Source organism: Bifidobacterium sp. wkB338 (assembly GCF_003688325.1).
Classification (GTDB): Bacteria; Actinomycetota; Actinomycetes; order Actinomycetales; family Bifidobacteriaceae; genus Bombiscardovia; species Bombiscardovia polysaccharolytica.
The window spans coordinates 57,672-155,108 of record NZ_NPOR01000024.1 but is presented as its reverse complement, the minus strand read 5'-3'; the positions used below and the strand labels follow the sequence as shown (position 1 = coordinate 155,108).

Below are 97,437 nucleotides of genomic sequence, written 5' to 3'. Positions count from 1 at the left end.
CGTATCAGTGGTGCTGTCGGGATCGCGTACGCGCACAGGGACAAGACTCCTGGCGTTACTATTAAATTGCCCCGTGGGGATGCTGTCGTTGCCGAGCTGGCCAAACCCGTTGTGTCCCCATGCGTATGCGTATCCGTCGCTTCCTACGGCCAACGAATAATTGTATCCGGCGCTGACTTGTGTGACTTTCAGTCCTTTGCTCGTATCAGTGGTGCTGTCGGGATCGCGTACGCGCACAGGGACAAGACTCCTGGCGTTACTATTAAATTGCCCCGTGGGGATGCTGTCGTTGCCGAGCTGGCCAAACCCGTTGTGTCCCCATGCGTATGCGTATCCGTCGCTTCCTACGGCCAACGAATAATTGTATCCGGCGCTGACTTGTGTGACTTTCAGTCCTTTGCTCGTATCAGTGGTGCTGTCGGGATCGCGTACGCGCACAGGGACAAGACTCCTGGCGTTACTATTAAATTGCCCCGTGGGGATGCTGTCGTTGCCGAGCTGGCCAAACCCGTTGTGTCCCCATGCGTATGCGTATCCGTCGCTTCCTACGGCCAACGAATAATTGTATCCGGCGCTGACTTGTGTGACTTTCAGTCCTTTGCTCGTATCAGTGGTGCTGTCGGGATCGCGTACGCGCACAGGGACAAGACTCCTGGCGTTACTATTAAATTGCCCCGTGGGGATGCTGTCGTTGCCGAGCTGGCCAAACCCGTTGTGTCCCCATGCGTATGCGTATCCGTCGCTTCCTACGGCCAACGAATAATTGTATCCGGCGCTGACTTGTGTGACTTTCAGTCCTTTGCTCGTATCAGTGGTGCTGTCGGGATCGCGTACGCGCACAGGGACAAGACTCCTGGCGTTACTATTAAATTGCCCCGTGGGGATGCTGTCGTTGCCGAGCTGGCCAAACCCGTTGTGTCCCCATGCGTATGCGTATCCGTCGCTTCCTACGGCCAACGAATAATTGTATCCGGCGCTGACTTGTGTGACTTTCAGTCCTTTGCTCGTATCAGTGGTGCTGTCGGGATCGCGTACGCGCACAGGGACAAGACTCCTGGCGTTACTATTAAATTGCCCCGTGGGGATGCTGTCGTTGCCGAGCTGGCCAAACCCGTTGTGTCCCCATGCGTATGCGTATCCGTCGCTTCCTACGGCCAACGAATAATTGTATCCGGCGCTGACTTGTGTGACTTTCAGTCCTTTGCTCGTATCAGTGGTGCTGTCGGGATCGCGTACGCGCACAGGGACAAGACTCCTGGCGTTACTATTAAATTGCCCCGTGGGGATGCTGTCGTTGCCGAGCTGGCCAGAGTCGTTGTGTCCCCATGCGTATGCGTATCCGTCGCTGCCCAGGGCCAGAGAATGCTGTCCTCCGGCGCTGACCTGCACGTAGGTGAAGTCCTCAGGCGCGCCTGCAGGCTTCTTCACTATGACCGGTGTAGTCCGTTGAGTGGTTGTCCCGTCGCCGAGCTGGCCATACGTGTTGTCTCCCCAGGCGTAGGCGTTTCCGTCGCTGCCTACAGCCAAGGAAAAACCAGTGTTATAGTCTTTTCCGCCGCTGGTCTGGTTGAATTTGATGCCGTTGGTGTTGGTTGGCGGAGTGATGGTGGTTTTCTGTCCGCCCAGCTGGCTGCCCTTGTTGGGGGTGATGCTCCACGTGTCGCTGGCGCTTTTGCTTGTCCAGTGGGCGGTGAGGGTGAGGTTGTCGGTGACCGGTTTGCTGAAGTCGTAGGCGACTTCACCGATGAACCATCCGTCGAACTGGTAGCCTTCGCACGTCGGATCGGTCGTAGGCCGTTGGACCCTGCCGTATGGGTAGGGGATATTCTGGTCCCCGGGTTTGGGGTCTCCTCCGTCTGTCTTGAAGCTGACTGTGTGGCTGGCTTCTGTGTTCGCATCTCGTGTCAGTGGCTGGTCGATGGTGTAACCGAGGCTTCTGGTGAAGGGGTGGCCGTCCTGTCTGCCGGTGATAAGGACGGCGGCTAGACCGGGCTTGTGTGCGTTCGCCTTTGTCTGCCAGACGCCGCCTGTTTTCTTGAGCATCAGTGCCTGGCCGTCCATGCTGGCTGCTTCGAGGGTTGGGGCAACATTGGTGTCGATCCTGACCGGCCGGCCTGCCTGGCCCTGCCCGTCCAAGCTCCACCCGTATAGGTCGCCTTGCCTGCTGATGGCGGTGATCCTGCTGCCGGCTTCGACGGCCTGCACGTACTGCCGGCTCCCGTCGTCCGCGCGCTTGGGCGTCTGGCTGGGCTGCCAGGCCCAGGCGCGGCCGTCCGTGCCGGTGATGATGGCCTGGTCCTCGTTGGCGGCGATCCTGCTGGCCTGCGCGCCGCCGGGCAGGCTGACCGGGGTCATGCTGGCCATGCCGCCCGACAGGTACCAGGCCTGCCCGTCCGCATCCAGGAGGAGGAACCCCTGGCTGAGGGCCTGGGCTTGGACGATGCGCATGCCCGGGTCCTGCTTGACGCGTTCGGGCTTGGAGTTTCCAGTGGCCGCATTCCATGTCCAGGCTTGTCCGTCCGCGTCCAGGATGAGAGCCTGGCTGGCGGAGGTGGCGGCGGTGACGGCCTGTGCCTGTCCGGGCAGGCTGAGTGTGGCTTGCTCTGTCGGTTTTGTGTTCTGGTTGCCGGTCTGGCTGGTCTGATAGGTGTGGACCTGTCCCTGCTGGTCCACTGCGAGCAGGAGGTTGTCGTTGATGCTGATGCTGGTGAATTGGGTGTTCCGGCTGGTGTCGAGGATGGTGGGCTTTGGCTGTCGGCTGGTCCAGGTGTAGATGTGCTGGTCGGATCCAAGAGCCGCCTGCCGGCGGCTTCCTGCTGTGGCCTGCAGGTAGTGGAGCCCGTCGGGAGCCTGGGCAGGGAAGGGAACCTGCTTTGGCGTGCTGTCTTGTGTCCAGGTGTAGATGCGCCCGTCGCCGGTCAGGCCGACAAGCTGGCCGTCTGCTGCTCGGACGCTGACGTAGTAGGGCTCCTGCAGGCTGGGCGGGCTGATGGTCAGCCTTGCGCCGGAGGCGGGCCCGTGGTCCGGGTTCAGCGTCCAGTCCGTTATCTTCGTCCATTGGGCTTTCAGGGTGGTGTCCTTAAGGATGGGGGCCTGGAAGTCGAAAGGCTGTCCGTCAAGCGTCCACCCGTCGAACCGGAATCCGGGTCGCTGAGGATTCTGCTGCGGGGGAGCGGCGAGAGTCCCGGTTTTCACAGTCGTTTGGGTGGGTTTGCTGCCGTCGGCCGGGTCGAAGCGTACTGTGTGTGTGGCTTGATTGTCTGTCTTATTGGATGGCTTGGTTGGAGCGGGGTCTGTGTTTTCAGGCGTTCCCGTCGTCGATGACGGGGTGCCGGGCTTGGATGATGCTGGGCTGAATGGTGTGGCGGCTTGTATTGGCGATGGCGAGGGCAGTGGAGTGCCTGGTGCGCTGCTGTGGAGGGTGCCGGGGGTTTGCTCAGCTACGCGAGGGGTCTGACGACCCCCCCCCCCCGGTGAGGATGGGAGCGTCCGCCTGGGCGGATGCGACGCCCAGGCCTGCCAGCAGGCCCAGCAGGATGGTCGTCATCGCCAAGGTGCGACGCAGACGGGAAACCAGATGCATGAAACCAAAACCCCTTCACCAAACACCAAACGGAGCCAACACCGCATGCCTATTCAACGTTCTGCCTGCCAGCGCCCACCCTGCATCAAATCGCAGGAGCCGATGGCGGAAGCCAGCCGTCTTCTCAACATCCCCCGCCTTTCACCCTACCACGCAGTCCGCAAACAACACACGAGATGCAAATGCACGGCGGTGGGTCTGCGCAACAACTCCTCCCATCTTGCCTGCCGGATAGAATGGACAGACAACACGTCACGGCCGCTGATCGGCCGATAAGGAGCATGCCTATATGACCGGAAACGTCACCGACACCGTCATCACCCTCAACAACGGGGTCAGCATCCCCCAGCTGGGGCTTGGGGTCTTCCAAACACCCGACGGCGAGGCCACCAGCCAGGCCGTCACCTGGGCCCTGCAGGCGGGCTATCGCCACATCGACACCGCCATGATCTACGGCAACGAGCAGTCAGTGGGGGAGGGTCTGCGCCGCTCTGGAGTTGACCGGCGGGATGTCTTTCTGACCACCAAGCTTTGGAATGATGACATCCGTGCGGGACGCACCAAAGAGGCTTTCAAAGAGAGCCTGGACCGGCTGGGTGTGGACTACCTGGACCTCTACCTGATCCACTGGCCCGCCAAGGGCTGGCAGCAGGCTTGGGAGGACATGGAGGAGCTCTACACCCAACGGCGGGTGCGAGCCATCGGTGTCTGCAATTTTCAAAAACACCACCTTGACGAACTGCACACCATCAGTGGCACCAAGCCGGCGGTCGACCAGATCGAGTCCTCGCCCCAGTTCGTCAACGACGACCTGATCGATTACTGCCATGGCACCCTGCGCGTGGATGTGGAGGCCTACAGCCCCCTGGGCGGCACCGGCGGCAACCTGCTGGCCGACCCCAGGCTCAAGGCCATGGCCGAGCGCTATGACCGCTCCCCGGCACAGATCGTGCTGCGCTGGCACCTGCAGCGCGGGGTCATCGTCATCCCCAAGTCCACCCACAAGGAGCGGATCGAGCAGAACGCGCAGGTCTTCGACTTCGAGCTGAGCGATGAGGACATGAAGGCCATCACCGCCATGAACAGGGACGAGCGCACCGGCGGGGATCCCGACAACTTCGACTTCTGAGTGATGGTGGTACAGGAGGAGACCCGACCTTGAAGGCGGGGCCTCCTCCCGGGACCCGGCAGAAGCCCCAACCCTTCCACCTGGCCTGATTCCTATGGTAAAGGATTTGTGAGGATTCAGCTAATCGTTATTCCCACTGATGGCTTCGTCGTCGGACTCCTGCTCCTGGGGCGAACCTGAAATGTCTCGGTGGATGGACTGCATCTGCACCTCGATGTTCTGCAGGGAGCGGGCGCAGTCCAGCAGGGTCTGCGAATGTTCGGCCAGGCGGGCGTCTGGCAGGTCGGACTTGTAACGCAGCTGGTGTTCCAGGGAGGCCCAGTAGTCCATGGCAATGGTGCGGAACTGCACTTCGACCGGCGTGTAGTGGGGGCCCGAGGTCAGAAAGACCGGCACGGCGTAGATGACGTGCAGGCTGCGGTAGCCGTTCATCTTAGGGTTGCGGATGTAGTCCTTGACCCTCAGCACCTGGATGTCCGACTGGTCGGAGAGGTAGCGGGAGACCGAGTAGACGTCGTCCCGGTAGTTGCAGATGACGCGCACGCCGGCTACGTCGAAGATGTGATCGCGCACCGAGGGGATGGTGACGGGCAGGTTCTTGCGGTGCAGCTTGCCGATCAGGGAGTCCACGCTCTTGAGCCGGCGCTCCATGTGATGGATGGGGTTATGACTGAACCGGACCTGGAATTCCGTGTCCAGCACGTCCAGTTTGGTCGAAATCTCGTACATGGCCCCCTCGTAGGTCTGCATGAGATTGACGAATTCCGTTATCTCGTCGATGTCCAGCTTGGGACGGTCCTTTTCGTCCAAGTCTGACAGTCGCTGCTTCATTTCGGATGCGCTCATGGCACTGTTACGGTCGAGTATCACATGAACCTCCCATGCCGCCGTTCGTAACCAAGACTCATGGTACGCACAGGCCCCGATGGCCGCGGGACCCGACCTGCGCATACAATCATGGCTTATGGAAGCAGGCGAGGGCATGAGCGTTACTGCTCAGCGTAAGGACAGCAGGGGCGTCTACTATGTACGGACCCTGGGCTGCCAGATGAACGAGCACGATTCCGAGCGGATCGCTGGGGTGCTCCGGGACCAGGGCTACCAGCAGGCTACGCCCGAGCAGGTTCGCGCGCGCGAGGTGGATGTGATGGTGCTCAACACTTGCGCCGTACGCGACAACGCCACCCAGCGCATGTACGGGACCATCGGACGCTGGCACAGGTTCAAGCAGCACAAGCCCGACACGCGCATCGCCGTGGGCGGCTGCATGGCCCAGAAGGACCGGGAGCGGATCGTAAAGGCGGCGCCCTGGGTGGATGCGGTCTTTGGCACGAGGGACATTGGCTCGTTGCCCGGCTTGCTGGACAAGGCTCGCAGGGACGGGCGACCCCAGGTGGGGGTTTCGGAGGAGTTGCGGGATCTGCCCGGGAGGCTGCCGGCGGTCAGATCCTCGCGATCGCAGGCCTGGGTGTCCATATCGGTCGGCTGCAACAACACCTGCACCTTCTGCATCGTGCCCTCCGTGCGCGGGCGGGAGCGGGACCGGTCCATGGACGACATTCTGCAGGAGGTTGAGGACTGCGTGCGATCCGGGGCCCGCCAGGTGACTCTGCTGGGGCAGAACGTAAACTCCTACGGCTGGTCCACGGGGGATCGCTACGCCTTCGCCCGGCTTCTGCGCGCCTGCGGCCAGGTGCCTGGGTTGGAGCGGATCCGCTTCACTTCGCCCCACCCTGCGGCCTTCACCGACGATGTGATCGCGGCCATGGCCGAGACGCCCACGGTCATGCACCAGCTGCACATGCCCCTGCAGTCGGGCTCCGACCGGATTCTGCGGGCCATGCGGCGCTCCTACCGGTCCCAGCGCTTTTTGGACATACTTGACAAGGTGCGGGCTGCCATGCCCGATGCCCTGATCACTACCGACATCATCGTAGGTTTCCCCGGAGAGACCGAGGAGGACTTCCAGGCCACCATGGATGTGGTGCGCCGGGCGCGCTTCTCGTCGGCTTTTATCTTTGAGTATTCGCCTCGTCCGGGCACGCCGGCCGCACGCATGCCCCAGCTGCCCAAGGCCGTGGTCCAGGACCGGTTCGAGCGGCTGCAGGCCCTGCAGGAGTCCATCACCATGGAGCACATGCAGGCCTTCCTGGGCAGGCAGGTGGAGGTACTGATCGGTGACGGACACGGCCGGCATGACGGCAGCACCCATCGGGTGACCGGGCATGAGCGCACCGGCGTGCTGGTCCACGTCGGCGTGCCCAAGGGGATGCCTGCGCCAAAGCCCGGGGACCTCGTGACCTGCACCGTCACTCAGGCCGGACCCCACTATCTGATTGCTGACCCGGATCCCCAGGCGGGGCAGGTCTATGACATCCGCTGAACCCCGCATCGTCTCCATTGTGGGTCCCACAGCCTCGGGCAAGACCGCCCTGGGCGTGGCCCTGGCACAGGCTCTTGAGGAGCGCGGGCAGGAGGCACATATCGTCAATGCCGACGCCTACCAGATGTACCGTGGGATGGATGTGGGCACGGCCAAACCTTCGGCGCAGGAGCGGCAGGCGGTGGTCCACCACTTGATCGACATCATCGAGCCGGAGGAGGCCATGAGCGTGGCCCGCTTCCAGGCCATGGCCCGGTCCCTGATAGCCGACCTGCGGGCGAAGGAAATCAGACCCATTCTGGTCGGTGGCTCCGGGCTCTATACCCGGGCTGTCATCGACGATCTGTCCTTCCCCGGCACCGACCCGGCGGTCAGGGCCAGGCTGGAGGAGCGGGCTCAGGAGGAAGGCCCGGGGTTGCTCTTCCGTGAGCTGCAGGAGCGGGACCCGGAGGCTGCTGACCGGATGGATCCTCGGAATGTGCGGCGGACCGTGCGGGCTCTGGAGGTCATGGAGATTACCGGACGGCCATATTCGGCCAGCCTGCCACGATACCGCTACCTGTTGCCCGCCCTGCAGCTGGGACTGGACCTGCCCCGGGAGGAGCTGGACCGCAGAATCGACCAGCGCACCCAGGCCATGCACGACCAGGGGCTAGTCGATGAGGTGAGCAGGCTGCGAAACCGCCTGGGGACTACGGCCTCACGCGCCCTGGGCTATCAGCAGATTCTGGACTACCTGGACGGCCGCACCGATCTGGATTCCGCCTTCGAGCTGATAGTGCAGAAGACCAAGCGCCTGGCCCGCAAGCAGATGGGCTGGTTCGGTCGGGACCCACGCATCCACTGGCTGAACGCCCTGACCCCGGACCTGGTCCAGCAGGCCCTGGACCTGGTAGATCAGGCCGACCAAGGCTGCTTCGACCAGGCGGACGCCCAGGCCGATCAGTCGGACCAGGGGAGGGTGACCAGACACCATCTGGGCGCGCTTTGACTTCAAGTACTTGAAGTTCCTAGGCTGGACGGGTATGACCACCATCACGCAGCCCCAGGCTGAAACCCAGACCGACCAAACCCAGGCCGACCAGGAATCTGGGTCCTGGTACACCATCCGCCAGGCCTCGATCATGTCAGGGATGCCGGAGACCACCCTGCGCTACTACGAGACCATCGGCATCATTCCGCCCATCGCCAGGGACCCCTCAAGCGGACACCGCTGCTACAACCAGAAGGATCTTGACCTGCTGGAGACCATATCCTGCCTGAGCGCTACGGGCATGTCCCTGGAGCACATGCGGGAGTATCTGGGCAACCGTGCGGGAGGAGCCGAGGCCGCCGGACGGCAGATCGAGCTCCTGGCCGAGCAGGAGCGGCGGCTGGATCAGCGGATGGCAGATTTGCGGGCAAGGAAGCGGTATGTGCAGCTCAAAATACAATACTGGGGGCACGTCCGAGACCACGACCAGGCCGGTGCGACAGAACTGATCAATCAGAGCGCCCAGATCATCGAGGCCGCCAAGCGCAGCGGCAACGAGCGGCTGCCAGGCTGAGGCTGCCGACACCGTTGGGTGGCTGGTTCCGATCAGTGGGCTGGGCCCTGGTCCCGATTAGTGGGCTGGGCCCTGGTCCCATCCTGCGATCAGAAATATTCTGGTTGGGTTGACCGGGCGGACCATGCTCGCGATCAGGGCCTGCAGGTCATCGGTGTTGCCCCGGAGCGCTCGTTGGATGGCCCGGCGGTGGGCGGTCGGATCAGCTTGGCCCCAGTCCAGGTCCCAGCCGGCATCGTGGGACAGGCGCGAGAGGAAGATGCGCAGGGTCATGCCGTCGCAGTCGGCGAAGGAATGCAGGTAGGAGAGCTCGTCGTAGTAGTGGGCCAGGCGGTCCACGAAGACCGGACGGTCCAGGCTGGCCAGATTGTGTTCAGCAGCCAGCTCCTGGCCGATGGCCGCTGCTCCCTGCTCCAGCATAGCCGCCGGATACAGGCTGGCATCGTCGTTTGGTTGAGGCCGGCGCAGCGCTCGCTCCTCTGGCAGGCCGGGCAGCAGCCGACGGTGGATGGCTCGCAGTTCTTCAAGATCGCCCTCGGTCGCCCAAGGCTGCTGACAGACCAGGGTGGTCCGCAGAAAAAGGGCATCCGTCAGGGCATCCGCCTTGGCCTCCAAGCGCCGGGCCTGGTCGACCAGCGCTTCGGCCTGCTTCCTGCCCGCCATAAAGTCGCTGGCCGCCTGTAGGGCCGAAGAACTGGGTTGACGGTCATCCAGAAGCAGGTTGCGCAGGGCGAAGGCCACGGCGCTCTGACGTTCGGCTGGTGTCATGCCAACGATGCTAGCCCTGGCGGTCCCCCGTCTGAAAGAGTTGTGCACACTGACCCGGCGGGCCCGATGCGGACCGGGGTTCTGGGTAGGCTGAAAGGGTTATGACACGTAAGCAGCGAGCAGACGCAAGCGGTCGCGGCCGGACCGCATCCAAGGACAGCCAAGATCCTGAACCCTTCTGGCACAAGGCCTTGCTGGCCCTGCCCCGGGGCTTGGGATCCCTGGTGCGTGCCGTGGCCGGCAAGAACGGCGACAACTCCGCCTACCGCAAGGATGGGCTCTGCTTCGTGCTGGTCATTCTGGCCGTGCTCTTCTGTGCCAGCGAATGGTTCCGCGTGAATGGCTTCCTGGGACGGGGACTGCATGCTCTGGCTGCGGGCGTTCTGGGACTCTGCAGCATCATCCTGCCGGTGGTCCTGCTTTTCGCGGCCTTCCGTTTGGTCTGCTACACCGGGCGCGAGGCTGGCAACCTGCCTGTGGTGGGAGGCCTCATGGTGGTGCTCTGGTCGGTCTGTTCCATTCTGGACGTGCTCATGGCATCGGATTATCGCGGCTTCGACATGAAGACCATAAGCGACTCAGGCGGCCTTCTGGGGTTCTTCCTGGGTTCGCCCCTGGCCTGGGGGCTTTCCAAGGTCTTCGCCGTCATCATCTTCGTCCTCGTGGCCATTTTCGGCCTCTTCATCACCTTTAGATTCCATATGAGCGACCTCATGGCCTGGCTGCGCGGGAAGAGGACCCGTGCCTCCAGCCCGGCTTCGGCTCAGACCGCTCCCAACGAGGTCAGGCTGGGGGACGACACCCTGCCACTAGCGCCTGGCGTGCCCACTCACCAGGAGTCGGATCAGGAGGATGACCAGGATTCCCGCAAGGGCGGGGTGGCCGGTTGGTTCGATCGACTGCTGCATGGCCGTATCGGCAAGGACACGGACACCCATCTGGAGCGTTACGAGGCTGACGAGCCTTTCTCCCAGGCGGCCTCGCTGGAGGGGGCTGACCAGGGTGATCAGTCGGCGCAGGATGCTGAATCTGACCAGGTGTCCATGCAGAACATGCCCGCGGTGGAGGCACCGGCCACCGCCGCCCTCTTGGATGCCAGGGAGCAAGGGCATCCCAAGGTGGATCCGGCTGCCTTATCCGGCGTGGGGGCCTCGGACCCCTGGGCCGCTGCCGCTGCCGCAGCCGACACTGTGCAGATGGATGCCCAGCCGGCTCCGGGAGCGGGGAATCAGCCGGCCGGAGCCCAGGGTGCAGGAGCCCAGGCTGTCGGCGCGTCAAGTTCCTCCGATGACCGCCAGGTGGACGAGAGTCGACCCTACGTGCTGCCCAGCACGGACCTCCTGGTCAAGGGCAAGCCACACGCGGTCAGGACTTCGGCCAACGATGCGGTCATCAAGGCCCTGCAATCAACCTTCCAGCAGTTCGACGTGGACGCCAAGGTGGTGGGCTTCCTGCGCGGTCCCTCGGTCACCCAGTACGAGGTGGAGTTGGGCCCGGGCGTCAAGGTGGAGAAGGTCACCAACCTTCAGCGCAACATCGCTTACGCGGTGGCCAGCTCGGACGTGCGCATCCTCTCGCCTATTCCTGGCAAGTCGGCCATCGGCATCGAAATTCCCAACGTGGACCGCGAGATCGTCCACCTTGGTGATGTGCTGCGCTCCGACAAGGCCCAGCAGGACGACAACCCCATGATGACCGCTGTGGGCAAGGACGTGGAGGGCCACTATGTGACCGCCGACTTGACCAAGATGCCTCACCTGCTGGTGGCCGGTGCTACGGGTTCGGGCAAGTCAAGCTTCATCAACTCCATGCTGGTTTCGCTGATCATGCGGGCCACGCCGGAGCAGGTCCGTCTGATCATGGTGGACCCCAAGCGCGTGGAGCTGAGCGCCTACGCCGGCATTCCCCACCTGCTCACGCCCATCATCACCGAGCCCAAGAAGGCCGCCCAGGCCCTGGAGTGGGTGGTCAAGGAGATGGATGCCCGCTACGACGACCTGCAGTTCTTCGGATTCCGGCACATCAAGGACTTCAACAAGGCCGTGCGCGAGGGCAAGGTCCACGCCCCGGCCGGTTCCAATCGCAAAGTAGCCCCTTATCCCTACCTGGTCGTGGTCGTCGACGAGATGGCTGATCTGATGATGGTGGCCAAGAACGATGTGGAAAGCTCCATTCAGCGGATCACCCAGCTGGCGCGTGCCGCCGGCGTCCACCTGGTCCTGGCCACCCAGCGGCCTTCAGTGGATGTGGTCACCGGCCTGATCAAGGCCAACATTCCCTCCAGGCTAGCTTTCGCCACATCTTCCTCCACGGATTCCCGAGTCATTCTGGATGCCACTGGCGCTGAAACCCTGATCGGCCAGGGCGATGCCCTCTTCTTGCCCATGGGCCAGGCCAAGCCCACCCGTGTCCAAGGAGCCTGGGTTTCTGAGTCCGAGATTCGCAAGGCGGTGGATTATGTGCGCACCCAGCGCAAGCCCCACTACCGCGAGGACATTGAGCAGATGGCCGACAAGGCCGACCACAAGAATGAGATCCAGGAGGAGATCGGCGACGACATGGACGAACTGCTCCAGGCGGCCGAGCTGGTGGTGACGACACAGTTCGGATCCACCTCCATGCTCCAGCGCAAGCTGCGTGTGGGCTTCGCCAGGGCAGGGAGGCTGATGGACCTGCTGGAGTCGAGGGGAATCGTAGGGCCATCGGAGGGTTCCAAGGCCCGCGAGGTGCTCATTCAGCCGCCGCAGCTGCAGCAGGCTCTGGCCTTCATCCGCGGTGACGCCACCTCCATGGATCCCGCCCCGGATGAGCAAGCGCAGGGCTGAACATTGGTCCAAAAAGCTAGGCCTGGTCTACCGTTATGATGAAACTGCCGCCCGGCAAGTATTGTTGGACGGCCCGAGCGCACCAGTATCGCGTATAAGGAGTGGCAATGCAGGAGCATGCCGAGTCAGAGACCGGTCGTGAGAGGCGCAGGCTTCTCGAAGGATGGAATTCACCCCCAAATCTGGTCACCTACACCCGTATCCTCCTGGTCCTGATCTTCATCGCCCTGGATCTGATGGCTGGTCCCTGGGGGGAGCGCAGGCCTGGTATGCGGTGGACCGCCGCAGTGCTCTTCATCCTCGCCGCCTCGACCGACAAGCTGGACGGGTGGCTGGCCCGCCGGTACAATCAAGTGACCGAGCTGGGTAAGCTCATGGATCCCATCGCCGACAAGTTGCTGATCTGTTCGGCGCTAGTTGTGGCATCCGTCTTCGGCGAACTCTGGTGGTGGGTCACCCTGCTCTTCCTGGTGCGGGAGCTGGGCATTACCCTGCTGCGGGTTCTGGTCATCAATAGGCAGGGACGGGTCATCGCCGCTTCCCAGGCTGGCAAATACAAGACCTTGTTTGAATGTATCGGTCTGGGCATGCTCATGGTGCCCCTGTCGCCGGTCTGGCCCTGGTACCTGGTGACCACCCGCGTGGTAATTCTGGTGGCCCTGGCCCTCTGCCTCTATTCAGGAGCGGAATACGTGATAGGGATGCGGCGATGATTGGCAAGAGCATGCAGGGCCGCTGCGATGACCTGGCTGGAAGGATTATCGACACCTGCCGTGATTCGGGCCTGTTGCTGGCCGCTGCCGAATCGCTGACCGGGGGGCTGCTGGCCGATGCTTTCGTCAGGATCCCCGGCGCATCAGACGTCTTCCTTGGGTCAGCCGTCACTTACGACATCGCCGCCAAGGCTGCCATCCTCAAGGTGGATCAGGACCTGCTGGCCACCCAGGGCGCAGTTCATCCACGCGTCGCCCAGGAGATGGCCGAGGGCACGGCCAGGCTCTACACCCGGCCAGGGCACGAGGACACGGTCATCGGCATGGCCACTACAGGTGTAGCTGGTCCGGGTCCTGATGGGGATGATCCAGCCGGACTGGTCTACATCGGTCTGGCCCTACCAGTCCGGGTGATGGGTGGCCGTATGGAGACTGGCCTTCAGTCCCATGCCTACCGGACCTATGCTTATGAGTTGCACTTGGATGGCGACCGGGAACAGGTGCGCAGGGGCACGGTCATGAGGATTCTGGACCAGCTGGATCGGGCCCTGCATTCGCGGGGCTGAGGGCATGATGTGGTAAGTTGCTTTTACAGCTTCTGCAAGCCGATGCCGGGTCTTGCGCCTGCAGTATTTGCTGTAGCTGGCAGGCTTAGGGAAAGAGGCTAGCTGTATTGAGCCTTTCCTCCTGGCTCTGGTCTTTCACATACGTGACGTTGGTCACAAAACGGGCCTTTCGGGTTCCTCCCCTGGAATAATCTATGGGCTCGTCTGTTGGTCATTGCGTAAGAAGTTGAACGCGATAATGGCGAAAGGGGCTGCTATGGCCAGCACCGAGACCGTGATGACTCGAACCAACAATACCTATGATGTCAAGCCAGCCGCACCCGGAGTGGAGCGCAATGCGCGGGTTCGTGATCTGACACCCGCCCAGCGTCGTGCCGTTGTCTTCGCCCAGCAGCAGGTGATTCGTGCCAAGGCCGCCAAGAAGGCCAAGGAGGAGCGCCAGGCCAACCTGAACAAGATGTGGATGGAGGAGGACGGCATGGAGGCCAGCCGTCAGCGGGCAGCCTCCGCCAATGACGGCCGTGCCGTCACCCACACCGTCTCTCTGCGCGAGGCCCTGGGCCACGTGCTGCGCGAGCTGAGAACTAATGATCACAAGACCCTGCGTGAGGTCAGCGAGAAGGCAGGCGTCTCTCTGGGCTACCTGTCCGAGGTGGAACGTGGCCAGAAGGAGGCCAGCTCTGAACTGTTGAGCTCCATCGCCGACGCGCTGGGCCTGGGTGTGCCTCAGACACTGCGGATGGTGGCGGACTATCTGGAGTCTACTCAGGAGTAAGCACGTCCGATCCGGCTGGTTGATCCGGCGGACCGTTCTTGAGGGCGTCCGGTTCTTATGAACCAGGCGCCCTCTTCTGCTGACAGTCGGTTGCTACCGTAGAAGGGGTGTGACAAGGTGGGCCTTGGACGAAAGGTGATATCGGGTGCGTGAACGGGAATTCTGGCAACTGCTGGAGGAGGTCTTTGGCCGGGTCTACGGACGCAGTCTGGCCCGCGACCAAAGGCTGACCGCCTTGGATGCCATGACCGTTATAGAGGCCCTGGATGCAGGCGTGGAGCCGCGCGTAGTTTGGAACGTGCTCTGCGATCAGATGGAGATCCCAGACTCCCGCCGCTGGGGGAAGGACCACAATGCGCCGCCCTTGCCGGCAGCCTGATCAGCGGGTTTTAACCTCCGCGAATTTATTTCCTACTCCAGGCGATTTTCGAACATTTGTTCGCATGGTCGGGTATACTGATACCCATGGTCCGGTGACCATCGGCACGTTCGACCACATCGGGCGCCGGGACTGCAGACGGGTTCCGACGACGGATAGGCTGTCAATCGTGAGGTTGTCAATCAGGATGTCGTCATCGTGAGGTCGGTTACGAAGAAGGAGAGCCATATGGCACGTCAGAGCAACAGTGGCAAGGCGAAGAAGGAAGAGGGGAGCGGGATCGACCCCCGTCGCCAGGCAGCCTTGAACACGGCCCTCGCGCAGGTGGAAAAGAGCTTCGGCAAGGGTTCGGCCATGCGCCTGGGTGATAAGCCTGCCCAGGACGTGGAGGTCATCCCCACCGGGTCCCTGGCTTTGGACATGGCCCTGGGCATCGGTGGACTGCCCCGCGGCCGCATCGTCGAGATCTACGGTCCTGAGTCCTCGGGCAAGACCACCCTGGCCCTGCATGCGGTGGCCAATGCGCAGGCTGGCGGTGGAGTGGCTGCCTTCATCGATGCCGAGCACGCTTTGGATCCCGAGTACGCCAAGAAGCTGGGTGTGGACACGGACTCTTTGATCGTCTCCCAGCCAGACAACGGCGAGCAGGCGCTGGAGATTGCCGACATGTTGATTCGTTCGGGCGCCTTGGACGTTATCGTCATTGACTCGGTGGCTGCCCTGGTGCCCAAGGCCGAGATTGAGGGCGACATGGGCGACAGCCATGTGGGTTTGCAGGCCAGGCTGATGAGCCAGGCCCTGCGCAAGATGACCGGCGCCCTGTCTCAGGCCAACACTACGGCCATTTTCATCAACCAGCTCAGGGAGAAGATCGGCGTCTTCTTCGGCAGCCCGGAGACTACCACTGGCGGCAAGGCCCTGAAGTTCTATGCCTCGGTCCGCCTGGACATCCGCCGTATCCAGACTCTGAAGAACGGCGACGAGGCGGTGGGCAACCGCACCAAGGTCAAGGTGGTCAAGAACAAGATGGCTCCGCCTTTCAAGGTGGCCGAATTCGACATCCTCTACGGAGAGGGCATCTCCAAGGAGGGTTCGGTTCTGGATATGGCCTTGCAGACCAATATTGTCAAGAAGTCGGGGTCCTGGTTCACTTACGAGGGCGATCAGCTTGGTCAGGGCAGGGAGAACGTCCGTCAGTTCCTCAAGGACAACCCTGGCTTGACTAAGGAGATTGAGGATAAGGTCAAGGTTGCCTTCGGCCTTATCCCTGCTCCCTCCGAGGATAACAACGACGATCAGGCTGATGCCGACCAAGGCAGCAAGGAAGACGACTCAGCTCCTGTCGACGTCAACGGCACTGTGCCTACTGCCCAGGCTGCATGACCCGATGATCTCGGCTGAGGACTTCCTCAAGGAAAATCCTGTCCGACTGGTTCAGGCCGAGGATTCTGCCGACTCCAGCACAGAGCCGCGGGATTCTCGACCGGACCGGTTCCAAGCAGACTCCGCAGGTGCGCCTGGCTCGGCAGATTCAGTAGGTGTGGCGGGTATGGGAACAGTCCCAGATTTCGCTACTGATTCGCGGTCTGACTCAGGCTTTCCGCATACCGTAAATTCCCTGCCCACTGCGGATGTTCGCCCCGTTGCTAGCCAGAAGAATGACAGCTACAAGGAAGACAGCAGCCCAGTGCAAGCCGCTGCCCTGGGGCTGGAGCATGGCGCTCGATTTGGAGGGAGTCTGGAAGATATTGACAGTGCTGCCAATACTGATATGTCTGACGAATCACTGGCAGGTCACCATACTTCCCGGGGGCACTGTTCTTCCCGGGGTTTTGACAGAAAGGCCCGCCGTCGTGGCCGTCACCCACGTGCTGGCGGCTTTGGCGGAGGTTCCGCGCCTGCAGTCCCACGAGCAGATGCGGATGACGCAGATGTTTGCAGGGAGGCTGCCCTGACTTTGCTGGATGCGGCGGCCCGTTCAAGCGGAGCCCTGGCCCGTCGTCTGGCCGACAAGGGGTTCGACACGAACGTGATCAATCAGGTGATCGACCGGTTGACCAGACTGGGTCTTGTGAATGACCAGGCCTATGCCCAGGATCTTCTGCGTTCCTGCCTGCATCGAACACTGGGGGAGCGGGGCGTGCTCTCGGAGATGACCCGCAAGGGTCTGGATTCAGGACTGGCTGCGCAGGTGGTGGCCCAGGCCTCTCGTGAGGGACTCTTCGTCGACTCAGCCTATGAGCTCGGTCGCAAGGTGGCCCGCAAGACAGCCGGACTCGATCTCAAGGTACGCAAACGGCGATTCTGGAGTGCTGGATCCCGCAAGGGCCACAGTCCCGACCTCCTCAACCAGGTCGCAGCAGACCTTTTCGCTTCTGACGACCCTCTTGATTGAGCTGATTGCTGCCAAAGCACCACACAGTAGAAGAGAAGATGAGACCTCTCATATACCCCGGGTTCTGTCATCGACCGGATAGAAATCCGGACGACGGATGGCCATCCATCTCGACCTGACGTTGCCGCCAGGCTCTAGCGGCCTACCCGAAGGCGGGACGAGCAACCCCTGAATGCCTTCTGCTTGGCCTTGCTCCCGATGAGGCTTGCCATGCGGTCGGCGTTACCGTCGACCCGGTGGTCTCTTACACCGCCGTTTCACCCTTACCCGTCTTTACAGGACGAGCGGTCTGTTCTCTGTTGCGCTATCTCTCAGGTCGCCCTGGGCGGACGTTATCCGCCATCGTGCTCTATGGAGCCCGGAAGTTCCTCAACCCTTCCCAAGAGGAGGGGCCGCGGCCATCCGAGAGGTCTCGGGGATACAGCATAGCGGAACTGAACGACCGTACCAGTGGTGATGATTCCGCTGTGGCCTCAAGCTCAATCAGTGAGTCAGCCTTGCTCTTCGGATACAATCGGAAGCACAGTCGATGGTGACCAAGTCCGCCATCGCACCAGCGGTTCGTCCGCTCACGAGTGCAAGGAGATTCCCATGGAGATCGTCATTACCGGTCGACATACCCAAATCAAGCAACGGTTCCGCGATGTTGTGGACAGCAAGATGAACAGGGTGACGGCCATCGCCCCCGATGCCCAGCGCATCCAGGTCGTTCTGACACATGAAGGCAATCCCCGCCAGGCTGACAGCGCCAAAAGGGTGGAGCTCACTGTCCAGGCCGGCAAGACCGTGATTCGCGCCGAGGCCTCCAGCGCCGACGAGTTCAGCGCGCTGGACATGGCTTTGGACAAACTGACCCAGCGTCTGCGGCGAGTCCGCGACCGCCGCAAGGATCACCGCCGGGGACTGGAGCATCCGCCCCTGCCCGTCGATCTGCCCGTGGATAATCAGGCAGGCGATCAGGGAGAGCAGGGCCAGGAGTCCAATCCCGACAACAGCGCCCAGAGCGCCGTGGCCTCGGACCTGGCGCCGGGCCAGTCAGTCGAAGTGCAGGTGGGGGACACCCCTATCGTCATTCGTCGCAAGCTGCACATCGCGGAGCCCATGAGTATCGATGAGGCCCTATATGAGATGGAGCTGATCGGCCACGACTTCTTCCTCTTTGTCAACAAGGAGACTAAGCGGCCATCGGTGGTTTACCGTCGGCACGGATGGAGCTATGGCGTCTTCGAGATCGATACGCCTGAGCATGTAAGCCGGAAGCAGTAACCGAAGAACGGATATTGAACTGTGGGGCGATTCCCCGGCGGCAGGTTGTCTGACCACCGGAGAATGGCCCTTCTTCAATGCCCGGTCCAGCTGCTAAGGCCGAAGCTGGGTTTGTGGAACAATCGGTTTCGAGAAAATCGGTGCATTCGCGTAAGATAATCAAGGTCTGGGCCTACGCCAGCTGAGGGCGTGTGAAGGCCATAAAGAAACGGTAGGGAGCGCAACGTGGTAGCAGTCTTGGACAAGGTCCTCCGTATGGGCGAGGGTCGTCAGATTCGCAAGCTTCAGGGGGTGGCCAAGGCGACGAACGCCTTCGAGGATCAGATCTCGGCCATGAGTGATGAGGAGCTCAAGGCGCAGACGCCTAAGTTCAAGCAGCGATTGGAGAACGGCGAATCCCTCGATTCCCTAATGCCCGAAGCCTTCGCCACGGTACGCGAGGTTTCCAAGCGCACCCTGGGCCAGCGGCATTTCGATGTCCAGCTGATGGGTGGAGCGGCCCTGCACTGGGGCAACATAGCCGAGATGAAGACCGGAGAAGGCAAGACCTTGGTGGCTACCTTGCCCAGTTATCTGAATGCCCTGGAGGGCAAGGGCGTGCATGTGGTTACGGTCAACGACTACCTGGCCTCCTACCAGAGCGAGCTTATGGGGCGCATCTTCCGCTTCCTGGGCATGAGCGTGGGCTGCATCATCACCGACCAGCGCCCCGCCGAGCGCCGCAAGCAATACCAAGCGGATATCACCTACGGCACCAACAACGAATTCGGCTTCGACTACCTGCGCGACAACATGGCCTGGGACAAGGACGAGCTGGTTCAGCGCGGACACCACTTCGCCATCGTGGACGAGGTGGACTCCATCCTGATCGACGAGGCACGAACTCCTCTGATTATTTCCGGCCCGGCCGAAGGCGACGTGACCCGATGGTATCGGCAGTTCGCCAAGCTGGTCCCCAAGCTCACCAGGGATGAGGACTACGAGGTCGACGAGAAGAAGAAAGTCGTCGGCATCCTGGATCCCGGCATCACCAAGGTGGAGGACTACCTGGGCATCGACAACCTCTATGAGCCCGCTAACACCGCTCTGATCGGGTACCTGAACAACGCCATCAAGGCCAAGGAGCTCTTCCTGCGCGACCGCGACTATGTCGTCCAGAACGGCGAAGTCCTGATCGTGGACGAGCACACCGGCCGTTTGCTCAAGGGACGCCGCTACAACGAGGGTCTCCACCAGGCCATCGAGGCCAAAGAGGGTGTGGAGGTCAAGGCCGAGAACCAGACCTTCGCCACCATCACCCTGCAGAACTACTTCCGTATGTACGACAAGCTGGCGGGCATGACCGGCACGGCAGAGACCGAGGCCGCCGAGTTCATGAATACCTACAAGCTGGGTGTGTTGCCCATTCCCACCAACAAGCCCATGATCCGCAAGGATCAGGACGATCTGATCTATCGCTCCAAGAAGGAGAAGCTGGCCGCCATCGTCCGCGATGTTGCCAAACGGCATGCAAAGGGCCAGCCGATTCTGCTGGGCACCGCATCCGTGGAGTCCTCCGAGGTGGTCTCCTCCCTGCTGGACGTGGCCGGCATCGACCATCAGGTCCTCAACGCCAAGCAGCATGCGCGTGAGGCTGCGGTTGTGGCAGTCGCAGGGCGCAAGGGGGCCGTGACCGTGGCCACCAACATGGCTGGACGCGGCACCGATATCATGTTGGGCGGCAATGTGGAGTTCCTTGCCGATCAGAAGCTCAAGGAGCAGGGCTACTCGCCAGACGACACACCAGAGGAGTATGAGAAGCGCTGGCCCAAGATGCTGGACTCCGTTAAGGAGCAGGTCAAGGACGAGCACGAGGAGGTCGTCAAGCTGGGTGGCCTCTATGTGCTGGGCACCGAGCGGCACGAGTCCCGCCGAATCGACAACCAGCTGCGCGGCCGTTCCGGCCGTCAAGGCGACCCCGGTGAGTCCAGGTTCTATCTGAGCTTGGAGGATGACCTGATGCGCCTGTTCAACACCCAGCTGGTGGCCCGAATGATGTCCTCCAAGAGTCTGCCCGAAGGTCAACCCATTGGCACCAAGAGTGTCTCCAAAGGTGTGCGCAATGCACAGAAGTCCGTTGAATCCCGCAACTACGAGATTCGCAAGAACGTGCTCAAGTACGACGACGTGATGAACAAGCAACGTCAGGTCATCTATGGCGAGCGTCAGGCCGTGCTCAAGGGTGAGGACATTCATGAGGACATCCTCCGCTTCATCCGAGAGACCGTGACCTCATATATCCGCGGGGCTCAGAACGGTTCGGACAAGCCAAAAGACTGGGATGCCGACGGGCTTTGGAAGGCGCTGGCCTCCGTGTATCCGATCAGTCTTGATCAGGATGAGACCATGGACTCCTTGGAGGATCTAAAAGGGGACAAGGCCGTCAAAGCCCTGGCTGACAAGGTCGTGGAGGATGCCGATTCCATCTACCAGGAGCGTGAGGATGAGCTGGGCGAGAAGGGCTCCAGGCAGCTGGAGCGCCAGGTGGTCCTCTCCGTCCTGGACAGCAAGTGGCGTGAGCATCTCTACGAGATGGACTACTTGAAGGACGGCATCGGCCTGCGCGGCATGGGTCAGCGTGATCCTCTGGTCGAGTACCAGCGTGAGGGCTACCAGATGTACAACTCCATGATCGATGCCATTAAGGAGCAGACTGTGCAGCTGCTCTTCAACGTGGACCTCAAGCAGATCGCGGCCAGCCAGGAAAACGAGCGGCGGGCCCGCGAGGAGCGCAAGGAGAATGAGGAGAGCCAGTCCGAGCCGGTCAAATATCAGGCGCCTGAAGAGCCTGATGCCGAGGACGAGACCACTGACATCGACGAGACTGCCGAGGAGCGTGACGAAGGTGCTCCTGCTGGCAGCGTCCAGGAGGATTCGGAAGAGGATTCCGATAAAGACTCTTCCGAGGATATCGCTGAAGCGAGCGAGGCTGATGACGCTAGCGCTCCGGCTCCGGTCGGACCTGCGCCCATCAGTCATGCTGAGGGCAAGGTTCCTGCCAATAAGAGGCCTAAGGCCATGGAAGATCACTCGCCCTGGGCCGATGGCCGTACCTTCCCAGGCACGCCTCGAAACGCCCCTTGCCCCTGCGGCTCTGGACGCAAGTACAAGATGTGCCACGGCCAGAACGAGAAGAAATGACACGTATGCATAATCTGCAGCGGACTGCCTAGGCAGGGTTGCTGATTTACTCGACGGCCATCGCTCATTAGGGCGGTGGCCGTTTCCATATATTAGATTAGGTGCTTCCATATATTGGTAGACAAGTGACCGAAATGTGGGATGGCCTTGTGTCAGGGAGGGGCAGGGCAGTAAACCTAGAGCAAACAGCGGGGCATCCAGCCCCGCTTCTTCGAAGGAAAAGAGTCATCATGCGGCCACTTAGTTGGAAATCCGTCCTGAACTCCTTGGTGTCCGGTCGACACCTGAGCGCGGATGAGGCCGAGTGGTGCATGAACGACCTGATGGACGGAAATGCCGACCCGGTGCAGGTGGGGGCCGCCCTGTCCATGCAGTCCACTCTGGGTCTGACCAGTCCGGAGGTCGAAGGGGCTGCCAAGGCCATGGTGGGTCATGCGGTGCCGCTGAAGGTCAATGGTGACGTGACCGACATCGTCGGCACTGGCGGCGACGGGGCTGCAACAGTCAACCTGTCGACCATGGGCGCCATCGTGGCTGCGGCAGCAGGGGTCAGGATCGTCAAGCACGGCAACAGGGCTGCATCCAGCAAGAGCGGCACCGCCGACTGTCTGGAACAGCTGGGTCTTCCGCTGGATCTGCCGCCCAAGGAGGTGGCCGCCATGGCTGACCGCTATGGCATCACCTTCGTCTTTGCCAAGACCTTCCACCCTGCCATGCGCTTTGCAGGACCTGTCCGCTCGTCGCTGGGCATTCCGACCGTCTTCAACCTGCTGGGACCCCTGACCAACCCGGTTAACCCGCGCTATGTGGCCATTGGATGCGCCCAGCGTCAGCTGAGCCCCATGATGGCCCAGGTTTACGCCTCACGCGGTCAGGAGGGCATGGTCTACACCTCGGTCGAAGGCCTTGACGAGATGGCCCCGACCGGCCCGGTTTCCATTTGGGAGATCCACCAGGGCAAGGTGGAGGAGCGGTCTTTCGACCCGACTCGTGAGCTAGGTATTGATCCGGTCGATCTGGATGATTTACGCGGTGGCGATCCAGCTTTCAATGCCAGTGTCGTCAGGGACTTCCTGGCTGGAAAGTCGATTCCCTCCCGTTCAACAGCCCTGCTCAATGCAGCGTCGGCCATCGTAGCTGACGGCACACAGATCGAAGCTGATCCCGAAGCCGATCTGAGTGTCCGGTTTGCTCAGGCCTACCAACTGGCTACGGAGGTTGTGGACCAGGGCAGGGCCGCCGACCTGCTAGCCGCCTGGATTCACGGAGCCCAGGAGGCGCAGACCCGCTGCCAGCAAGAGGAACGGGCACGTCGCCCGATCTTGGTGTAGGTTCACAGTTGCCACAACTGTTCGGGCCTCGCTGGCTGATGCTTCTGCCAGCGAGGCCCGAACGTATTGGCGGCTTATATATGGCGGCTCACAGCTTCATCGCCGGTAGTGTCGTTCGTCATCATCGAAGAGGCCGCTTGAGGCATCGCGGAAGTTCTTCCGGTCGATGATCAATCCTGCGATGCCTATCAGCAGGAGCAGGCCCGCCAGCAGGCCGGTCAAGCCGGACCAGCGGGGGATCAGGATGGTCAGGAAGAAGCAGACCAGGCCCAGCACCGTCATGATGATAAAGGCCATCCGCCTTTTGCCAAGGTCGCTCAGGTCAGGGTTAGGCGGCACAAAGTTCGACGACTGGTCCATGACCTCGTCGGTGTCCAGCCAGCTCCTGCCTTGGAAATCGCGAGGCCCGGAGCCGCCGACGAAGGAATCGCGCTTCAAGTCCTCGGCCCTCAGCGCCGCCTTCTTCTCGGACTTCCGAGCTTTCTTTTCGAATTCCTTGGCCGTCTTGGACGATTCCAGGGAACCTAGCTCGTCAGCGTGCGAGTTCAGAAAGTCCATCCACTCATCGTTCCCCTGTGAGGACCCGGTTCCCGCCTCGCTGTTATACTGATTCCCGGCGTCGTTATGCTTGTGCTCGGTCATAGAACCATCGTAACCTCGGCCGCACGCATTCGCTACCAAGGAGTCTCTGTGCTGTACTGGTTCTTCGTCAAATTGCTCGGTCCGTTGGCGCGTACCTGGTTCAAACCGACCGTTGAAGGCACGGGGAACATTCCCAAGCAGGGGGCTGCCATCATCGCTTCCAATCATCTGGCCGTCATCGACGATGCCCTTCTACCCATCACCTGCCCGCGGATGATTCACTTCATGGGCAAGGCCGAGTACTTCAACGGCAAGGGAATAAAGGGCAAATTCAAGAAGTGGTGGTTCAGCTCGGTCGGAGTCTTCCCCGTCGACAGGTCGGGCGGCTCCAAGTCACTGGGAGCCATGGAAACCGCACGTTCCATCCTTGAACACGGACATATCTTCGGCATCCATCCAGAGGGTACGCGAAGCCCTGACGGCAGGCTCTACCGTGGGCACACCGGGGCGGCGCGGCTTGCCTTCGAGACTGGAACGACAGTAGTGCCCACCGCAATCATCGGTACTCGGCAGCTTCAGGAACCCGGCCATGTGCTTCCGCATCGCGGCAAGACCAAGGTCATCTTCGGCAAGCCCATTACTGTGCCCTACGTGCCTGTCAACAGCCTCACCCACGAGGAGATCCGCAACCTGACCGACAGGATCATGCAGGAGATCGAGGAGATGAGCGGGCAGCGCTACGTGGATGTGTATGCTCAGGTCATCAAGGCGCATGAGAGCAAAGAAGAACTGGGCTGACAACGGACTGCAGGGAATAGCGTAGTCAGACCACAGTCAGAGTCACGACGGCTGGTGAGCCGTCATCATTGACCACCTTGACTCGGGTGCCGGGGTTGGGATCCTGAATTCGCACCGTATGGGTCAGGTTGCCCAGCGGTGCGGAGATGTTGACTTTGAGTCCGTATCTCTGCAGGATCTGGGTGGCCTCGTCCTGGCTCTTGCCCTTTACATCGGGCATGGTGATGGACTGCGGCCCCTTGGAGATCACTACGTTGACCGCATCGCCCCAGTGAAGCTGTTCCTGGGCCTGGTGGGAGGCGGAAATCACCTGGTTGCGGGGTACCGTGTCTGACCAGTCCTCGCTGTAGTTGACTTTGAGTCGGAGGGCTTCCAGAGCCGCCTTGGCATCGTCCCTGGCCTTGCCGATGATGTCGGGCATGGCCACGGGCATCCGACCCTTGGATAGAACCAGGCTGACCTTGGCATCGTGCCGGGTTTTGGTCCCTGGGGCCGGGTCCACTGAAATCGCCGCTCCCTCGGGTATATCCATGGAGTACTGGTCCTTGGATGAGTCACGGACGATCTTGTCGAACCCAGCCGCCTTCAGGGCTTGGATGGGGTCCTTGCCGTTGGAGGTGTCTGGCATCAGGATGTCCTTGGGCACTGTAGCCTGGCGAACCCCTTTGGAGACGGTCAGGTTGAGGCGACCGCCACGTTTGCTGATATGGGCCCCGACCGCATCGGGATCCGCAGCCATGATGGCCCCTTTGGGCACTTGATCGCTGAAGTCATAGTCGGTATAGACCTTAATGCCTGCGACCTTGAGCGTGCGGGTGTACTTGGCGTAGTCGGCGCCAAGTACCTTACACTCCTGATTTTCGGAGCAGGAGATGTCATCCGGTTTGGGCAGTGCGTAATAACTGCCCGGACCCAGGTAATACCACCAGGCGCCTCCGCCGCCTCCGGCCAGGGCCAGTACCAGCAGAATCACCAGCACGATGATCAAGCCCCGATGCCGGTGCTTGGGTTTCGCTGCTTCAGCGCCTTGCTGCATGGTCTGGACAGAAGCCGGGACAGCCGCCACATCAGCGGGGGAAGTCGTCGGGTCCTGAGGCTGTAGAACGGTTGTAGTTTCGGCCCGGGAGGGAGTGTCCACGTCGTTGAGCCGATAGCGTCTGGTCGCTGCGTCCGCATCGGTTTCGGGCGGGGCGGGCACAGCCAGGACCGTGTCTGAACCCTCCGGGTCGGTTGCTGCAGCAATGGTCTGTGTGGCTGCATCTTCGGCATCATCACCGGGTGCCGTAGCTCTTTGAGTTGGCGATTCGGGCATCTCAGGGTCGTGTCCAGGGGTTCCGGCGATGGCGAGTTCGGGCTCTCCGCTTGCTGCGTCTGCTACGGCCGTTGTGGCTGTTGCAGGCAACATGTAGTCCATGGCTTGCCGGTCTAGTCCCCTGACCACCTTTCTCAGGCTTTCCAGGGCCTTGCCTGCGTTGTCTGGGCGATTTTCGGGGGAGCGGTCGGTCAGTCCGGAAACCAGGGCGGCTACTGATGGGTCGATTCCCGGGCAGACCCTGGCCAGGGAGGGGACATCCTCGTGGACGTGCTTGAAGACGATGGTTACCGGATTGTCACTGGCGAAGGGGACCGTGCCGGTCAACATCTCGTAGGCGATGATGCCCACGGCGTAGAGGTCGCTCTGGGGGGAGGCCTCATTGTTCTCAATGGTTTCGGGGGCCAGGTAGGCGGCCGTGCCCATGAGCATGCCTGTCGAGGACAGAGTGGCTTGAGCGGCGGCGCGGGCCAGGCCGAAGTCGGTGATCTCCACATGGCCGCGGTCGTTGATGAGGATGTTTTCCGGCTTGATGTCGCGATGGATGACGCCGGCTCGGTGGGCAGAGGCCAGGCCGTCCAGGATTTCGCCCATGATGCGCAGGGTCTCCTTCAGGGGATAGACGCCCTGACGGGCCATGTCCCTCCGCAGGCTTATTCCGTGGACATACTCCATGACCAGGTAGTCCAGCCCTTGGTCGACGCCTGTATCGTAAACCTGGACAATGTGGGGGTTGGCGATGGCGGCCGCAGACCTGGCCTCCCGGCGGAAACGCTCCTCGAACTGGGCCCTGTGCGGCCCCTGAGCCAGCATGGTGTGCATGATCTTGACCGCCACATGCCTGGACAGCCGCAAATCCAGAGCCTCGTAGACCGTGGCCATGCCACCTTGCGCAATCTCGCGCAGAATGCGGTAGCGCCCGTCTATGATCCGGTCGCTTGTCCTCTCGTCCGCTTCACTCATGCTCGTCTTGTCCGGCCCTCTGCACCTCGGAGGCCTGACCGGCCTCGGCATCAATGGAAGATACACGTTCATGATACCCGGCGGTGGTGGCAAGCGGCAGGAAGCGGCGGCAGGCCTTCAGGAAGATGGTTCGGCCCCTGGCAGACAGGTGCAGGTCATCGCCCAGGGCCTGGGCTCGGGCCTGGGCTCGGACGGACAGGTCGGCTATGCGTCGACGACTGGCCTCTACGGCACCGCAGGACTGCATCAGGTCACGGACCATATTCACCTGGGCATCCTTGCGGCGTTGGGAGGGGGAATTGTAGAGACGGCGAACCTCCTTGGCCTGGTCAGGATTGGCCATGGCCAGAGTGTCTGCCAGGAGGACGGTCCGCTTGCCCTCGCGGATATCGCCCCCCACGGGTTTGCCGGTGTGGTGGTCGTCACCTGCCACATCCAGCAGATCGTCCGCCAGTTGGAAGGCTAGTCCCAGATCCAGGCCTAGGGCGTGCACTGACTCTTTATGCTCTTCCAGGTCCGTTCCGGCAGCTAGCAACCCCAGAGCCAGGGGGGCCATGGTGGTGTAGGAGGCGGTCTTCCATGCCATGGTGTGCATGGCCTGGCTGCGCAGACGATCCGGATCGTCCAAGGAAGCCTCTTCCATCCCCATGTCCAGGACTTGTCCGGTGACCACAGCTGTCTGTATAGCTTGGAAGACCCTGCCGATGGCCGGCCCCTGAGGCAGGTCGGCAGCCGTCTGGAGGGCCAGGGCCGTGCTCAGCGATGCCAGCAGGTCGCCAAGGAGGATGCCCAAGCCAGTGCCGCGAGCATCAGGTCGGGCGGGGGCCCGGTCGTTTGGATTGTTTCCGGCAGCCGACCGGCTCAGAGCCAGATGTGCGGCAGGGCGGCCCCGGCGACGGGGGGAGCCATCAATGATGTCGTCGTGGACCAGGGCGCTAGTCTGGTAGACCTCCAGGGCACAGGCAAGGTCCACTACCGCCTGTTCACGGTCTGGATTCTGCTCGGATTCCAGAGCCCTCCAGACGTCGCAGAGCAGCAGGGCACGCAGCCGCTTGCCGCCTCGTCCAGCCTCGATTGCCTGGAGAATGACCGCCTGCAAAGCCTCTTGGGAGGGGTCCTGATCTAGGGGATGGTCCGGTCCGGGCCCTGTAGCAGTCAGGTGGTCGAAATGGCGCTGGAGCAGTTCCTCCATACGCTGTTCGACCCGTGCTGCTGTCACGCTCTTCATGTCTTAGAGCCTATCTGTATATCTGCCCAGCGGGCGGGCTGCACGGCCCATGGTTGCAAGGAACATGGTGGATGGGTGACCCCACTTGACCACATGATCGGCTGTGGTCTTCCCAACGGTCCCAACTGGTTCAGGATGGTGCCAAGGCTCCCCGGACCACAGACCGGGAGCGGATGGGAGGCGATGACTGTATGAGTGACATGCATGAAGACGGCATGACAAAACTTGTTGAGAACTACCGAGAGGGCCGACGACGATGGGGTGTGGAAGATGCTGACAGGCGATGGCTCCGGCAACCCTTGACAGACTGGACTGCCGGCTTGAAAGGGCAGCAGCCGTACCCGCCTTTGGACTCCGATACAGCTGACCGTCTGGCTGTGGCCATCAAGGAGACCCTGGCCATACGCGACGGGCTTATTCTGTCCATCCTGGCGCCTGAGCCTGGTCTGCACAGGGATCGGTTGCTGGACCTGTGTGTTCGTCCCAACGATCCATCCAACGTGACGGCGCTCTGCAGCATTCTGGATGCGGTCTTCAAGGATCCTGCGACACGGCCGGACCAACCCCGTTGTCAGGCTGGACTGGCCATGCTTGAGGCCATGGCGGATAAGGTTCCGCCGGGGTTCCGGTCCCAGCCCCTGGCGGTCGCGGCCTATGTCGACTGGTGGAGTGGGGGATCCCGGGCGTCCAGTCTTGCTGAGGGAGCCCTGGACGACGACCGCTCATGCAGCTTGGCCGCCATCGTTCTAGCACTGATCGGCCGCAGTATCGACCCAGCTTGGAGGCAATCGGGCTGAATCGGGAATAATCGTCCCCCTAGGGTGGTTCACTTAGTGAGTCTACGATTTGACCTTGCCATAGCTGTGCCTTAAAAGCAGTGTCGGCGGGTGGGATGATCCAGGAGGAGAATTTGGCCACGAAGGACACCAAGTCAGCCAAGACAGCCACAGTGGATACCGGAAAGGGCCGGACCAGTTCAACCGCCGGCAAGACCAAGACCGCCACCAGGTCCAAGACCAGCAGCAAGGCGTCCCGCAAGACCACAGCCCGCAAGACCGCCACTGCCGGCACTTCGGCTACCAAGACGAACCACCGCCCGGCCTCCAAGACCACGAAGAAGGTCGAAGAGGAGCCCATCTTGCAGCAGGAGGAGCAAGAGCCCGACGAGGACCTGCTAGAGGACCAGGAGGAGGACGACCAGCTGGACAAGGGCGAGGATCAGCTGGAGGACGAGCCAGACGAGGACGATCAGGAGGAGGATGAGGCCTCTCAGGTCGAGGATGAGGCCGAGGAGGACCGCAAGGCCGCTCATGCCCTCGCTGCCAAGGTCAAGGGTGCCTTCGTTGTCGACGATTCTGATGACGACGAGAATGTCACCCCCTCAGGCAACCCCAAGCGTCGTGTGGTCACCGCTGGCGCCACTGCCGATCCTGTCAAGGACTACCTCAAGCAGATCGGCCGCGTCAGTCTGCTGAACGCCGAGCAGGAGGTGGACCTTTCGGAGCGTATCGAGGCCGGCCTCTATGCCCAGCATCTGCTGGACACCGAGGGCGAAGGCATGGACTTCAAGCGCCGCCGCGAGCTCAAGTGGGCTGCCAATGACGGGAAGAAGGCCAAGGATCATCTGCTGGAGGCCAATCTGCGACTGGTGGTCTCCCTGGCCAAGCGCTACACCGGCAGGGGCATGCTCTTCCTGGACCTGATCCAGGAGGGCAACCTGGGTCTGATTCGCGCTGTGGAGAAGTTCGATTACACCAAGGGCTACAAGTTCTCCACATACGCCACCTGGTGGATCCGCCAGGCCATCACCCGTGCTATGGCCGACCAGGCCCGAACCATCCGCGTGCCCGTCCACATGGTCGAAGTCATCAACAAGCTTTCCCGCGTCCAGCGACAGATGTTGCAGGACCTGGGCCGCGAGCCCACCCCCGACGAGCTTGCGCGGGAGCTGGACATGCCTGTCGAGAAGGTTCAGGAAGTCCAGAAGTATGGGCGTGAGCCCATCTCCCTGCACACCCCTCTGGGTGAGGACGGCGACTCGGAGTTCGGTGATCTGATCGAGGACACCGATGCCATCGCCCCATCGGATGCTGTGGCCTTCTCTCTGCTGCAGGAACAGTTCCAGCAGGTTCTTGAGACCCTGAGCCCCCGCGAGGCCGGCGTCATTAAAATGCGCTATGGCCTGGAGGATGGGCAGCCCAAGACCCTGGACGACATCGGCCGTGTCTACGGGGTCACCCGTGAGCGCATCCGCCAGATCGAGTCCAAGACCATGTCCAAGCTGCGGCATCCTTCGCGCTCGCAGACCCTGCGGGACTTCCTGGATCAGTGACCTCTACGCCCGGTGGGGAGACTCTGACACTGTCGAGGCCTCCTTGCTAGAAATGGTCATCGGTGCGTAAGCGACGGCCCATGTGAGGAGCTGTATCCTCCTGGGCGCCATGAGGTGAACGGCGAGGTAAATGGTGGCGAAAAAGCCTGATAAGGGAAAGTCCTATGGTGCCGGCAGTCTGACGGTCCTGGATGGTTTGGATGCAGTGCGCAAGCGTCCAGGCATGTACATCGGGACCACGGACAGCCAGGGGCTTATGCATTGCCTTTGGGAGATCATCGACAATGCCGTGGACGAGGCCCTGGCCGGCCAGTGCGACCACATCAAGGTCATCCTGCACCGGGACGGCTCTATCGAGGTTGACGACAACGGCCGAGGCATCCCTGTCGATATTGAACCTCGGACAGGGCTGACCGGCGTGGAGGTGGTCCTGACCAAGCTCCACGCCGGCGCCAAGTTCGGTAACTCTTCATACACGGCTGTTGGCGGCCTGCACGGAGTGGGCTCTTCGGTGGTCAACGCCCTGAGCTCCCGACTGGATGTGGAGGTGGACAGGGATGGCAAGACCCATCGGATGCGGTTCCACCAGGGTCATCCTGGCACCTATCAGGACCCAGATTCGGAGCATCCATCGCCTGACTCGCCCTTTAAACGCACCAGGAAGAACCGGCCTACGCCCCTGGAGGTAGTGGGCAGCGTGCCCAAGTCCCGTACCGGCACCAGGGTGCGTTACTGGGCTGACCCAGAAATCTTCAACCCCACGGCCCGGTTCAGCTACGCCCAGCTGATTGACCGGGTGCGTCAGACCAGCTTCCTGGTGCCCGGCCTCAAGATCACCGTGATTGACGACCGCATTCCGGCCACAGGAAGCGCCGAACAGGACCTGCGCCTTGAGGTTGACGGCGACCCCGCTCCGGTCCAGGACGATCAGGACATTCATGAGAACCTTCGTGAGTCGCCTGCCAGCGGCGACATCTCTGAAAAAGGTGCCGGAGACGAACGTGCCGAGGACACGCAGGCAGATGCTGCACTAACCTCGGTCGGACATTCAGATGGCTCTGATTCCGACGAATCGGATCATGAGAGGGATGACGCCAATCTTTCGGCCACTGAGCGGGCCGACCGGCTCATGCTCCAGCCGGAGGACGAGTCCGGCCATCAGCGGGTGGAGGAGTTCCTTCACACCGGTGGGGTGACGGACTTTGTTGACTTCCTGTCCAAGGGTGAGCCGGTCAGCGACATCTGGCGGATCAGTGGGCAGGACACCTACCAGGAGGAGACCCAGCGAGTGGGTTCGGACGGCGAGCTGCATGCCGAGCAGGTGGAACGTGTCTGCGGGGTGGATATCGCCCTGCGCTGGGTCAATGACTACGATTCAGTCGTCCGCAGCTTCGTCAATGTGGTGGAGACACCCGGCGGAGGCATGCACGTTGACGGGTTCATGAACGCCGTGACCCGTCAGGTGCGCAAGGCCGTGGAGGCCAACGCCCGCCGCCTCAAGGTCAACCTCAAGGACTCTCACACTAAGGTGGAGCGCGACGATGTCTTGGCTGGGCTGGTGGCCGTGGTCACGGTACGCATCGCCGAGCCGCAGTTCCAGGGCCAGACCAAGGATGTGCTGGGTACAGCCCAGGTCAAACCCATCGTCACTCGAATGACCGACGATCAGTTCGGCCAGATGATCAGTGGCTCCAAGCGCGGCTTCAAGGAGCAGTCCGGCCAAGTACTGGAGAAGATTGTCGGTGAGATGCACGCCCGCATCCAGGCACGCAAGACCAAGGAGGTCACCAGGCGCAAGAACGCCCTGGAGTCAGCTTCCATGCCCTCCAAGCTCTCGGATTCCATGCCTGGCAACGACGACATCGCTGAGTTGTTCATCGTCGAGGGCGACTCCGCCCTGGGTACGGCCAAGGCCGCCCGAAACTCCATGTTCCAGGCCCTGCTGCCCATCCGCGGCAAAATCCTCAACGTGCAGAAGGCCTCCCTGTCACAGATGCTGACCAACAAGGAGTGCGCCTCCATTATCCAGGTGGTCGGAGCTGGCTCGGGAGCCAGCTTCGACATCGACCAGGCCCGCTACAACAAGGTCATCATGATGACCGACGCCGATGTTGACGGCGCGCACATTCGCATCCTGTTGCTGACCCTCTTCTACCGTTACATGCGGCCCCTGATCGAGAACGGGCGGGTCTACGCAGCCGTGCCGCCCCTGCATCGAATCGCTCTTGCAGGCAAGAACAAGGGGAAGTTCATCTACACCTATTCGGACGATGAGCTGGAAGGCAAGCTGGCCGACCTACAGGCCAAGCACATCGACTACAATCCCGATGTGCAGCGCTACAAGGGTCTGGGTGAGATGGATGCCGACCAGCTGGCTGACACCACCATGGACCCCAGGACCCGCATGCTACGCCGTATCCGCATGGAGGATGCCGCTCAGGCGGCCGGAATCTTCCCCCTGCTCATGGGCGACGACGTACCGCCCCGCAAGCAGTTCATCGTGGACAATGCCGACGACTTCGACCGGAGCAAGATCGATACCTGATTGACCTTCAGGAATGTCCAAAAGGACGGGGAGAGGAACGTGACACATATGAACGATCCCTTGGGTAATTTCTCCCCGCAGACGGCGGACTGGTTCCGTCAGGCCTTTCCCGAAGGTCCCACGCCGACCCAGGTACAAGCCTGGCCGGCCATCCGTTCGGGCGGCAATGCGCTGATCATTTCGCCCACCGGTTCAGGCAAAACTCTGGCTGCCTTTCTTTGGGCCATTGACGAGCTCGTGACCAGGCCTCGGCGCTCTCGGGAACCAGGTGTCGCCGTGCTCTACGTCTCGCCCATGAAGGCCCTGGGGACGGACGTGGCCCGCAACCTGCAGGATCCGCTGGACGGCATCGCCGAGCGCTTTGCACGACAGGGACGAAAAGCGCCCAAGGTCCGGACGGGCATCCGCACGGGGGACACCGATGCCCGCGGCCGTAGGGCTCTGGCTGCTCATCCTCCGGATATTCTGGTCACCACCCCCGAATCGCTCTATCTGATGCTGACCTCAAAGACGGCCAGCACGCTGAAGAATGTCCAGACCGTTATTGTGGACGAAATCCACGTTTTGGCGGGCAACAAGCGCGGGGCCCATCTGGCGCTGAGCCTGGAGCGGCTGGACGACCTGGTTGGACGGCCAGTACAGCGGATAGGCCTGTCGGCTACGGTCCGGCCGCCCGAGCAAGTGGCCCGTTTTCTGGGAGGCAGCCGTCCCGTCAGCCTGATTCAGCCCAAATCGTCCACAGCCATGGACCTGCGGCTTATCGAACCCCTGGAGGACATGGGCGATCTGGCTGCGCCGCCCGGCCAATCGGGCCAGGATGGGCAGGATGGCGACCAAAGAAGCGGATCCATCTGGCCTGCCGTCGAGCGGGCCATTCTGGACCAGGTCCTGTCCCACCACACCACCCTGGTCTTCGTCAACTCCCGAGGTCTTGCCGAGCGCCTGACCGCCCGGCTGAACGACCTGCACCAGTCAGATCTGCAGGCCACGAATCACGACCAGCCAGGTTTATCCCATGAAACAGTCGAGTCCACCGGCAGGGCTGGGCAGACCAGGGAGCCCGCCCATTACGATTCGGCCACCGGGTCCACTTCCGATAGGACTTCCGGCCTGAGTGTCGACCAACCCATTGCCATGGCCCACCATGGTTCGGTGTCCAAGGAGCGCCGCCGCCAGGTTGAGGACGACCTCAAGGCAGGCAGGCTCCGGTGCGTGGTAGCCACCTCCAGCCTGGAGCTGGGCATCGATATGGGCTCGGTCGATCTGGTCATCCAGGTCAATGCCCCGCTGTCGACCGCCTCGGGGCTGCAGAGGGTGGGTCGGGCCGACCATCAAGTGGGACGGGTGTCGCAAGCCAGGCTTTTCCCCCTGACCCGCGAGCAGATCCTGGAGTGTACGGCCAGCATGGAAAGCATGGTCCAAGCCGATATCGAACCCACCATCATGCCCAGCAGTCCTTTGGATGTTCTGGCTCAGCAGACGGTGGCCGCAGCTGCCATGGGGCCACTCAAGGAGCAGGACTGGCTTGCCACAGTCAGACGGGCTGCACCCTTCGCCCACTTGGACCAGCAAGTCTATCGGGCGGTGCTGGGCATGCTCAGCGGCGCCTACACCTCCCAGGACTTCACCGCCTTCCGCCCTATCCTGGTCTGGGATCACCAGGCCGGCACATTGACAGCCCGCCCCGGCGCGCAACGCCTGGCGGTTACCTCCGGAGGCACCATTCCCGACCGTGGCTCCTACAGTGTGGTCATGCCTTCAGAGGCCGCTGGCGGCAAACCCCGTCGAGTAGGAGAGCTGGACGAGGAGATGGTCTATGAGTCCCGAAAGGGAGACGTGATCACCCTGGGCACCACCTCTTGGAGGATCCAGCAGATCACCCGCGATCGTGTGGTGGTGGTACCCGCTCCGGGACGCTCGGCCAGACTGCCCTTCTGGCATGGTGAAGGCACTGGACGTGACCCTGCCTTCGGCCGTCGCCTCGGCAAGCTTGCCAGGGAACTGTCCCAGGGTCTGATACCGGCGGTCCAGACCGCCTCCGGTCGGCCGGGCTTCACTCAAGCTGTCTGTTCTCGTCTGTTGGAAGACGGCCTGGACCGTCCTGCTATCAACAATTTGGCCGCCTTTCTGGCCGAGCAGCAGGCCTCTACGGGCCAGGTGCCCGACGACCGGCATCTGGTGGTCGAGCGTTGCCCCAACGAGGAGGGCGACCTGAGGCTGGTCCTCCATTCGCCATACGGCCGCAGGGTCAACGAGCCCTGGGCCCTGGCCATCACCGCACGGCTCTCCCGCGAGCGCGGCTACGACGGATCCGTCTGGGCAGGCGAGGACGGCATTGTCGTGCAGATTCCAGACACGGATGCCTTCCTGGAAGATCAGCGAATATTCGGATTCACCCCCGATCAGGTGGAACGCGAGGTTCGACGGCATCTGGTTGGCTCTGCGCTCTTCCAAGCCCGCTTCCGCCAGTGCGCAGCCCGCTCGCTCTACATGCCCAGGATGGAGCCCGGCCGCAGGGTTCCGCTCTGGCAGCAGCGTCTACGGGCCTCCCGTCTGCTGGATGCAGCCCTGAAGGAGGATGACTTCCCCCTGGTCCTGGAGACCATGCGCGAGTGCCTGCAGGACGTCTACGACATGCCTGCCCTGCGCGAGCTGATGGCCGACCTGGAGCAGGGGAGCGTCCGTCTGGTCCCGGCCTCTACCAAGGCCCCCTCGCCCATGGCCTCAGGGCTGCTCTTCGGTTACCTGGGTACCTTCATGTACCAGTACGACATGCCCAAGGCCGAGCGCGATGCCGCCATGCTGGCCATCGACTCCGACCTGCTGGAGCAGATGGTCGGCCAGGTGGACATGGCTGACCTTCTGGACCAGGAGACAGTAGACCAGGTGACCGCTGATTTGCAGCGGCTTTCGCCCAGGACCCGGGCCAAGGGGGCCGAAGGACTGGCCGACCTGCTGCGCATCCTGGGCCCCATGGATTTGGCGGGGATTCGCCGGCGCATGCACGGGCAGGAGGACGAACCGGCGACGGAGGCACAGGTTCGTGTCATTTTGGAAGAGCTGAAGGCCCAGCACAGGGTGGTACAGATCAGGCTAGGCGCTCGCGACTGCTGGGTATGGGCTGGTCAGGCGGGGCGGCTTACGGCGGTCCTGGGCCCAGGCATCCAGCCATCCCCTCAGCCAACAAAGGAATCAGACGGCGAGGCCTTCGACCAGCTGGTCAGGCAATACGCTGCAGTCCATGGGCCGTTCACCACCGAGGACCTGGCTGGCCACCTGGGCCTGGGCAGTGCCCTCTTGGAGGACAGACTGCGTTCCATGGTCGCACGCGAGCTACTCATGACCGGGGTCTTCCCCCGTCCTGACCTGAGTGCCTATGGTGAGCCCGGATGGGAGGGAGGCGAACCCCGTCGAGGATGGCTGGATCCCGAGGTCTTCCGTCGGCTGCGCTCGAGGTCCCTGGCCAAGGCGAGCAAGGCCGCCAGCCCCGTTCCCGGCCATGTTTACAGCGACTTTCTTCTTCATCGGCAGGGTCTGGCCCCCCTCGGTCAGGAACCCCTGATGGGCACTGAGGGGCTGCTGGAGGTAGTCGGGCAACTGGAAGGGCTGGCTCTTCCGCCTGCGCTCTGGGAATCGGCCATCTTCCCGGCCAGGGTGCGTGATTATGGTCCCGCATTGATGGACGATCTGCTGGCCGCGGGCCAGGTGGTCTGGGTGGGTTCCGAACAGGGCGAGGGGCCTCTGGGCGCCATGACCTTTTATCTGGCCGAGGACCTAGATGAGGAGCTGCCAGCACAAGCTGCCGGTTCTTTACCAGTCACGGATGAGGCCGACAACTCGAGCAACGTGGGCGATCTGGAAGAGGCCTTGCTGGGTGTTCTGGCTGATGGCGGAGCCTACCGCTTCGATCGGCTTCTGCGAGCCTGCGCCGGCCGGGGCAGGAGTGACATTGATTCCACTGATTCTGAGGCCCCCGACCAGGAGGCTCTGGCCAGGTCGCTCTGGTGGCTGGTCAGGCGTGGAATGGTCACCAACGCCTCCTTGGCTCCAGTACGGCGCCTTGTCCAAGGGTCAGGCCCACAGACCTCAGGTAGGACCCGCCGTTTGCCCCATGGATTGCGTGGACGAGGCAGGCCCTTGGGTCGTTCGGCCTTGACGCAGACAACCGGCTCATCAGCGCTGTCAGCCGCTGCAGAGGGGTTTTGGACTCTGGTTGCGGATGAGCGCGGAACAGCGGGAGGTGCGTCAGGGACTCGCAAGGCTGATTCAAGCGACGAGCTCAGAGGTAGCCAGGACGATGACCGGCAGCGGACAGTCCGCCTGGTCCACGAGGAGCAAGCCATCCTGGACCGTTATGGGCTCCTGGCTCCGGTACTGTCTGAAGTGCGGTCCCTCCCTGGCGGATTCTCGGCCCTCTATCAGGTCTGCAGACGCATGGAGGAGGCCGGCCAGCTGACGCGGGGAGTCATCGTTGACGGTTTCGGCGGCGCCCAGTTCGCCCCCCGGGAGGTGATCGACCAGCTCAGAGGTTTCCAAGAGGATGAGCGCGATAACGATGATTCCGGGCAACGGCCACCTGAACCCGTGGTCATGGATGTGACCGATCCTGCCAACCTCTATGGCACGGCTCTTGCCTGGCCAACCACAACAGGGGATGGCAGCGGTCGGCCCATTCGGCGCATGGGGAACGTCATGGTGCAGAACCGAGGCCGTGCCCTGGTCTATGCGGCACCCAAGGGTCATCATCTGCTGGTCTTCGGTAAGCCGGACCGTGGATTGCTGGAGAGCGCCTTCGCCCAGCTGGCCTCATGGCTGAGGCGGGGTGGGCAGGGACGCATTCTCTTCAGTGATGCCAATGGCCGACCCCTGACTATGCGCGAACCGGTGGGCATGGCCATGTCCGCTGCCGGATTCACGGCCGGGCCGGGCGGCATGGCCCTCTACTGAGCCTTTGCTGAGCGTTCTCATGCCACGAAGGCGATAGGTGCTGCCAGTTCCTGGCCGGAGGCATCCCGTCGCATGTCCACGTCGGGCAGTTCGACCGGCGATCCGGCAGCAGTGCTGGCGTGCAGGGGCCAGGAGCCCACCCGGGCCAGCAGCAGGGTGTCCTGACCTTTGAGGAAGCGCTGGGAGCGCACACCGCCCGTGCCACGGCCCTTGACCGGATACATTTCCAGCGGCGTCAGCTTGGCCGATCCGTTCTCGGTGCCTGGCAGGGCCTCGGAGTCGCCGGCCACGGTCAGGACCACGGCCCCGGCCTGGGTGCTCATGCCATCCTCGCCGGTCTCCTGGTAGGTCCAGCTGATCTCCCCTGCCGGTACGACCGCGAAGGTGGCGACCTGGCAGCCCTGGGCCAGACGTATGCCCGCCATGCCTGTTGCATTGCGGCCCTGGGGTCGGACCTTGTCCCCGGTGAAGGTCAGCAGGCTGGCATCCGAGGAGATAAGGACCATGCGGTCCCCGTCCTGGCAGGGGGCTGCGAAGACCACCTGGTCGTCATCCTTGAGGTCGATGACCGACCAGGAGTCCATGGTGGTCGGCGACTCGCGGTTCCAGCGCTTGACCTTGCCCAGGCGTGTGCCCAGGGCCAGAGGCTGGGAGTCGGTCATATTGATGACGGTGATGGCGTGCTCGTCGGCCTGGGGTTCGGTGCTGGCCGTTCCGCTCAGGAGCTCGTCGGCCACGATGCCTCCGCTCAGGTTGGTGTTGGCGGTGGCCGGGATCAGCGGCAGGTCGGCCACAGGAGCGGTGATCAGCCGTCCAGCTGTGGTGACCAGGCCGTATGTGGCCAGGGTGGTGGTGGCGAATATGGCTATGATCTGGTCGTCATGCCCCCGGTCCTGGTTGCGTGGCCGGGACCGCCATGCATCCAGGGCGCCTGGAGTGCTGCGTGCCAGCAGTCCGGTGGCGCTCATCATGACCGTGCAGGGCTTGTCCTCCATGTGCAGATCGCCACCATCTTCGCTGCGGCTGGTTCCTCCGTTGACCGCCAGTGCAGCCTTTCGGCCAGCACTGGCCTTACTGGTGGTCTGTTGAGCAGTCTGCTGATCACTGGCTGCCGACTGCACAGGGGCCAGATCTCCGGATGGCTCCTGGTCCAGGATGACCGTGCGCCTGGGTGTGCCCCACTGGGCCACCGCCTGATCCATCTCCTGGATGACCACCCGGTCCAGCTCGGCCGAGGAGTCCAGAATCCGCTCCAGTTCCTCCAGCTGCTTCTTGAGGTCGTCGCGCTCGCCCTCCAGCTCGATCCTGCTCATCTTGGTCAGCCGCCGCAGCCGCAGGTCGAGAATATACTGGGCCTGGGTCTGATCCAGGTCGAAGACCGCCATCAGCTTGGTCTTAGCCGCATCCGCGTCGTCCGAACTGCGGATGACCTGGATGACCTCGTCGATGTCGACCAAGGCCAGCAGGAGCCCTTCGACCAGGTGCAGACGCTCCAGGGCCTTCTTGCGGCGGAACTCGCTGCGACGGTGGATGACCGTCCGCCGGTGCTCCACCCAGACCTCCAGCAGCTCCTTGAGCCCCATGGTTCTGGGTCGTCCATGGACCAAGGCCACGTTGTTGATGGTGAAAGAGTCCTCCAGGGGCGTGTGCTTGAAGAGCTTGCCTAGGACCTTGCCTGGGTCGAATCCCGTCTTGATCTCGATGACCAGGCGGGTCCCGTTGTGCCGGTCGGTCAGATCGATGGCGCTGGAGATGCCCTCCAGCTTGTGGTTGCGCACCCCCTCGGAGATGCGCTCCAGAACCCGCTCAGGGCCCACCATGAAGGGCAGCTCAGTGACCACGATGGCCTTCTTTCGGGCGGTCACGTTTTCCAAGTGGGTGACGGACCTGGTCACAAAGGCCCCCCGGCCGTGCTCGTAGGCCTTGCGGATGCCGTCCCGCCCTACGATGATCCCGCCTCCGGGCAAATCCGGACCGGGTACATAGCGCATGAGTTCATCCAGCCCTGCGTCCGGGTGGGCCATCAGATACTTGGCGGCGGCCACCACCTCGCCCAGGTTGTGGGTGATCATATTGGTGGCCATGCCCACGGCGATGCCTGATGCTCCGTTGACCAGCAGGTTGGGGATGGCCGAGGGCAGGACCTGGGGCTCCTTAAGTTTGTTGTCGTAGTTGGGGGAGAAGTCCACCGTGTCCTGGTCGATGTCGGCGTTCATGCCCAGAGCCGCCGGGGCCAGCCTGGCCTCGGTGTAACGGGAGGCCGCCGGTCCGTCGTCCAAGGATCCGAAGTTGCCGTGGCCGTCGACCAGAGGCAGGCGCATGGCGAAGGGCTGTGCCAGGCGGACCATGGCCTCGTATATGGAGGAGTCGCCATGGGGATGCAACTTGCCCATGACCTCGCCCACGGCCCTGGCGGACTTCATGTATGGGCGGTCCGGGTTGAGGTTCATCTGGCCCATCTGGTAGATGATCCGTCGCTGGACCGGCTTGAGTCCGTCACGGGCGTCGGGCAGTGCCCTGGCATAGATGACCGAGTAGGCGTATTCCAGGAAGGACTTGCTCATCTCCTCGTTCAGGGGGGTTTCGACGATGTGCTCCTTGACCTGCCGGGGGTCGTACCCCGCCGCCTTGCTCCTGCGATGAGTTGCCATGCTCCAGCTCCTGCTCCTTCACGTTCCGCCTTATGATAACCGGACGGTCCGCCAAAGCGTGCCTGCTGGGTCCGGTGTCGGCCTGGGGTCTGACCGTGCTTGAATGGAAGGTATGGGTCTGGATACACCTGACATGAAGGAACTGCTGGAGCCGAGTCTGCCTATCCAATACGGGGACCAGGCGGGGGACAATCATGTTGGTGGACCTCGACATCTGTCCGCTGTCCTGCCCGCCCTGAGCGCATGTCTGGGAGTGCCTGTGGCCACTGACGTCCATCCGTCTGCCAAGGCCCTCCAGGAGGCCCTAGGGCTGCCTGATGCCCGGTCGGTTGTCATCGTCCTTGTGGATGGTCTGGGATTCTGGAACCTGGTCAGCCGTCAGGGCCATGTGCCCTACCTGCGCTCGCTGCTGTCCGAACCCATCAACCAGCGTCCCCTCTACACCAGCCTGCCCTCGACTACGGTGGCGGCCATGGGGGTCTTCGGCACCGGGACCAGCCCTGGACTGACCGGCATGACCGGCTACACACAGCTGAACCCCGACACCGGCCAGCTTGGCCAGATGATCCAGTTCAGAGGCGCTCAGGACCCCGAGCGCCTGCAGCGCCGTCCAACTGTCTTCGAGACCCTCCAGGCGCAGGGGGTCCGCGTGACCTCTTCGGGCCTGCCGCGTTTTCGTGACTCCGCCCTGACCCGTGCGGCTCTGCGCGGCGGAGAGTACCTGGCCCACAACCACTCCCGTCAGCGTCTCCTGGCCGCCTGCCAGGCTGCCCGCCAGCCAGGGCTGACCTACCTCTACATCCGCGATGTGGACAAGGTGGGCCATCACAGCGGTTGGGAGGGCGAAGAATGGGTGGCCGCTCTCGAAGCGACCGATGCACAGCTGGCCGAGCTTCATCGCCGCCTGCCAGCCGGGACGCTGACGGTTATCGTAGCCGATCACGGCATGGTCGAGGCTGATCCGGATCAGCGCATTGACATCGCTCAAGACCCGGAATTGAACCGGGAAGTGCGACTGGTTGGCGGCGAGCCCAGGGCCGTCATGCTCTATCTGGACCAGAGGGCGGATCCCAAGGTCGTGGCCGCCCGTTGGCGGGATCGTCTGGGGGAGCGGGCCTGGGTGCTGACCCGGGATCAGGCCATCGAAAGGGGAATCTTCGGCCCGGTGGACGTTCGGATTCGCCCCATGATCGGTGACCTTCTGATTCTGGCCGGTGACCGGGTCACCCTGGTGAATTCGGCTGATCAGACTGATGCAGCGACCAGACTGCCTGGCGTCCACGGCTCCTGGACCCGTCTGGAGACGCAGATTCCCTGCCTGATCGATCTGGTCTGATTGCTGGGGATAGAACCCTACAGCTACTTGCCGAAGAGGATTTCGTCCCAGCTGGGTACGGCCGACCGTCCGGAGTGCTTTTTGGCGCGTTTACTCCGGCGACCCTCCTTGGGTTCGTCCTCCTGACCGTCCTGACTGGCATCATCGACTTGATCCGGCTGCTGGAGCTGCTCCTGGTCAGCCTGGCTCTGCCCATGGCTCTGAACAGGAAGGACCATAGTGGACTCGGTGTCCCTGATTGGGGGATGCTCAGCCGTGTCGGGGTCCTCAGTCAGCTCGGCACTGAGGTGGTTGGGGTCTCGTTCGGCTGTCCGCTCCTGGCCTTCCTTGGGTTTGCCATAGAGCCAGGCCGTGAGCGCCGCCTGACGCTCCCCGTTCTCCTGGTCGCCCGATCCATGGTCCTCTTCCTCGTCCTCTATTTGGGCAAAGGCATCGTCCTGGCTTGGAGGGCGCCTGTCAGTCTGGTCATCGATCTCTTCGGCTGTGCCCTGGTCCAAATCGGGCCGATCCTGGCCATGGTCGTCTGCGGAATCATCCAGCAGCATCCTGGCTGCCCTGTTCAGGCAGGTCACAGTGTTGTCATGCATGTTCCAGGCCCAGCGGGCGTTGAAGATCCGCTTGTCCAGCGTAAACACGCCGTTGATGTTCCAGGGTTCGTACCCTCGTCTGGTGGCCTGCCAGGAAACCTGTGCCAGGCTGACCCCGGCACGGGCCAGCACCTTGCCGATCAGTTCCTGATAATTTCGCCCGCCCGACCCTTTGGGCGCCGGCATGGTCAGGAACTGCTCTATGGCATACTTCTTTTCGGTCTCCACCGGGGCCGCGAAACGCCGTACCAGCGCTTCGTTGACAGCGTATTGTTGTGCCACCTGCTCGGGGCGGGCGCCGGCACGCACAGCCGCCTGGATGGCCGAGACAGGTAGGGGCTTGGACTTGCCGGTCTGGGGATCCACATCCTCTTCCTCCTTGACCTGCTTGGCCTCAAGAATGGCGCGATCAAGCGCATCGTCGACCCGTACGGCGAAGTGCCGGTGGTCACAGACGAAGACCAGATCGCCCCTGTCGTCGACATGGTCAAAGCTGGCCATCCTGGTCCCATTCTCAGACATGCACGCCCCTATCCTCTTACGGTTCCTTTACACGGCCTCAGGTATTTCCATTGTGCCCTACGGTTGGTATTTTACGTGCTTTTGAAATCGTGTATCCTATGCGCAGTACATATCGTGTGGAATGACCGGTATACGAGGTGACTGGTCGAACAAGGAAAGGGTACACGATGGCACAAGATTACGATACCCCGCGAGACAAGGATGAAGACGAGGAATCCCTGCAGGAGCTCGGCAAAAGCGGCCAGGATGCCGGGGCCGATCTGGACGACGACGAGAACGCCATCGCCGAGGACTACGAGCTTCCTGGCGCCGACTTAAGCAATGAGGATTCTTCGGTGACCGTCATCCCCATGCAGGGCGATGAATTCATCTGCTCCAACTGCTTCCTGGTCAAGCACCGGAGCCAACTGGCCTACACCACCCCCGACGGCAAGCCCGTCTGCAAGGAGTGCGCCGCCTGATGGCCTATGACGAGTCCTACAACGAGCCAGAAACGGTCGAGATCCTGTTCAAGTCCTTGGGCGGGGCCGACGTGCCGGAATACGCCATGCCCGGCGATGCCGGGGCCGATTTGCGAACCAGGGTGGCTGTGGATCTGGCCCCCTTCCAGCGGGCGCTAGTTCCCACGGGAGTGGCCTTGGCCCTGCCCAACGGGTACGTCGGCCTGGTTCACCCGCGCTCGGGACTGGCAGTGAAAATGGGGGTGACCGTGCTCAACGCGCCGGGGACGATTGATGCTGGGTACCGGGGCGAGATCAAGGTGCCGTTGATCAACCTGGATCCTCATGAGTCGGTCCACTTCGAGCCTGGGGAACGCATCGCCCAGCTGGTCATCCAGCGTTACGTGCAGGCCCGTTTCGTGCCTGCTGAACGCCTGCCTGGCTCGGCGCGTTCGGATAGCGGATTCGGCTCGACCGGCCGCTGAGGCGCGGTTCGGACACGAGCGACCTGAATGGGCTATATCGAAGTGTAGGATTGGTGCATTATATCGGGATATTGGAGGCTTGAATGGTCACTCAGGAGGGCAGCGTCTGTAGCAATGATGTCGGCGATCAGGCCCCTTCTGGCTTGTCCTCCAGAGCCCTGGGCTGTGAGGTCAGCGACGATCCGCTCAATCCCCTGATGCCAATCTGGGAGATCTGCGCCGCCCATCATCCTGATGAGGATTTGTCCATGCTTCAGCGTGCCTATGACCGGGCCGTGGTCCAGCATGCCGACCAGAGGCGCAAGTCTGGCGAGCCCTACATCATCCATCCACTGGCTGTGGCACAAATTCTGGCTGACCTTGGCATGGGGCCCACGGTGGTTTCGGCCGGTCTACTGCACGACACCGTGGAGGACACCGACTACACCCTGGAGCAGTGCAGGGACGAGTTCGGCGACACGGTGGCTGGCTTGGTGGACGGGGTCACCAAGATATCCAAGATGGATTACGGCGATTCGGCCCAGGCCGAGACCATCCGCAAGATGATTGTGGCCATGAGCCGGGATGTCCGCGTCCTGGTGGTCAAGCTGGCTGACCGTGTGCACAACGCCCGCACCTGGCGCTATGTCAAGGCTTCATCAGCCCAGCGCAAGGCCCGTGAGACCCTGGACGTATATGCGCCCCTTGCCAACCGGCTGGGCATGAACGCCATCAAGACCGAGCTGGAGGAACTCAGCTTCAAGACCCTCTATCCCAAGATCTACAATGAAATCGTGGTCCTGGTCTCCCGCAGAGCCGGCCAGCGGGAGGTCTACCTGCAGCAGATCCTGGACGAGATTCACGAGGATCTGGATGCTCAGGGCATTAAGGCTCAGGTGACAGGGCGGCCCAAGGACTACTTCAGCATCTACCAGAAGATGATCGTGCGCGGGCACGATTTCGCCAACATCTACGACCTGGTTGGGGTGCGCATCATCGTGGATACCATTCGCGACTGTTATGCTGCCCTGGGTGCCGTCCATGCCCGTTGGAGCCCGGTGCCTGGGCGGTTCAAGGACTACATCGCCATGCCCAAGACCAACCGCTACCAGTCCCTGCATACCACGGTGGTGGGCCCGGGCGGCAAGCCGGTCGAGATCCAGATTCGCACCTGGCAGATGCATCGCCGCGCCGAATTCGGCATCGCCGCCCACTGGAAGTACAAGGAGAACGGTTCTGCGGGCCGCGAACTCTCCCAGCCCGACAAGTCCGACGTCAAGCGTGAGCGCCAGGAGGGGGAGCTGAGCCAGGAGGACAACCTGACCTGGATTCAGCAGCTGGCCGACTGGACCAGCGAGACTCCGGACTCCAACGAGTTCCTGGGTTCACTTAAGGATGATCTGGGCGCGGCCGAGGTTTACGTATTCACGCCCAAAGGCAAGATCATCTCCCTGCCGGCCGATTCAACGCCAGTGGACTTCGCCTATGCCGTCCACACCGAGGTTGGCCACAGAACGATGGGCGCCAGGGTCAATGGCCGCCTGGTCCCCCTGGACACCAAGCTGCGCAATGGGGACACGGTAGAGATTCTGACCAGCAAGTCCGACACCGATGGGCCCTCGCGCGACTGGCTCAGCTTTGCCAAGAGCCCCCGTGCCCGCAGCAAAATCCGTCAGTGGTTCAGCAAGGAGCGCCGTTCGGAGACCATCGAGGAGGGCAAGGACGAGCTCATCCGCGCCATGCGCAAACGGAACCTGCCCGTGGCCAGCCTGTTGACACCTGAAGCCATGGTGGGGGCTGCCGACGAGCTCAACTATCCCAATGAGAACGCGGTTTACGCCGCTATTGGCGACGGGCAGGTCTCCACTCAGAACGTGATCTCACGGCTGGTACATGATGCCGGCCGGTCGGCCCTTGAGGACGAGGTGGAGCAGGAGGCCATTCCCCTGCAGCGGGTCACCAAGTCCAGCCGGCCGGAGACCTCCCAGGGGATCTCGGTCAAGGGCGTGGACGATGTCTGGGTCAAGCTGGCCCGTTGCTGTACTCCAGTGCCAGGGGACCCCATCACCGGGTTCATCACCCGCAACCAGGGCGTCTCGGTTCATCGGTCCGACTGCCAGAATCTTCTGGAACTGCGCAAGAAGCAGCCCGAACGCATCATAGAGGTCTCCTGGACGGGCAAACAGGGCACTTTCATGGTCCAGATTCAAGTGGAGGCCCTGGACCGGCCCCACCTGCTCTCGGACATTACTCAGGTCCTGTCCGACCACGGGGTCAACATCCTGTCGGGCAGCCAATCCACCGGTCGTGACCGGGTCGCGGTCAGTCAATTCGTCTTCGAGATGGGCGACCCCCAACATCTGAATACGCTCCTGTCGGCTGTCAGGAAGATCGACGGTGTCTTCGATGCCTACCGGCTGACCGGAGCCAAGGGCTCGACCAGACCCCATATGCGGGCCATCTGACTTTCCCTGCAATCACCGTTATACCTACTTTTCCTCTTACTCTCGCGACGGCATTTTGCCGGTATCTCGTCAAATCTATTACTTGCTTTCAGCCTTGAAAATTCAACGGCTCAAAGTCTAAAAGAGGGTTATTAACGGTGATTACAGAAAGACCCCCGGTGGTCAATGACCAAGCCGGGGGTTCTAACGGAAACTGCTACAATCAGCGCACGGCGTTCATCCACTGCTCCTTGGTGGCCTTCTCGGCCTCCAGTTCCTGCTTCTTGGCCGGATCCTGCTCGGCGGCGATTCGCTGATCCAGGTCCTGAAGCTGGGCGGCCAGCTGCTGCTCGAAGCTGGAGACGCGGGCATCGGCCTCGGGGTCGGACTGGTTCCAGGCCGCATCTTCCACGGCCTTGATTTGCCGGTCCACGGCATCCATCCTGCCCTCGATTCGGCGCACATCGTCACGGGGGACGAAACCAATGGCGTCCCATTCCTCCTGAATCTTGGCCAGCTCCTGCCGGGCTTGCTTGGCGGCCTTGGAATCCTTGACGGGCAGCAAGGCCTCGGCCTTGGCCACCAGGGCCTCCTTCTTGGTCAGGTTCTCGCGCTCGTTGACCGAGGTCTTGTCCCGGTCGGCCTGACGGGCGTTGAAGAAGACATCCGCGGCCTGACGGAACCGAGCCCAGAGGGCGTCGTCATCCTGACGTCCTGCACGTCCGGCCTGCTTCCAGCGGTCCATGAGCTCGTTGAACTGATGAGAGGTGGGTCCCCAGTCAGTGGAGTCCTTGATCTGGTCGGCCTCGGCGATAATTTCTTCCTTGATCCGCTTGGTCTCGGACCGCTGGGCGTCACGCTGCTGGGCCCACTTGCGGCGGGCCTGGTTGAAGGTGGTGCGGGCGGAGGAGAAACGCTTCCAGAGTGCGTCCGCGTCGGCCTTGTCAATGCGGATGGTGGTGCGCTGGTGGTGCTGCCACTGCTCGAAGAGGGAACGGAACTTGTCTGCTGTGGATCGCCAGTTGGTGGAGTCGCCCAGGGAGGCTGCCAGATCTTCGGCCTTCTCTACGATGGCGGTCCGCTCCTTGATGGCCTTGGCCATGGCATCCTTGCGTGCTTGCGCCAGTTCAGCCTTGCGGGTCTGCCCCTTTTCGGCCAGCTGCTCCAGTTGCGTGCGCAGGGCGGCAAGGTCGCCGACTGCTTCAGGCTGACTGGTCTCCTCCTTGAGCGAGGTTATGGATTCGTCGATCTCGTGGGCCTTGATCTTGGGACTGCGCAGTCTGGAGGCGAATAGGTTCAGCTTCTCCTTGAGGTCCAAGTATCGGCGGGCGTAAAGGTCCAGGGCCTCCTTGGGATCTGCATTGGGGAACTGGCCCACCTGGCGCTCCTGGTCACCCTCGCGGACGAAGACGTTGCCCTGCTCGTCCACCCGGCCGAAGGCTTCTGCCTTGTCGATCTCCTCTTGGCTGTAGGTGGGAGCGGCCGGGGCGGCCTTGACGTGAGGGGCCTTGTGGGCCAGAGCTGCGGGGGAGGGAACCGCCTTGGGCTTGGGCGCAGCAGGTGTAGCTGCTTGCGCGGGCGCTTCAGCAGTTGCAGGCTGTGGTTCAGCCGGTACCGGTGCGCTCTGGGTTGGTGCATCCTCAGTAGATGCGGTCTGTCCGGGGGCAGCCTGTTCCTGCCCGGCTTCGGGCGTTGTCGCAGCGGCGACCTGGCCCTCCGCGTCCGCGGTGTGCTCCTCCTGCGGTGTCGAGGTGTTCTCGGGTGTGATGGCGGTGTTGTCGGCCATGGCCAGCTCCTTAGGCTTGTGTGTTGGAGAGATCGCAAAATATGGCAATACCATTTTCCTTGACCTCCTATAGTATAGGTTCTTATGGCAAAAGGCACATCTCTATCCGGTTTCCCAGAATGGCTTCCTTCGCAAAGAGTGGTGGAGCAGCGCATCCTCGACACGCTTCGCAAGGTCTTCGAATTGAACGGCTACATCGGCATTGAGACCAGAGCCGTAGAAGAGGGCTCCAGCCTGCTCAAGAAGGGGGAGACCAGCAAGGAGATCTACCTGCTCTCCCGACTGCAGGATCTGGGCCAGGAAAAGGATGTGCCAGTGGAGCGCCGGCTGGGCCTGCATTTTGACCTGACCGTGCCGCTGAGCCGCTATGTGGTGGAGCACAGCAACGACTTGACCTTCCCCTTCAAACGCTGGCAGATTCAGAAGGTCTGGCGAGGAGAGCGCCCCCAGGAGGGACGGTTCAGGGAGTTCGTTCAGGCTGACATTGACGTAATTGGCAACGGAGAGCTGCCCGACCACTACGAAGTCGAGGTGCCCCTGGTCATGCTGAGTGCTCTGGAGGAGCTGCGGGCCTTCGGCCTGCCCAAGCCCACTGTGCACGCCAACAACCGCAAGCTTTCCGAGGGATTCTACCGGGGTCTGGGTCTGGAGGATGTCGAGGGCGTTTTGCGCGAGATCGACAAGTTGGACAAGATCGGCCCTGACGAGGTGGCCAGCCTGTTGGTCAGTGAGTGCGGCGCCAATCAGGACCAGGCCAAGGCCTGCCTGGCTCTGGCCGAGCTGACCGCCGACGATGGCAAGCAGCTGCGCCAGCGGTTCGATGCCTTGGTTGACAAGGTTGGCATCGATAAGGAGTCTTCTTCGTACGCCTTGGCCATTGAGGGGCTGGAGACGCTGGCCATGATCATCGATGAGGCCGCCCGCATTCGACCTGGCTCGGTCATCGCCGACCTGAAGATCGCCCGCGGGCTGGACTACTACACCGGCTCTGTCTACGAGACCTTCCTGGAGGGGGCGCAGTCCCTGGGATCCATCTGTTCCGGCGGCCGCTATGACAATCTTGCTAACCAGGGCAACCGGACCTATCCAGGCGTAGGGCTGTCCATTGGGCTTTCTCGCCTGCTCTCCTACCTGCTGGCCCACGGGGTTCAGGCCTCCAGGGTTTCTCCGGCTGCGGTCATGGTCGCTGTCTGGGACGAGGAGGATCGGACCATCAGCAACCACATCGCCCAGGATCTGCGGGCCAGAGGTATTGCCGCTGATGTGGCGCCTACTGCAGCCAAGATTGGCAAACAGATCCGCTATGCCGACCACCTGGGCATCCCCTATGTCTGGTTCCCTGCCAAGGAGGGCCAGCAGGAGGGCGACCAGGTCAAGAACATCATCACCGGCGATCAGACTCCGGCTGACCTGGTGTCGTGGACGCCGGATAGCCTGTATGCCCGGCAGAGTGTGGAATACCAGGCCTGACGCAGGGGCAGGCCGAGCATTATGGAGGTACAGGAAAGCATGGGCCAGTCGGCTTACAGAACGAGCTACGCCACGGATGTCACTGAAGATATGGTCGGTCGCCAGGTGACGGTGGCCGGATGGGTGGATCGCCGCCGTGATCACGGAGGCGTGGCCTTCATCGACCTGCGTGACCGCTCCGGTCTGGTGCAGATCGTCATCTATGACGAGGAAGAGGCCCGGCCCCTGCGTAGCGAGTACGTCATCCAGGTCACCGGCAAGGTTCGCGAACGTCCTGAGGGCAATGACAACGAACACCTGTCCACCGGACACATCGAGATCGTTGCAGACAAGATTGAGGTTCTGGCCAAGTCGGCAGCCCTGCCCTTCCAGGTGTCCACAGCCCTGGAGAACGAGGCCGAGAACAAGCTGCCCGGCGAGGATGTGCGGCTGCGCTACCGTTATCTGGACCTGCGTCGCCCCTCCATGCAGCGCAACATCCGTCTGAGGGCCGCCATGAACCGTGCCGCCCGTGCTGCCTTGGACAAGATGGATTTCTGCGAGATCGAGACGCCGACCCTGATCAAGTCCACCCCCGAGGGCGCCCGTGACTTCCTGGTGCCGGCCCGCCTGGTGCCCGGATCCTGGTACGCCCTGCCGCAGTCTCCCCAGCTGCTCAAGCAGTTGCTGATGGTGGGCGGCTTTGAGCGTTACTACCAAATTGCCCGTTGCTACCGCGACGAGGACTTCCGCGCCGACAGGCAGCCTGAGTTCACCCAGCTGGACATCGAGATGAGCTTCGCCTCCCAGGAGGACGTCATGGCCATGGCCGAGCAAGTCATTGCCGAGGTCTGGAAGGCTGCAGGATTCGAGGTCACCCTGCCCATCCCCAGAATCAGCTGGCAGGAGGCCATGGACAAGTATGGTTCCGACAAGCCTGACCTGCGCTTTGGCAACCCTATCGTCGAACTGACCGACTACTTCAAGAACACCCCCTTCCGGGTCTTCCAGGCTCCCTACGTAGGCGCCGTGGTCTACCAGGGTGCGGCTAACCTGCCCCGCAGGCAGTTCGACGCTTGGCAGGAATGGGCCCGCCAGCGTGGTGCAAAGGGCCTGGCCTATGTCCAGTTCACCGGCGACGGCACTCTCAAGGGCCCGGTGGCCAAGAACCTGTCTGATGCCGAGCGCCAAGGCCTCAAGGAGGCCGTAGGCGCCACGGACGGGGATGCCGTCTTCTTCGCAGCCGGTCCCCGTGAGGCTTCGCAAACCCTGCTGGGCGCGGCCCGTGTGGAGATCGCCCGTCGCCAGGGGCTGCTCAAGCCCGACGAATTCGCCCTGACCTGGGTGGTGGACTTCCCGCTCTTCAAGCCCACCGACGACCCGGACGACGACGATGTGGCTGTGGGCCATTCTAAGTGGACCTCCATGCACCATCCCTTCACCATGCCTTCGGCCGACTGGATCGACCGCTTCGACAAGGATCCCGAACACGCCATGAGCGACTCCTATGACATCGTCTGCAACGGCGAGGAGATGGGCGGCGGCTCGGTGCGTATTCACCGCGACGACATTCAGGATCGGGTCTTCAAAGTGCTGGGCATCGGCCCCGAGGAGGCCCAGGAGAAGTTCGGCTTCCTGCTGGAGGCCTTCAAGTACGGCGCTCCTCCCCACGCAGGCATCGCCTTCGGTTGGGACAGGACTGCCCAGATCCTGACCGGAGCGGACTCCATCCGCGATGTCATCGCCTTCCCCAAGTCCGGTGGCGGCCAGGATCCCATGACCGGGGCTCCGGCGCCCATCTCCGACCAGCAACGCGCCGAGACCGGCGTGGACTGGGAACCGGATCAGGAGGATGCCGACTGAGCGCACATTGTCACTGATCGACGAGAGTCTAAAAGGGTTGGAATTCTGCGGGGTTTCGGCCCTTATTGTTTATGCCGGTTTAGGCGCTGCGGGTCAATCGGTCGCGTTCGGACAGTGGCTCCGCTTTTCAGGAGAACCGTTTCTATGGCCGCTCTGCAACAAAGATTGAGTAAACTGCCCAATATGAGCGAAACAACCAAACAGCCGTCGGAGCGGATTCTGCCGGAGAAACCGGCCTCGGATCGCCCCGTCCAGGATAACTCCGGGCCGCTGGTCGAGCTGGCGCACGTCGAGAAGCATTTTGGCAACCTGCACGTCCTCAAGGACATCAACCTGCAGGTTGATACCGGCGAAGTGCTGGTGGTGGTCGGCCCCTCAGGCTCCGGCAAGTCCACCATGTGCCGGACTATCAATCGTCTGGAGTCCATCGACTCCGGTGTCATCAGGATCGAGGGAGAGCCTTTGCCTCAGGAGGGACGCGACCTGGCTCGGCTCAGGGCCGAGGTGGGCATGGTCTTCCAGTCCTTCAATCTGTTCGCCAACAAGACCATACTGGAGAACATGACCCTGGCACCCATCAAGGTGCGCCATATGCCCAAGAAGGATGCTGAGGACCTGGCCATGGACCTCTTGGCCCGGGTGGGCGTGGAATCCCAGGCCTCCAAGATGCCCTCCCAGCTCTCAGGCGGCCAGCAGCAGCGTGTGGCCATAGCCCGCGCCCTGGCCATGCAGCCCAAGATCATGCTCTTCGACGAGCCCACATCGGCTCTTGACCCGGAGATGGTCAACGAGGTGCTGGATGTGATGATTCAGCTGGCCCAGGAGGGCATGACCATGATCTGCGTGACCCACGAGATGGGCTTTGCCCGCCAGGCCGCCGACCATATCGTTTTCATGGCCGATGGACGGATCCTGGAGAAGGACGACCCCGACGACTTCTTCGATCACCCCAAGACCCAGAGGGCCGCCGACTTCCTGTCCAAGATTCTGACCCACTGAAGCAGGAGGGAAGCGTATCCGCATGAATGCAAGCATGCATGGCATGGGCCAGCCGTTGAAACGGCTTGCCAGGAATTTGACCGCGATCCTGTGCGCTTTGGGTTGCCTGATCTCCTTGGCGGCCTGCGGCTCCGACAAGGAGGCAGGCAAGATTCGGGTGGGCATCAAGTTCGACCAGCCTGGTCTGGGCTTCAAGAAGGCCGGAACCTATGTGGGCTTTGACGTGGACGTGGCCACCTACATCGCCGACAAGCTAGGTTATAGCCCCGACGACATCGTCTGGAAGGAGGCCCCCTCCAAGCAGCGTGAGGCCATGCTCCAGAACGGCGACGTGGACATGATCCTGGCCTCCTATTCCATAACGGATGAGCGCAAGCGGGCCGTCTCTTTCGCTGGACCCTACATCGTGGCCGGACAGGACCTGCTGGTGCGCAAGGAGGACCACCATATCCGTGGCCCCGAAGACCTCAATGGCAAACGACTGTGCTCAGTGACCGGATCCACCTCGGCCGTCACCGTCAAGAAACGGTTCGCCAAAGAAGTCCAGCTGATGGAGCAGCCGGGCTACGCCGAATGCGCCACCGCCCTCTTCTCTGGCATCGTTGATGCAGTCACCACTGACGACATCATCCTGGCTGGTCTGGCTTCCGCCTCCCGTGGAAGGCTGCGGCTGGTGGGCAAGCCCTTCACCCAGGAGTACTACGGTGTGGGCATCAAAAAAGGCAATACCAAGCTGGCCCACAAGATCAACGCGGCTCTGGCCGACATGGAGGCCAACGGCTCCTGGCAGCGGGCGCTCGAGAACAACACCCGGGGCACCCATTACAAACCCGATCCGCGCTACAACCCACCTAAGCCCAAGGAGGGGGAGTGAGATGTCAACCATCATCGAACTGTTCACCGACTACGACATCCCGGCAGCCTTTTGGGTCAACATCCAGCTGACCCTCTGGTCGGCCCTCTTCTCGCTGATCCTGGGCATCATCCTGGTGATCATGCGCATCTCGCCCATCTCCTCCCTGCGGGCCGTCGGCCGAGGGTATGTGGAGTTCTTCCAGAACATGCCTTTGACCATCATCATGGTCTTCATGGTCTTGGGTGCCTTCGCACAGCTCAAGATTAGCTTCTCGCCGGAATTCTCCGTCAACTTCTTCTGGCTGGCAGTGACCGGCCTGTCCCTGTATACGGCAGCGTTTGTCTGCGAGTCCTTGCGCTCGGGCATCAACACGGTGCCTCTGGGCCAGGCTGAGGCGGCCCGCGCTCTGGGGCTGAGCTTCTTCCAGTCGGCCTCGCAGATCATACTGCCGCAGGCCTTCCGTGGTTCGGTGGCGCCCCTGGGTAACACCTTCATCGCCCTGCTGAAGAACTCCACCGTGGCTGCAGCAGCCTCCGTGGCATCCGAGAGCTCCTCCCTGATGAGCGAGATGATAGAGTTCCACGCCAATGCCATTGTGGCCATCTTCCTGATTTTCGCCCTAGGATATGTGATTCTGGTTTTGCCCATCGGAGCTTTGACCACGTACCTGTCCAACAAGCTGGCAGTGAGGAGGTGAGCGGCCATGGCACCAGATAATGAGAGCTCGCTGCTCTTCGATCAGCCCGGTCCCAAGGGCCGGCGCACCATACGAATCGCCAATTGGATAGCCGCTATCATCTTCGCCATAGTGGTCATTCTGGTGCTGATGAGGCTGCACAATCCTCCTGATGGGGAGAACCAGCTCAGCTGGGAGCTTTGGCGTCCGGCCCTGGACTACGAAGCTTGGTCGGACTTCTATCTGCCTGGGCTCTGGCTGACCATCAAGGCTTCGGTGGTTGCAGTGATTGGCTCGGTCATCTTCGGGTTTGTCTTCGGCCTTGGCCGTCTGCTGCCCAACTGGCTGGTAAGGGCAGTCTCAGGAATCATCGTGGAGTTCTGCCGGGCCGTCCCGGTTCTTATGATGATGATTTTCTTCTGGCGCTGGTTCGCCTTTGCCGGAGTCAGCCAGGCCTCCTATTGGGCCGTCGTGCTGGGCCTCATTCTTTACAATGGCTCCGTGGTGGCTGAGTTGATTCGTTCGGGGGTGGGCAACCTGCCCAACGGCCAGCGTGAGGCCTCCCTGGCACTGGGGCTGACCAGGACCCAGTCGCTGATGCAGATCGAGGTTCCGCAGGCCGTCTACGCCATGCTACCGGCGGCCGTGACCCAGCTGGTCGTGGTCCTCAAGGATACGGCTCTGGGCTCCATCATCATGTACACGGATCTGTTGCAGGAATCCCGTCGCCTGGGCTCCATGTACTTCAACATCCTGCAGACCCTGGTGGTGGCCTCGGTGGTCTACTTCTTCGTCTGCTTCCTGCTGTCGCACTTCGCCCGTTGGCTGCCCAAGAAGATGCAGGAGCGCACTGCCGCCCCCGCCGACTTCGTGGAGCCGGCCGCGCCCGTGGCCATCATGGATCCCTCCAACGTCAACCAGATAGCCGTAGCCAAGGAGGTGGACGAGGACCGGTACGGCGGTGCGCCGTTGCAGTACCACGCCCACCACCGTGGATCTAACGCCTCCATCCAGCACTGGAGGAAGACCCGCTACATCCAGGGCTATGACCGGACTCAGCCCGACACGCTGGTCGATCCGCACAAGGCGAGCCTTGAGATTCCGGACTTCCTTAAACCCGGCCGTGGCAGCCGCTCCGGTGGTGAGCAGAAAGCCGATGGGAAGACCAGGAAGGAGAAGAAAGGCGGCAGCGACAAAGACAGCAAGAACAGGAGCTGACGTAGAGCTCCTTGCTGTTCCCTGTCTGGCGGCTTTCCCGTTTCTGGACTTAGTTGACGAAGCCTGTGTCCGGCCGGACTTGTGTGCCTGGCCGGATAGACTGGTGGACATGGTCCAAGAACAAACTGATTCCTCAACCGCCTCAACCGACCAGCCTCCCTCCTTGGGCGACTTGGTCCCCGAGGCGGGAGGCCCCCGCAACCTGACCGAGGATCAGATCTACGACCGCTTCTTCTCCTGGGTGGCTTCCCGGGGCATCACCCCCTGGCCGCACCAGGAGGAGGCCGTCCTCTCCCTGGTTTCTGGCGACCATGTGATCCTGTCGACCCCGACCGGCTCGGGCAAGTCCATGGTGGCCCTGGCCATGCATTTCATCGCCCTGTGCACAGGGCGGCGCTCCTATTACACGGCTCCCATCAAGGCCCTGGTCTCCGAGAAGTTCTTCGACCTGGTTTCGGTTCTGGGTCGCGACCGGGTGGGTATGATCACCGGCGACACCCATATCAACACGGATGCCCCGGTCATCTGTTGCACTGCCGAGATCCTGGCCAACCAGGCGCTCAGGGAGGGTCGCCATGCCGATATCGGCTGCGTGGCCATGGATGAGTTCCACTATTACGGGGACCCGGACCGAGGCTGGGCCTGGCAGGTGCCCCTGCTGACCCTGCCTGATGTGCAGTTCCTGCTCATGTCGGCCACCCTGGGCGACGTGGATCAGATCGCCGTGGACCTGGAGCGCAAAACCGGGGTGGGTGTGGACATCGTCGCCGATGCCCCACGACCGGTGCCTCTGGACTACCGTTATGTGGACACCCCTCTGCCTACCACCGTGGAGTCACTGATGGCCGATGGAGATTCGCCTGTCTACATCGTTCACTTCTCCCAGGATGCCGCCCTGGAGACGGCCCAGGCACTGTCCAGCACGGGGGTCTCCGACCGGGGCCAGCGGGACCGGATCAAGGAGGCCATGGCCGGCACCCGCTTCACCACGGCCTTCGGTAGGATTCTGCAGCGGCTGTTGCGCACCGGGGTCGGGGTCCACCATGCGGGCATGCTGCCCCGGTATCGGCGTCTGGTGGAGCAGCTGGCCCAGGATGGACTTCTGCCGGTCATCTGTGGCACGGACACCCTGGGGGTCGGCATCAATGTACCCATCCACACGGTCCTGCTGACCGGGCTGACCAAGTTCGACGGCTACAAGATGCGCCGTCTGCGGGCCAGGGAATTCCACCAGATCGCAGGCAGGGCCGGGCGCATGGGCTTCGATACCAGTGGACTGGTCGTGGCCGAGGCCCCCGAATACGAGATAGAGAACGCCAGGGCCGTGGCCAAGGCGGGCAATGACCCCAAGAAGCTCAAGCGGATCAAGCGGAAGAAGCCCCAGGAGGGGTTCGTCACCTGGGGCAAGGGGACCTTCGACAAGCTGATCCAGGCCCGTCCCGAGACCCTGACGCCGCATCTGAAGATCTCCCACGCCATGGTGCTCAACGAGGTTGACCAGGGCGGGGATGCCAGGAGGCGGGTGGAGGACCTGATCGAGGACTCCCGTCAGACACCGCAGCAGAAGGAGCATCTGCAGGACCGGGCAGACGAGATCTTCCAGACCCTGACAGACACCGGGGTCATCGAGACCGAAAGGAATCCGGACGGCGGCCTGGACTACTTCACGACCGTGGACCTGCCCGAGGATTTCGCCCTGGACCAGCCTCTTTCGCCCTTCCTGCTGGCCGCCCTGGAGCTGCTGGATCCCGAGGATCCTGACTATGACATGGATCTGCTCTCCATGGTCGAGGCCACCCTGGAGGATCCCCGGCAGATACTCAAGGCCCAGCAGCGGCAGGCCCGCGACGCGGCCATCCAGCAGATGAAGGTGGACGGCCTGGAGTACGAGGAACGGATGGAGCGTCTGCAGGAGGTGACCTGGCCCAAGCCCCTGGAAGAGCTGCTGGGGGAGGCCTTCGACCGCTACCGCCGGGATGTTCCCTGGGCCAACGACTATGAGATCCATCCCAAGTCCGTTTTGCGGGACATGCTCGAGACGGCCTCGGACTTCAACGGCTACATCGCCCGCTACGGAATATCCCGGTCGGAGGGGACCCTGCTGCGCTATCTGTCCGATGCCTATCGGGCGCTCAGCAGGACGGTTCCCGAAGAGTTCATGGATGAGCGGCTGGAGGACATCCTGGCCTGGCTGGGACTTATTGTGCGCTCGGTGGACTCCAGCCTGGTGGATGAGTGGGAGGCCGCAGGAAGGGCCGAAAACGGCGAAGCCGCAAGCGGCCTGGATGCCGCCCCGCCCAAGGTGGAAAACCAGGTGGTGGCGGACCGGCGTGGGCTGACCCTGCTGGTGCGCAACGCCATGTTCCAGCGGGTGGAGCTGGCGGCCGCCGACCGGCCGGAGGCCCTGGCCGACCTGGATGCGGACTGGGGCTACGGCCTGCGGGCCTGGAGCGACGCGCTGGACGACCTCTACGAGGACCATGAGCAGATACTTACCGATGCTCAGGCCAGGTCCTCGGACTTCTTCAGCCTGGATGACCGTGACGAGCGCCAGGGGCACACCTGGCGGGTCCAACAGATCTTCGACGACGTCGAGGGGGAGCGCGACTGGGGCATCGCCGGCATCGTGGATCTGGATGCCACCCAGGAGAGCGGCCAGGTGGTCTTCAAGGAGTACCGGGTGGGTCCCATCGAGGAGCTGATGGACCTTTAGACCCCGGTCCTTACAGGACCTTGGAGAGGAAGGACTGCAGCCGAGGGCTCTGCGGGTGGCCGAAGATCTGCTCGGGCGTGCCCTCCTCCTCGATGATCCCGGCATCGGTGAAGATCACCCTGGAGGAGACCTCCCGGGCGAAGGCCATCTCGTGGGTGACCAGAATCATGGTCATGCCGCCCTCGGCCAGGGAGCGGATCACTTGAAGCACGTCACCCACCATCTCCGGATCCAGGGCCGAGGTGGCCTCGTCGAAGAGCATGATGTCGGGTTGCATGGCCAGGGCGCGGGCGATGGCCACACGCTGCTGCTGCCCGCCTGACAAATCCGTGGGCCGCGCGTCAGCCTTCTCCTGAAGCCCTACGGTCTCCAGCAGGTCCAGGGCCTGCTGCCGGGCATCCTCCTTGGGCGTCTTGTGCAGCATGTGGGGGGCCAGCATGATGTTTTCGGCCACGCTCATGTTGGGGAAGAGGTTGAAGTGCTGGAATACCATGCCCACGTGTTCGCGCAGCTTGTCGATGTCGGTCTTTGGATCGGAAATGTCGATTCCATAGACGCTGATGGTGCCCGAGGTCGGTATCTCCAGGGCGTTGATGCAGCGCAGCAGGGTGGACTTGCCCGCGCCCGAGGGGCCGATGATGGAGATGACCTCTCCAGGCTTGACCTCCATGTCGATCCCCTTGAGGACCTCGGTGTCGCCGTAGCGCTTGTGCAGGTCGCGGATGGATACGGCCGCCTGGGACTCTCCCTGGTTGCGGTGACTTTGGTTCTGACGGATGCGACGGGTCAGTCGTCCGGTGTCCATGTCCGGGTCCTCGAAGTTCATCGATGCAGCCTCCTATCGAGCATATTGGCCATCCAGGTCAGGGCGCTGATGGCGACGAAGTAGATGACGCCCACCATGAACAGGGTTTCGGTCACGCGGAAGTTGGCCGCGTAGATCTGTTGGGCCTGGTAGAGCAGTTCGCCGAAGCCGATGGCCAGCAGCAGCGAGGAATCCTTGAGCATGATGACCAGCTGGTTGATGATGGATGGCGTGGCAATTCTGACGGCCTGGGGCAGGATGACCCGGCGCAAGGCCATGCGACGGGTCAGGCCCAGGCTGCGGGCCCCCTCCATCTGCCCGACGTCGACCGAGTCGATGGCTCCACGCACGATCTCGACCAGGTAGGCTCCGGAGTTCAGGGACAGGGTCAGCGCGCCGGCCAGCCAGATGCTGATGCGGTGGCCGATCAGCTGGGGAACGCCCAGGTAGAAGAAGAAGGCCCAGACCAGGACGGGTGTGCCCCTGAAGACAGCTACGTAGATGCGGGCAATCCAGGACAGGATCCGGTTGGGGCTGATCCGCCACAGTCCCAGGATGACGCCGATGGCCAGGGCGATGACGAAAGATATGGCCGTGATGGCCAGGGTGTTGCGCAGGCCCAGCATCAGGGAGGGGAATGCTTGGCGGACCAGTCCGAAGAATCCTGGCCGGGTGACGGAGGCCTTCTTGTCAGAATTGCTGTTGCCTACATAGGAGTCGACCAGCTTCTTATAGCTGCCGTCCGCCTTCATCTTGGCCAGGCCTTCGTTGAAGGCGGCCACGAATTCCTTGTTCTCGCCCTTGCGGACGGCCGCTCCGTAGGAGGCGCCAGGCTCCTTCTTGGTCACGGTCTTCAGCCCGTTGCCCTGGGCGATGCCGTAGGCCAGGACCGGGTAGTCGTCGATGACCGCCTGGGCATTGCCGGACTTGACCATCTCATACATGGTGGAGGACTGGTCCACCGCCTTGACCGTGAAACCGTACTGGGCCGCACGCTGCTTGGCGAAGGCCTCGCCCTCGCTGCCCGTCTTGACGGCCACCACGCTGCCTTGCAGATCCTTGTAGCTGTGGATCTGGTCGTTGTCCTTGGCGATGGCCATCTGCACGCCGGAGTCGAAATAGGGGTCGGTGAAGTCGTAGACCTGCTTGCGCTGGTCGGTGATGGTCATACCGGCTATGACCACATCGGCCTGCTGGGAGTTCAAGGCTTGAAGGGCGGCGTTGAAGCCCAGGGACTGAATCTGCACCGAGAACCCCTCGATGTCGGCGATCTTGCGGATCAGATCCATATCGATGCCGACCAGCTTGCCGGAGGAGTCCCTGAATTCAAAGGGGGCGAAGGTGGTATCGGTGGCGACACGGAAGGTGCGTCCTTGGACCGCTTGGGCGGCGGGAGAGTCCTCGGCCGCCTGCGCCGGCGTGGCCAGGGGGGCGACGATCAGGGCTGAGAGCCCCAGGACCAGGGCGAGCAGGCCGATGGCCCACCTGCCTGGACCCGATGTCCATCCCTGGCGAACATGCTTGGCGATCACTGGCGATTCTCCTTATTGTTCCGACTGTGCCGGTCCTGGTTTTTTGAGGCGGCAGGCCTTGCTGCTGCCTATGGCCTTCCTGAAGATATCCAGGCTGATGACCAGTAAACTGTACACATACCGTGTTTCCAGGACCCAACTACGCGCTGGGCGATACGGCCATATGGGTTCCCAGTCTAGCGCGTTCGTCTTTCTATTTGCGGCAGACGCAGGCCTATGCTGGTGAGGGCGGGGAGCCATAGGAGCCCCGAGGAATGAGGTATTGCAGATGGTTGATGATCTCTTCCAGGCGGCGGACCCCCCCGAGGAGCACACTTTGCCTTTGGCGGTCAGGATGCGGCCCAGAAGCCTGGACGAGGTGGTCGGCCAGGATAAGGTCACGGCTCCCGGTACCCCCTTGGAGCGGCTGGCCCGGTCGGATCCGAACAACCGTCTGACGGCTCCCAGCTCGGTCATTCTTTTCGGTCCTCCTGGGGTGGGCAAGACCACCCTGGCCTACATTGTCGCCCGACAGTCCGGACGGCATTTCGAGGAGCTTTCGGCCGTCACCTCGGGTGTCAAGGAGGTGCGGCAGGTCCTCGCCCAGGCTCGGGAACGGCTGGTCAGTCAGGGGCAGGAAACGGTCCTCTTCATCGATGAGGTCCACCGTTTTTCCAAGTCGCAGCAGGATGCACTGCTGCCCAGCGTAGAGAACCGGGATGTGACTTTTATCGCAGCCACCACGGAGAATCCCAGCTTTTCGGTCATCTCGCCCCTGCTTTCGCGCTCGGTGGTGGTCAAGCTGGAGGCCTTGGACGATCAGGACCTGGCCAAGCTGGTCCGCAGGGCTGTCAAGGATCAGCGGGGGCTCAAGGATCAGGTAAGACTGGATCCAGAGGCTTTGGACCAGATCGTGCGTTTTTCCGGAGGTGATGCCCGTCGTGCTCTGACCATTTTGGAGGCTGCAGCGGGAGCTGTCACCGAGGACGGGCCTCGTGCCAAGGGGGCGCGTCGGCCGCTGATCAATGCCAAGGTGGTCTCCTCGGTCATGAACATGGCCTCTGTCCGCTATGACAAGAAGGGTGACGATCACTACGACGTGGCATCGGCCTTCATCAAGTCAATGCGGGGTTCCGACGTGGATGCGGCCCTGCACTACCTGGCTCGGATGATCCGGGCTGGCGAAGATCCGCGCTTCATCGCCCGACGAATCATGATCGCCTCTGCCGAGGAGGTAGGCATGGCTTCTCCGGAGGTGTTGGAGATCACGGTCGCAGCTGCTCAGGCCGTGGCCATGGTGGGCATGCCTGAGGCACGACTGATTCTGGCCGAGGCAGTCATCGCCGTGGCTACTGCTCCCAAGTCCAACGCCTCCTACCTGGCCATCAACCAGGCCCTGGAGGACGTGGATGCTGGGCATATCGGCCAGGTTCCCCTGCATCTGCGGAACGCTCCTACCAAGCTGATGAAAGCCTGGGGCAACCACGAGGGCTACCAGTACGCCCATGATGCGCCGGACGCGGTGGCCCCACAGCAGTACATGCCGGACGAACTGGTCGGACGACGTTACTACCACCCCAATAATCGAGGCTACGAGCGCCAGCTCGGTCCCCGACTGGAGGCCATCAGGGCCATCCTGGACAGGGCTGCCGGGCCGGAGGGAAACGCCGGGTCTAGGCAATGACCGCCGAGACTCCTATACTGAACACCCAATAGACGTTGAGCAGCCACACAATGACCGAAACGCCGCAGGGTCCAGGCCTTCCATATTGACGGTCGCCACGCTCCCACAAGGAGTCTGTCGTCGTCGGCAGGCCTGGCATGGACGCATGGGGTTTGCCTGCCTCATGCACGGGCGCGAGGGTGACGATGTCGACAGCGGTCATTGACAAAGCAGACATATCCGAACAATCAAAGGGTCTCGGTGTGGCCGAGGACGACCTGGCGGTCCGCGAGATTACCCGGCGAGTAGACAATGCTCGTGAATCGGCTACTTTTTACAAGATCGTGGCCCTGGTGGCTGCGGGAATGCTCATGGACAGCATCGATGTCTATGTGGGCAGCGCAGTAGCCAGTTCGGCCTTGAGCACCGGATGGTCCACGGTCGCCCAGAATTCCCTCTTCCTGTCGGCCGGCTTCCTAGGGCTCCTGGTGGGTTCGCTGCTGGCCGGGTTTATCGGAGACCTGCGTGGACGCAAGACCGCCTATCAGATCAACCTGTTACTCTTCGGAGGATTTACCTTGCTGGGCGCTCTGGCACCGAACATGGCCGTCCTTTCGGTCTGCCGTCTAGGGGCCGGCCTGGGGCTGGGCGCCGAGATTGTCACCGGCTTCTCCATGGTCAACGAATTCGCTCCCATCAAGCACCGCGGCCGTTGGAGCGCCATCGTCTCGCTCGTGGCTAACACCGGAGTCCCCCTGGCCATGCTCCTGTGCGCCTGGATTATTCCCCGCTGGTCATGGAGGCCGCTCTTTGTCGGCATAGGCTTGGCAGCTGCGCTGATCTGGTACCTGCGGCGTGACATCCCTGAGTCTCCTCGCTGGCTTGCCCTGCATGGGCGGATGGCCGAGGCCACCCAGGTGGTTGAACTTCTGGAGGCCGATAACGGTCGGGAAGAGTCAGAATCTGGCACTGTCAGTAGTTCCGCCCTCGCCGGAAAAAATGAAGGGGATGAGGTACCTGCCAAGGCATCGGGTAGCGTTGTCCGTGGCCTGATTGTGGCAACTGTGGCAGTTTCAGCCACTAACGTCTGCTCCTACGCTTTCACCTCCTGGGTGCCCACCATCCTGCTCAAGCGGGGTATTGATCTGAGCGGATCCCTGTGGATCAGCACTCTGATGATGCTGGGTGCCCCTTTGGGCTGCCTGATTGGATCCCTGCTTCTGGACCGGATTGGCCGCAAGCGGATCATCGTCACAGCCTTCCTGCTGACGGCGGTCTTCGGTCTGCTCTATGCCGCGCAGACCAGCCAGGTCACAGCCATTCTGGTGGGCATCCTGCTTATGGCCAGCCTCTATGTCCTCATGTCTTCGGTGGTGGCGGTCTATGCGCCCGAGCTCTTCCCGACCACTGTCCGCTTCCGTTGCGTAGGCATTGCCAATGCCGTTGCCAAGCTCTGCAATGTGCTCATGCCCGTGCTGATCGGCGCCATGCTCAGCCAGTGGGGAAGCACCTCAATCTTCGTCACCATCAGCCTGGTGGCCCTGGCCTCCATGCTCGTTGTGGGTCTGATGGGCTGGGAGACGTCCGGCCGCTCGGTGGGCTGATAGTGCCGATCCAAGGGCGTAAAGGATATAAAAGGTAAAAGGCCTGGCATGAGCCTGTTACCGTCGACGGGCGGTCAAGGAATCGGCCAGGTCCTGTTCTCAGTAATATTCCTTTCTCAGTAAGAGAGATCAGATCTGGTTAGCCAGCAGCCGGTTGTAGACGCAACGTAACTCGGTTTGGAAAGTCTCGGGGTCGATATCGGGATTCTGCTTGAACAGGTCGATCCACCAGTTGTTGACTGACCTGATTCTCTTACGAGCTATGTCCGCGCCCGACCTGGTCAGGGCGATGATATTGACACGGTGATCGGCGGGGTTCTGTTCACGGCTGACCAGGCCCTGTGCCTTCAAGGCTTTCAGATCCCTGGCCAGCAGACTGGGATCTACGCACAGGTCCCGGGCTATCTGGCGCTGGCTGAGGCCTGGATGATCATAGAGGTATACAATCAGATCACCTTGGGTACCCCGTAAGGTGGAGTCGCCTGTATACCGGCTGGCATCGTTGCGTGCATGCCGGTAGATTCCGGCTATGCAGCTGCTCAGGTTGTGGTAGTGGCTCTTCTTTAACATCGCTGCTGCCCCCTAGCTGGTAAGGAAGATCGAAGAATTCTGCGGGCATGGTTAACCCGATAACCGCATGGACCCCTTCGGCGCCGTTCCCCTTCCAGGCCTATTCCCGGCAACTCCCTAGCCTCGGCCTAGCATGGACGACGCATTTTTCATCATATCAATACCGTCGACACCATGGGGATGGTCCACAATCGGAACAGAGGCCAGGCGCATCATAATTCCCCAGGCTGCCCCTACTTGATGTCTGTACCAGTCGATCATCCAGGAACTTTCTGTCTACCTCAGGCTCTTGGGTTAAAAGGAATTGCCTTTTTGCTCGGCCAAGGTCGGGGACTATCACCGTCATTGCTCCACGGTATGCTAAAATAATCCCTTTTCGCGACGTAATCTGGAAAGGACTGGCATGCGGGTACTGGACTTCGACGGCACCATCTACGATGGCGAGAGCCTGCTTGACTTCTACCTGTTCACTGCCCGCAAGGATCCGCGGGTGCTGCACTACCTGCCGGTTGCCCTCTTCTATGCTGTCCGCTACCGCTTGGGCCGGGTCACCCTGGAGCAGCTGGATTCGGCCATGCGTCGGGTGGGTTCACGCTACCTGCGTCGGCTGACCTCGCGTCCCGGCTTTGACATGGACCGGCTGGTCAGCCAGTTCTGGGATGCCAACATGCACAAAATCATGGATTGGTACACCCCCCAGGCCGACGACGTGGTGGTGACCGCCTCATTCGATCTGGTGGCCGGGGAGGCCTGCCGACGACTGGGCATCAACCACTGCATCGGCTCCACTCTGGATTTGGAGTCCCTGACCGTGGGCTACCTCAACTTCGGACCTGACAAGCCCCTGCACTTTCAGCGGACCCTGGGCCAGGAGGCGGCAATTGACGCCTTCTACACCGATTCGGCCTTCGACCTGCCCATGATCGATCTTGCCCGGCGGGCCTACCTGGTCGAGCATGGCAAGGTCCGCCGCATCAAATAGGCCAAGTCTGCCTGCATCCTCCTCCTCACTGGCAAAGACTCCTTCTGGAGGGATGATTCCATCATTGAAGCGGCCTGTGTGCTAGTTCATGATTCGAAGGGGAAGACCAATCCCCACTGGCGGCGCAGGGAGTCCATGAGCTCCATGATGCGCAGGGTGTCTTTGTGGGGCATCTGGGCGCACTCGGTCTTGCCGTCCAGGATGGCCTGTGCGGCGCTGGCCACCTCGTATTCATAACCGGTCAGCTGGTCGGGGATGGGGTAGCTCTTCCTCAATTTATGGTCCTCGTCGTACAGGTCGATGGACTCCACATTGTTGATATTGGCACACTGCAGGTAACCCTGGTCTCCCCAGATGCGGCCGGTCCGGTCGCTGACTGAGACCATGGAGCTGGTTGCTGCTCCCATGGATCCATCCTGGTAGGAAATGGTTGTGGAGTTCTGGCTGTCCACGCCCTCCGGGCTGCGGACCCAATCCGTGCAGACCCGTTCGATGGGCTTGGGTCCCATGACCATGTCGATGAAGTTGAGAGGGTAGACACCCACGTCGAGCAGGGCGCCACCGGCCAGGGCGGGGTCGGTCATTCTGGCCTTGCCCACGGTTACATATCCCAGGTTGGCGGTCACGGTTTTGACGGTGCCTATTTCTCCCGAGGAGATGACATCGTCGATGATGGAGCGCGAGGGCATGTACCTGGTCCAGATGGCCTCGGTGCAGAGCAGGCCGGTGCTCTCAGATGTCTCCATGACCTGCCTGGCTTGGTCGGCGTTAGCGGTGAAGGACTTCTCAACCAGCACGTTCTTCCCGGCCTTCATGCAGGCGATGGCCTGCTTGGCGTGGAGGCTGTGAGGCGTGGCGATGTAGACCAGATCCACCTGGGGATCATCCAGGAGTTCCTGGTAGGAGCCATAGGAATGCTGGAATCCATATTTTTGGGCGAAGTCGGCTGCACGATCCCCGTCCCTGGCGGCCACAGCATAGGGGGCCACCAGGTGGCTGTACTGCGGATCTTGGGCCATCATGACCACCGTCTTGGCTAGGGCGTTGGCTATACTTCCAGCGCCGAGAATGGCGAAGTTGACCTGCATTCCCTTCTGCTCAGCCTCTTGTCGTTTGCCGTTCAATCTGCTCATCCTTGACTCCTTCGTTCGAATGGCCATCTGCTGTGATGGCCTCATACAATTTCTGCAGGGTTTCTTGGGCATGACGTGCATCCAGCTCGCACTCCCAGACGGTGAAAACCCGCCAGCCCATGGCTTTCAGCTTATCGCCCTGCTCCTGATCCCGCAGATGGTTCCTTGTCAGCTTTGTGGTCCAAAACTCCACATTGGATTTGGGAAGGGAGAATTTGGCACAGCCCTGATGCATGTGCCAGAAACAGCCGTTGACGAATACCATGGCCCGCCACTTGGGCAGAACCACATCAGGATGGCCCGGATACCTCTTGTCATTTTTGCGAAAACGCAGACCTCGCGAAAAGAGGTAGGACCGGACCTGGCGTTCTATTGATGTTTCCGTGCCCCTGATCCGGGACATGGTGTAGCTGCGTGTGCCGGGCTGGAATCTGCTGGATGTCTTTTTCGAAACCATCCCCGGCACGGCTCAGAGGACTTCGATGCTGTTGATGAAGACCGGCTCAAAGGGACGGTCGCCCGGGTCGGTGGCCACGGCATCTAGCTTGTCGACCACCTTCCGGGAATCCTCATCAGCCACCTGGCCGAAGATGGTGTGGTGTCCGTTCAACCAAGGGGTGGGCACGGTGGTGATGAAGAACTGTGATCCGTTGGTGCCATGGGTCTTTCCGGTGGCGGGATCCCGGCGCAGTCCTGCATTGGCCATGGCCAGTTTGTAGGGTTCCTCAAAGGTCAGGGAGGGGTCGATCTCATCATCGAACTCGTAGCCGGGGCCGCCTGTACCCGTACCCAGCGGACAGCCGCCCTGAATCATGAAGTCTTTGATGATTCGGTGGAAGGTCAGCCCGTCATAGAAAGGATCCTGACGCTTCTGGCCCGTTTCGGGGTCGGTCCAGTCCTTGCGACCGGCGGCCAGATCCAGGAAGTTAGCTACGGTTTCCGGGGCCTTATCGTCAAAGAGGTCCAGGCGAATGTCGCCTTCTGAGGTATGCATGATGACTTTGCTCATATCCCCAATCCTTTCATAAGACGGCGACGCGCACCGAGGATCCAAAAGGCATCAGGGCCAGGCGGGCCATCTTGAAGGCCTGCAGGCCGAATGGTATGCCCACCACGGTCAGCATGGTGACCAGTCCGGCCGCCAGATAGGCCAGAGCCAGCCACCAGCCACCCAGGATGATCCAGAGCAGGTTGGCCAGCCAGGATCCCAGCCCGCCTCCGTAGATGACCTGTCGGCCAAATGGGGTCAGGGTGAGTCTGGCCATCTTGAAGGCCTGGACACCCAGGGGGATACCCACCACCGTCAGGCAGAGCACGATGCCCATCAGGGTCCAGGCCAGTGCAATGGCCAGTCCTCCCAGCAGCAGCCAGCAGATGTTGCCGATCAGGCGCATGTAGGTCCTTCCGTCAGTGTGGCGATGACGGCCTTGGCGCAGGCGGTCACTTTTTCAATGATGATGGTCAGCCGTTCCTGCCGCTGTTCGGGCGCTAGATCCTGGTCCAGAGCATCGATCAGTCGCATGCCGGATTGGACGATGCCACGTGTCACTTCCACGCCCATGGCAGGATCTGTTGGCCGCAGGGCTGCCCATGCCTGGATCAGCGGCTGGTTGACCTGCCGGTGGAAGTCCAGAAGGGCTTGGGCCTGCCGGTCCGTGGGTCGATCGCTCCTTGGGACGGGCTCCTGGGGGTTGGAGGGATTGCCGTAGATCAGGGTCTGGCGTAACTGTTCGTCGTGCTGCTCGGCATAGAGGTTCATCAGCCAACCATGTCCGTGCAGCCCGGCTTGTTCCAGATTGGTGCGGGTCCAAATCTCGACTGTCCGGCGCGGGTCGTCTGTCCTGCCCAAGGCTTGGTCCAGGGCCTGACCCCAGTCGGGCAGGTGCCGTTCCATGACCATGTCGCAGAGCTGGTCGGCATCCCGGGCATAGCGGTAGAGGGAGTTCCGGGCCAGATTGGTGCGTCGGGCCACCTCAGCCATGGTCAGCCGGTCGCGTCCGCCGGTGCGCAGGATGGCCTCGGCGGCGGCAATGATCTGGTCTAGTGTTTTGGCGCGGTGTTCCTGGAGCGTGGATTCGTGGATCCTGGGCATGGTCCTCCTTGGTTCGGCCTCCTGGTTGCAGCGACGATGAATCAAGCTCAGCCGGTCATGGGGCATATGATATGGCCTATTTACAGCAGAGCCAAGCCGTAAGGGTCTCTTTAGCGTGCGGCTTGTCCGCGCTGAGTGAACTTGCCAGATGGATTTTCGCGACGTATAGTCGCAAAAAATTCGCAGACCAGGGCGAGGGGGGAGATCTGATGAATGGATCGGCAAGCATAGACGTGAAGAAAGGCAGTATGAAAGGCAGCCAGGGTTCTCAGGAGACGACACCGCCCTGGCGTGCCCTCTGGGTGTTGGCCCTGGGTCTGGCCATGATTGTGCTGGATTCGTCCATTGTCAACGTCTCCATTCCTTCCATCATCGCTGCCATCCACATCAACTTGGCTCAAGCTCAATGGGTGACCGCTCTCTACAGCATCGTCCTGGCGGCCCTGCTCCTGCCTTCCGGTCGTTTGGGGGACATGATCGGACGCAAGCGGATCCTGCAGGTGGGTACGGTCATCTTTGTGTTGGGTTCCATCTTCGCTGCATCGGCCTCCTCCGGCACAATGCTGCTTCTAGCCCGGCTTGTTCAGGGAATCGGCGGCTCCCTGGTCATGCCTTCCACCTTGTCCACCGTTTCCGCCACCTTCCGGGGTCGTCACCGGGCCACTGCATTCGGCATCTGGGGGGCCGTCATGTCATCCGCTGCGGCGGTCGGTCCCTTCCTGGGCGGGGTCTTCACCAGCACCATCGGATGGCGGTGGATCTTCCTGGTCAATCTGCCTCTGGGACTGATCGTTCTCGTGACCAGCGCAGTCTTTGTGCCCGAGACCAAGTCCGCTCCCCGGCAGACTGGTGACCGGTGGGGAATGCTTACCGACTGGAAGGGCATACTTCTTTCGGCTCTAGGGTCGGCCCTGGTGGTCTTTGCGCTGATCGAGGGGCAGACCTACGGCTGGTGGCATCCGCGTGCCGCATTTGAACTGGGCCCACTGCACTGGTCTGCAGCAGTGCCCCTGTCGCCGGTTCCGGTCAGTCTGATCCTCGGATTGGTCCTGTTGGCCGCCTTTGCGCTGACCGAGCTGGCCAGGGCACGAAAGGGCAAGATGGTCATCCTGGACGTGTCCATGTTCGCCATTGGCACCTTCGGCTGGGGCAACCTGACGGCCGCCATCGTCAACGCCGGTCAGTTCGCGGTCATGTTCATCCTGCCTCTCTACCTGATCAACGCCAGAGGCCTGAGTCCCCTGGGGGCAGGATCCATCCTGGGCGTCATGGCCCTGGGGTCAGTTGTTTCGGGGGGTCTGGCTCGAGTGGTCTCAGCCCGACTGGGAGCTGGAGGCACGGTGCAGACGGGCCTGCTGATGGAAATCGTCGGCGTGGCCCTGTCCATTCTGCTCATGCGTGGGTCGGTGCCGGTTTGGCCCATGACCCTGACTCTGATTATCTACGGTGCTGGTCTGGGCTTTGCCTCGGCACAGCTGACCAGTCTGGTGCTGTCCGGTGTTCCGGTATCCCAGTCCGGCCAGGCTTCAGCCACCCAGTCCACCATTCGTCAGTGGGGGACTGCCCTGGGCGCTGCAGTTTCCGGTTCCGCCCTTTCCCTGGCTCTGAGTCTGGTGCTGCCAAGACATCTGACGGCCCTCAAGGGGATTTCAGTGCAGATCGCCGATGGCCTGGTCAGATCGGTTCAGTCCTCTGCAGGTAATGCCATCGTCGGCATGCGAGCTCAAGGCACCCGGGGCCGACTGGGAGCCTTGGGTCCTCAAGTGACCAATGCCTTGACTGAGGGATTCACTCAAGGCGCTCAGTGGGCCATGGGCTTTGCAGTCCTGTTGCTTCTCCTGGGACTGGTCGCCTCGGTGCTGGTGCGTCGGGCTGCTCGCAAGGCTGGGGCCGATAAGGTCTGAGGCATCCGCACCCTGCTTCTTTGCCTCGGTTTTTTGGGATTGTCTGCCGGTCAGCAGGCCCAGGCACGGTTTAGAATCATTGGTATGGTCAAACAAGAGGAACAGCCGCGGCGGGATGGCGATCTGCTGGTGGCTCTGGCTCAGATCGACACCTGTGTGGGCGATCTTGACGGCAACGCCGACATTATTATGGACTACTCCCGAAAGGCAGCCGAGCAGGGAGCGACCCTAGTAGTCTTTCCCGAGATGAGCCTGACCGGTTACCCAATCGAGGACCTGGCATTTCGTGCCAGTTTTCGTAGGGCCGCCTGGTCTAGGGCCGACCGCCTGGCCAAGGAGCTGGACGAGCAGGGTCTGGGCCATCTGTATGTGATCGTGGGGACCGTGGGCACCGATACGGATCAGGACAGGCCCCGCAATCGGCTGGTGGTCCTGCATCAGGGGCGGGTCGAGGCCGGCTACGACAAGCACTTCCTGCCCAACTACGGGGTATTTGACGAATACAGGATTTTTACCCCGGGGGATAGGACTGTGGTCCTGGAGGTGCAGGGGCACCGGATAGGGCTGGCCATCTGCGAGGACATCTGGCAGGAGGGCGATCCCATCAGCGACCTGGCTGGCAGGGGCATTGACCTCCTGGTGACCATCAATGGCTCTCCCTTCGAGGAGGGCAAGGGGCATGTCCGCTACGAGTTAGCGGCTCGCCGGGCCAAGCAGGTCGGTGCGCCTCTGCTCTACCTGAACCAGGTGGGCGGGCAGGACGATCTGGTCTTTGACGGCGGCAGTTTCGTGGTGAACCAGGATGGCACCTTGCTGGAGCGCTCGCCTAGATTCGTCCAGGATCTGTCTACTTGGACCCTTCCTGCACCAGGGGAGCGCCCACTGCCCAGTGAGTCATGCATGGCCGAAGAGATGCCCGGGGATGAGGAGGTCTATCGGGCCTGCGTGTTGGGGCTGAAAGACTATATGGCCAAGAACCACTTCACGGGCGTCTGCCTGGGGCTGTCAGGCGGAATCGACTCGGCCTTGGTGGCCACCATGGCCGCCGATGCCTGCGGGGGGGAGCATGTACGCGGCATCTCCATGCCCAGCCGTTATTCTTCGGAAGGTTCCCGGGATGATGCTGCCGACCTGGCCCAGCGTTTGGGCGTGCGTTACGTGGTCCAAGCCATAGGCCCGGAATTTGATGCCTTCCAAGGGCAGTTGCATCTCGAAGGGGTAGCGGAAGAGAATCTGCAGGCCCGGATACGCGGCGTCATTGTCATGGCCTATGCCAATGACGAGGGGCTTCTGGCACTGGCCACAGGCAACAAGTCCGAGCTGGCCTGTGGCTATTCAACTATTTATGGCGATGCGGTCGGCGGTTACGCACCCATCAAGGATCTGCTCAAGACCCGGGTCTGGCAGCTGGCCCGCTGGCGCAACGCTGAGGCCCAGGCAAGGGGTGAGCGTGAGCCCATCCCGGTCAACTCCATCGTCAAGCCTCCCTCGGCCGAGCTGCGCCAAGGGCAAAAAGACTCTGATTCCCTGCCAGACTACAGCCTGCTCGACAAGGTCCTTGAGGCATACATCGAGCATGCGCATGGTCGGGCCGACCTTCTGGCCGACGGCTTCGATCCCGACACGGTCGACACGGTCATGCGGCTGGTGGATCGGGCCGAGTGGAAGCGGCGCCAGTACCCGCTGGGGCCCAAGGTCACCTCCCTGGCCTTCGGCCGGGACCGGCGGCTGCCCGTCACCAACGCTTTCAGGGAGTGATCGCTATGGGCTCCGAAGAGCAGCGGACGGCCTGGTACTTCAACACCGTCACCGGCAGACCCGAGCAGGGCAAGCTGTCTCCGCAGGACAGGCGGATGGGCCCCTACCACAGCAGGCAGGAGGCCCTCGATGCCTGGAAGATTGCCAAGCGCCGGAACAAGGAATGGGATGAAGAGGACCGCCGTTGGCGGCAGGCCTGGGAAGGTGATCCAGGGCAGGGACAGTCATCAGCTGACAGATGAAGCTTCCGCTGGATCGCACACCAGCGTTGGCAACCAGTTGGCTGAGCAATCAGAATGGATCGGAGCTCAGGCGGTGTGCCGGGCGAGCTTGCAGGATATGGGCGTGGCGCCTATTGCGAGTCTGCTCGCAGTGTGATATAGCTCACGTCGTGATTCGGTTTCCCGTGGTAATGCGCCCCCTATACTTGAAAGTGACAGTGGTGTGAGGAAGCGCCATTGACCATATCAACAAGGAGTTGACTATGACAGCAGTTGAGACCAATACCGTCTCTCCCGCAGAGCTGCAAGCCAAGGCTTGGAAGGGCTTCAAGGGCGAGGACTGGAAGAAAGACATCGACGTTCGCGACTTCATTCAAAAGAACTACACTCCGTACACCGGTGACGAATCCTTCCTCGCGCCGGCTACAGAGAAGACCAAGTTCCTGTGGAACTACCTGGATGACAATTTCCTTGCCGTAGAGCGCAAGCAGCGCGTCTACGACGTGGACACCCACACTCCGGCGGGCATTGACGCCTTCCCAGCCGGATACATCGATGGCAAGCCTGCCGGCGAAACACAAGACGACGTGATTGTCGGCATTCAGACCGATGTCCCCTGCAAGCGTGCGATGATGCCCTATGGCGGCTGGCGTATGGTTGAGCAGGCCCTCAAGGAGGCCGGCAAGGAGCCCGATCCTGAAGTCAAGAAGATCTTCACTCGGTATCGCAAGACCCACAACGATGGAGTCTTCGATGTTTACACCAAGAGGATCAAGCTGGCCCGCCACAACAAGATTCTGACTGGTCTGCCCGATGCTTACGGCCGTGGCCGCATTATTGGCGACTACCGTCGTGTGGCCCTGTATGGCATTGATGAGCTGATTGCCCGCAAGAAGGCCGACAAGGATTCGATTCCTTACCGTAACGACTTCACCGAGGAAGAGATCGAGCACTGGATCCGCTTCCGTGAGGAGCACGCCGAGCAGATCAAGGCTCTGAAGCAGTTGCTGAACCTGGGCAAGGAGTACGGCCTGGACCTGAGCCGTCCTGCCATGAACGCCAAGGAAGCTGTGCAGTGGACCTACATGGCTTACCTGGCTTCGGTCAAGAGCCAGGATGGTGCCGCTATGTCCATCGGCCGCCTGTCTGCTTTCTTCGACGTCTACTTCGAGCGTGATCTGGCCGCTGGCCTGATCGACGAGACCGATGCCCAGGAGATCATCGACAACATCGTGATGAAGCTGCGCATCGTGCGCTTCCTGCGGACCAAGGACTACGACAACATCTTCTCGGGCGACCCCTACTGGGCCACTTGGTCCGACGCTGGCTTCGGCGACGATGGCAGGCCCATGGTCACCAAGACCTCCTTCCGTCTGCTGGCTACTCTGACCTTGGAGCACCTTGGACCCGGTCCCGAGCCCAACATCACCATCTTCTGGGATCCGAAGCTGCCTGAGGGCTACAAGCGCTTCTGTGCCCGTATCTCCATCGACACCTCCGCCATCCAGTACGAGTCCGACAAGGACATTCGCGCCCACTGGGGTGATGACGCTGCCATCGCCTGCTGCGTGTCCCCCATGAGGGTCGGCAAGCAGATGCAGTTCTTCGGCGCCCGCGTCAACTCCGCCAAGGCTCTGTTGTACGCCATGAACGGCGGCCGTGACGAGATGACCGGCATGCAGGTCATCGACAAGGACGTGATCAAGCCTGTCACCCCCAAGGAAGACGGTTCTCTGGACTTCCAGGAGGTCAAGGACAACTACGAGAAGGCCCTGGAGTGGCTGAGCGAGACCTACGTCGAGGCTCTGAACATCATCCACTACATGCACGATAAGTACGACTACGAGTCCATTGAGATGGCCCTGCACGACAAGGAGGTCTACCGCACCCTGGGTTGCGGCATGTCCGGCCTGTCCATCGCCGCTGACTCCCTGTCGGCTATCAAGTACGCCAAGGTCTACCCGATCTACAACAAGGATGCCAAGGGCACCCCTGAGTATGTCGAGGGCGCTGACGACGATCTGATCGTCAACTACAAGACCGTCGGCGAGTTCCCGATCTACGGCAACGACGACGATCGCGCCGACGACCTGGCCAAGTGGACTGTCTCCACCGTTATGGGCCAGATCAAGCGTCTGCCTGTCTACCGTGGCGCTGTGCCGACCCAGTCCATCCTGACCATCACCTCCAACGTGGAGTATGGCAAGAACACCGGGTCCTTCCCCTCCGGCCACAAGAAGGGCACCCCGTATGCTCCCGGAGCCAACCCCGAGAATGGCATGGATTCGCACGGCATGCTGCCCTCCATGTTCTCCGTGGGCAAGATCGACTACGACGACGCCCTGGACGGCATCTCGCTGACCAACACGATCACCCCTGACGGCCTGGGCCGCGACGAGGATGAGCGCATCAACAACCTGGTGGGCATCCTGGACGCTGGCAACGGCCACGGGCTCTACCACGCCAACATCAACGTCCTGCGCAAGGAGCAGCTGGAGGATGCCGTCGAACACCCCGAGAAGTACCCGCACCTGACTGTGCGCGTCTCGGGCTACGCCGTCAACTTCGTCAAGCTGACCCGCGAGCAGCAGCTCGACGTGATCTCCCGCACCTTCCACCAGGGTGCGGTGACCGACTGATCGCCCTTGTGCGATAGTCAACCGTTGATGAGACGGTGAATCATGGGGCGGGGCGCACCAAGGCCCCGCCCCCTTTTCGTCTTTTTCAGGAGGATCCAATGACGGAGACCACCACCTTCCATACCACACAGCCGCACATGCTCAAGGAATCCAAGGTTTACCAGAGCCAGACCCTGATGGGCGGCCTTTCGGGGTTCGAATCGCCCATTGGACTGGACCGGCACGACCGCATGAATGCCCTGCGCACGGGCGACATCGGATTTGTTCACTCCTGGGACATCAATACCTCAGTGGACGGGCCGGGCACAAGGATGACCGTCTTCATGAGCGGATGCCCCCTGCGCTGCCAGTACTGCCAGAATCCTGACACCTGGAAGATGCGCGATGGCCAGCCCGTATACCTACAGGCCATGATCGATAAGGTGGCCCGCTACCAGGACCTCTTCAAAAGTACGGGCGGTGGAATCACCTTCAGCGGCGGCGAGTCCATGATGCAGGCAGCCTTTGTCTCACGCGTCTTTCGGGCCGCCAAGGAGATGGGCGTCCACACATGCCTGGACACCTCAGGCTTCCTCAATCGCAACTACACAGATGCCATGATTGACGATATCGACCTGTGCCTGTTGGATGTCAAATCTGGCGACGAGACCACCTACAAGAAGGTGACCGGCGGCACGCTGGCCCCCACGATCGAATTTGGCAAGCGTCTTGCCGCCCGTGGTAGTAAGATCTGGGTTCGCTTTGTGCTGGTGCCTGGGCTGACCGACTCGGAGGAGAACGTCGAGAATGTCGCTCGTGTGTGCGAACAGTTCAAGGATGCCATTGAGCACATTGATGTGCTTCCCTTCCATCAGCTTGGACGGCCCAAATGGCATGAGCTGCGCATTCCCTACCCACTGGAGGATGCCAAAGGCCCCTCGGCGGCCCTGAAGGATAGGGTCAAGAAGCAGCTGGAGGCCCATGGCTTCGTGGTCTACTGAGCCTCAGAACCCTTTGTGGTTCCATGACGGACCCAGGAGAAAGCCAATTAATTTTCTTGTGACTCCCCACGGCAGATGTCGTGGGGAGTTTTGTTTGCTTGAGCGGAGACCAGCCAGCCAATCAGCGAATGACAGACTCACTCACTGTCAGATTCACTAAATGCCGGGCACGGTGAATGACCGGCTTGGTAAATGATCAACCCCGTAAATCGATCAATTGTCGACGAAGTCTGCTTAGCAAGGGTTTATCGGTGGGTTGAGGCCATGGACTATGCTTTCAGGCGTGTGTTTTCCGGGCCGGTCGGTCCGGTAGCGTGATGGAAGACAAACTAAAAAAGAGGTTGAGCGCAGGTGACCACGGAACCTAAGACGCAGCTGCTTTCAGAGCCCGCCCAGGGTGTGCCGTCGGTCATCGACGATATGGCCGAATACCGCCGGGCCTGTCGAATGCTGTCAAAGGGGAGCGGTGCGCTGGCCGCGGATGCTGAACGGGCCTCTGGCTTCCGCTATGGCCACGACGACTACCTGGTCCAGTTCAAGCGCCGGGGAGCGGGGATATTCCTGCTGGACCCACCGGCGCTGATGAAGGCGGGCTGTGACTGGTCGGAATTCAATAAGGCTGTTGATGGGGCCCAGTGGATCATTCATGACTCTCCTCAGGATCTGCCTGGCTTCTATGCGTTGGGCATGAGGCCCTCCTCTCTCTTCGATACCGAGCTTGCAGCCAGGATGCTTAATCTGGGGCATTACGGCCTGTCTGCAGTGACCGCGCACTACCTGGGGCTGACGCTGGCCAAGGAGCATTCTGCCGCAGACTGGTCCTACCGCCCACTGCCGCGTGATTGGCGCAATTACGCAGCCTTGGACGTGGAGCTGCTGGATCAGGTGCGAACGCGCGAGCTGGAGGACCTGCGCAGTCACGGCAAGAATGAATGGGCCAGGCAGGAATTCGCCTGGTTGCTGGAGCAGGGCAAAATCCCCAAGCCGGAGCCTGAGCAGCCCTGGCGACATATCTCGCATATCAACGCCTTGCACAATGACCGTCGAGGCCTGGCTGTGGCCCGCTCGTTGTGGACCGTCAGGGATCAGCTGGCCAGACGCAACGACATCGCTCCGACGCTCCTCCTGCCCGACAAGGCCATCATCGAGGCCGGCAGACTCAAGCCGCACAACAACGCGCAGTTCCGAGCCATCCGATCCTTGAACGAGCGGGTCAGGATCCACACCGGCGGCGAGCAGGACCGCATGTTCGAGCGCTATGCGCCCATCCAGCGCCGGGTCAGGCCCGCAGTCTGGAAACAGGCTATTCTGGAGGCGCTGAGTCTGTCTACCGAAGAGCTGCCGGTGCCTCCCAAGCCGCGGTGTGAGGAGACCAATGCCCCCAAGTCCATGCAGATCTGGCGGCATCGTCATCCGGACCGGTTTGCAAGGCTGGAGGCAGCGCGCAAGGCGGTGACTGAAGTGGGACGCCGAACCAACACACCCGACGAGATTCTGATCAAGCCCCGCTACCTGCGCAACCTCTGCTGGACAGACGAACCGGAGAAGCGCGATGTGGCCGACTTTTTGCATCAGGAGGGTGCCCGCCCCTGGCAGGTTTCACTCCTGTCAGAGTCTCTGACTCGCGCTATTATGTAACGGTTGCCTTACTGGCAGATCAAACGGTTTGGATGAATTGGAGCGCAGCGTGAAAATCAGCGTCAGAAACCTCGAGCCCACCAAGGTCAGGCTCACCATCACCGTCGATCCCGATGAGCTGAACCCCTACCTGGATCAGGCCCGTAAGGAGATCGGCAAGCAGGTGACCATCCCCGGCTTCCGCAAGGGCCATGTGCCTGGACCCATCATCGATCAGCGCGTAGGCTTTGCCAGCGTGGCGGGCGAGGCCGTCAACGCGGGCGTGCCCGAACTCTATTCCAAGGCTCTGGAGGAGAAGCAGCTGCACGCTATGGCCCAGCCGCAGATCGATGTCAAGGACATTCCTTCCTCGGCCAAGGACGACACCAAGCTTAAGTTCACCGCCGAGGTGGAGATTCGTCCCAAGTTCGAGCTTCCCGACATTGAGGGCATGGAGATTGAGGTCCCCAAGCCTGCCGTCACCGACGAGGACGTGGACAAGCGTCTGGACAACCTGCGTCAGCGTTTCGGCACCCTGGTCAGCGTGGATCGCCCCGCCACCAAGGGTGACTACGCCAACATCGATCTGGATGCCGTCATCGACGGTGAGTCCGTGGACTCCCAGCAGGGGGTCAGCTACGAGCTGGGCTCCAACACCATGCTGGATGGCCTGGATGAGGCCCTTGACGGGCTGTCCGCCGGGGAAGAGACCACCTTCGAGGGTACCCTGGAGGCCGGCGAGCACCAGGGCGAGAAGGCCCAAATCAAGGTCAAGGTCAACTCGGTCAAGGCCGAGGAGCTGCCCGACCTGGACGACGAGTTCGCCAAGGAGGCCTCGGAGTTCGAGACCCTGAAGGAGCTGCGCGAGGACGTACGCAAGCAGTGCCAGGTGGATGCCGAGGGTCGGCAGGCCACTGACGCCCGCGATGCCTTCATCGCCAAGCTCCAGGACGGCCTGGACATCCCGGTGCCCAAGGGCATCAAGCAGTCCATGGTGACCGATCAGCTTAAGAACACCGGCAAGGATCCCGACAAGGCCAGCAAGGACGAGAAGGCCGAGGCCGAACAGACTGTGGAGAAGGAGCTGCGCGACCAGATGACCCTGGATGCCTTGGCTGAGAAGCTGGGCATCACGGTCAGCCAGGCTGACGTGACCAACTTCCTGGCCTCCATCGCCCAGCAGTATGGTATGGATCCCAGCGCCTTCATCAACGGCATCGTCCGTAACGGCCAGCTGGGTTCGGCCGTGCAGGAGGTCGGCCGCTCCAAGGGTATGCTGGCCGGAATGCGGGCCGTCACCTTCAAGGATCCCGATGGCCAGGAGGTGGACCTGAGCCGCTTCCTGGGCGAGGATGAGTCCGAGGTCCAGGAGGAGCAGGACGAGAGCGTCCAGGCTGCCTCTGCTGCGGCTGAAGTGGCCGACCAGCTCTCCCAGGATCAGGAGTAGCTTTTTCAAAGCAGCGAACAGGGCCGCACCCAGTGGCGAAACAGCCTGGGTGCGGCCCTGTCGTAGCGGTTGCGCAAAGAGCAGAAAGACTGTGGACGCGTCGATTGCGGGGGCTACTCTCAATACAGATACGTTTATCGAAGGAGACAGGGTGAACAACTCATTGGCAACCAGTCCCGTGATGGAGGAGGGGGAGGCCCCTACGCCGACCGATCCCATCTTCAACCGACTGCTCAAGGACAGGATCATCTGGCTGGGGGACGAGGTCAAGGACGCCAACGCCAACGTCATCTGCGCACAGATGCTGATGCTGGCGGCCGAGGATCCCAAGAAGGATATCTGGCTCTATATCAACTCGCCTGGCGGCTCCATTACGGCCGGCATGGCCATCTACGACACCATGCAGCTGATCGAGCCCGACGTGGCTACGGTCGCGGTCGGCATGGCTGCTTCCATGGGCCAGTTCCTGCTTTCTAGCGGGGCCAAGGGCAAGCGCTTCGTCACCTCCCATGCGCGGGTGCTCATGCATCAGCCCTCGGGCGGTGTCGGAGGCACGGCCACTGATGTCAGGATCAACGCCGAGCTGATCATGGACATGAAGCGTACACTCTCCCAGTTGACAGCCGAGCAGACTGGCCACACCCTGGAAGAGATCTACCGGGACAACGAATACGATCACTGGTTCACGGCCCAGCAGGCCCTGGAGTATGGCTTCGTCGACCGGATCGTGACCACCCACGGCACTATGACCGCGGATCAAGGGAAGTGAGCACTCCACATGGCATCTGAAGAAGCGCAATTCGTAGCACGGGCCCGTCGACTGGCAGGCCCTCGCGGCCTGGCCGCTGTGCCCACCGACCGCTATGTGCTGCCGCAGTTCGAGGAGCGCACCCCATACGGCTACAAGCGCCAGGACCCCTACACCAGGCTCTTCGACGACAGGATCATCTTCATGGGCGTCCAGGTGGATGACACTTCATCGGACGACATTATGGCCCAGCTCCTGGTTCTGGAGAGCCAGGATCCCAATCGCGACGTGATCATCTACATCAACTCGCCGGGGGGATCCATGACGGCCATGACCGCCATCTATGACACAATGCAGTACATCAAGCCCGATGTACAGACTGTCTGCCTGGGCCAGGCTGCTTCGGCCGCTGCAGTTCTCCTGGCGGCAGGCACCAAGGGCAAGCGCTTGATCCTGCCCAACGCCCGTGTGCTGATTCATCAGCCGGCCATGGAGCAGGACTTCGGCAAGGCCACCGAGATCGAGATCCAGGCCAAGGAGATGCTGCGCATGCGCACCTGGCTGGAGGAGACCCTGGCCAAGCACACCGGTCAGGATGTGGAAAAGATCCGCAAGGACATCGAGGTGGACACCATTCTGACCGCCCAGCAGGCCAAGGACTACGGGATGGTGGACGAGGTCCTGGAGCACCGCAATTAGCACCGGTGACTGCGCGTATGATTGATCGTCCGGATGGCGGCGGGCCCCTAGGGCCTACGGCCTCCGGATGTTTTTGGCATCATGGACGATGCCAGTCAAATTTGATTTCGCCGATCCTTGCGGATTCTCCGGGAAGGGAGAGCCATGGGCCGTGTGGTCAGCTACAATGACGGACTGAATCGCTGCGAGTTCTGCGGCAAGGATGAGCACCAGGTGCGCCGCCTGGTCAAAGGTCCTTCCTGCGCCATCTGCGACGAATGCATACGTCTATGCGCTCAGATCATTCAGGAGGACATGGCCAAGGACGCTGCCGACCAGCGGGTGACCCTGCCTGCACCCTCAAAGATATTCGCCTATCTGAACCGGTATGTCATCGGTCAGGAGGCCGCCAAGCGCACGCTGTCGGTGGCGGTGTACAACCACTACAAGCGCGTCAACATGGACCTGGGCGACCGTGGGCGTGCTGCAGACACTGCGTTTGAACGCAAAGGTGCGGTCCCACGCGTCCAGGTGGACAAGTCCAACATCCTGCTTATGGGCCCCACCGGCGTGGGCAAGACCTACCTGGCGCGGACACTGGCCACCATCATGAACGTTCCCTTCGTCATTGTGGATGCCACCAGCCTGACCGAGGCGGGGTATGTAGGCGAGGACGTGGAATCAGTCCTGCAGGGGCTGCTCCAGGCTGCCGACGGCAACATGGACCTGGCCCAGCGGGGGATTATCTACATTGATGAGATCGACAAGATCGCCAGAAAATCGGGGGAGAACACCTCCATCACACGAGACGTGTCCGGCGAGGGAGTCCAGCAGGCATTGCTCAAGATTATCGAGGGCACCCAGGCCCGCGTGCCGGTACAGGGTTCGCGGCGGCACGGGGATGTCCGCACGGTCGTCATGGACACGGCCAACATCCTCTTCATCTGTGGCGGCGCTTTCGTCGGCCTTGAGGAGATCGTCCGCCGGCGGCTGGGCCTGCGGGAGAGCGGATTCTCGGCTACTCAGGGGACTGACAGAGTGCCCGACGACCGGGTCATGAGCCAGGTCAGGGCCGAGGATCTGGAACAGTTTGGCCTACTTCCCGAGTTTGTGGGGCGGCTGCCGGTCATCTCCACCTTGGAGCCGCTGGGTGCCGATGAGCTGCGGAGGGTGCTGACCGAACCGGACAATGCCCTGGTCGACCAGTACCGGCGCATGTTCCTAGATGACGGGGCTGATCTGGTCTTCACGGATGCCGCCCTGGATCGGGTTGCGGCCGTCGCTCTGGAGCGCAAGGTCGGCGCCCGAGGGTTGCGGGGAATCATCGAGCACACCCTTGAGGCGACCATGTTCGAGCTGCCGGACAGGACGGATGTCTCCCGTGTTGTGGTGGATGCTGACGCAGTCGACGGGACAGGATCGCCCCGGTATGAGACCGGGCAGGGCATGACCGCAGTTGTTGGTCGTCGTTTGGCCTGACCCCGCCACGATGAGCGCCGCTGTTGGCCGGGCCCGATAGGATGATCATTGATGCCGGAAGGGAGGCCCCATGGGTGCTCGTAGCGCTGTCGTGGTTACGCACAGCCGGGTCCGGGCAAGCGGCCACCTGGTGGATGAGGTCGAGGAGCAGCTGCGCCGGGATGGATTTCGCGTCTCGATTGTCGACAATATTGCCGCCCCGGAATTCGGCAGCCCCAGCCAGAAGGTGGCCGACGACACCGAGATAGTCATCGTTCTGGGTGGCGATGGGACCATTCTGCGTGCTGCAGAGCTGGTCAAGGGCACCCAGGTGCCCATCCTGGGGGTCAACCTGGGTCATGTTGGATTCCTGGCGGAGTTCGAGAGCTTTCAGATAGGGGAGGCCATTCGCAGGGTGGCCGATCATGACTACTCCATCGACGAGCGCATGGTGGCCCATGTGGACCTGTGGATACCCGGGGCCGATCGACCACTGAGCGACTGGGCCCTCAACGACATGACCCTGGAACGATATGATCGGGGCAAGATGATCGAGGTATCGGTCCGAGTGGACGATGTGGAAATGAGCTCCTTCGGCTGCGACGGCATGATTGTGGCCACCCCGACCGGATCGACGGCCTATGCCTTTTCGGTGGGCGGGCCCATCGTCTGGCCGGATGCGCAGTCGCTGCAGATGGTGCCCATTGCTGCCCATGCCCTTTTTGCCCGATCCCTGATCATCGGTCCAAAGTCGCAATTCACCCTGGATATCCTGAGTGATTCCCAGTCGGCCGGTTGGATTTGCAATGACGGGCGCCGTCAGCGGCCAGTGCCCAAGCGCTCCCGCATCGTGGTGCGGCAGTCCCATGACATCCTGCGGCTGGCCAGGCTGTCGGGGGTGCCCTTCACCAGACGGCTGGTCTCCAAGTTCGACCTGCCGGTGGTCGGCTGGAGGGAGCAGCACCGTCCTTCGGCGGCTGCGAATGGACAGGACCAGGGGGAGTCGCAGGAGTCGAACAAGGAGCACTGATGCTGGAAGAGCTGGAAGTACGAGACCTGGGTCCCATCCATCATGCCCTCCTGCGACCTGCTGCTGGCATGACGGCCATCACCGGGGAGACCGGGGCTGGCAAGTCCATGCTGCTCAACGCCATCAGGCTGATCTCGGGATCCGCTGCCCGACCGCAACTGGTGTCGCCTGGAGCACGCGAGTCGTGGGTCCAGGGGATTTTCGATGCTGGAGCGGCAGGAGACGAGAATCCAGTGATTGCTGCCGTAACCGAGGCTGGCCTGCCCTTGGAGGATGAGGGGCAGATCTTCCTGGCTCGAACCATGCCGGTCAAGGGGCGTTCCCGTGCTGCTCTGAACGGCAGGACGGCCCCTCGTGGCCTGTTGGAGGAGGTGGCTGGGATGATGGTCACTGTCCATGGTCAGGCGGATCAGATGCGTATGGCCAGTCCGGCCCGGCAGCGCGAATTTTTGGATGCCTATGCGGGCGACGGCCCGCAGCTGGAGGCTTTTTCCAAGGCCTTCAGGCAGTACCGACAGGCTCAGGACCATCTGGAGGAGCTGCGTAACCAGCAGTCCGGCGCTATGTCCCAAGCTGATTATCTTCGTGAATCCATTGCCCGGATTGACCGCGTTGACCCTCATTCCGGCGAGGATCGTGAACTCAAGGCCCAGCGGGACCGGATTGAGCATGCTGCCCAGATCAGTCAGGGAGTCATGTCTGCGCTGTCCGCCTTGGACTCCGGCCAAATCGACCCTGATGCTGACGCACCATCGGCCACGGCACTGGTCGAACGTGCCATTGCCGCTTTGGAAGGCATCGGTGTGGAGGGGGTCTTTCAGGAGTCGGCCCAGCGGCTGCGGTCGCTGAATGCTGATCTGTCTGATCTGGTCTTCACCCTGAGTAGCCAATTGGATGACGAAGGCCAGGAGGGCGATCTGGACAAGATCAACGCCCGCATCCACGATCTGGATGAGCTGACCCGACGCTGGGGACCGGATATCGACGACGTTCTGGCCTGGCGCAAGAAGGCTGCGTTTGAGCTTGAAGACATGGATGCCTCACCCGAGAAGCTGGAGGAGCTCCAAGGACAGGTTGAGCAGCTTCACGGAAGCGCCTTGAAAGCGGCACGGACTCTGTCTGCGTCTCGAGCCAAGGCTGCACGAAGACTGAGCGATCTTGTTGACGGCGAATTGCACTCTCTGGCCATGTCGGGCGCCGGGCTGGAGATCCGCGTCAGGCCACGCCAGGACCAGGAGATGGACGGGCATGGTCTGGACCAGATCGACTTCCTCTTCAGGCCATATCCAGGTTCGGACCTTCTGCCCATGGGTAAGAGCGCCTCGGGCGGCGAACTCAGCCGACTCATGCTGGCCTTGGAACTGGTGGCCGCCGAAGGCCATACCTCATCGGGATCTGACGGGCCTGGCCATGGGCATACTGGTCTCGATTCCCAGGTTGGCGGCCCGACGATGACCTTCATCTTCGACGAGGTGGATGCCGGAGTTGGCGGTCGGGCTGCCGTGGAGCTTGGTCATCGTCTGGCCCGATTGGCTGTCACCGCCCAGGTGATTGTGGTCACCCACCTGCCGCAGGTGGCTTCCTGGGCCGACCGACAGTTCGTCGTGGCCAAAGGACGTGAAGGTGGCGATGCTGTAGAGACCCTGGTCCGCCAGGTAGAGGGCGAAGACAGAGAGCGGGAGATCGCCCGGATGCTGGCTGGCAGCGAGTCTACGACCTCCCTGAAGCACGCTCGGGAGCTTCTGACCTCCAGCAGGCTCCAGGCCCGATAGGTCTGGTTGCCGTCTACGCTTTGTCGTGCCAACGTTCGTCAATTTAGTGACTTTGACAAGTCTTGGCGACATCGCTGCCTTTTGCGGCCTTGCCACTGCATGCTCGACATCTGTCATTCCGTTGCTTTTCATTTTGATGCTTTGACTGTACTCATTCGGCTGTTGGTGGCCGTGCGGTACGATCATGTTGGATTTTTCGCTGAGTACACCGTGTCCGTCCTTGGCTTGAGTAATGTGGCGGCGACCCGATTCTGATGGCCGTTTGCCTTTACCCGTGATTGGCCAGCAGATCAGCACTACAGACCGTTTCTATCGAATCTTGAATCACGTAGACAGAAGATCAGCGACAGGCTTGTCTTCATGGCCAAACTGTTATAGTGTATACATGAACACCAGCACAGCTCAGCCAGGGTCGTGCCGACAATCAACGAAAGGGGCTTGGATGAAGCTGATCATCTCATCCCTGTCCGGACAGCCGATTTATCGGCAGATCGAGGACCAGATACGTTCGGCCATCCTGACCGGAGATCTGAAAGCGGGGGAGGGACTACCTTCCCTGCGACATCTCTCGCAGGAGCTCAGGGTGTCCGTGCTGACCGTGACCCGCGCTTATACCGAACTCGCTCAAGAGGGTTTGGTGGAGAACATCCAAGGCAAGGGGACCTTCGTGGCCGACAGTGGCGACCAGGTCATGCGGCAGCATCTGGAGGACCGCGTGCAGTCCCTGATGGGGGAGGCGGTCGATGCAGCTCGTCGGGCCGGCATGGAGCCGGACCGGATTCGCGGCCTGCTTGACGGCCTGCTTGGCGACAAGGGTTCTGCATCCGCGTCCGAAGAAGGGAAGGAATAGCAGTATGCGTGCATCACCGCCGATGACGACTTCTGGTGAAGAGGTCGACTATGCCCTGCGCGTCAGTGACTTGGGAAAAAACTACGTTAAGGCTGACGGCACGGGTTTCCGCCTGCACCAGGTCACCATTGATCTGCCCATGGGCTACATCATGGGATTGATAGGCCCCAACGGTGCAGGTAAATCCACCCTGATCCGGCTCTTGCTGAATATGACTCGCCGAGACAGCGGAGAAACCAGCATTCTGGGCCGTGATCCCTTGAGTCAGGAGGAGGAGGTCAAAGCAGACCTGGGTGTGGTCTTCGATTCCATTTATTTCCTTGAGGCATGGAAGGTCAAGGCCATCGAGCCAGTGATGGCACCCATGTATCCCTCTTGGAACAGTGATCGCTATCAGGACTATCTGCGTCGGTTCGGTCTGCAAGAAAACCGCAGAATCGGCAAGCTCTCCCGTGGAATGCAGATGAAACTGATGCTGGCCGTCGCCCTCAGCCACGATGCAAGACTCTTGATTCTGGATGAGCCCACAAGTGGTCTGGATGTCCTGGCCAGGGACGAGCTCATGGATATTCTGCTGGACTACATCGGCGACGGTCGTCACTCGGTGCTTTTCTCCACTCACATTACCGCGGATCTTGAACGCGTGGCTGACTTCGTTACCTATATCAACCGGGGGTCTGTCTTCTACACCGGCCCTAAGGACGAGTTGATGGAGGCTTTCCAGGTTGTGAGAGGAGGGCCGGACGATCTGGTTAGAGCGCAAATGCCGCATCTAATGGGCTTGCAGCGTTCCGCCACCGGTTTCGAGGCTTTGGTCCCTACTGAACACTTGAAGGATTTTCTGGCATCTGCTTCTCCTGCCGCCGTGGAGCCTTCAGGGGACCGCTACCTGGTGGAGCAGGCCGACTTTGACAACATCATCAGACTGACCGCGGGCTCACTTGCCGCGACTGACAAGAATAAGGAGGTGGAAGGATGAAGGCGATAGCCAAACAGATCAGGCTGGACATGCAACGTTTCTCAGGAACAGGGAGACCTTGGGTTGGTGTGCTGATTTTCATGTCCGTGCCCTGCATCGGAATCCTGCTGAACCTAGTCATGGCCCTGACAGGCAATGATGGGGAAGATGCAAGGACTGCGTTGACGGGGGCAGTAGCCGGCATGGGAATCGGACTGATTGTAGGCCAAGTATTTGGTTTGTTCGCCGATTTCAACAATACGGCAGTTCGGTTGAACGGTCTGCTGCCCATAACACGTGATCACCAGGTATTTGGACGCTATGTTGCTGTAAGTCTGCTGGTCCTAGCTCAGTCTTGCGGCTATGCAATATTCTTCTTCTACGCTACTGATTCATTTTTGCATGGTCAGGACCATTGGCGCGACACTGTCTTGTTTACTCTGGGGTTGTTCCTGTTGGAGTCTTTGCTCTTTGCAGTAGCTACACCCTTGTTTTATTGGCTGGAACCAGTTAAAGCAATGATAGTCTTCCTGGCGCTTCTTGGTTTGGTACCAATCATGGCCCTTATCGGCAGTTTGCTGCCCTTGGACTGGGGGACCTTCTGGAATTCAATCATGCGATTTTTGACATCCGGCCTGTGGCAGCCAGTGCTCCTCGGGCTGGCCTTGATTCTGGCGGTTGATACGGTTTCGATAGTCTTATCTCGCAAGGTCTATGCCAGGAAGGAGATCTGAGCCAATTCGCTCAGGCTTCAGGACTGCATGACCGTGTGGCGGACGTAGTCGGACATGTCCCCTGGATCGATGCAGTCCTGGAAGCGCACAGGTGCGTTTTCCAGGGCGCGCAGAGCCTTGGGGGGCCTGGTATTGGTGGCCTCGGTCAGGATGTCCATGCAGTCGAAATCACTGTCCGGGGTCTCCAGGTCCAGGGATTGGCAGACCACCCGGGGGAACTTGTAGGGGCTGGCTGTGGACAGCAGCACCCGGGGCACTGCAGGATCCCTGTCGGTCTGCCCGGTCATGACCTGGTATCCGCAGGCCGTGTGCGGATCGATCAGGTATCCCCGGTCCTCCCAGCAGTTGCTGATGGCCGACGCCACCTGGTTCTCGTCGGCCCAACCGCAGGAGAAGAGCCTGCGGATTCTGGTCATAACGGCTTCGGGCACCTGGTAGCGTCCCGTGGACTCCAGGTCGGCCATAAGCGAGGCAATCAGTTCGGTGTCGCCGCCGGCCATGTAGTAGAGCATCCGTTCCAGGTTGGAGGAGATCAGAATGTCCATGCTGGGGGAGGTGGTGGTGTAGAAGGGGCGGTTGCGGTCATAGACGCCTGTGGTCAGGAAGTCGTTGAGGACCCGGTTGCGGTCCGAGGCCACGGTCAGGCGGGCCACCGGAAGGCCCATCATCTTGGCATAGTATCCGGCCAGCACATCGCCGAAGTTGCCGGTGGGCACGCAGAACTCGACAGGATCCCCGGGTCTGATCACTCCCCGTTCCATCAGGGAGCCATAGGCCCGGAAGTAGTAGACGACCTGCGGGGCCAGACGGCCCACATTGATGGAGTTGGCCGATGAGAGGACGGTCGAGGCCTTCTCCTCCAGTTCACGAGCCAGGTCGGTGTCGGCGAAGATGGACTTGACTGCGGACTGGGCATCATCGAAATTGCCCCGAACCGCGCAAACCCGCAGGTTGCTGCCCTCCTGGGTGACCATCTGCAGGCGTTGGATCTGACTGACCTTGCCCTGAGGATAGAAGACGGTGATGCCCGTGCCCGGCGCGTCTGCGAACCCGGCCAGCGCTGCCTTGCCTGTGTCTCCGGAGGTGGCTGTAAGCACCATGATTCGCTCATCATCGTCTCCGGCCAGCGCCATCAGTCTTGGCAGAAGCTGCAGGGCCACGTCCTTGAAAGCCGAAGTGGGCCCACGGAAGAGCTCCAGTACGAAGTCGTTACCGCCCAGGTCCACCAGAGGGGTGATTGCCGTATCGGACCACTGTTCTCCGTAGGCTGCGTCCAGGCAGGAGTCCAGCTGAGCGGAAGAGTAATCACTTAGCAGTCTCGAAAGGACCAGTTTGGCTGTGCCCTTGTATTCCAGACCGGCAACCGAGGCAGGTTCGATGGTCTCAGTGTCCAGTTCATCGCTGACATAGAGTCCGCCGTCAGGAGCCAGGCCTCGTCTTATGGCCTGCTTGGACTGCAGTTGCTCCTTGCCGCCTCGGGTGCTGTGGTATGTGCTCATGGTTGCCTGCCCCTCCGCCATGTCGCCGAACAGATCATTACCAGGGCATTCTACCCCGTACAGAAGTCCGAACCATGGCCTTGCTCGGCTCGCGGAGGAAACCGTCTATGGACGCCACGGCCTGCCAGGGGTTGGCATGGCGTACAGTATTGCCCACCAGCCCTGTTTCCGTGGCTGGACCTTATAGACAAAGGAGTGACCCATGGTCGAAGAGAACCCGGTACAGCAATCCTACGATGTCCTGAACTCTTCGATCTCGCAGGTGGATCCGGAGATCGCTGCACTGCTGGATGGAGAGTTGGAGCGCCAACGCGGTGGTCTGGAGATGATCGCCTCAGAGAACTTCGTGCCCAAGGCCGTCTTGCAAGCCCAGGGATCCGTGCTGACCAACAAGTATGCCGAGGGCTATCCAGGCAGACGTTACTACGGCGGATGCGAGTGGGTGGATCAGGTCGAGAACCTTGCCCGGGACCGCGCCAAGGCTCTGTTCGGCGCCGAGTACGCCAATGTCCAGCCTCATTCGGGCGCACAGGCCAACGCCGCCGTCTATCAGGCCCTGATCAAGCCCGGCGACACCGTGCTGGGCCTGGCCCTGGATCATGGCGGCCATCTGACCCACGGTATGAAGATCAACTTCTCCGGACGTTTTTACCATGCCGAATCCTACGGGGTCGATCCGAAGACCTTCCGCATCGAGCCCGAGATCATCCGCCAGCGGGCCCTGGAAACCCATCCAGCCCTGATTATCGGCGGATGGAGCGCCTATCCGCGTATTGAAGACTTCGCAGCCATGAAGGAAATCGCCGACGAAGTGGGAGCCAAGTTCTGGGTGGATATGGCCCACTTCGCGGGTATGGTGGCAGCCGGCCTGCATCCCAGCCCGGTACCTTATGCCGATGTGGTCTCCTCCACGGCCCACAAGACCCTGGGCGGACCCCGCTCCGGGTTTATCCTGGCCCGTCAGGAATATGCCAAGAAGCTCAACTCCTCGGTCTTCCCCGGCAACCAGGGCGGCCCGCTTATGCATGTGATCGCCGCCAAGGCAGTGGCCTTCAAACTGGCCGGCACGCCTGAATTCAAGGAACGCATGGAGCGCACCCTGGAGGGTGCAAAGATTCTGGCTGAACGCCTGATGGCCAAGGATGTGGCCGACAACGGTATCACCGTGCTCACTGGAGGTACGGATGTCCACCTGGTCATGGTGGATTTGCGCAACAGCGAGATGGACGGCCGCCAGGGGGAGGACCTGCTGGCCAAGATCGGCATCACTGTCAACCGCAATACAGTGCCTTTCGATCCTCGCCCGGCCTCTGTGGCTTCCGGTCTGCGCATCGGGACTTCCGCCCTGGCTACTCGCGGATTCGGCCCGGCTCAGTACGAGGAGGTGGCCGACGTGATCGGCACAGCGCTGGCCCAGGGTCCCCAGGCGGATCTGGATGCTCTCAAGGCCCGGGTGGACCGGCTGGTTGAGGCCTTCCCGCTCTATCCTGAGCTGGACCAGACCCACTGATTGGCCCTTGGAGGAGGGAGGTGCAGCAATGCCCTCCCTCCTCCTGTCATCATTGCCCTCACTGAGGGTTACAATCGGTACAGAATATGGGTCTGGCTGACCCGCGAGGGCGAAAGGATCTGACGAACATGAGTGAAAACGAGAACTCCAATCGTCAGGGTGTGTTCGATCGGGTCTGTGCCATGGCCGATGCAGCGGCTGTTGCACAAGCAGGTCTGGCAGGCATGACCGGCCAGGCCAGGAACGCTCTCTTGCTGGCCCTGGCCGATGCACTGATCGACCAGGCCGATCAGATTGCAGCAGTCAACGAGCAGGACTGCACGCAGGCTTTTGAAGAAGGAATGAGCGCCGGTCTGATCGATCGTCTGCGCTTGGACAAGGTTCGTATCGCGGATACCGCCAGCGGCGTGCGCATGGTGGCCGGGCTGACCGATCCCCTGGGCGAGGTGGTTCGCGGCCATGACATGCCCAACGGCATGCGGCTCAATCAGGTGCGGGTTCCCTTGGGCGTGGTGGCCATGATTTATGAGGCCCGACCCAATGTCACCATCGATGTGGTGGCCCTCTGCCTCAAGTCTGGCAATGCGGCCCTTCTGCGAGGGGGTCACGCGGCTGAACGCACCAATCACGCCCTGGTGGAGCTGATAGGCGGGGTACTTCGTGAGCAGGGATTGGATCCGGCGCTGGTAGCTTCCGTAGACAGATACGGTCGCGAGGGGGCCCAGGCTCTGATGAAGGCACGCGGTCATATTGATCTGCTAGTGCCCAGAGGTGGCCGAGGGCTGATCCGCAGCGTAATAGAGCAGGCCACCGTGCCCACCATCGAGACCGGGGCTGGCAATGTCCATATTTATGTGGATCGCTCGGTGGATATGGATCAGGCCATTCCCATCATCGTCAACGCCAAGACCCAGAGGGTGGGCGTCTGCAACGCCGCTGAAAAACTGATCGTCCACAGGGATGTGGCCGCTGAGTTCCTGCCACGTGTGGCCCAGGCGCTGACCCGGGCCCAGGTCGAGCTGCACCTGGACGCTGTCTCCATGGACATCCTGGCCGGGCATGGTCTTCCTGAAGAACTGCTGGTCCGCGCTGAGGAAGCCGACTGGGACCGTGAGTATCTGGATTTGAAAATGGGGGTGCGCGTGGTGGACTCCCTTGACCAGGCCATCGAGCACATCAACCGTCACTCCACCGGCCATACCGAGGCCATCCTGGCCCGGGACTATGAGGCTGTCGAAGAGTTCTCCCGTCGCGTGGATTCAGCTGTGATCATGGTCAACGCCTCAACGCGATTCACCGATGGAGGCATGTTCGGCATGGGTGCCGAGCTGGGCATCTCCACACAGAAGCTGCATGCCCGAGGACCCATGGGTCTGCAGGAGCTGACCACCACCAAGTGGATTGGCTACGGCAGGGGGCAGGTGCGGCCGTGAACGAGAAGATCGAAGAGCTCTTCCAACGCGAGCACGACAATCCACGCATCTGGCTGAGGGTGGCTTCAGAGCGGCTGAGCCTGCTGCGGTACGTCTTTCTGGTCCAAATCGAGGACGGCATCCCGGATGCAGATCAGCGCTCCTGCCTGGAGTACGCCGATGCGGTCCTGATTGGCTGGCCCGACGAACATGCCGATGATGTGTATGACCTGGACCAGGACCAGCTCAACAAGGTCAGGCATGACATCACCGTCATGGAGGAGCGGGTGCCTGTCTTCCGCAAACAGGAGCAGGAGGGACGCATCGCCGATCTGTCTGATTCATTGGTAGCCATCACTGGATGCGTGGCTCAGGTCCGTCGAGCCTACCAGCCAGGCTTTCCCCTGCCCACCTATTCCGAGATCCGCCGTGTGGTTCAGGAAGAGTGGAATGCCGATATGGAGCGGATCGATCCCGACAGGGTCAACCCCAGCGCCGAGCAGATGCGCCAGGAGGCCGAGTCCGAAAACGAGGAGAACGCCTCGGAAGCCAGACAGGAGGGCGAGCAGGCGTGAACCGGATGATGTCTGAACTGTCCAAGGAGGGGGAGTCTGGGCAGGAGCCATCAGATATTGATCGGGCCTGTGGGCCATCCCACCATAACCGTCGACCCCGGGTGGGAATCATGGGCGGCACCTTCGACCCCATCCATAATGGCCACTTGGTGGCTGCCTCGGAGGTGGCCTGGGTCTACGACCTGGATGAGGTCATCTTTGTGCCTACCGGCCGCCCGGCCTTCAAACTGAACAAGACGGTGACCAATGCCGAGGACCGCTATCTGATGACCGTGATCGCCACGGCCTCAAACCCCAAGTTCACGGTCTCCAGGGTGGACATTGAGCGTCCTGGCATCACCTATACTGTGGACACCCTGCGCGACATCAAGCGGATGCGCCCCGACAGCGATCTCTTCTTCATCACCGGGGCGGATGCCGTGGCCGAGATCATGCGTTGGAAGGATGCTAACCGGATGTGGGATCTGGCCAAGTTCGTGGCCGTCTCCCGACCCGGCTACTCCTCCAGCCTGGACAACCTTCAGGTGCCTGCTCAGCGGGTGGATACCTTGGAGATCCCGGCCCTGTCCATCTCGTCCACGGACGTGCGCCGTCGCTCGGCCCGGGGTATGCCGGTCTGGTACCTGGTCCCGGATGGGGTGGTGCAGTATATCAACAAGCACGGGCTCTACCGTTCGGCTTCCTGAGCTTCGTATACCATCGGACTCGCCAACACGAACTGCCCTGCTGTGTCAGCGCGCGCCATTATTATGGAGGCTGTCCGCTTCAGCGAAAACAACGTTTGGAGATATGGTGAGCGCGATACTCAAAGGCAGACCAGGAAAAAATCTCATACTTGTCACAGGCCGGACCCATCCCAGACTCGCGGCGGACGTGGCCGATCAACTCGGCATCGACGTCTTGGAGACGACAGCATACGACTTTGCCAACGGCGAGATGTATGTGCGTTATACGGAGTCGGTGCGTGGAGCCGATGTCTTCGTCCTGCAGACCCACTCCGACCCGGTCAACAAGTCCATCATGGAACAGCTGATCATGATCGACGCCCTCAAGAGGGCCTCTGCGCGGTCAATCACTGCAGTCTGCCCGCTCCTGGGTTACTCCCGTCAGGACAAGAAGCATCTGGGCCGCGAGCCCATCTCCTGCCGACTCATGTTCGACCTGCTCAAAGCGGCCGGCGCGGACCGAATCATGTCGGTCGACCTGCACGCCGCCCAGTCCCAGGGCTTCTTCGATGGGCCCGTGGATCACCTGATCGCCATGCCTGTGTTGGTGGACTATGTGCGCGACCGGATGGATCTGTCCAAGGTGGCCGTGGTCTCTCCCGATGCGGGCCGCATCCGGGTAGCCGAGCAGTGGGCCCAGCGTCTGGGAGGTGTGCCACTGGCCTTCATCCACAAGACCCGTGACATCACCCAGCCCAACAAGGCTGTGGCTCACCGGGTAGTGGGCGACGTGCGCGGCCTGGACTGCGTGCTGGTGGACGACCTGATCGACACTGGTGGCACCATTGCCGAGGCCTGCAACGTGCTGGATGAGGCTGGGGCCAACTCCATCACCATCGTGGCCACCCATGGCGTCATGTCCGGACCTGCCGTGGAACGGCTCAAGTCCTGCCAGGCCAAGGAGGTCATTCTGACTGACACGGTCCCCATTCCCCAGGAGAAGCGCTGGGACGGGCTGACCGTCCTGTCCATCGCGCCCCTGCTGGCCTCGGCCATCAAGGCCGTCTTCGAGGACGGCTCGGTAGCCCGCCTCTTCGACACTTATCCAGCCCATCACGGCCAGGGCTTCCTCTTCGCTTAAAGCCTTGCCTGCCTGGCATGGCGTGGCGTAATCGTCCGGCTGTGGCATAATGAACCTGGCGGGGCCTGAAGGGCTCCGTCTTTCCCCCATGGTGTAAAGGCAGCACACGGGTCTTTGGAACCCTTAGTCTTGGTTCGAATCCAGGTGGGGGAGCTTACGCTCGCCGATTCCGGTCGGAGACGGCCTCCTTGGGGTCGGTGACCAACCGAAAGGAACTGTCTTGGCAGTCAAGAAGATCGAAACCTGGCTCACCGACATGGACGGCGTGCTGGTGCACGAGAACACGGCCCTGCCCGGCGCTGCCGAATTCATCGACACCCTCAAGCGCAATAACCGCCAGTATCTGGTGCTGACCAACAATCCCATCTACACCCCTCGCGACCTTTCGGCCCGCCTTGGTCGTTCGGGTATCGATGTGCCTGAAGACCGGATCTGGACCTCAGCCTTGGCTACAGCCGACTTCGTGTCTCGGACTATGCCGCGGGGATCGGCCTATGTGATTGGTGAGGCCGGGCTGACCACAGCCTTGCACGAGGCCGGGTTCATTCTTTCCGATATCAACCCGGACTATGTGATTCTGGGCGAGACCCGAACCTACTCCTTTGAGTCCATCACCACAGCTATCCGCTTGATTCTGGGCGGGGCCCGTTTCATCTGCACCAACCCGGACGCCACAGGCCCCAGCGAGAACGGTGTCCTGCCTGCGGCGGGAGCCGTCGCAGCTCTGGTGACCAAGGCCACCAACCGGGAGCCCTACTTTGTGGGCAAGCCCAATCCCATTATGTTCCGCACGGCTCTAAACAGGGTGGGTGGCCACTCCGAGACCACGGCCATGATTGGCGACCGTATGGATACTGATGTGGTGGCCGGAGTTGAGGCTGGCCTGAACACCTTCCTGGTGCTGACAGGCATCACTACACGATCTGAGGTGGAAACCTTCCCCTACCGCCCTGACCAGGTGGTGGACTCCATTCAGGATCTGATCGACATCGCCGAGAGCGGGGTGGTGGAGTTTTGAGCGGCGGGCAGACGCTGACCGCTGGCATCATTCTGGCTGCAGGCGAGGGCACTCGTATGCGCTCGGCCCATCCCAAGGTTCTGCACACCCTGGCCGGCAAGACTTTCTTGCAGCGGGTCATGACTTCGGTGACTGCTCTGAATCCCGAGCTGACGGCTGTGGTAGTTCATCATCAGGCCGACCTGGTGGCGCAGGCTGCACGCTCTTACGATTCGCAGGTGCGCATCGTGCGTCAGGACAGCCGACCGGGTACGGGACGCGCGGTCCAGTGCGCCGTGGATCAGCTGGATGGAGAACTTCGACACGACGGTCAGGTGCTGATCGTCGCCTCCGACATGCCCCTGTTGGACGCAGACACGTTGCATCGTCTGCTCGACTATCATGTCAGCTCCGGCGACGGCGCCACCGTGCTGACAGTAAATCTGGACGATCCCACCGGATACGGTCGCATCATTCGTGACCAGGATGGACGGGTTCTGCGCATCGTCGAACAGCGGGATGCCACCGGCACCGAGCTGGCCGTCAAGGAAGTCAACACCTCTGTTTACGTCTTCGAGGCTGACCTGCTCCGACAGGCAGTCCGCGGCCTGGACGACAGCAACGCCCAGGGGGAGTTCTATCTGACCGATGCCTTGGAGACTGCTCGTCGCCTGGGCAGGGTCGGGGCCTTCGCCGCTCCTGATCCGCTCAAGGTTGAAGGGGTCAACGACAGGATTCAGTTGGCCGATCTGGCTAAGGCCCATAACCTGCGGGTCTGCCAGGAGTTCATGCGCCAGGGGGTGACCATCCTGGACCCATCCACCACCTGGATTGAGGACGACGTGGTCATCCAGCGGGATGCCGTCATTCTTCCCGGCTGCTTCCTGCAGGGTCATACCGAGATCGCCTCGGATGCCGTCATCGGCCCATATACCACCCTGATCGATGCGATCGTGGAGCCGCAGGCCAAGGTTGAGCGCTCCCGCGTGCAGGAGACCCGGATTGGAGCCCGGGCCAACATCGGCCCCTGGACCTATCTAAGGGCTGGCAACATCCTTGCCGAGGACACCAAGGCCGGGGCCTTCGTCGAGATGAAGAAGGCCACCATTGACCACGGGACCAAGGTTCCCCATCTTTCCTATGTGGGGGATGCGCACATAGGCCACGACAGCAACGTGGGTGGCGGATCCATCACGGCCAACTACGATGGCGTGCATAAGAACCGGACCGAGATTGGGTCGGAAGTGCACGTGGGCGCAGGGAATCTCTTCGTAGCTCCGGTCCAGGTGGGCGACGGAGTCACGACCGGAGCCGGTTCGGTCATCCGCCATCCGGTGGAAGACGGGGCCATGGTTTATTCCACTAATGACCAGCATCAGGTTCCGGACTGGAAGCCCGCCTGGGAACGGTAACCATGACAGCATCTGCTTCACAACGAGGAAAGGCGTGACAAGTGCCAGCATTGCAGGAATCCATCGACGCGGTCCGGGTGGCCGCTCGGGCTGCCAACGATGTCAAGGCCATGGATATCGTGGCCTTCGACGTCTCCCAACCCATTGCCATCACCGACATCTTCATGGTGGCCACCGGTAGCAACGAACGTCAGGTTCTGGCCATCGCCGAGGAGGTGGAGAAGCAGCTCCATCTGCAAAAGAATCTGGACCCGCGTTCTCGGGAAGGCGTGCAGGAGGCTCAGTGGGTTCTGCTGGACTACGGTGACTTCGTCATCCATATCATGCACAAACAGGCCCGAGCCTACTACGACCTGGAACGGCTCTGGAAGGACTGCCCCCAGGTGGACCTGCAGCTGGAGCATCCCTTCACCCTTGCCGATGATGATCCGGACGGCCAGCTGGCCTCCAAGGCGGATGATCTGAATGAGGATGATCTACGCAGCCGTTTCGCTGATCCTCAGGAAAGCCATGACTGACACAGATACCACCGCCGAAGATAGCCGGCATGTGCGCTCCATGACAGTGGTCCGCCATGGGCAGACCTCATACAATGCAGGGCACAGGATGCAGGGCCAGATTGACATTCCTCTCAACAGCGTAGGCCGCTGGCAGGTGGAGAGGACCGGCGAGGAGCTGCGGGCTGAATATGTGGACGGCGCACCCCAAGACCGTCACCTGCTGGTGGTCTCCTCTGATCTGGACCGGGCTGCTGCCACTGCTCATGCCTTCGCCGATCCATTGGATCAGCCGGTCCATCTTGATCGCGGGCTGCGTGAACGCAGCTTCGGTGAGTGGGAGGGAGCCAGTGCTGAGGAGGTTCGTCAACGCTGGCCCGAGGATTACGAATCCTGGTCCCGGGGCGCCGGGGGAGAGCTGCTCCACGGTGCCGAGACCAAGGCCCAGGTGGGCAAACGAGGCCTGGAAACCCTGAACCGATGGATTCACCGGGCTGGTCCGGACACGGATCTCATGGTCTTCTCCCATGGGTCCTTTATTGCCGAGACCCTTCAGGCCCTGCTGGGCATGGCCAATGCGTATCCCGAATACCTGGGCCTGGTCACCATGCGGAACGCCCACTGGGCGCGATTGATGCCGCGAGACCTGCCAGACGGTGGCCTGCGATGGTCCATGATTGATTACAATCGTGGTCCAGCCATCGCCATGCGGGGTGACTGGGACAATCCCCGGGGGCTGGTCCAGACCGACTGAGGTTCTTGGGCGGTCGGCCGACCATTACACTATCGCCATGACCACCAGCTACCATAAGAGCGCAGCAACCAGCCGTTGGATCAAAAGGGGTCGGAGTGAAGCAGTTCTTTCATGACATTTCCTGGGCGCAGATCATCGCCGGCGCTCTTGCAGCCATGACCTCCTTCTGGCTGGCCGCCAAGATCGGCGTGGCGGGATCCATCATCGGCGTAGCCATCGGTTCCATCGTCTCTGCCGTGGCCTCGCAGATCTATAAGAATGTTTTGGAAG

77 protein-coding genes, 1 tRNA gene and 1 other RNA gene (1 of these 79 cut by a window edge) are annotated in these 97,437 nt (G+C 61.7%); 59 read left to right on the top strand and 20 right to left on the bottom strand.

All coding sequences use genetic code 11. The features are described 5' to 3' along the window. On the bottom strand, positions 1-3,195 hold a 3,195-nt coding region (locus CI603_RS05665; RefSeq protein WP_259465490.1), incomplete at its 3' end, for an InlB B-repeat-containing protein. Positions 3,196-3,436: 241 nt separating this feature from the next. Beyond that, positions 3,437-3,583, bottom strand: coding sequence for a hypothetical protein (locus CI603_RS09170; protein ID WP_198207083.1), 147 nt, complete (start codon positions 3,581-3,583; stop codon positions 3,437-3,439). 289 nt (positions 3,584-3,872) lie between these two features. Between CI603_RS09170 and CI603_RS05660 the strand changes: the two genes are divergently transcribed. Next, entirely contained in the window at positions 3,873-4,712 is an 840-nt protein-coding gene (locus tag CI603_RS05660; RefSeq protein WP_121913365.1) for an aldo/keto reductase, read from the top strand. Between the two features lie 120 nt (positions 4,713-4,832). Here the strand turns inward: CI603_RS05660 and CI603_RS05655 are convergent, their stop codons facing one another. Further along, positions 4,833-5,543, bottom strand: a complete 711-nt coding sequence (locus CI603_RS05655) for a GTP pyrophosphokinase family protein (protein ID WP_046322765.1) — start codon at positions 5,541-5,543, stop codon at positions 4,833-4,835. A gap of 151 nt (positions 5,544-5,694) precedes the next feature. On the opposite strand from CI603_RS05655, the gene miaB reads away from it, so the two are divergent. Genes miaB through CI603_RS05640 form a run of 3 tightly spaced genes read left to right on the top strand, consistent with a single transcriptional unit; the run spans position 5,695 to position 8,642 of the window. Next, positions 5,695-7,095 (top strand): tRNA (N6-isopentenyl adenosine(37)-C2)-methylthiotransferase MiaB, encoded by a 1,401-nt coding sequence (gene miaB, locus CI603_RS05650; protein ID WP_248004195.1) that lies wholly within the window; start codon positions 5,695-5,697, stop codon positions 7,093-7,095. After that, positions 7,082-8,086, top strand: coding sequence for a tRNA (adenosine(37)-N6)-dimethylallyltransferase MiaA (gene miaA / locus CI603_RS05645; protein WP_121913363.1), 1,005 nt, complete (start codon positions 7,082-7,084; stop codon positions 8,084-8,086). Before miaB ends, miaA begins: the two co-directional genes overlap by 14 nt. 34 nt (positions 8,087-8,120) lie before the next feature. Then, a complete protein-coding gene (locus tag CI603_RS05640) occupies positions 8,121-8,642 on the top strand; it encodes a MerR family transcriptional regulator (RefSeq protein WP_121913362.1) in 522 nt (173 codons plus the stop codon). A gap of 57 nt (positions 8,643-8,699) precedes the next feature. Here CI603_RS05640 and CI603_RS05635 read toward each other — a convergent pair whose 3' ends face one another. Continuing rightward, positions 8,700-9,410 (bottom strand): Fic family protein, encoded by a 711-nt coding sequence (locus CI603_RS05635; RefSeq protein WP_121913361.1) that lies wholly within the window; start codon positions 9,408-9,410, stop codon positions 8,700-8,702. 101 nt (positions 9,411-9,511) lie between these two features. On the opposite strand from CI603_RS05635, the gene CI603_RS05630 reads away from it, so the two are divergent. From CI603_RS05630 to CI603_RS05600, 7 genes are all read left to right on the top strand, one after another. Beyond that, a complete protein-coding gene (locus tag CI603_RS05630; RefSeq protein WP_121913360.1) occupies positions 9,512-12,235 on the top strand; it encodes a DNA translocase FtsK in 2,724 nt (907 codons plus the stop codon). A 107-nt stretch (positions 12,236-12,342) separates the two neighbouring features. Continuing rightward, entirely contained in the window at positions 12,343-12,948 is a 606-nt protein-coding gene (pgsA, locus tag CI603_RS05625) for a CDP-diacylglycerol--glycerol-3-phosphate 3-phosphatidyltransferase (protein ID WP_110425110.1), read from the top strand. Between the two features lie 11 nt (positions 12,949-12,959). Continuing rightward, positions 12,960-13,514 (top strand): CinA family protein, encoded by a 555-nt coding sequence (locus CI603_RS05620; RefSeq protein WP_046323724.1) that lies wholly within the window; start codon positions 12,960-12,962, stop codon positions 13,512-13,514. A 256-nt stretch (positions 13,515-13,770) separates the two neighbouring features. Continuing rightward, positions 13,771-14,289 carry a helix-turn-helix domain-containing protein gene (locus CI603_RS05615; RefSeq protein ID WP_110425112.1) on the top strand — a complete coding sequence of 173 codons (519 nt, stop codon included), beginning with the start codon at positions 13,771-13,773 and terminating at the stop codon, positions 14,287-14,289. Between the two features lie 145 nt (positions 14,290-14,434). After that, positions 14,435-14,668, top strand: coding sequence for a DUF3046 domain-containing protein (locus CI603_RS05610; RefSeq protein WP_024627845.1), 234 nt, complete (start codon positions 14,435-14,437; stop codon positions 14,666-14,668). 228 nt (positions 14,669-14,896) lie between these two features. After that, positions 14,897-16,051: a recombinase RecA gene (gene recA / locus CI603_RS05605; protein WP_121913358.1), complete on the top strand. Its 1,155-nt coding sequence runs from the start codon at positions 14,897-14,899 to the stop codon at positions 16,049-16,051. A 166-nt stretch (positions 16,052-16,217) separates the two neighbouring features. After that, the gene (locus CI603_RS05600) at positions 16,218-17,063 is read left to right on the top strand and encodes a regulatory protein RecX (protein WP_183122260.1); all 846 of its coding nucleotides are present in this window, start codon (positions 16,218-16,220) and stop codon (positions 17,061-17,063) included. Between the two features lie 36 nt (positions 17,064-17,099). On the opposite strand, the gene rnpB is transcribed toward CI603_RS05600, so the two are convergent. Beyond that, an RNA gene (gene rnpB, locus CI603_RS05595) (RNase P RNA component class A) lies at positions 17,100-17,477 on the bottom strand. A 177-nt stretch (positions 17,478-17,654) separates the two neighbouring features. Here rnpB and hpf point away from each other — a divergent pair. The 3 genes from hpf to trpD all read left to right on the top strand — a co-directional run bounded on the left by hpf (position 17,655) and on the right by trpD (position 22,840). Next, on the top strand, positions 17,655-18,329 hold the full coding sequence (gene hpf / locus CI603_RS05590) for a ribosome hibernation-promoting factor, HPF/YfiA family (RefSeq protein WP_121913356.1): 675 nt from the start codon (positions 17,655-17,657) through the stop codon (positions 18,327-18,329). A gap of 225 nt (positions 18,330-18,554) precedes the next feature. After that, entirely contained in the window at positions 18,555-21,509 is a 2,955-nt protein-coding gene (secA, locus tag CI603_RS05585; protein WP_121913355.1) for a preprotein translocase subunit SecA, read from the top strand. A 230-nt stretch (positions 21,510-21,739) separates the two neighbouring features. Then, complete coding sequence (gene trpD, locus CI603_RS05580; RefSeq protein ID WP_121913354.1) at positions 21,740-22,840, top strand: anthranilate phosphoribosyltransferase; 1,101 nt, start codon at positions 21,740-21,742, stop codon at positions 22,838-22,840. A 96-nt stretch (positions 22,841-22,936) separates the two neighbouring features. On the opposite strand, the gene CI603_RS05575 is transcribed toward trpD, so the two are convergent. Next, positions 22,937-23,482, bottom strand: coding sequence for a hypothetical protein (locus CI603_RS05575; protein WP_121913353.1), 546 nt, complete (start codon positions 23,480-23,482; stop codon positions 22,937-22,939). 48 nt (positions 23,483-23,530) lie between these two features. Between CI603_RS05575 and CI603_RS05570 the strand changes: the two genes are divergently transcribed. Next, a complete protein-coding gene (locus CI603_RS05570; RefSeq protein WP_046322784.1) occupies positions 23,531-24,220 on the top strand; it encodes a 1-acyl-sn-glycerol-3-phosphate acyltransferase in 690 nt (229 codons plus the stop codon). A 25-nt stretch (positions 24,221-24,245) separates the two neighbouring features. Here CI603_RS05570 and CI603_RS05565 read toward each other — a convergent pair whose 3' ends face one another. Together CI603_RS05565 and CI603_RS05560 are read right to left on the bottom strand one after the other, a co-directional pair. Then, the gene (locus tag CI603_RS05565; RefSeq protein ID WP_121913352.1) at positions 24,246-26,495 is read right to left on the bottom strand and encodes a protein kinase domain-containing protein; all 2,250 of its coding nucleotides are present in this window, start codon (positions 26,493-26,495) and stop codon (positions 24,246-24,248) included. Continuing rightward, a complete protein-coding gene (locus CI603_RS05560; RefSeq protein ID WP_121913351.1) occupies positions 26,488-27,723 on the bottom strand; it encodes a polyprenyl synthetase family protein in 1,236 nt (411 codons plus the stop codon). Before CI603_RS05560 ends, CI603_RS05565 begins: the two co-directional genes overlap by 8 nt. Positions 27,724-27,914: 191 nt before the next feature. Between CI603_RS05560 and CI603_RS05555 the strand changes: the two genes are divergently transcribed. From CI603_RS05555 to CI603_RS05540, 4 genes are all read left to right on the top strand, one after another. Beyond that, a complete protein-coding gene (locus CI603_RS05555) occupies positions 27,915-28,520 on the top strand; it encodes a DUF4192 family protein (protein ID WP_183122259.1) in 606 nt (201 codons plus the stop codon). Positions 28,521-28,633: 113 nt separating this feature from the next. Beyond that, entirely contained in the window at positions 28,634-30,055 is a 1,422-nt protein-coding gene (locus CI603_RS05550; RefSeq protein ID WP_183122258.1) for an RNA polymerase sigma factor, read from the top strand. Positions 30,056-30,185: 130 nt separating this feature from the next. Beyond that, positions 30,186-32,600, top strand: a complete 2,415-nt coding sequence (locus tag CI603_RS05545; protein ID WP_121913348.1) for a type IIA DNA topoisomerase subunit B — start codon at positions 30,186-30,188, stop codon at positions 32,598-32,600. Between the two features lie 48 nt (positions 32,601-32,648). Continuing rightward, positions 32,649-37,547, top strand: coding sequence for an ATP-dependent helicase (locus tag CI603_RS05540; protein WP_121913347.1), 4,899 nt, complete (start codon positions 32,649-32,651; stop codon positions 37,545-37,547). Between the two features lie 17 nt (positions 37,548-37,564). Here CI603_RS05540 and CI603_RS05535 read toward each other — a convergent pair whose 3' ends face one another. Beyond that, positions 37,565-40,198, bottom strand: a complete 2,634-nt coding sequence (locus CI603_RS05535; protein ID WP_121913346.1) for a DNA topoisomerase (ATP-hydrolyzing) subunit A — start codon at positions 40,196-40,198, stop codon at positions 37,565-37,567. A 112-nt stretch (positions 40,199-40,310) separates the two neighbouring features. Between CI603_RS05535 and CI603_RS05530 the strand changes: the two genes are divergently transcribed. After that, positions 40,311-41,534, top strand: a complete 1,224-nt coding sequence (locus tag CI603_RS05530) for an alkaline phosphatase family protein (protein ID WP_121913345.1) — start codon at positions 40,311-40,313, stop codon at positions 41,532-41,534. A 23-nt stretch (positions 41,535-41,557) separates the two neighbouring features. On the opposite strand, the gene sepH is transcribed toward CI603_RS05530, so the two are convergent. Further along, positions 41,558-42,643, bottom strand: a complete 1,086-nt coding sequence (gene sepH, locus CI603_RS05525) for a septation protein SepH (protein WP_121913344.1) — start codon at positions 42,641-42,643, stop codon at positions 41,558-41,560. A gap of 167 nt (positions 42,644-42,810) precedes the next feature. Here sepH and CI603_RS05520 point away from each other — a divergent pair, with 167 nt between their 5' ends. The 3 genes from CI603_RS05520 to CI603_RS05510 all read left to right on the top strand — a co-directional run bounded on the left by CI603_RS05520 (position 42,811) and on the right by CI603_RS05510 (position 46,012). Further along, complete coding sequence (locus tag CI603_RS05520) at positions 42,811-43,104, top strand: DUF4193 domain-containing protein (RefSeq protein WP_024627827.1); 294 nt, start codon at positions 42,811-42,813, stop codon at positions 43,102-43,104. Further along, the gene (gene dut, locus CI603_RS05515; RefSeq protein WP_121913343.1) at positions 43,104-43,568 is read left to right on the top strand and encodes a dUTP diphosphatase; all 465 of its coding nucleotides are present in this window, start codon (positions 43,104-43,106) and stop codon (positions 43,566-43,568) included. The genes CI603_RS05520 and dut overlap by 1 nt, the downstream gene beginning before the upstream one ends. Positions 43,569-43,651: 83 nt before the next feature. Then, the gene (locus tag CI603_RS05510) at positions 43,652-46,012 is read left to right on the top strand and encodes a bifunctional (p)ppGpp synthetase/guanosine-3',5'-bis(diphosphate) 3'-pyrophosphohydrolase (RefSeq protein ID WP_259465486.1); all 2,361 of its coding nucleotides are present in this window, start codon (positions 43,652-43,654) and stop codon (positions 46,010-46,012) included. A gap of 202 nt (positions 46,013-46,214) precedes the next feature. On the opposite strand, the gene CI603_RS05505 is transcribed toward CI603_RS05510, so the two are convergent. After that, the gene (locus CI603_RS05505; protein ID WP_121913342.1) at positions 46,215-47,777 is read right to left on the bottom strand and encodes a DUF349 domain-containing protein; all 1,563 of its coding nucleotides are present in this window, start codon (positions 47,775-47,777) and stop codon (positions 46,215-46,217) included. Between the two features lie 84 nt (positions 47,778-47,861). Between CI603_RS05505 and hisS the strand changes: the two genes are divergently transcribed. From hisS to CI603_RS05470, 7 genes are all read left to right on the top strand, one after another. After that, positions 47,862-49,247, top strand: coding sequence for a histidine--tRNA ligase (gene hisS / locus CI603_RS05500; protein WP_121913341.1), 1,386 nt, complete (start codon positions 47,862-47,864; stop codon positions 49,245-49,247). A 39-nt stretch (positions 49,248-49,286) separates the two neighbouring features. Further along, the gene (gene aspS / locus CI603_RS05495) at positions 49,287-51,089 is read left to right on the top strand and encodes an aspartate--tRNA ligase (protein WP_121913340.1); all 1,803 of its coding nucleotides are present in this window, start codon (positions 49,287-49,289) and stop codon (positions 51,087-51,089) included. Between the two features lie 183 nt (positions 51,090-51,272). Next, the gene (locus tag CI603_RS05490) at positions 51,273-52,088 is read left to right on the top strand and encodes an amino acid ABC transporter ATP-binding protein (protein WP_269749061.1); all 816 of its coding nucleotides are present in this window, start codon (positions 51,273-51,275) and stop codon (positions 52,086-52,088) included. Positions 52,089-52,131: 43 nt separating this feature from the next. After that, positions 52,132-52,962, top strand: a complete 831-nt coding sequence (locus CI603_RS05485) for a glutamate ABC transporter substrate-binding protein (RefSeq protein WP_046323731.1) — start codon at positions 52,132-52,134, stop codon at positions 52,960-52,962. Between the two features lies 1 nt (position 52,963). After that, positions 52,964-53,641, top strand: coding sequence for an amino acid ABC transporter permease (locus CI603_RS05480; protein ID WP_110412705.1), 678 nt, complete (start codon positions 52,964-52,966; stop codon positions 53,639-53,641). 6 nt (positions 53,642-53,647) lie between these two features. Beyond that, positions 53,648-54,838: an amino acid ABC transporter permease gene (locus CI603_RS05475; protein WP_121913339.1), complete on the top strand. Its 1,191-nt coding sequence runs from the start codon at positions 53,648-53,650 to the stop codon at positions 54,836-54,838. Positions 54,839-54,947: 109 nt separating this feature from the next. After that, complete coding sequence (locus CI603_RS05470) at positions 54,948-57,551, top strand: RNA helicase (RefSeq protein WP_121913338.1); 2,604 nt, start codon at positions 54,948-54,950, stop codon at positions 57,549-57,551. A 10-nt stretch (positions 57,552-57,561) separates the two neighbouring features. Here CI603_RS05470 and CI603_RS05465 read toward each other — a convergent pair whose 3' ends face one another. Both CI603_RS05465 and CI603_RS05460 read right to left on the bottom strand, forming a co-directional pair. Next, complete coding sequence (locus CI603_RS05465) at positions 57,562-58,377, bottom strand: amino acid ABC transporter ATP-binding protein (protein WP_121913337.1); 816 nt, start codon at positions 58,375-58,377, stop codon at positions 57,562-57,564. After that, entirely contained in the window at positions 58,374-59,888 is a 1,515-nt protein-coding gene (locus CI603_RS05460; protein ID WP_183122257.1) for an amino acid ABC transporter substrate-binding protein/permease, read from the bottom strand. The genes CI603_RS05465 and CI603_RS05460 overlap by 4 nt, the downstream gene beginning before the upstream one ends. 268 nt (positions 59,889-60,156) lie before the next feature. Between CI603_RS05460 and CI603_RS05455 the strand changes: the two genes are divergently transcribed. Both CI603_RS05455 and CI603_RS05450 read left to right on the top strand, forming a co-directional pair. Further along, positions 60,157-61,551, top strand: a complete 1,395-nt coding sequence (locus CI603_RS05455; RefSeq protein ID WP_121913336.1) for a replication-associated recombination protein A — start codon at positions 60,157-60,159, stop codon at positions 61,549-61,551. 185 nt (positions 61,552-61,736) lie between these two features. Continuing rightward, the gene (locus CI603_RS05450) at positions 61,737-63,134 is read left to right on the top strand and encodes an MFS transporter (RefSeq protein WP_121913335.1); all 1,398 of its coding nucleotides are present in this window, start codon (positions 61,737-61,739) and stop codon (positions 63,132-63,134) included. 129 nt (positions 63,135-63,263) lie between these two features. Here CI603_RS05450 and CI603_RS05445 read toward each other — a convergent pair whose 3' ends face one another. Then, positions 63,264-63,704, bottom strand: a complete 441-nt coding sequence (locus tag CI603_RS05445; RefSeq protein WP_110425134.1) for a MarR family winged helix-turn-helix transcriptional regulator — start codon at positions 63,702-63,704, stop codon at positions 63,264-63,266. A gap of 403 nt (positions 63,705-64,107) precedes the next feature. Here CI603_RS05445 and CI603_RS05440 point away from each other — a divergent pair, with 403 nt between their 5' ends. Beyond that, on the top strand, positions 64,108-64,686 hold the full coding sequence (locus tag CI603_RS05440) for a haloacid dehalogenase-like hydrolase (RefSeq protein ID WP_046322806.1): 579 nt from the start codon (positions 64,108-64,110) through the stop codon (positions 64,684-64,686). A gap of 86 nt (positions 64,687-64,772) precedes the next feature. On the opposite strand, the gene CI603_RS05435 is transcribed toward CI603_RS05440, so the two are convergent. From CI603_RS05435 to CI603_RS05415, 5 genes are read right to left on the bottom strand one after another with little or no spacing between them, the layout of a single operon-like run. Further along, positions 64,773-65,819, bottom strand: coding sequence for a Gfo/Idh/MocA family protein (locus CI603_RS05435; protein WP_121913334.1), 1,047 nt, complete (start codon positions 65,817-65,819; stop codon positions 64,773-64,775). Further along, positions 65,785-66,276, bottom strand: a complete 492-nt coding sequence (locus CI603_RS05430) for a very short patch repair endonuclease (RefSeq protein ID WP_121913333.1) — start codon at positions 66,274-66,276, stop codon at positions 65,785-65,787. The genes CI603_RS05435 and CI603_RS05430 overlap by 35 nt, the downstream gene beginning before the upstream one ends. Before the next feature lie 12 nt (positions 66,277-66,288). Beyond that, positions 66,289-66,828, bottom strand: coding sequence for a peptidylprolyl isomerase (locus CI603_RS05425; protein ID WP_121913332.1), 540 nt, complete (start codon positions 66,826-66,828; stop codon positions 66,289-66,291). Positions 66,829-66,841: 13 nt separating this feature from the next. Beyond that, positions 66,842-67,213 (bottom strand): YccF domain-containing protein, encoded by a 372-nt coding sequence (locus CI603_RS05420; RefSeq protein ID WP_110425138.1) that lies wholly within the window; start codon positions 67,211-67,213, stop codon positions 66,842-66,844. Beyond that, positions 67,204-67,911, bottom strand: a complete 708-nt coding sequence (locus CI603_RS05415) for a TetR/AcrR family transcriptional regulator (RefSeq protein ID WP_181415087.1) — start codon at positions 67,909-67,911, stop codon at positions 67,204-67,206. The genes CI603_RS05420 and CI603_RS05415 overlap by 10 nt, the downstream gene beginning before the upstream one ends. Before the next feature lie 248 nt (positions 67,912-68,159). Here CI603_RS05415 and CI603_RS05410 point away from each other — a divergent pair, with 248 nt between their 5' ends. The 15 genes from CI603_RS05410 (at position 68,160) to CI603_RS05340 (ending at position 86,705) form a co-directional block, all read left to right on the top strand. Next, positions 68,160-69,815: an MFS transporter gene (locus tag CI603_RS05410; RefSeq protein ID WP_259465484.1), complete on the top strand. Its 1,656-nt coding sequence runs from the start codon at positions 68,160-68,162 to the stop codon at positions 69,813-69,815. An 84-nt stretch (positions 69,816-69,899) separates the two neighbouring features. Continuing rightward, positions 69,900-71,573 (top strand): NAD+ synthase, encoded by a 1,674-nt coding sequence (locus CI603_RS05405; RefSeq protein ID WP_121913330.1) that lies wholly within the window; start codon positions 69,900-69,902, stop codon positions 71,571-71,573. 5 nt (positions 71,574-71,578) lie between these two features. Continuing rightward, positions 71,579-71,815 carry a hypothetical protein gene (locus tag CI603_RS05400; protein WP_110425142.1) on the top strand — a complete coding sequence of 79 codons (237 nt, stop codon included), beginning with the start codon at positions 71,579-71,581 and terminating at the stop codon, positions 71,813-71,815. Between the two features lie 242 nt (positions 71,816-72,057). Beyond that, entirely contained in the window at positions 72,058-74,433 is a 2,376-nt protein-coding gene (gene pflB / locus CI603_RS05395; RefSeq protein WP_046322815.1) for a formate C-acetyltransferase, read from the top strand. A 98-nt stretch (positions 74,434-74,531) separates the two neighbouring features. Continuing rightward, positions 74,532-75,413, top strand: coding sequence for a pyruvate formate-lyase-activating protein (gene pflA / locus CI603_RS05390; protein WP_110425144.1), 882 nt, complete (start codon positions 74,532-74,534; stop codon positions 75,411-75,413). A 351-nt stretch (positions 75,414-75,764) separates the two neighbouring features. Then, the gene (locus CI603_RS05385) at positions 75,765-77,051 is read left to right on the top strand and encodes an HRDC domain-containing protein (RefSeq protein ID WP_121913329.1); all 1,287 of its coding nucleotides are present in this window, start codon (positions 75,765-75,767) and stop codon (positions 77,049-77,051) included. 49 nt (positions 77,052-77,100) lie between these two features. Beyond that, positions 77,101-78,477, top strand: coding sequence for a trigger factor (tig, locus tag CI603_RS05380; RefSeq protein WP_121913328.1), 1,377 nt, complete (start codon positions 77,101-77,103; stop codon positions 78,475-78,477). Between the two features lie 181 nt (positions 78,478-78,658). Further along, the gene (locus CI603_RS05375) at positions 78,659-79,246 is read left to right on the top strand and encodes an ATP-dependent Clp protease proteolytic subunit (protein WP_029678947.1); all 588 of its coding nucleotides are present in this window, start codon (positions 78,659-78,661) and stop codon (positions 79,244-79,246) included. A gap of 9 nt (positions 79,247-79,255) precedes the next feature. Then, complete coding sequence (locus tag CI603_RS05370) at positions 79,256-79,924, top strand: ATP-dependent Clp protease proteolytic subunit (protein WP_015021704.1); 669 nt, start codon at positions 79,256-79,258, stop codon at positions 79,922-79,924. A gap of 144 nt (positions 79,925-80,068) precedes the next feature. Continuing rightward, complete coding sequence (gene clpX / locus CI603_RS05365) at positions 80,069-81,382, top strand: ATP-dependent Clp protease ATP-binding subunit ClpX (RefSeq protein WP_121913327.1); 1,314 nt, start codon at positions 80,069-80,071, stop codon at positions 81,380-81,382. A gap of 70 nt (positions 81,383-81,452) precedes the next feature. Continuing rightward, positions 81,453-82,391 carry an NAD kinase gene (locus CI603_RS05360; RefSeq protein ID WP_110417065.1) on the top strand — a complete coding sequence of 313 codons (939 nt, stop codon included), beginning with the start codon at positions 81,453-81,455 and terminating at the stop codon, positions 82,389-82,391. Further along, entirely contained in the window at positions 82,391-84,163 is a 1,773-nt protein-coding gene (locus CI603_RS05355; protein ID WP_121913326.1) for a DNA repair protein RecN, read from the top strand. The genes CI603_RS05360 and CI603_RS05355 overlap by 1 nt, the downstream gene beginning before the upstream one ends. Positions 84,164-84,605: 442 nt before the next feature. After that, positions 84,606-85,013: a GntR family transcriptional regulator gene (locus CI603_RS05350; RefSeq protein ID WP_121913325.1), complete on the top strand. Its 408-nt coding sequence runs from the start codon at positions 84,606-84,608 to the stop codon at positions 85,011-85,013. Positions 85,014-85,035: 22 nt separating this feature from the next. Further along, a complete protein-coding gene (locus CI603_RS05345) occupies positions 85,036-85,992 on the top strand; it encodes an ABC transporter ATP-binding protein (protein WP_259465492.1) in 957 nt (318 codons plus the stop codon). Then, a complete protein-coding gene (locus CI603_RS05340) occupies positions 85,989-86,705 on the top strand; it encodes an ABC-2 transporter permease (RefSeq protein WP_121913323.1) in 717 nt (238 codons plus the stop codon). The genes CI603_RS05345 and CI603_RS05340 overlap by 4 nt, the downstream gene beginning before the upstream one ends. A gap of 17 nt (positions 86,706-86,722) precedes the next feature. Here the strand turns inward: CI603_RS05340 and thrC are convergent, their stop codons facing one another. After that, positions 86,723-88,204: a threonine synthase gene (gene thrC, locus CI603_RS05335; RefSeq protein WP_121913373.1), complete on the bottom strand. Its 1,482-nt coding sequence runs from the start codon at positions 88,202-88,204 to the stop codon at positions 86,723-86,725. Positions 88,205-88,406: 202 nt separating this feature from the next. Between thrC and glyA the strand changes: the two genes are divergently transcribed. From glyA to CI603_RS05280, 11 genes are all read left to right on the top strand, one after another. Beyond that, positions 88,407-89,714, top strand: a complete 1,308-nt coding sequence (gene glyA, locus CI603_RS05330; RefSeq protein ID WP_110417070.1) for a serine hydroxymethyltransferase — start codon at positions 88,407-88,409, stop codon at positions 89,712-89,714. Positions 89,715-89,833: 119 nt separating this feature from the next. Next, complete coding sequence (locus CI603_RS05325; RefSeq protein ID WP_395947973.1) at positions 89,834-91,147, top strand: glutamate-5-semialdehyde dehydrogenase; 1,314 nt, start codon at positions 89,834-89,836, stop codon at positions 91,145-91,147. Continuing rightward, positions 91,144-91,701 (top strand): phosphoribosylglycinamide synthetase, encoded by a 558-nt coding sequence (locus tag CI603_RS05320; protein ID WP_121913321.1) that lies wholly within the window; start codon positions 91,144-91,146, stop codon positions 91,699-91,701. The genes CI603_RS05325 and CI603_RS05320 overlap by 4 nt, the downstream gene beginning before the upstream one ends. Positions 91,702-91,706: 5 nt before the next feature. Next, positions 91,707-92,387: a nicotinate-nucleotide adenylyltransferase gene (nadD, locus tag CI603_RS05315; RefSeq protein ID WP_121913372.1), complete on the top strand. Its 681-nt coding sequence runs from the start codon at positions 91,707-91,709 to the stop codon at positions 92,385-92,387. Between the two features lie 103 nt (positions 92,388-92,490). Then, entirely contained in the window at positions 92,491-93,507 is a 1,017-nt protein-coding gene (locus tag CI603_RS05310) for a ribose-phosphate diphosphokinase (protein WP_029676331.1), read from the top strand. An 82-nt stretch (positions 93,508-93,589) separates the two neighbouring features. Beyond that, positions 93,590-93,660 (top strand) — tRNA-Gln (locus CI603_RS05305). Between the two features lie 67 nt (positions 93,661-93,727). Beyond that, on the top strand, positions 93,728-94,525 hold the full coding sequence (locus CI603_RS05300) for an HAD-IIA family hydrolase (RefSeq protein ID WP_015021717.1): 798 nt from the start codon (positions 93,728-93,730) through the stop codon (positions 94,523-94,525). 14 nt (positions 94,526-94,539) lie between these two features. After that, positions 94,540-95,916, top strand: a complete 1,377-nt coding sequence (gene glmU / locus CI603_RS05295; protein WP_255297787.1) for a bifunctional UDP-N-acetylglucosamine diphosphorylase/glucosamine-1-phosphate N-acetyltransferase GlmU — start codon at positions 94,540-94,542, stop codon at positions 95,914-95,916. A 41-nt stretch (positions 95,917-95,957) separates the two neighbouring features. Beyond that, a complete protein-coding gene (gene rsfS, locus CI603_RS05290; protein ID WP_046322826.1) occupies positions 95,958-96,434 on the top strand; it encodes a ribosome silencing factor in 477 nt (158 codons plus the stop codon). Beyond that, a complete protein-coding gene (locus CI603_RS05285) occupies positions 96,427-97,167 on the top strand; it encodes a histidine phosphatase family protein (protein WP_183122256.1) in 741 nt (246 codons plus the stop codon). The genes rsfS and CI603_RS05285 overlap by 8 nt, the downstream gene beginning before the upstream one ends. A 95-nt stretch (positions 97,168-97,262) precedes the next feature. After that, a protein-coding gene (locus CI603_RS05280; RefSeq protein WP_121913320.1) for a hypothetical protein crosses the window boundary here: on the top strand, positions 97,263-97,437 show its start. It continues 752 nt past the right edge of the window; only the first 175 of its 927 coding nucleotides appear in the window; the start codon lies at positions 97,263-97,265; its stop codon lies off the right edge, out of view.

Excerpts from the sequence above, each read along its gene's own strand:
- aspS (WP_121913340.1), top strand. The coding sequence starts at position 49,287 with ATGGGCCAGTCGGCTTACAGAACGAGCTACGCCACGGATGTCACTGAA.
- recA (WP_121913358.1), top strand. The coding sequence starts at position 14,897 with ATGGCACGTCAGAGCAACAGTGGCAAGGCGAAGAAGGAAGAGGGGAGC.
- CI603_RS05560 (WP_121913351.1), bottom strand. The coding sequence starts at position 27,723 with ATGAAGAGCGTGACAGCAGCACGGGTCGAACAGCGTATGGAGGAACTG.
- sepH (WP_121913344.1), bottom strand. The coding sequence starts at position 42,643 with ATGTCTGAGAATGGGACCAGGATGGCCAGCTTTGACCATGTCGACGAC.
- clpX (WP_121913327.1), top strand. The coding sequence starts at position 80,069 with ATGGGCCGTGTGGTCAGCTACAATGACGGACTGAATCGCTGCGAGTTC.
- CI603_RS05540 (WP_121913347.1), top strand. The coding sequence starts at position 32,649 with ATGAACGATCCCTTGGGTAATTTCTCCCCGCAGACGGCGGACTGGTTC.
- CI603_RS05285 (WP_183122256.1), top strand. The coding sequence starts at position 96,427 with ATGACTGACACAGATACCACCGCCGAAGATAGCCGGCATGTGCGCTCC.
- CI603_RS05620 (WP_046323724.1), top strand. The coding sequence starts at position 12,960 with ATGCAGGGCCGCTGCGATGACCTGGCTGGAAGGATTATCGACACCTGC.
- CI603_RS05575 (WP_121913353.1), bottom strand. The coding sequence starts at position 23,482 with ATGACCGAGCACAAGCATAACGACGCCGGGAATCAGTATAACAGCGAG.
- CI603_RS05410 (WP_259465484.1), top strand. The coding sequence starts at position 68,160 with ATGAAAGGCAGCCAGGGTTCTCAGGAGACGACACCGCCCTGGCGTGCC.
- hpf (WP_121913356.1), top strand. The coding sequence starts at position 17,655 with ATGGAGATCGTCATTACCGGTCGACATACCCAAATCAAGCAACGGTTC.
- CI603_RS05535 (WP_121913346.1), bottom strand. The coding sequence starts at position 40,198 with ATGGCAACTCATCGCAGGAGCAAGGCGGCGGGGTACGACCCCCGGCAG.
- CI603_RS05545 (WP_121913348.1), top strand. The coding sequence starts at position 30,186 with ATGGTGGCGAAAAAGCCTGATAAGGGAAAGTCCTATGGTGCCGGCAGT.
- hisS (WP_121913341.1), top strand. The coding sequence starts at position 47,862 with ATGGCAAAAGGCACATCTCTATCCGGTTTCCCAGAATGGCTTCCTTCG.
- CI603_RS05485 (WP_046323731.1), top strand. The coding sequence starts at position 52,132 with ATGGGCCAGCCGTTGAAACGGCTTGCCAGGAATTTGACCGCGATCCTG.
- CI603_RS05555 (WP_183122259.1), top strand. The coding sequence starts at position 27,915 with ATGAGTGACATGCATGAAGACGGCATGACAAAACTTGTTGAGAACTAC.
- pgsA (WP_110425110.1), top strand. The coding sequence starts at position 12,343 with ATGCAGGAGCATGCCGAGTCAGAGACCGGTCGTGAGAGGCGCAGGCTT.
- miaA (WP_121913363.1), top strand. The coding sequence starts at position 7,082 with ATGACATCCGCTGAACCCCGCATCGTCTCCATTGTGGGTCCCACAGCC.
- CI603_RS05455 (WP_121913336.1), top strand. The coding sequence starts at position 60,157 with ATGGTTGATGATCTCTTCCAGGCGGCGGACCCCCCCGAGGAGCACACT.
- miaB (WP_248004195.1), top strand. The coding sequence starts at position 5,695 with ATGAGCGTTACTGCTCAGCGTAAGGACAGCAGGGGCGTCTACTATGTA.
- CI603_RS05355 (WP_121913326.1), top strand. The coding sequence starts at position 82,391 with ATGCTGGAAGAGCTGGAAGTACGAGACCTGGGTCCCATCCATCATGCC.
- CI603_RS05420 (WP_110425138.1), bottom strand. The coding sequence starts at position 67,213 with ATGCGCCTGATCGGCAACATCTGCTGGCTGCTGCTGGGAGGACTGGCC.
- CI603_RS05445 (WP_110425134.1), bottom strand. The coding sequence starts at position 63,704 with ATGTTAAAGAAGAGCCACTACCACAACCTGAGCAGCTGCATAGCCGGA.
- CI603_RS05490 (WP_269749061.1), top strand. The coding sequence starts at position 51,273 with ATGAGCGAAACAACCAAACAGCCGTCGGAGCGGATTCTGCCGGAGAAA.
- thrC (WP_121913373.1), bottom strand. The coding sequence starts at position 88,204 with ATGAGCACATACCACAGCACCCGAGGCGGCAAGGAGCAACTGCAGTCC.
- CI603_RS05375 (WP_029678947.1), top strand. The coding sequence starts at position 78,659 with ATGGAGGAGGGGGAGGCCCCTACGCCGACCGATCCCATCTTCAACCGA.
- CI603_RS05640 (WP_121913362.1), top strand. The coding sequence starts at position 8,121 with ATGACCACCATCACGCAGCCCCAGGCTGAAACCCAGACCGACCAAACC.
- CI603_RS05310 (WP_029676331.1), top strand. The coding sequence starts at position 92,491 with ATGGTGAGCGCGATACTCAAAGGCAGACCAGGAAAAAATCTCATACTT.
- CI603_RS05465 (WP_121913337.1), bottom strand. The coding sequence starts at position 58,377 with ATGAACTTCGAGGACCCGGACATGGACACCGGACGACTGACCCGTCGC.
- CI603_RS05435 (WP_121913334.1), bottom strand. The coding sequence starts at position 65,819 with ATGAGCAGATTGAACGGCAAACGACAAGAGGCTGAGCAGAAGGGAATG.
- CI603_RS05615 (WP_110425112.1), top strand. The coding sequence starts at position 13,771 with ATGGCCAGCACCGAGACCGTGATGACTCGAACCAACAATACCTATGAT.
- CI603_RS05415 (WP_181415087.1), bottom strand. The coding sequence starts at position 67,911 with ATGCCCAGGATCCACGAATCCACGCTCCAGGAACACCGCGCCAAAACA.
- CI603_RS05350 (WP_121913325.1), top strand. The coding sequence starts at position 84,606 with ATGAAGCTGATCATCTCATCCCTGTCCGGACAGCCGATTTATCGGCAG.
- CI603_RS05510 (WP_259465486.1), top strand. The coding sequence starts at position 43,652 with ATGGTCACTCAGGAGGGCAGCGTCTGTAGCAATGATGTCGGCGATCAG.
- nadD (WP_121913372.1), top strand. The coding sequence starts at position 91,707 with ATGATGTCTGAACTGTCCAAGGAGGGGGAGTCTGGGCAGGAGCCATCA.
- CI603_RS05425 (WP_121913332.1), bottom strand. The coding sequence starts at position 66,828 with ATGAGCAAAGTCATCATGCATACCTCAGAAGGCGACATTCGCCTGGAC.
- pflA (WP_110425144.1), top strand. The coding sequence starts at position 74,532 with ATGACGGAGACCACCACCTTCCATACCACACAGCCGCACATGCTCAAG.
- CI603_RS05520 (WP_024627827.1), top strand. The coding sequence starts at position 42,811 with ATGGCACAAGATTACGATACCCCGCGAGACAAGGATGAAGACGAGGAA.
- CI603_RS05345 (WP_259465492.1), top strand. The coding sequence starts at position 85,036 with ATGACGACTTCTGGTGAAGAGGTCGACTATGCCCTGCGCGTCAGTGAC.
- CI603_RS05405 (WP_121913330.1), top strand. The coding sequence starts at position 69,900 with ATGGTCAAACAAGAGGAACAGCCGCGGCGGGATGGCGATCTGCTGGTG.
- CI603_RS05440 (WP_046322806.1), top strand. The coding sequence starts at position 64,108 with ATGCGGGTACTGGACTTCGACGGCACCATCTACGATGGCGAGAGCCTG.
- CI603_RS05565 (WP_121913352.1), bottom strand. The coding sequence starts at position 26,495 with ATGAGTGAAGCGGACGAGAGGACAAGCGACCGGATCATAGACGGGCGC.
- CI603_RS05655 (WP_046322765.1), bottom strand. The coding sequence starts at position 5,543 with ATGAAGCAGCGACTGTCAGACTTGGACGAAAAGGACCGTCCCAAGCTG.
- CI603_RS05600 (WP_183122260.1), top strand. The coding sequence starts at position 16,218 with ATGGGAACAGTCCCAGATTTCGCTACTGATTCGCGGTCTGACTCAGGC.
- CI603_RS05450 (WP_121913335.1), top strand. The coding sequence starts at position 61,737 with ATGTCGACAGCGGTCATTGACAAAGCAGACATATCCGAACAATCAAAG.
- CI603_RS05340 (WP_121913323.1), top strand. The coding sequence starts at position 85,989 with ATGAAGGCGATAGCCAAACAGATCAGGCTGGACATGCAACGTTTCTCA.
- pflB (WP_046322815.1), top strand. The coding sequence starts at position 72,058 with ATGACAGCAGTTGAGACCAATACCGTCTCTCCCGCAGAGCTGCAAGCC.
- CI603_RS05630 (WP_121913360.1), top strand. The coding sequence starts at position 9,512 with ATGACACGTAAGCAGCGAGCAGACGCAAGCGGTCGCGGCCGGACCGCA.
- CI603_RS09170 (WP_198207083.1), bottom strand. The coding sequence starts at position 3,583 with ATGCATCTGGTTTCCCGTCTGCGTCGCACCTTGGCGATGACGACCATC.
- CI603_RS05660 (WP_121913365.1), top strand. The coding sequence starts at position 3,873 with ATGACCGGAAACGTCACCGACACCGTCATCACCCTCAACAACGGGGTC.
- dut (WP_121913343.1), top strand. The coding sequence starts at position 43,104 with ATGGCCTATGACGAGTCCTACAACGAGCCAGAAACGGTCGAGATCCTG.
- CI603_RS05635 (WP_121913361.1), bottom strand. The coding sequence starts at position 9,410 with ATGACACCAGCCGAACGTCAGAGCGCCGTGGCCTTCGCCCTGCGCAAC.
- CI603_RS05400 (WP_110425142.1), top strand. The coding sequence starts at position 71,579 with ATGGGCTCCGAAGAGCAGCGGACGGCCTGGTACTTCAACACCGTCACC.
- glyA (WP_110417070.1), top strand. The coding sequence starts at position 88,407 with ATGGTCGAAGAGAACCCGGTACAGCAATCCTACGATGTCCTGAACTCT.
- CI603_RS05430 (WP_121913333.1), bottom strand. The coding sequence starts at position 66,276 with ATGGTTTCGAAAAAGACATCCAGCAGATTCCAGCCCGGCACACGCAGC.
- CI603_RS05370 (WP_015021704.1), top strand. The coding sequence starts at position 79,256 with ATGGCATCTGAAGAAGCGCAATTCGTAGCACGGGCCCGTCGACTGGCA.
- CI603_RS05530 (WP_121913345.1), top strand. The coding sequence starts at position 40,311 with ATGGGTCTGGATACACCTGACATGAAGGAACTGCTGGAGCCGAGTCTG.
- CI603_RS05505 (WP_121913342.1), bottom strand. The coding sequence starts at position 47,777 with ATGGCCGACAACACCGCCATCACACCCGAGAACACCTCGACACCGCAG.
- CI603_RS05470 (WP_121913338.1), top strand. The coding sequence starts at position 54,948 with ATGGTCCAAGAACAAACTGATTCCTCAACCGCCTCAACCGACCAGCCT.
- CI603_RS05360 (WP_110417065.1), top strand. The coding sequence starts at position 81,453 with ATGGGTGCTCGTAGCGCTGTCGTGGTTACGCACAGCCGGGTCCGGGCA.
- trpD (WP_121913354.1), top strand. The coding sequence starts at position 21,740 with ATGCGGCCACTTAGTTGGAAATCCGTCCTGAACTCCTTGGTGTCCGGT.
- CI603_RS05475 (WP_121913339.1), top strand. The coding sequence starts at position 53,648 with ATGGCACCAGATAATGAGAGCTCGCTGCTCTTCGATCAGCCCGGTCCC.
- CI603_RS05480 (WP_110412705.1), top strand. The coding sequence starts at position 52,964 with ATGTCAACCATCATCGAACTGTTCACCGACTACGACATCCCGGCAGCC.